We start from the raw sequence: 111,814 nt of genomic DNA on the forward strand, positions 1-111,814 counted from the left end.
CTCCAGCCCGTAATGGGTCGAGCCGAACATGGTGCCGAGCCGGCCGAAGCCGGTCACCACCTCGTCGGCCACCAGGAGGATGTCGTGCTTCTTGAGGATGGGCTGGATCGCCTCCCAGTAGCCTTTGGGCGGCGGCACGATCCCTCCGGTGCCCAGCACCGGCTCGGCCCAGAAGGCGGCGATGGTGTCCGCGCCCTCGCGCTCGATCAGCGCCTCGAGCTCTGCGGCGCAGTGCGCGACGAACTGCTCCTCGCTCATCGAGACGTCGGAGCGGCGGTAGTAGTAGGGCGCCTCGGTGTGCAGCACCTGCACCAATGGCAGGTCGAAGGCCTTGTGGAAAAGCTCCAGCCCGGTGAGCGAGCCGGTCATCAACCCCGAGCCGTGGTAGCCGCGCCAGCGCGAGATGATCTTCTTCTTTTCGGGCCGGCCCAGGATGTTGTTGTAATACCAGATGAGCTTGACGTTGGTCTCGTTGGCGTCCGAGCCCGAGAGCCCGAAATAGACCTTGCTCATGTGATTGGGCGCGCGGTCGAGGATCATCTTGGCCAGCCGGATGCTCGCCTCGGTGCCGTGGCCAACGTAGGCGTGGTAATAAGCCAGTTCGCGCGCCTGTTCGGCGATCGCCTCGGCGATTTCCTGGCGGCCGTAGCCCACGTTGACGCAGTAGAGCCCGGCGAAGGCGTCGAGCAGGCGATTGCCCTCACGATCCTCGATGTGACATCCCTCGCCGCCGCGGATCACGCGCTGGGGCGCGTTGCCGCGGGCGAATTCGGCCAGATGCGTCGAGGGATGCAGAAAGCTCTCGCGGTCCCACTGTTCGAGCAGATCGTTTCGCAGCACGTCCTCTCACCTCGCTCCCGTTGCGGTGCCATAGTCCTGCACGCTTGGCCCGCCCGGTGCAACCGTGGCCCCATGCCGCGGTCAGATGAGCGGGCGCGGGCCGGGCTCGGTGGGCTCGACGCCGCAGGCCTCTGCCAGCCGGTCCGGGTCGGGGATCCGCAGCCGCCCGTCCTCCCAGGTCAGAAGCTGCTCTGCCCGCAGCCGCGCGAGCGTCTTGTTGGTATGCACGAGCGACAGGCCCAGCGCATCGGCGAGGTCCTGCTGGCGGAACGGGAAGGGCACGCCCTCGGTCCTGTGCTCGAGCCCCAGGGCCTGCAGGCGCCGGTAGAGGGTGTGCAGCGCCCAGCCCGTGCGCTCGCGCGCGGGGCGCTGGCCCAGCGAGGTCAGCGCCTCGCCAAGAAACCGCTCTTCCAGCGCGCCGGCCCATGTCAGGTCGAAGGCGCGTTCCGGGAACCGCTTGTAGAGATCCCAGATATCGGAGCGGCGGAAGGCGCAGAGCCGCATCGGCGTCACCGCCTCCACCGAATAGGTCATCTCGGCCATCATGGCGGCCTGAAGGCCCAGGAAATCGCCCGGCAGGGCGAAGTTGAGCACCTGCCGCCGGCCGCTGCCCAGCGCCTTGCTGCGCACCCCCATGCCGCGCAGGACGGTGTAGAGCTGCGGCGCCTTGGCCCCTTCGAGCAGCACGGTGGTGCCGGCCTCGACCTGCATCTCGCCGGTCTTGAAGCGCTGCATGAACCGGAGTTCCTCCGGCGAGAAGTCGCGGAACAGCTCCAGCCGCCTGAGCGGACAGTCCTTGCAATCCGTCGCCAACGTTCTACCCCTCCGCGCTATGTCAAATTTTAATGCCGAGGGCGCACGAGAGTTCCATGATCGCACAATGACAACGGAACCCATAGCCGACCGCCTGCTGATGCCGAACGATCCGGACCAAGCGCGTACGTATCGCGAATACATCGTGTGCTACGCGACCCCGGTGATCGCCGAGGACATCTCGGCCGGCATCTCAGAGTGGGATCCCGACGCGCGCGTCCACCTGTGCAGCGCTCCCGAGGAGGCGCTCGATCTGCTGCGCCGCCGACCGCAGGTTCACGCGCTCATCTCGGCCGAACCACCTGCCGAGCTCGCAAGCTCGGGCCTGCTGCGTACACTGGGCGGCAAGGGCGGCCGGCTCGTCTGGCTCGCCACGCGTGAGGATATCGACACAGCCGAGGTCGACACCTCGGTGATCGCGCTGGACGTGCCCTTCACGACCGCGACGCTGCACGCCGCGCTCAGCAAGCTCGGAGACGGCTGAACCCAGGCGTTGCACGACGATCTCGGAACCACTTGCCCGACGTCGATGTTGCTACGGCATCGTCAAACCGCGCAAGGAGGTCCCATGCTCTACTGGGCCGCCATCTTTCTGGTCATCGCACTGGTCGCCGCGCTTTTCGGCTTCGGCGGCATCGCCTCGGCCTCGGCGGGGATAGCGCAGATCCTCTTCGTCGTCTTTCTGGTGCTTTTCGTGATCACGCTGGTCGTGCAGGTTTTCCGTTAGGTAGAAGGGCGCCGCAGCTGCAGGCTGCACGCGCGCGATGGGAAAATCTTCGCAAGTCCAGGGAACCCGCCGGGGACGCGCGCGTTGGCAGAGGCAACGTTACGTCGTGAAAAGAATAGAGAGGCCAAGACGCAATGCAGGTAACGGATGAACGGGCATCACGCGGAAGGGTGCTGCATGACAAGCCCTCCGACGACAAGACGGACAGCCCGCGCGACGAATCGGATCCCGACTCGCTGATCGACGCCAATCTGCGCCGGGTCTATGACGACCTGGTGGAAGACGAGGTGCCCGAGCGCTTCCGCTCGCTTCTGGAGCAGTTGCGAAGACAGGAGGGCGACAAATGAACGCTTCCGCCCTGCGCAAGACGGCAGCCGCCGAAAGCGGCGGCACCCCGCGGGATCCCAGGGACGAGATCGCGGAGCACCTCAAGCCGATGCGCCTTTTCGCGCTGTCGCTCACCCGCGACATCAACCGTGCGGACGACCTGGTGCAGGACACCGTCGTGAAGGCCTGGACGAATATCGACAAGTTCGAGCCCGGCACCAACATGCGCGCATGGCTCTTCACGATCCTGCGCAACACCTTCTACTCGGACCGCCGCCGCGCCCGGCGCGAGGTGGCCGACGCCGACGGCGCGCTCGCCGGCCGGATCGCCGAGAAGCCGGATCACGACGGTCGCCTCGCCATGGCCGATTTTCGCGCCGCCTTCGAACAGCTTCCTGACGAGCAACGCGAGGTTCTGATCCTCGTCGGCGCGCAGGGCTTTTCCTACGAGGACGCGGCCGAAATGTGCGGCTGCGCCGTGGGCACGGTGAAGAGCCGCGCCAATCGGGGCCGCAAGCGGTTGGCAGAACTGCTGGGCGTCGAAGAGCGCGAGTCGCTCGAGTTGACGGATCAGAGAACCTTGGCAGTCATCGCCGAGAACCCGAGGTCGGGGTGAACCCGGGCGAGCGGACAAGTTCGCTGGATGTCGAAAGGGAAAGCCGCCAGACCGCGGCGAACGGGACAGATCGCAAGCGCCCGCGTTCCCTGCTCACGATCGTCGCGGGTATTCTCACGCTCGCCCTGCTGCCGGTGGGCATCATCGCGGTGTTGCAGACGACAAGGGCGATGCAGGTAGCCGACGCCACCTATCGCGCCGACCGGCTTGCCGAGGCGGTTCGCATAGCCACGCCCGAGCGCGAGGCGATCCTCTCGGCGCTCGGACTGGCATCGGGCCTGGCGGATGCCCTCGCCGTGCTCGAGCCGGGCTCCGAAGACTGCATGAGACTGTTGCAGCAGTCAGCCGAAACGCAGCCGCGCATGTCCTTCATCGGTTTCGTCGAACCCGGCGGCATCTCGCGCTGCAATTCGACCGGCGGGATGGTCGAACTCGAACCGACCGTCCAGGCCGACGCGCTTTTCGCGAACCCGCGAACCGGGCTTTCGTTCGACGCCAGCGGCGAGGTGACCAAGGCGCCCGTGATCATCGTCAGTCAGCCGGTGCGCGCGTCGGACGGTGCGTTGCGCGGCTTCCTGTCGCTCTCGTTTCCCGCACGCATGCTCGAAGAGGCGCGCGACCGCCTCGGTTTCGGCCCGGAGGTGCAGCTGGTCACCTTCCGCGCCAACGGCGACATACTGACGGCGAGCACAGACGGTGCGCTGGTCGAAGACATCTTGCCGGATTTCCTGTCGCTGAGCGAGCTCGTGGGCGGCGGCTCGCAGAGCTTCGCCGCGATGAACCGGGCCGGCGAAGCCCGGCAATTCGCGATCGTCCCGATCGCGCCGGGGCAGGCCTATGCGCTGGCGAGCTGGCCGGCGCGCGGGCCGTTGCCCGGTCAGACCCTGCTCTTCCTCTCGTCTCTGTCTTTCCCGGTGGCCATGTGGCTGGTGAGCCTCGCCGTCGCCATGCTGTCGATGCAGCGACTCGTGCTTCGGCCGATCGGGGCGCTGCGTCGCGCGATGCGCAGCTTCGCCGACCGCCGGCAGATCCCGATCTCGCCAACGCTGCATGACAGTGCCTCGGAGCTCCGTGACATCGAGGGCACCTTCCACCGGATGGCCGAGACGATTACCCGCGACGAGGCGGATCTCGAGAACAAGGTCTACGAGCGCGAGGTGCTCCTGCGCGAGGTGCACCACCGGGTGAAGAACAATCTGCAGCTGATGTCTTCCATCATGAACATGCAGGCACGCCGCGCCACCTCGCCCGAGGTGCGCGCGGCGATCCGCGACCTTCAGGACAGGCTCGCCAGCCTCGCGACCGTGCACGGCAAGCTCTATCAGTCGCCGGACATGGCGCGGGTGCGGGCCGATACGCTGATCGACGATGTCGCACGGCAGCTGGCCGCGCTCGGGAGCAGCGCCCGCACGCCCCTGCGCCTCGACTTCGATCTCGAGCCCGTCACCATGGAGCCGGATCAGGCCGCACCGCTCGCGTTGCTGACGGCAGAAGCCGTCACCAACGCGCTGAAGTACGTGGAACCGGATGAGGAAGGGGCGTGCTGGTTGCGGATTCGCCTCACCCGCGACGAGGCCGCAGAAGATGGCGCCATCGAGCTGACGATCGAGAACAGCATCGCGCCGGGGGCGCAGACAGAAGGGGCATCGGGGCTTGGATCGCTGCTGATCCGCGCCTTCGCCTCGCAACTCGAAGCGAGCCTGCGCCAGACTGTGTCAGACGGTCGTTACGCGGTCATCGTGCGTTTCGCCCCCGCGCCAAGGCAGGGGCGAAACGCATAGATCATTCCGCCGGCGCGGTGTCCGTGGCGTCCGGCGCAGCTTGCGGCTGCTCGGGACGTTCGCCGTCGGTCACGGTGACGGCGAGCGCGAACACCACGATCAGCGCAAAGACGAGAACGGCGCCTATTCCGATCAGGGCGGGACGGTGCCGGCGCTTTTCCCTCTCGAGATTGGTATCGGGTGGCGACATGGGTCTTCCTCCTTTCGGAAGACCAACGCCCGGCATGGCATGCCGGGTCCGTCAGGCCGGCACGCGGCCGAAGATGTCCTCGGCGTGCTGGTCGAGATAGATCCGCAGCCACGGCGTGTAACGCTCCGGGGCGCGTCTGACGTCCGCGTGCAGCGCGGCAAGGGGCATCCACCGAGTCTCCAGCACCTCGTCGGGGTCAGGATCGGGGACGATGCGGTCGGGCGCGCCGGCCGTGAAGATCTCGACGACCTCGTGCTCGATCAGCCCTCCGCCCACATCGGCCCGGTATTCCACCCGCCCGCGATGGACGAGCGGCAGGCCGGTGATCCCGAGTTCCTCGGCCAGCCGCCGGCGCGCGCAGGCCTCGGGCGGCTCGTCCCAGTGCGGATGCGTGCAGCAGGTATTCGCCCAGAGCCCCGGTGTGTGATACTTGCCCAGCGCCCGGCGTTGAAGCAGCACCTCCTCGCCGTGCAGCACGAAAACGGACACCGCCTTGTGCCGCAGGCCGCGGCGATGCGCCTCCAGCTTTTCCACCGGCATCAGCGTGCCGCCCACCCATGCGGGCAACGTCAGCGTCATACGTAGGTCTCCCGCACGAGGCCCGAGAGGTGGGCTAGGTTCTTGAGCCCGATCTTCAGGTGCGCAAGCGGCCGGGCCTTCACCAGTTCCTTGTTCATGTAGGCCTCGAAGGTCAAGCGCTGCACGTCGATGTCGTGGCAGAGCGAGACGAAGCGCTCCCGCCGCGCGTCGGACTTGTAGTAGGCGTCCTGCATCGCGCCGAGGATCTTGAAGACACTCTTGTGCTCGCGCATGAAGAGGTGCCGCGCGAGCTTCAGCTTCGCGACCTGCCCGGTCTCCAGCGTCGCGGCGGCCGCGGCGGCGGCCACGCGTCCCCCGATCATCGCGTAGAAAATCCCCTCGCCCGAGGAGGGCGCGACCACGCCCGCCGCGTCGCCGGCGAGCACCACGTCGCGCCCGTTGTCCCAGCGGTCGAGCGGCTTGAGGGGAATGGGTGCGCCCTCCTTGCGGATGGTCGGACAGTCGGCCAGGCCGCTCGCCACGCGAAGGTCGGCGGTCGCCTTCTTGACATCCACCTCCTTGACCATGCTGCCCATGCCGACGCTCGCCGATTTCCCGTGCGGGAACACCCAGCCGTAGAAGTCGGGCGAAATCGCGCCGTCGTAGACCACGTCGCAGCGCTCGGGGTCATACTCGCCCACCTTGCCGGGCGCCTCGATGATCTCGTGATAGGCAATGACGTAAGGAATCCTGTCGCCCCCGGCGACCTCCTGCCGTGCGACGTTCGAGCGCGCGCCGTCCGCGCCGATGACAAGGCGCGTGGTCAGCCGCCGCGTCTCGCCGCTCTCCTTGTCGCGGAAGAGGACATGGGTGCCCTCCGCGTCGCGCTCGATCTTGGTGAAGGTGCCGCGGTAGCGGTCGGCCCCCGCCGCCTCCGCGCGGTCGCGCAGGAAGGCGTCGAAATGCTCGCGGTCCACCATGCCGACGAAGCCGTTCTCGATCGGGATGTCGACGCGCCGCCCCGTGGGCGAGATCATCCGCGCGGTGGTGATCTTCGCCACCAGCTGGTCCTCGGGAATGTCGAAATCCCGGATCGCACGCGGCGGGATCGCGCCGCCGCAGGGCTTGATCCGCCCCTCGCGGTCGATGAAGGCCACGTTGCGCCCCTCGCGGGCCAGATCCTCGGCTGCGGTGGCGCCGGACGGCCCCCCGCCCACGACGACGACGTCATACATCACTCATTCTCCCGGCATGAGCGCGGCGCGGCGGGGCGCGCGCGCGGTCTCGATCACTTTCAGCGCCATGAGGGCGGCGACGAGGAAGAGCGCCGCCTCGGCAAGGAATACGGTGCCGAAGGCGGCGGCATCGCTCGACGTGAGCGTGCGCATCAGGTCGGCGGCCGCCGCCCCGGTCAGCCCGCCGAAACCGGCGGCGATGGCCTGCGCCGCGCCCCAGAGCCCCATGCGTGTGCCCTCGCGCGCCTCGCGCCCCTGCCCGGCCAGCGCCATCATCGACCCGATCGCGGCGACGGCGAACATCCCGTTGAAGAGGCCCAGCGCCACCACGGCCGGCATCAGCGCCGCGGCCAGCCCCGCGCTGCCCGCCGCGGCGATCGCGCCCAAGCTTGCTGCGGAGCCCAGGCATCCTGCGATCACCCAGGAGCGGAGCGAGCCCAGCCGCAACCCTGTAGCCGCGATGCCCACGACCAGCATGCCGACGAAGACGCCGCCGTTCTGTGCGCCCGACAGCGATGTGGACTCCCCCGGCGTCAGGCCGAAGACGAGGCCAGCGTAGGGCTCCAGGATCAGCTCCTGCATGAAGTAGGCGGTCATCGAGAGGAACACGAAGATCGTGAAGTTGCGCGCGTGGCGCTCGGCCCAGACCTCTTTCAGCCCCTCGACGAACCCTTGCTCGTCATGCGCCGGCTGCGCCTCGACCCCGCGCTCGACACCCCACACCGCGAGGATCGTCAGCAGCACGGCGCCCCCCGCCACGATGGCCACGATCCTGAGCAGGAGCGCGTGGCTGTAGGGATCGAGAAAGGCGCCCACCGTGCCGGCCGTCGCCGCGATGCCGAAGATCATCATCAGCCATGTGATCGTGGCCGCCGCCGCGCGCCGGTGCGGCGCCGTGGCCGTGGCCAGCAGCGCCAGCAGCGAGGTGCCCGAGGCGCCCACGCCAACACCGATGAGCGCATAGGCCGCGATCGAGACGCTCAGGCCCGCCGCGAAGCTCGCTTCCATCAGCGCGACGCCCCAGGCGGCCCCCAGGCCCCCCAGCGCCAGCACGCCCATGCCCCCGACGATAAATATGGTCCGGTTGCCCCCCGCGTCCGACAGGAACCCCCAGTTGGGCCGCGTGATCTGAATCCCGTAATGCAGCGCGACAAGCAGACCGGGGAGCACCGCGGGCAGCGCCAGTTCCACCACCATCAGCCGGTTGAGGGTCGAGGTCGTCAGCACCACGATGGCGCCGAGGCACATCTGCACCAGCCCGAGCCGCGCGATGGAAAGCCACGAGAGCGTCATCTCAGAGGCCCCCCAGCCCGCGCAGCGCGAAGGCCGCGATCATCATGCCCGAGACATACATCGCCACGCCCGTGCCGTTGAACCACGGCGCCTTGGCCTTCGGGTCCCGCATCATCACCCTCGCGGCCCAGAGCTGGCCCGCGATCAGCACGGCGATGGCCAGCGCGTGCCAGGTCTGCCCCCAGCCCGCGAGCAGCGTGAAGACCGCGATCTGAGGCAGGATCATCACCCAGGCGGCCACGCGCGCCGCGCGCTCCGGCCCCAGCGTGACGGGCAGCGAGTTGACCCCCGTCTGCCGGTCGCCCTCCAGCGCCTTGAAATCGTTCAGGGTCATGATGCCATGCGCGCCGATGCCGTAGAGCAGCGCGATGGTCACGATCTCGGGCGAAGGCGCTCCTGCGGACAGCACTGCGGCGCCGGTGAACCACGGCAGCGTCTCGTAGGAGAGGCCTACAAGGCCCGGCCCCGCGATGCCCGACCGCTTCAGCCGCACGGGCTCGGCCGAATAGGCCCAGGCGGCGAGCACGCCGAGGATCGTCGCCCCGAAGCCCCAGGGCCCGAGCTGCCAGCCGACAACCAGCGCAAGGCCCGACATGGCGAGCGCGATCCAGAGCCCCCAGCGTCCCGGCACGCGGCCCGAGGGGATCGGGCGGTCGGGTTCGTTGATCGCGTCAACCTCGCGGTCGCACCAGTCGTTCGCGGCCTGGCTCATCCCGCAGACGATGGGACCGGCCAGCACCATGCCGAGCAGCACGAGCGCCCATGAGTCCAACGGGTTGGCGCCCACCGAGACGATCCCGCAGAGATAGGCCCAGATCGGCGGGAACCAGGTGATCGGCTTCAGAAGCGTCAACACCGCCCGCGGCTCGGGCAGGGCGCGACGCGCATCCACGGAGGGCTGCATGCTTTCCATGACACTCATGGTGTCAAGTAAACTATACACTTTCGAGTCGGTAAAGCCCTTTCTGACAGGCCTCGGCCAGTCAGACGCCGCCTGGCCGCCTCATATGGTCGATGTCTTTTTTACGATGAAGCGAAGGTACCGCGGCCAGCTTATTGCAAGGCAGCCAGACGCCGCCGTCTCTCAGGGACGAACGCCCTATGCGCCCGGCTCGTCGGCGTCGGATCCGCTGTCGAGAAGGCCATACTTGCGGAGCTTCACATAGAGGCTCTGGCGCGACAGGCCGAGCATCTCGGCCGCAGCGACCCGATTGTTGTCGGTCAGGCGCACGGCCGTCTCGATGCAGAGCTTCTCGACCACGTCGGTCGTCGCGCTGACGAGCTCCTTGAGCGAGGCGGTACCCACGAGATCCATGACGTTGGTCATGGCCTCCTCGCTCATGGTCGCGCCCGCCTCGGCGACCGAGATGGCCTGTGTGGCGCTCACCTCGCGGATGACGAAGCCGAAATGCCGGTCGCTGCGGCCGTTGAGCCGCGTGGCCGAGATATCGGCCGTCGCGCGCATGCCCACGACGCTTTCGATCTGCGCCGAATAGCCCTTGAGCCGGCCCGTCCGCTCGAGCTGTTCGAGGATCAGCTTCATGTCCACCGATCCGCGCGCCAGGAAATCGGCAAGCGGCCGCCCCTGCACGTCGCGGAGCTGCGCGGCGTCGGTCAGACGCAGGAACCCCTCGTTCGCCTCACGAATCGTGCCCTTGGCGTCGGTCAGCAGGATGGCGTCGCTCGTGCTGTCGTAGAGTTGAGCGAGCGACCGCTGGAAATCCCGGCCCGCCTGATCCTCGTCCGTGACCGGCAGGATGCGGCACAGCATCGCGACCTCGCCAGAGGCGCGGAAGAACTCGGGGAAGAGGCGAACCTCCGAACTGGTGCGCCGAATCACCGCAGGGACGCCCTGCGCGTCATCGGCGGCGGCAGCGGCTTTCAGCGCCTCGCCGAACTCGCCCTTGCGGCGGCCTTCGAAGCACTGCGCGAAGGCGTTGGCGCTGAGGTTGTCTGTCTTGACGCCCAGCAACTGCATCGCGGCGCGGTTGAGATCGAGCGCGCGGCCCGTGTCGGGTTCCACCATCGCCATCGGCGTCTCGGAGGCGTCGAAGACCACGCGATACCGCGTCTCGACGCCGCGGAAGCGCTCCGCGTCGCGCTCGCGCGCGAGCTGCTCGCGCACCAGGCGCTGCTGGATGTCGGCGAAGGGCTGCATGTCGCGGCCCAGAAGCAGGATTCCATAGTCCTCGCCCGCGTCATGGATCGTGTAGCGGATCGGGAATTCCCAATTCGCGTTGTCGGCGTGGTTGAGCTCCATCGGCCGCACCACGGCCTCCGGGTCCGACAGGACAGTGGCGATCCGGTCCTCGAACTTGGAGCGGCTGTCTTCCGTCAGGAAATTGCGGAAGTCGCGCCCGATCCAGTGATCGAGACACCCAAGATAGGGGCTTTCGGGACTGACGGAGATCCCCAATACCTTGCCGTCGCGATCGATCGCGACGGCGAGATCGGCGAATTGCTCGATGATCCGCTCGATGCGGGAGGGCGCGGGAAGGACGCCGACGCGCACCCGATCCGACATCCTGCCCTGCTTGGTCACGGCGGTCCCTTCGACGTTAGCGCCGCGATGCCCCCTCGCTCACGGCTGACCCTCTATACATAGCGCTTCAGGCTCGGATACAAGCCCGCAGGCGGCAAGAGCGTCCTGACAAGTTGCTGCAATTCGATCTGCGCCGATTGTTTCTGCGAGATTCGGCTCGGATGCAACCAAGGGGCCGCCGATCACGACCGGCGGCACCGAACGCGCCTGCGCACGGATCGAAGCCACATACTCTCGCAGCTCGGGAATCGCCCGGCGCGTCGCGCAGGTCAGCCCCAGCATCGCGAATTCGCGGTCGCTCAGCAGGCGGCCGAGCTCGGCCGCGGAGGGCGCGACGGCAACCTGCACGGAATGGCCGAGCCGGCGGAACTGGTCGGCCGCGATAAACACGCCCAGCGCATGTGCCTCGAATGGCGGGAGCACCAGCAGCACACTGCAGGCCGAGGCCGCATCCGCGCCCCCACGCCCGCGCTCCGCCCTTTCGCGCAGAAGCGTCTGCAGCCGCCCTGTGCCCAGAGTGACCTCGACGAAGGTCGCCTCGTCACGCATCCAGCGCTCTCCCAGCTCCCGCGCCACGGCAGGCAGGTAGATATCGAAGATGTCGTCGCTCCGGATCCCGCTGGAAACCATGGCGGAAATCACGCGGTGGTGGCTCGTCTCCGAATCGGAAACGACGGCGTCGCAAAGGCGCTCGACCCAGTCCCCCGTGACGCTTTGTCGATCGCCCTGCCGGCTGTCGGCGAGAATCTTCAGCGCCGACTCGGCCAGGCTCTGTATGCCGCGCATCCCGCCCTGACCTTCGTTGCAGCTGTCGAGATCGTCTTTCATGCTGCCCTCCGTCCCAAGGCGGGGCTGGCCATCCTGAATCGGCGGATCTGGCCAACCATCGGGATCAGTGTGCGGCCGCATACCTCGAACTGTCAAACATTCTTGACATCTTGCAGGCCATCTTCAGCCTATATCCCTGATTCAGGAGTGAGAATTTTTTCCTGTTTTTCATATAGTTTTGAAGCGACATCATTTTCGGGCGCTCTCCCCGCCTCCGCCTCGTGGGTAGTCCATTCGATCTGACACCCCGGGCCATGTCAGAGTGTAAATTAGGATTGACACTTTCCGAGTCCTCCCCGTAGCATCCAGTCATCACCGGAGAGCCCGCGGAGGAGACATGGCCCACCGGCCCAGCCGCCAGACCAGACCGGCCCCCGTGCTCTACACGCCGGAGCAGCGCGTGCGCCGCGACGAAAGCGTCTGGACGCTCGTTCAGGGCATCCTCGCCCCGTTGCAGTTTCTCGTGTTCCTGGTGTCGCTGGCGCTGGTCGTGCGATTCCTGCTCACGGGCGAAGGCTACGCCGCGGCGACCTGGTCGATCGTGATCAAGACCGGTGTTCTCTACACCATCATGATCACCGGCGCGATCTGGGAAAAGATCGTGTTCGGCCAGTATCTTTTCGCACCCGCCTTCTTCTGGGAGGACGTGTTCTCCTTCGCGGTGATCGCGCTGCACACCTGGTATCTCTACGCGCTCTGGGCCGGCGGCTATTCGTCCAACGCCGAGATGGCGATCGCGCTCGCGGCCTATGCCGCCTACGTGGTCAACGCCGGCCAGTTCCTCTGGAAACTCCGCATGGCGCGCCTCGGCGCCGAGGCCGCCGAGGCCGCAGCCGCCCAGCAGGAGGCCGCATGACCCAAAGCTTCGCACCCCCGCCCGCCACCGGCTGCCGCAACGCCCCGATTCTGAAAGAGCGTGGCCAGCGCGAGGTGTTCTGCGGCTTGACGGGAATCATCTGGCTCCACCGCAAGATGCAGGACGCCTTCTTCCTGGTGGTCGGCTCGCGCACCTGCGCGCATCTCCTGCAGTCCGCCGCCGGCGTGATGATCTTCGCCGAGCCGCGCTTCGGGACCGCCATCCTCGAAGAGCAGGATCTGGCGGGGCTGGCCGACGCGCACGAGGAACTCGAGCGCGAGGTGGAGCGTCTGCTGTCACGCCGGCCTGACATCCGGCAGCTCTTCCTCGTGGGCTCCTGCCCATCGGAGGTCATCAAGCTCGATCTCGCCCGCGCCGCAGAGCGCCTCACCCGGCGCCACGCGCCGCGGGTGCGGGTGCTGAACTACTCGGGCTCCGGCATCGAGACGACCTTCACGGAAGGAGAGGATGCCTGCCTCGCCTCGATGGTGCCCGTCCTGCCCGAGACCGACGCGCGCCAGCTCATGCTCGTTGGCGCGCTGCCGGACGTGGTGGAGGACCAGGCGCTCGACCTGCTGGAGCAGCTCGGCGTCGGCCCTGTCACCGTGCTGCCGGCCGCGCGGGCGAGCGACCAGGTCGCCGTGGGGCCGAATACGGTCGTCGCACTCACGCAGCCCTTCCTCGGCGAAACGCTCCAGGGGCTGGAGCGCCGCGGCGCGCGGCACCTGCCCGCGCCCTTCCCCTTCGGCGAGGAGGGCACGACCGCCTGGCTGCGCGCGGTCGCAAGCGAGTTCGGCGTTTCCGAGGAACGCTTCGAGCAGGTCACCGCGGCGCCGCGCGCCCGCGCCCGCCGCGCCGTGGCGCAGGCCGCAGAGGTGCTGAACGGCCGCTCGATCTTCTTCTTCCCGGACAGCCAGCTGGAGATTCCGCTGGCGCGCTTCCTGACCCGCGAGTGCGGGATGGAGGCGGTCGAGGTCGGCGCCCCCTACATCAACAAGCAGGTGGTCGGCCCGGACATGGACCTGATGGCCGAAGGGCCGGTGATCTCGGAAGGGCAGGACGTGGACCTGCAGCTCGACCGCGTGCGCGCGGCGCGGCCGGACCTGACCGTCTGCGGCCTCGGCCTCGCCAATCCGCTGGAGGCCGAGGGGCTGACCACCAAGTGGGCGATCGAGCTCGTTTTCACGCCGGTGCATTTCTACGAGCAGGCGGGCGACCTCGCGGGGCTCTTCTCGCGCCCGATCCGCCGCCACGACCTTCTGAAGCTGGAGGCCGCGGAATGAAGCTCTCTGTCTGGACCTACGAAGGCCCGCCCCATGTCGGCGCGATGCGCGTCGCCACGGGCATGACCGATCTGCACTACGTGCTGCACGCGCCGCAGGGCGACACCTACGCGGACCTGCTCTTCACCATGATCGAGCGGCGCGACCATCGCCCGCCGGTCACCTACACCACCTTCCAGGCACGCGACCTCGGCAGCGACACCGCGGACCTCTTCAAGACCGCCTGCCGGGACGCCTACGACCGCTTCCAGCCGCAGGCGATGATCGTCGGGGCCTCCTGCACCGCCGAGCTCATCCAGGACGACCCGGGCGGCATGGCCGAGACGATGGGCATGCCGATCCCGATCGTGCCGCTGGAGCTGCCCAGCTACCAGCGCAAGGAGAACTTCGGCTGCGACGAGACCTTCTTCCAGCTGGTCAAGGCGCTCGCCCGGCCGGTGGAGAAGACCGAAGAGATCACCGCGAACCTGATCGGCCCCACGGCGCTCGGCTTCCGCCACCGCGACGACATCACGGAGGTCGCGCGCCACCTTCAGGAGATGGGTATCGCCGTGAACGTGGTGGGCCCGATGGGCGCGACGCCGGAGGATCTGACGCGGCTGGGGGCGGCGCATTTCAACGTGCTCATGTATCCCGAAACCGCCGAGAGCGCCGCGCGCTGGATGGAGCGCGAGCTCGGCCTGCCCTACACCAAGACCGTGCCGATCGGCGTCGGCGCCACGCGCGATTTCCTGCGGGAGGTGAGCGACATCACCGGCCTGCCCGTGCGCACGGACGAAAGCCGGCTGCGCCTGCCGTGGTACTCGGCGAGCGTCGATTCGACCTATCTCACCGGCAAGCGCGTCTTCCTCTTCGGCGACGGCACCCATGTCGCCGCCGCCGCGCGCATCGCGCGGGACGAGATGGGCTTCGAGGTGGTGGGCCTGGGCTGCTACAACCGCGAGCAGGCGCGCACCATCCGCCGCGTGGCGAAGGACTACGGCGTCGAGGCCACGATCACCGACGACTATCTCGAGGTCGAGGCCGCGATCGAGGCCGCCGCGCCCGAGATGATCCTCGGCACGCAGATGGAGCGCCACATCGGCAAGCGCCTCGGCATCCCCTGCGCCGTGATCTCGGCGCCGGTGCACGTGCAGGACTTCCCCGCCCGCTACGCGCCGCAGATGGGCTTCGAGGGCGCGAACGTGATCTTCGACACCTGGGTGCACCCGCTCGTCATGGGGCTGGAGGAGCACCTGCTGCACATGTTCCGCGAGGACTTCGAGTTCAACGACGAGGCGGGGCCATCGCATCACGCCGCGCACGCCCCGGCGCAGCGCCCGGCCGCGCCGGCGGAAGAGGGGGGCGCTGCCCCCCGTCCGGCTGCGCCGGACTCCCCCCGGGATATTTCGACCCAAGAAGAAGGAACGGGCGCGGTGCCGGGCGGCATCGAGGTGATCTGGCTGCCTGCGGCGGAGAAGGAACTGAAGAAGATTCCCTTCTTCGTGCGCGGCAAGGCGAAGCGGAACACCGAGGCCTTCGCGCGCGAGCGCGGGGTCGCCGAGATCAGCGTGGATACCCTCTACGAGGCGAAGGCCCATTATGCGCGATGACACCGGCATAACCGGGCGGCTGCCCGGCTATCGCGTGACGATCCTCACGCTCGACGCCCATGCGGCAAGCGCCTGCGAGCGCGTGGCGCGGCACCTCTCGCGCGAGTTTCCGGGGCTCTCGGTCTCGCTGCATGCTGCGGCCGAATGGGGCGAGACACCCGCCGCCTTCGAGCGCGCGGTCGAGGCGATCGAGCAGGGCGACATCGTGATCGCCAACCTGCTCTTCCTCGAGGAGCATGTGAAGCCGATCCTGCCGCATCTGCAGGCCCGGCGCGACCGTTGCGACGCGATGGCCGGCGTGATCGCCGACGCCTCGATCGTGAAGCTCACCCGGATGGGTACGCTCGACATGGCCGCGCCCGAGAGCGGGATGCGCAAGCTGATCAAGCGGCTGCGCGGCTCGTCGAAACCCTCGTCCGACTCGGGCGAGAGCAAGATGCGGATGCTGCGGCGGCTGCCGAAGATCCTGAAATACATCCCCGGCAAGGCGCAGGATCTGCGCGCCTGGTTCCTGGTGATGCAGTACTGGCTCGGCGGGTCGGACGACAACATCGAGGCGATGCTGCGCTTCCTGATCTCGCGCTACTGCCGGCACGAGGCCTGGCGCGGCGGCGAAGCGCCCGCGCCGGTGGAATATCCGGAGGTGGGACTCTACCACCCGGACCTGGCCGAGCGCATCGTGGAGGAGCCCGCGGCGCTGCCCGCGCCGGAGGCGCCGAAGGGCACCGTCGGGATCCTCATGATGCGGAGCTATGTGCTGTCGGGCGACACGGCGCATTACGACGCGGTGATCCGCGCGCTGGAGGCGCGGGGGTTGCGCGTGCTTCCCGCTTTCGCGGGCGGGCTCGACGGGCGGCCGGCGATCGACCGCTTCTTCCGTGACGCGGCCGGCACCAAGATCGACGCGCTTCTGTCGCTCACCGGTTTCAGCCTGGTTGGCGGACCCGCTTACAATGACAGCGCGGCGGCGGTCGAGGTGCTGCAGGGGCTGGACGTGCCCTATCTGGCTGCGCATCCGCTGGAGTTCCAGACGCTTGCGCAATGGGCCGGCTCGCCACAGGGCTTGGGGCCGATCGAGACCACCATGCTGATCGCGCTGCCCGAGCTCGACGGGGCGACCAACCCCTGCGTCTTCGCCGGGCGGCACGGGACGGAGCCCTGCAAGGGCTGCCGCTACGCCTGTCACGTGGAGCAGGAGAGCCGCGACATGGCGCCCTGCCACGAGCGGATCGACAGCCTCGCCGAGCGGGTGGAGCGCCAGATCCGCCTGCGCCGCAAGGAAAACGCCGAGAAGAAGGTGGGCGTGGTGCTCTTCGGCTTTCCGCCAAACGCGGGCGCGGTGGGCACGGCCGCCTATCTCGCTGTGTGGGAAAGCCTTTACAACACGCTGCACCGGATGGCGCAGGCGGGCTACGACCTCGAGCCGCCGGAGAGCGTGGCGGCCCTGCGCGCCGCCGTGCTGGAGGGCAACGCGGCGCAATACGGGCAGGAGGCGAACGTCGCCGCTCACGTCAGCGCCGACGAGATCGTGAAGAATACCCCGCCGCTCAAGGCGATCGAGGCGGTCTGGGGCCCTGCGCCGGGCAAGGTGCAGTCCGACGGGCGCGGCGTCTTCGTGCTGGGCGCGCAGTTCGGCAAGGTCTTCGTGGGCGTGCAGCCGGCCTTCGGCTACGAGGGCGACCCGATGCGGCTGCTCTTCGAGAAGGGCTTCGCGCCGACGCACGCCTTCGTCACCTTCTACCTCTGGCTCCGTAACACCTACGAGGCCGACGCCATCCTGCACTTCGGGATGCACGGCGCGCTGGAGTTCATGCCGGGCAAGCAGGCCGGGATGGGCGCGATGGACTGGCCCGACCGGCTGATCGGCGAGATGCCGAACATCTATCTCTACGCCTCGAACAACCCCTCCGAGGCGAGCCTCGCCAAGCGGCGCTCGGGGGCGGTGACGATCACCCACCTGACGCCGCCGCTCGCCGCCTCGGGGCTCTACAAGGGGCTTTCGGAGCTCAAGGAGTCGCTCACGCGGTGGCGCGAGATGGCCGGGAGCGACCCGGCGCGCGGCGAGCTCGAGACGCTGATCGCCGAACAGGCGGAGGCCGTGGACATGGGCGGCACGCCGCCGGAAGACCTGTGGCTGAAGCTCCTGGAAACCGAGGACGCGCTGATCCCGGAGGGGCTGCACGTGCTCGGCCGGCCGATGACCGAGGCGCAGGTGACCGACTACCTCGGCCTGATCGAGGACGCCGACGACGAGACGAAGGCGCGGGTCGCCGAGCTTCTGACGCAGGACCACGAGATCCCGGCGCTGCTGAAGGCGCTCGACGCGCGCTACACCGCGCCGGTGCCCGGCGGCGACCTGATCCGCTCGGCCGACGTGCTGCCCACGGGGCGCAACATCCACGCCTTCGATCCCTTCCGGATGCCGACGGAGTTCGCCTGCCGGGAAGGCGCGAAGCAGGCCGAGCTCCTGCTCGCCACCCATGCCGAGATCCCGAAGAGCGTGGCGATGGTGCTCTGGGGCTCGGACAACATCAAGTCCGACGGCGGGCCGATCGCGCAGGCGCTGGCGCTGATCGGGGCGAGGCCGCGCTTCGACAGCTTCGGACGCCTCGCCGGCGCCGACCTGATCCCGCTGGAAGAGCTCGGGCGCCCGCGCATCGACGTGATCATGACGCTCTCGGGCATCTTCCGCGACCTGCTGCCGCTGCAGACGCGGATGCTGGCCGAGGCCGCATGGAAGGCCGCGACGGCCGACGAGCCGGAGGAGATGAACCACGTCCGTGCCCATGCGCTCGCTTACGCCGAGAAGATCGGCTGCGACATGGAGACGGCCGCGCTGCGCGTCTTCTCCAACGCGGAAGGCGCCTACGGCTCGAACGTGAACCAGCTTGTGGACAGCTCCGCCTTCGGCGACGAGGACGAGCTGGCCGACGCCTACCAGACGCGCAAGAGCTTCGCCTACGGGCGCGACGGCAAGGCCGCGGCGCAGCCCGAGCTTCTGGGCACCGCGCTCGGCGACGTGGAGCTCGCCTATCAGAACCTCGAGTCCGTCGAGCTCGGCGTCACCACCGTGGATCACTACTTCGACACGCTGGGCGGCATAAGCCGCGCGGTGAAGCGCGCGCGCGGCGGCGAGGAGGCCAAGGTCTACATCTCCGACACGACGCGCGGCACCGGCAAGGTGCGCACGCTGGCCGAGCAGGTCTCGCTCGAGACGCGGTCGCGCTCGCTCAACCCGAAGTTCTACGAGGCGCTCCTGAGCCACGGCTCGGAGGGCGTGCGCCAGATCGAGGCGCAGGTGACCAACACGCTCGGCTGGTCGGCGACCACCGGCGCGGTGGAGCCCTGGGTCTACCAGCGCATCTCGGAGACCTTCGTGCTCGACGACGAGATGCGCGCGCGTCTCGCCGAGCTCAACCCGCAGGCCTCGAGCCGGATGGCGAACCGCCTTCTGGAAGCCTCGGACCGCGCCTACTGGCAGCCCGACGCGGCGACGCTCGCGGCGCTGCAGGACGCGGCCGACGCGCTCGAGGACCGTATGGAAGGGATCGCGGCGGAATGATCCGGGGGCGCGCATACGGCGAGGTCGCCAGGGGGGCGCTGCCCCCCGTCGGCTGCGCCGACTCCCCCCGGGATATTTCCGCCAAGAAGAAGGACCGAGGCGGCGCGGGACAGGGACGCGCCGCGACAGACGAGAAAGGGAGACGCGCATGAGTCCGCTCGACAGCAAGCTGCCGCCGGCCGCAAGGGCCAACGCCCGCGAGCAGGAGGGGCTGAAGAAACGCGGCCTCGGCGCGCCGCCCGCGATCAGGAAGGGCGAGGACGGCGAGGGATCGCTCCAGGTGCACCAGGATCCCTCGATGAAGATCGAGGGGGCGAAGGTCTTTTCGGTTTACGGCAAGGGCGGCATCGGCAAGTCGACGACGTCCTCGAACCTCTCGGTGGCCTTCGCGAGCCTCGGCAAGCGGGTGCTGCAGATCGGCTGCGATCCGAAGCATGATTCCACCTTCACGCTGACGGGCCACCTGCAGCCCACGGTGATCGACATCCTCAAGGAGGTCGATTTCCACGCCGAGGAGCTGCGGCCCGAGGACTTCATGACCGAAGGCTTCAACGGCGTGATGTGCGTGGAGGCGGGCGGCCCGCCGGCGGGCACGGGCTGCGGCGGCTACGTCGTGGGGCAGACGGTGAAGCTCCTGAAGCAGCATCACCTGCTGGAAGATACCGACGTGGTGATCTTCGACGTGCTGGGCGACGTGGTCTGCGGCGGCTTCGCCGCGCCGCTGCAGCACGCCGACCGGGCGATGATCGTCACCGCGAACGACTTCGACTCGATCTACGCGATGAACCGGATCATCGCCGCGGTGCGCGCGAAGGCCAACAACTACAAGGTCCGCCTCGCGGGCTGCGTGGCCAACCGCTCGAAGGACACCGACGAGGTGGACCGCTACTGCGACGCGGTGGGCTTCCAGCGCATCGCGCACATGCCCGACTACGACGCGATCCGGCGCTCGCGGCTCAAGAAGAAGACGCTCTTCGAGATGCCCGACGAGGAGGACATCGTCATGGCGCGCAAGGAATACGTGCGCCTCGCCGAGACGCTCTGGAACGGGACCGAGGCGCTGGCTCCGGACCCGATGGAGGACCGCGACATCTTCGAGCTGCTGGGCTTCGACTGATGAGCTACGAGAGCACCCTCTCCCGCGTCGAGACCTATTTCGACAAGACCGCGACCCGCACCTGGGAGCGGCTGACCTCGGACGCGCCCGTCTCGAGGATCCGCGAGACGGTGCGCCGGGGGCGGGAGGCGATGCGCGCGCAGATCCTGGGCCGGCTGGGCGAGGATCTGACGGGCATGCGGGTGCTCGACGCGGGCTGCGGGGCGGGGCCGATGACGGCCGAGCTCGCGCAGCGCGGCGCGGAGGTGGTGGCGGTGGACATCTCGCCCAGCCTCGTGAGGATCGCCGAGGCGCGGCTGCCGGAGGGCTGCCGGGGCCGCGTGACCTTCGCCGCGGGCGACATGCTCGACCCGGCCCGCGGGCGCTTCGACCATGTCGTGGCGATGGACAGCCTCATCTACTACCGCCTGCCGGATCTCGCCCGCGCGCTCGACGGGCTGGCGCGGCGCACCGAGGGGCGGGTCGTCTTCACCGTCGCGCCGCGCACGCTGCTCCTGATGGCGATGTGGCAGGCCGGCAAGCTCTTTCCGCGCTCGGACCGCTCGCCCACAATGGTGCCGCATGTGCCCGAGCGCATTGCCCGGGCTCTTCGCGAGGCCGGCACGCCAGGGCACCTCAAGGCGCTGGAGCGCGTGGCGCAAGGATTCTACATCTCTCAGGCGCTGGAGGTGTCGCGATGAGTCTCTGGCGCCTCCGTCCGCTCGCGCGGTTCACCACGCAGATCCTGCCCTTCGCGGACGCAGCGAGCGAGGGTCTGCCGCTGCCGCAGCTGCTGCGGCTGTCGCTCTTCCAGGTCTCGGTCGGCATGGCGATGGTCATGCTGCTCGGCACGCTCAACCGCGTGATGATCGTGGAGCTCTCGGTGCCGGCGCTGATCGTGGCCTCGATGATCGCGCTACCGGTGCTGATCGCGCCCTTTCGCGCGCTTCTGGGCTTCCGCTCGGACACGCACCGCAGCGCGCTGGGCTGGAAGCGGGTGCCCTATCTCTGGTTCGGCTCGCTGTGGCAGATGGGCGGGCTGGCGGTGATGCCCTTCGCGATCCTCGTGCTGGGCGGACAGCAGCAGGTCGGGCCGTGGTGGGCCGGCGAGGCGCTGGCGGCGGTGGCCTTCCTGATGGCGGGCCTCGGCATGCACATGACGCAGACCGCGGGCCTCGCGCTTGCCGCCGACCGCGCGACGGAAGAGACCCGGCCGCGCGTCGTCGCGCTGCTCTACGTGATGTATCTGCTCGGCATGGGCGTCTCGGCGATCGTGGTCGGCTGGCTCCTGCGGGATTTCGCGCCCTTCACGCTGGTGCGCGTGGTGCAGGGCGTGGCGCTGGCGGGCATCCTGCTCAACCTCGTGGCGCTCTGGAAGCAGGAGAAGGTCCAGCCAATGAGCCGCGCGGAGCGCGAGGCGCCGCGCCCGCGCTTCCGCGACGCCTGGGCCGATCTGGCGGCGGGCGGGCCTGCGGGCCGGCTCCTGGCGGTGGTCTTCCTGGGCACCATGGCCTTCAACATGCAGGACGTGCTTCTCGAGCCCTATGGCGGCGAGATCCTGGGGCTTTCGGTCTCTGCCACGACGCTTCTGACCGCCACCTGGGCGGGTGGCGCGCTCCTGTCCTTCGCGCTTGCGGCGCGGCTGCTCGCGCGGGGCTCGAACCCCTATCGCATGGCGGCGATGGGCGTGCTGGTGGGCGTCGCGGCCTTTTCGACCGTAATCTTCGCGGCACCGATGAACTCGGGCGCGGTCTTCTTCGCAGGCGCGGCGCTGATCGGCTTCGGCGGCGGGATGTTCTCGGTCGCCACGCTGACCGCCGCGATGACGATGCCGGTCGAGGGCGCGGCGGGCCGCGGGCTTGCGCTCGGCGCCTGGGGCGCGGCGCAGGCGACGGCCGCGGGGCTCGCCATCGCGCTCGGCGGCGGGCTGCGCGACCTCGTCAACCACGCCGCGCTCTCCGGCACGCTCGGCCCGGCGCTGAACGACCCGGCGACCGGATACTCCTTCGTCTATCACCTCGAGATCGGACTTCTCTTCGTGACGCTCGCGGCCATCGGGCCGCTGGTGAAACATGCCGCCAGGACACCTGCAGGCCCCGGGGCGGCGCCGGCCCGCTTCGGGCTTGCGGAGATGCCCACATGACCGCCGCCTGCCTTTTGAAAGGAAAGGACCATGACTGAGACATTCTTCGGAGAGTTCGACCTGGCGAGCCTCTCGCTCTGGCTGTTCTATCTCTTCTTCGCGGGGCTCGTCGTCTATCTGCAGCGCGAGAACATGCGCGAGGGCTATCCGCTCGAGGACGACGAGGGGAAACCGGCAGCCAATCCCGGCCTCTTCCCGATCCCGGAGGACAAGACCTTCAAGCTGCCGCACGGCCGCGGCGAGGTCTCCTATCCCTCGCAGCAGACGCCCGAGCGCGAGAACCTCGCCCTCGCCCGCACCAGCGCGGCGGGCGGCTTTCCCTTCGTGCCGACCGGCGATCCGCTGGTGGACGGGGTCGGCCCCGCCTCCTGGGTGAACCGCCGCGACGTGCCCGAGCTCGACGGCAAGGGGCACCCGAAGATCGTGCCGATGGCCGCGACCGAGCATTTCCACGTCTCCGCCGGCCGCGACCCCAGGGGGCTGCCGGTGATGTCGGGCGATGGCGTCGTGGTCGGCACGGTCACCGACATGTGGATCGACGAGCCCGAGCAGCTCGTGCGCTTCCTCGAGTATCAGCTCGACTCCGAGTGGGGCGAGGGCAAGCGCCTCGTGCCGATGACGCTCGCGCGGATCAAGTCGGATCACGTCAAGGTGCGCACGATCTACGCCAAGCACTTCGCCAACGTGCCCAGGCACGCCTCGCCGCGGCAGGTCACCCTGCTCGAGGAGGACAAGATCGCCGCCTACTACGCCGGCGGCGTGCTCTACGCCGACGAGGAGCGGCTCGAGCCGCAACTCTGAGCCCGAAAAGGACCTGACGCCATGCCGCACGACGATTTCGCATTCGAACCCGTGAAGGGCCTGCCCGAGGAGCCGCCGAAGGGCGAGGAAATCCTCTGGCAGGGCCGCCCCGACTGGTGGGCGCTCGCCCTCGAGTCGCTCAGCCTGAAATGGGTGATGGGCTATTTCGTCTTCCTCGCGGCATGGCGTCTGGTCGCGGCGCTCGACCTGATGCCGCTGAGCCAGGCGGTGGCGATCTCGACACCCTTCATCGTCATGGGGCTGATCGTCTGCGCCCTGCTCGCCCTCATCGCCTGGGTGCAGGCGCGGGCGACGGTCTACACGATCACCAACCGCCGCGTGGCGATGCGGGTGGGCGCGGCGCTGACCGTCACGCTCAACCTGCCCTACACGCAGATCGCCAACGCCCATCTCGACCTGCGCCGGCGCGGCACGGGCACCATCGCGCTCGAACTCCTCGGCGACACGCGCTTCAGCTACCTGGTGCTCTGGCCGCATGTCCGGCCCTGGCACCTCAAGACGCCGGAGCCGGCGCTGCGCTGCATCCCCGACGCCGAGCGCATCGCGCGGCTGCTGGCCGAGGCGGCGGAAGCCCGGGTCGCGCAGCCGCAGATCACCCGCGCCGCCCCGCCGGCCCCACGGCCCGCGGCCCGGCCCGAGCCCACGGGCGCCGCAGCGCCTGTTCCCGCCGAATGACCGCCTGTCGCCAGGGAAGGAGGAGTTAGAGAGATGTCTGCAACCGCCCGCCCGCCGCGCACGTACACGCCCGAGGAGAAGATCGTTCCCCTCGTTCTGGTGCGCGCGATGTTCGGGCTCGTCATGGTCGTCCTCGTGATCGTCTCGATCGCGGTCTGGACCGGCCGCCCCGTCACCTCGACGCCGCCGGAGAGCCCGGTCACACACATGCGCGTGCTCTACCTCGACGGCGACATGTCGGGCGCCGCCACCGTGCGCGCCGAGGACGGAGCCCTGATCGCCGACCTGTCGCCCGAAGAAGGCGGCTTCGTCTCCGGCGTCTATCGCGTTCTCAACCGCGAACGCACGAAGCACGGCGTGGCCCTCGACGGCCCCGTCGAACTGATGCGCCACGAGAACGGGCGCTTTTCCGTCCACGACCCCTCCACCGGGTGGCGAGCAGACCTGATGGGGTTCGGTCGGGACAATGCGGAAGCCTTCGCCAAGCTTCTGATCCAGTGACGAAAGGGAACCGAAACATGGGACTTCTGACGCGAGAGATCGAACGGGCCCCCTGCACGGTAGAGGTGAGCCACAAGTTCGAGAGCCTGCATGCGCATGTGCGCTTCAACAACGGAGCGGTCGTCTATCCGGGCGACGAGGTGAAGGTGCAGGGGCCGGAGATCATGGCCCCCTTCGGCGAGGTCGTGACCGAGGATCGCGAGGCGATCATCGTGCGCGCCTCGCGCCTCGAGCAACTCTGGACCCGCCTGACCGGCGACTTCGAGGTCATGGAACTGTGCGAATTCTCGTTCTCCGAGGAGGTGGAGCTATGAACGCCCCGACCAGACCGATGCCCGCCCACTCCGCCGACGCCACGACCGCGGAAGAGGGCCTCGCCATCCAGGAAGAGCAGGCGAAGCTCGACAGCAAGTTCGCCACCGACGTGGCGATGCAGAACACGCTGCTCACGCCGCGCTTCTACACCACCGACTTCGACGAGCTCGACGCGATCGACGTCAGCCCGGTACGCGAGGACTGGGACGCGCTCATCGCGCAGATGGAAGCGGACCCGAACAAGGGCCACTTCAAGAAGGACGAGTCCTGGGATCACGTCGACTGGGAGAACATGGATCCCGCGCTCAAGAAGGAGTTCATCGACTTCCTGATCTCCTCCTGCACCGCCGAGTTCTCGGGCTGCGTGCTCTACAAGGAGATGAAGCGGCGCGGCAACAACAAGGACATCACGCAGCTCTTCCAGCTCATGGCGCGGGACGAGGCGCGGCACGCGGGCTTCATCAACGACGCGCTGCGCGAGGCGGGCGTGGCGGTGAACCTCGGGTTCCTCACGCAGAAGAAGAAATACACCTTCTTCCGGCCGAAGTTCATCTACTACGCCACCTATCTCTCCGAGAAGATCGGCTACGCGCGCTACATCACGATCTTCCGCCATCTCGAGGCGCACCCCGAGCATCGGTTCCACCCGATCTTCAAGTGGTTCCGCGAATGGTGCAACGACGAGTTCAGCCACGGCGAGGCCTTCGCACTCCTGATGAAGACCGACCCGAAGCTGACCAGCGGCGTCAACGTGCTCTGGATCAAGTTCTTCCTCACCGCGGTTTACGCCACGATGTACGTCCGCGACCATCAGCGTCCCGCCTTCCACGAAGCGCTCGGCGTCGATCCCGACTGGTACGCGCACGAGGTCTTTACCAAGACCTCCGAGCTGTCCAAACAGATCTTTCCGATCACGCTCGACATCGACAACCCGCGCTGGCAGCGCAATCTGGAGCGGCTGCACAGGGCCAATGTCGCCATCGCCGAGGGAAAGAAGCAGGGCGGCGTGGCCGGCAAGCTGAAGCAGTGGATCGGCAGTGCGCGTGCCGCGCTCACCTTCGCCGCGCTCTACACGATCCCGGCCAAGAAGCACCGGGTGCCCGAGAGCACCCGTCTGGAGCCCGCCTACTGATGCTGGCCTCCGGCTGGATCGCGGCGCTCATCGCGCTCTTTGCCTGGTGGTTCTCCACCGGGGTGATCCTGGCCATCGTCCGCTTCGCGGACCGGCGGGGGCCGCGGGCGAACGCCGCGGCCACCCGCTGGACCCTGCCGCTGCTGGCGGCGGGGCTGTGGGGCTATCACGCGACCCTCGGCGGGACGGAACCGGCGGCGGTCTACGGCGCCTTCCTCTCGGCCTTGGCGATCTGGGGCTGGGTGGAGCTCGCCTTTCTCACCGGGCAGATCACCGGCCCGATGGCGCGCCCCTGCCCGCCCGGCGTGGGCGAGGGCGAGCGCTTCCTGCGCGCCTGGGGCACCATCGCCTATCACGAGATGCTGCTGGCGGGGATGCTGATCGCGCTGGCGCTGTGGGGCTGGGGCGCAGCGAACCTTTTCGGCCTATGGACCTTCGGCGTGCTCTTCGCCGCGCGGATCTCGGCCAAGCTGAACCTTTTCTACGGCGTGCCGAAGATCAACCTGGAGTTCATCCCCGATGCGCTTTCGCATCTGCCGAGCCACTTCCGCACAGGGCGGATCAACCGGCTCTTCCCGCTTTCGGTCTCGCTTCTGACCGCCGCCACCGCCTGCTGGGTGGAGCGGCTGATCGCGGCCGACACGGCCGCGGCCACCGTGGGCTTCGCCCTTCTGGCCGCGCTCACTGCCCTCGCCCTGCTGGAACACTGGCTCATGGTGATCCCGTGGCAGGATGCGAAACTCTGGCGCTGGATGCTCCCCGAGCGTCGCCGGGCGCCCAAGACAACGACTTACGGACCGGAGGACGCTCATGGACTTTGATGCGCTGTTCGAGACCCAGCTCGACGCCCTGAAGGAAGAGGGGAACTACCGCCGCTTCGCCAATCTCGAGCGGCAGTGCGGCCGCTTCCCCCGCGCGCGGAGCCATGACGAGGACGCGCCGGCCGAGGTCACGGTCTGGTGCTCGAACGACTACCTCGGCATGGGCCAGCACCCCGTCGTCACCGAGCGGATGAAGGAGGTGATCGACAGCTGCGGCGCGGGCGCGGGCGGCACGCGCAACATCTCGGGCACCAACGCGCATCACGTCGCGCTGGAGCGCGAGCTCGCGGACCTGCACGGCAAGGAGGCGGCGCTGCTCTTCACCTCCGGCTACGTGTCGAACTGGGCGGCGCTTTCGACGCTGGGCAGCCGGCTGCACGACGCGGTGATCCTGTCGGACGAGCTGAACCATGCCAGCATGATCGAGGGCATCCGCCACTCGCGCGCGAAAAAGGTGATCTGGAAGCACAACGACCCCGAGGATCTCGACCGCAGGCTGGCCGCTCTGCCGGCCAACTGCCCCAGGATCGTGGCCTTCGAGTCGGTCTATTCGATGGACGGCGACATCTGCCCGATGGAAGAGATCGTCGAGGTCGCCGAGACGCACGGCGCGATGACCTATCTCGACGAGGTGCACGCCGTGGGCCTCTACGGCCCGCGCGGCGGCGGCGTGTCCGAGGAGCGCGGCCTCGCGGACCGGATCACGCTGATCGAGGGCACGCTGGGCAAGGCCTATGGCGTGGTCGGTGGCTACATCACCGGCTCGGCGGCGCTCTGCGACTTCGTCCGCAGCTTCGCCAGCGGCTTCATCTTCACCACCGCGCTGCCGCCCGCCGTGGCCGCGGCCGCGCAGGCCTCGGTCGCCTACCTCAAGACATCGGACCAGGAGCGCATGGCGCAGCGCCGCAACGTGGCGCGGCTGCGCGCCGGGCTCGACCGGGCGGGCATCCCGCATCTGCCGAACCCGAGCCACATCATCCCGGTGATGATCAAGGATCCGGTGAAATGCCGGATGCTGGCCGACATCCTGATGCGCGACTACGGGATCTACGTGCAGCCGATCAACTATCCCACCGTGCCCAAGGGCACCGAGCGGCTGCGCTTCACGCCCTCGCCCTGGCACACGGACGCGGACATCGACCACCTGATCAACGCGCTCACCGTGCTCTGGAAGCAGTGCGCCATCGCCCACGCGGTGGCCTGAGCCGCGCGCTCATCGGTCCCTGAGCGGTCCCTCTTCGCGAGCACCGCGCCCCTGCCCGGGGCGCGGCGTTTTCGTTGAGTGACCCTGCCCGAGGCGCGCTCAGCAGCCTCTGTAGCTGTCGCCATCCGCGAAATTGATCACCAGATAATCGGGCCGCCCGCCGCGCCCGCAGACGACGACGAGGATACCCAGGGTGTTGCCCTGCAGCACGATCCGCTCGATCAGCGGCTCGCGCGGGCCGCGCGCGTAGAGCGCGGGGATCTGCGACCGCGCGGCGCGATCTGCGAAGAACGGGTCAGAATCGTCCCCGAAGTGCCGGATGCCGAAGCGGTGATAGTTCGCGCGGTCTTGCTGCAGGATCGCGCCCAGGTCGCCCAGCCGCACACCGCTGGAGTTGAACACGTCCTCACGGCCGATCTCGGCGTAGTAGGCGCCAAGCTGGTGTTGTGCGGCGACGGGACCGCCCAGACCCATAACGGCGAACGCCGCAAGCCAGTGCCTCATGCCCCACCCTCCCGCACGGATCGTCCCGCCTTGGTCAAGGCTGCCACCCGGCACCTCGGCTGGCAAGCGTCGCGACTGGCTCAACCCGCGGCCGTGAAGGGCAGCACCCGGCCCTCGCGCGCGCCCGCGATCCCGCGCAGGGTGGCCGCGATGTCCTCGGCGGTCATGCCGGCCGCGGCATACATCTCTTCCGGCTTGGCCTGTTCGATGTAGCGGTCGGGCAGGCAGATGTTGCGCACCGCGAGCCCCCGGTCGAAGGCCCCGCGCCGTGCCAGCGCCTGCATGACGAAGGCGCCGAAGCCGCCCATCGCGCCCTGTTCCAACGTGACGAGGCCGCGATGGTGGCGGGCGAGCTGTGTCAGCAACTCCTCGTCGAGCGGCTTGGCGAAGCGCGCGTCGGCCACGGTGACGGAGATCCCCTCGGCCTCCAGCGCCTCGGCGGCGGCCAGCGCCTCGGCCAGATGCGCGCCGTAGGAGACCACAGCGAGGTCCGTCCCCTCGCGCACCACGCGGCCCTTGCCGATCTCCAGCAGCTCGCCCCGTTCGGGCATGGCAACGCCGGTGCCGTTGCCGCGCGGATAGCGGAAGGCGATGGGGCCTTCGTCGAACTCGGCCGCCGTGGCGACCATGTGCACCAGCTCCGCCTCGTCGGCCGCCGCCATCAGCGTCATGCCGGGCAGCGCGCCCAGGTAGCCGATGTCGAAGGCGCCGGCATGGGTCGCACCGTCGGCGCCGACCAGCCCCGCGCGATCGATGGCGAAGCGCACGGGCAGGCCCTGCAACGCCACGTCGTGCACGACCTGGTCGTAGCCGCGCTGCAGGAAGGTCGAGTAGATCGCGCAGAAGGGGCGCAGGCCTGAAGCCGCCATGCCGGCGGCGAAGGTCACGGCGTGCTGCTCGGCGATGCCCACGTCGAAGACGCGGTTTGGGAAGCGTTTCGCCATCCGGTCCACGCCGGTGCCCGAGGGCATGGCGGCGGTGATGGCGACGATGCGGGGATCGCGCGCCGCCGCCTCGGTCAGCGCGTCGCCGAAAACCGCCGTGTACGAGGGCGCAGAGGGCTTCGACTTAGCCTGCGTTCCGGTCGCCACGTCGAACTTGGACACGCCGTGATACTTGTCGGCGGAGCTTTCGGCGGGCGCATAGCCCTTGCCCTTGACCGTGCAGCAGTGGATCAGGACAGGCCCCGTCGCCCGCGCGCGCGCCGCGCGCAGAACCGGCAGAAGCTGGCTCATGTCGTGCCCGTCGATCGGGCCTATGTATTCGAAGCCCAGCTCCTCGAAGAGCGTGCCCTGGCCTGTCACGCCGGTCACAAGCTGGCGGGCGCGCTTGGCGCCTTCGCGCATCGGTTCGGGCAGCGCCGCCTCGAAGCCCTCGGCCAGCGAGCGCATCCGCGCCAGCGGCTCGTTGGCGTAGAGGCGCGACAGGTATTCCGACATCGCGCCGACCGGCGGCGCGATCGACATCTCGTTGTCGTTGAGGATGACGAAGAGCCGGCGTCCCTCATGGCCGGCGTTGTTGAGCGCCTCATAGGCCATCCCGGCCGAGATCGCGCCGTCGCCGATCACCGCGATGGCGTCGCCCGTGGGCCGGCCCATGTCGCGGCCGACGGTGAAGCCCAGCGCCGCGCTGATCGAGGTCGAGGAATGCGCGGCGCCGAAGGGGTCGTAGTCGCTCTCGGCGCGCTTGGTGAAGCCCGAGAGCCCGTCCTTCTGCCTGAGCGTGCGGATGCGATCGCGCCGGCCGGTGAGGATCTTGTGGCCGTAGCACTGATGGCCCACGTCCCAGATCAGCTTGTCCATCGGCGTGTTGAACACCGCGTGCAGCGCGACGGTCAGTTCCACCACGCCCAGCGACGAGCCCAGGTGTCCGCCGGTTTCGGACACGGCCGAGATCACCTCGGCGCGCAGTTCCTGCGCCAGCTGCGCGAGGTCGCGGTCGGACAGCCCGCGCAGGTCGGCCGGGCCGGCCACGCGGTCGAGAAGGGGGGTGTCGGGCTGGGTCATGGGTTTCTCCTCCCTCATGCTCCCCGGGGGTCGGGGTTGGCGCCGCGCCCGGGTGATGCAAGCAGCGGGCGCGGCGCCGTTCCTGTCGCCAACAGGAAGGGAACCGGGGTCAGGGACCCCGACGCCCGGACCGGCGGGGAAGATGCCGGCCCGAACGGGGCGAGGGGCGGGCGGCGCGCCGGCCGCCCGGCCCCTATTCCGCGAGCGCGGCCTGGTCGGCCGCCTCGGTGTAGGCGGGCTCGCCGGTGGTGGCCAGTTCGGGCCAGTCGGCGATCACGTTGGTGCCCTGGAGCGGCTGCTGGTAGCCCTGATGGCAGGTCTTGCAGGCCACCTTGGGCGCGTCCGCATGCACCGGGCCCAGCCGTTCGGGCGGCAGGAGCCCCTCGAGCGGGATGAGCCAGTCGTTGTTGAGCTCCAGCACCATCTGGATGCCGAGGCTCGCCGTGCTCCACTGCGGCGTGACCTCGCCGGAGGCGGCGTAGAAGGCCCGGCTGTTGTGGCAGAGCAGGCAGTTCACCCCGAGCGAGTTGCTGAAGTAGTTCATCAGCGAATAGGTCCGCTCGGTGTGCTGGATCAGCGGATCGCCGGGGATCTGGTTGTCCACGCGGCTTTCCAGGTCATGCACGGCGATCTGGCCGTAGTTGACCAGATACTCCTCGAGCGCGTCGGACGGCAGCGAGGTGTACTGGCTGACCGGCGTCACCCGGTTCTGGTTGGCCGACCAGCCCGCCATGGTCTCGACCGTGGGCGTTGCGCGGAACCAGATGTTGTCCGGCACCGGCTGGCCGCGATGGCAGGTGTAGCAGGTGACGCCTACCTGCTTGTTGGCGTTGACGTGGGCATCCCAGTTCTCGTTGATGTTCTGCGTCATGCTGACCATCGTGTGCCCCACGGCCGTCTGGTAGGAGCCCGGATCGTCGAAGAGATCCGGAATCCCCGTCCAGGCGCGCATCGCCGCGAGCAGTCGATCGTAGTTCTCGACCGTGAGATCCTCGAGCCCGGGGGGCACGTTTTCACGCGCGTCCCCGGCCGTCTGCTCGCCCCCCTGCGGCGGGATCGGGTCCGAGGTGGTCTCGAGGAACCCCGCGATCGTCGGATCCGGCGTCGCGAGGTCCGTTTCGAACTCGGGAACCGACATGCCGGTGCCGCGCGGGCCCGTCTGAAGGCTGTCGGTGGCGTAGGGTTGTCCCCAGGTCACCAGCAACGCCGCCACGACGACCGCTCCGCCGATGCCGCCGATCAGGAACGCTGGACCGTAGATGTTGGTCGGGTTCTCGGCGTTCCACTTGTTGAACCATTGCGGCAGCATGTCAGTTCTCCTGTCCGATGAAGGCCTCGTAGGAGCCGTAGGCCTCGTAGCCGTAGGAGCCGTCGTAGGCCGGCGCGAAGTTGTGCTCCTGCGCCCAGATGAACCAGTTGTCCACGACGGTGCCCGTCAGCAGGATCCCGATGCCGCCGGTGATCGGCGTCAGCACCGCAAACCACCACGCCCAGCGGTGGATACCCTCCATCGTGGCGTTGAAGCCCATCGTCCAGCGCCAGAACAGCGCCGCCCGCTCGGAGGCCGTGCCGCGGTCGTAGATCTGCTCCAGCTCCCGGTCCCCGCCGAAGCGGCTGACGGCCAGGATCGTGCCGCCGTGCATCGCGAAGAGCAGCACGGAGCCATAGAGGAACACGATCGAGAGGCAGTGGAACGGGTTGTAGTAGAGGTTGCCGTAGCGGATCGAGAAGGCCGTGGTCCAGTCGAGGTGCGGGAAGATGCCGTAGGGCACCGCCTCGCTCCACGACCCCATCAGGACCGGGCGAAAGAGACCCAGCACCAGGAAGAGCCAGATCGCCGAGCCGAAGGCCCAGAAGATGTGCTTGCCCATCTTGTGTTCCTGGGCGAGCTGATAGGACCGCAGCCACCAGGCCAGCACCGAAACCAGCAGGAAGAACGACGCGATCAGATACCACCCGCCTTCGTTGAGCGGCGGAAAGCTCAGCCCGTATTCCGGGCTCGGCGGCTCGAGCGCCAGCCAGAAGAGCTGGCGCAGGAACTCCGGGATCGACCAGCCCACCTGCGCGAGCATGTTGAACCCGATGATGTTGAGCCAGAGCGTGCCCGTCACGATGCTGATGACGCCCGCGTAGCCGAGGTAGATGGGCCCCAGCTGTGCGTTGCCCAGCCAGCCGAGAAGGTTGGAGAAGCCCCCGGGCTTGGTCCGCTCCGCGGCCATCACGCCCGAGTCGTCCATCCCCAGTTCCGGCAGGCCGCGGACCTGCACCTGGGTGAAAATGTTCTGATACTCAGCCATGTCTTACATCCCCACCTGAGAGGGCCAGATCGGAAGTTCGAGCCACCAGTCCCACCACTCGGGCCAGCCCTTGGTCCAGACGGGCCCCGAAATGATGATGCAGACCGCCGACCAGAAACCGGCGTTGAGCGCCAGCAGCAGGCCCAGGCGGTGGATGCCCAGCGTGCCCACCGAGTAGCCGATGAAATCGCGGAAGAAGGTGTCCTCATGGTCCGGCGTCTTGGCCTCCTCGCCCTTCTCGGGGTTCGCCGCCGAGAGGATCAGGCCGCCGTGCAGCGCGAGCGCCAGCGTCGTGGTGAAGAAGAAGGTCACCGCCAGCATGTGCGCCGGGTTGTAGTGGAAGTGCAGGTAGGCGTAGCCGGTGTTCGACACCCAGTCGAGGTGGCTGAAGATGCCGTAGGGGAAACCGTGCCCCCAGGCGCCCATCAAGAGCGGCCGGAACACCACGAGCGTCGCGTAGGCGAGGATCGCGAAGCCGAAGGCGATGGGCACGTGATACCCCATGCCGAGTTTTCGGCAGATCTCGACCTCTCTGAGCGCCCAGGAAATGAAGGCGCCCAAGGCGCAGATCGTGATGATCTGCCAGAGCCCGCCTTCCATGAGCGGCGCCATGCCGAGTCCGTAGCTGAGGTCCGGCGGCGCGATGTTGATGAGCCAGGGGTTGAACGTCCCCTGTTCGGCCGCCCCCCAGAGGATGAGCACGGTGCCCAGCACCGTGAAGAAGATCGTCGTGACTCCGAAGAACCCCACGTAGAAGGGCCCGAACCAGAAATCGAACAGATCGCCGCCGATCAGCGTCCCTCCGCGGACGCGGTACTTTCTCTCGAAACTGAGCAAAGCCATTCTTTCTCTCCGCGTTTGGCGGCCTTACGGTTGCGACCCTCAGCCGTCAGTTTTGTCGTGTCGGATTGCCGCGGGCGGACGGGGCCGCCCGCGGCCAATGGCAGTGCGGTGGGTTCTCAGCCGCCGCCGTGGCCGTACTTGGCCGCCGCGATCTCGAACCAGTTGAAGCCATCGGTGCTGAGCAGCACGAGATGGATCATCACCGCGAGCAGGAAAAGGAAGACGCCCTGCGCCACGAACACGCGGCGGGGGTCGAAGATCAGCCAGATCTTGTAGAACTTTGCCATCTCGTCGTCCTCCGATCAGAACCAGGGGAACCAGATGAAGGTCGCGATGTGCGCGACCACCGCAACGGCCACGAACAGCCAAAGGCCGCTCATGTAGACCGAGTGCAGCTCCTGGGCCTGCTCGTCTGTGAGACCTGTGAAGGACAGGTCGCTCTTATCAGCCATGAACTTTCCTCCGGAACGTTATGCTGACGCCGCGAACCCCGCGGCCGGGTTCCTTCGGGGCCCAGGGGCCCCTCCGGTCTGGCCCCCCGCTTTCGCGAAGGGACAGGGCTTGCCTCGGTCCGGGCTTGCGCTCAGGCCGAGAAGATCAGGGGCGTGATCCGGTCCGCCTCTGCCCAGGCGCGGGCGAGCGGCCCGTGCATGTTGAGCGAGCGGTGGCGGATCACGTCGCGCGTCCAGCGCACGGTCGTGAACGGGATCGCGACGGTGAAGATCAGCGCGAAATAGACATGGAACTCGGCGCCGCGGCGGCGGCCCGAGCGCACCCTGGGGGGCGGGTTGGACGTGATGTCTGCCATAAGGTCAGCCCTCCTTTGCGTCGCCTGTCGAGGCCGGCGACAAGGCCTTCACGGTCTCCAGCACCACGCGCTCCGCGCCGGCCTCGAGCGCCGCGCGCTCTGCAGCATCGCGCAGCGTCTTGGCAGCGGATATGCGGGTGAGGATGGGATGGGTCGCCACGATCCGGTCGAGCTCCGCCTGGGCGTCCTCGTCCCAGGGAAAGTCGCGCCGCAGCCGGGTGGGCGTGGCGTCGGCCGCGTCCATCTCGGTGCCCAGCGGCAGGATGTGGAAGAGCGCGTCGAAGAGGCCGTTGCAGACCTCCTGCAGCAGGTAGGTGGCGCCCGCGTAGCCCATCATCGGCGTGCCGGTCGCCCGCCGGATCGCCGCGCCCGGGAAGCTCGCCGGGATGAAGGCCGGCTGCGGGCCGTGGCCCGCCTTGAGCTCGGCGAGATACATCTTCTCGTTGATCGAGCCCAGCACGATCAGCGGCCGCTCGCGCGCCATCAGCGCGCGCACTTCCTCGTTGTTGGTCTTGCGCCCGGCGATCCGCGCCACCGCGAAGGCGCAGGGCAGCCCCAGGTCGTGTTCGAGGTAGTGACGAATGCCGCGGGCGTAGGTCTCGTTCGCCACCACCGCGAAGCTCGCCGTGGCGAAGAAATCCTGCGTGACCGAGCGCCAGAGATCCCAGACCGGCTTGATGGTCGAGTGCTTTTCCTTCTCGATGAAGGGCTCGGGGTCGAGGCCGGTGAGCTCGCCCAGCTTGCGCAGGAACTTCGTGGTGCTCTCCACCCCGATGGGCGCCTGGAGATACGGCTTGCCCAGCACCTCGGCGAGGCCGCGGCCGAACTCGCGGTACATCACCACGTTCACGTCGGCGTTCACGAGGTCGCGCATCTCGGCGAGATGGCTGCCCAGCGGCATCACCATGTTGACCTCGGCGCCGATGCCTTCAATCAGCCGCCGGATCTCGGCGAGATCCGAGGGCATGTTGAACACGCCGTACATGGGCCCGAGGATGTTGACGCGCGGCTTCGCGCCCTCGGGGCGCTTCTTCTCGGGCGGCATCCGGCCCTTGGTCATGCCGTATTCGGTGAAGATCCAGGTCATCGCCCGGTCGGCCGATTCCCACTGATCCTCGTCGATGGTGCGCGGCAGGAAGCGCTGGATCGTCGTGCCCTCGGGCGTCACGCCACCGCCGATCATCTCGGCGATGGAGCCGGTGACGACCACCGACGGCAACGCCGGGTCGAGCGTCTCCCAGGCGCGCTTCATCGCGCCCTCGGTGCCGTCCTTGCCGAGCTCCTCCTCGGCCAACCCGGTGACGACGATGGGCAGTTCGTGCGGCGGCAGCCCGTCGGTGTAGTGCAGCACGGACGTCACCGGCAGGTTCTCGCAGCCGACCGGCCCGTCGATGACGACCTGAAGGCCCTTCACCGCGGTGAAGGCGTAGACCGCGCCCCAGTAGCCGCCGGCTCGGTCATGGTCCTGGATCAGCATGTGGCCCTCCTCTTGGTCGCGGAGGTGGCGCGTAGGGTGCGTGCTTGCACGCACCTTCCGGCGCCGTTACGGCGGGTGCGTGCGAGCACGCACCCTACGGGCTGGTTGCGAACCGCGGCGCTCATATCATCTGCTCCGCCTTGGCGGCGCGCGCCTGCTTCTCGAGCTTCTTGCGGTGGCGTTCCGCGAACTCGGGATGCAGGTTCGGCGCGCCTTCCCAGATGCCCGCCGTGTCGCCTTCGCCCACGCCATGGAAGAAGGCCTTCATGTGGTCCATGCGGTCCTTGTTCTCCATCGCGGCGCGCATCACCTGCTGGAGCGAGCCGGCGCCCGCCGGCCCCATCAGCGGCCGGGCGGAGATCAGGTTGGTGAAGTAGAGCGAGGGGATGGAAAGCTCCTTGGCCTTCTGCACCACGGGCGTTGTGCCGATGGCGAGGTCGGGCTTCACCGCCTCCATCGCCGCGCAGTCGTCCTCGAGGCTGGCGCGGAACTTGACCTTCGCGCCGTGCGCCTCGAGCCAGGCGGCGTCCTCCGCGCTCCAGGGCGTCTTCGGGCAGGCGGAGCCGACATAGGCCACCTCGGCGCCGCTCTCGACGAGGAGCCGCGCGACGAGAAGCTCGCTGCCCTCGTAGCCGGAAAGCGTGATCCGCCCCTCGAGCCGCGCGCCTTCCAGTGCGCCCTTGATGGCGGGAAGCACGGCATTCTGCGCCTCGGCGATCTTCTCGGCAGAGACGCCGTGCGCCTCGCCGATGGCCTTGAGCCAGCTTGCCGTGCCCTCGTAGCCCACGGGCGCAGAGCCCACGACGGGCCGGCCCGCCGCCTCGAACTCGCGGATCGCGGCGGTGTAGAAGGGATGGATAGCGGCGACCACCGAACTGTCGAGCGCGGCGTAGAGCTCGCGCCATTCGCGGCAGGGCACCACCGGCCCGGCGGCAAGACCCAGAGGGTCCAGCATCCGCCCGATCATCATCGGGTCGGCCGGGAACATCTCGCCCAGCATCGTCACCGTGGGGCGCGTCCCGCGCCCGCCCTCGGGCGCTGCGACGGGGCCGGCCTCCACCTCGGCACGGGCGTAGTTGAGCATCGCCCCGGCGAGCACGTCCTTGGCCTCGGCATGGGTCGGCACGCCGAAGCCTGGCACGTCGATGCCCACGATGCGCACGCCGTTGATCTCGTCGGGCAGCAGCCGCAGCGGCACGCCGGATGCGGTCGGCACGCAGAGGTTGGTGACCACGATCGCGTCGAAGCGCTCGGGGTCGGCCATCTCGTAGACCGCGTCGCGGATGTCCTCGAAGAGCTTGCCGGTCACCAGCGTCTCGGAACTGAAGGGCACGTAGCCCACCGAGCGCCGCGCGCCGTAGAAATGGCTCACGAAGGTGAGGCCGTAGACGCAGCAGGCCGAGCCCGAGAGCATCGTCGCCACCCGGCGCATCCGCAGCCCCACGCGGAGCGAGCCGAAGGCCGGGCACATGCTCTGCGGCTTGTCGTGCGGCCCCTGCGGATAGTCCGCGGCATACTGGTCGAGGATCTCGGACTGGCCGGCCATGCGGGCGGCCTTCTCCATCTCGGCGCCGGAATGGCAGCCAAGACCGTCCGCGCCCGTGGCCTGTGCCGCATCGCCCTGAGGCACGCTGCGGCGCTCGCCCTCGATCACCACCGCGTCCGCGGCGTCGTCGTAGCGCACCTCGTCGGTCATGCCGCCCTCCCGTCGTCGGTCGCAGCCTTGCGGATGTCCTCCATCAACCGGCGCAGCTGCTCGGGCCGGGCCGTCTCGACCAGGCGGCGAAGTTGCGCGAGGCGGATCTGTTCCTGCGGATCAGGCGTCGTCATAGATGACCTCCAGCGACTCCTTCGGCGCGGAATATTTGCCGCGCATGTCCTCGTCGGTGGCGGGTTCGAGCACGAAGTCCGCGCCGGTGTCCTTGCCGTCGAAGAGAGCGAGCAGCCCGTCCTGGCTGAGCGGCGTGGGATGCGTCGGCGGCGCGCCGGCCACGTTCTCGGCCAGCCCCGCGAAGAGGCTGCCCCATTGCGTCTCGGCGCTGCCCACGATCTCGTAGGAGGCGGACTTGCGGCGCAGGTCGTCGTCGGCCGGGATCGCGGCGAGCACGGGGATGTCCACCGCTTCGGCGAAGGCCTGCGCCTGCCCGGCGCCGTCGTCCTTGTTCACCACCATGCCGGCCACGCCGACGTTGCCGCCGAGCTTGCGGAAATACTGCACCGCCGAGCAGACGTTGTTGGCGACATAGAGGCTCTGCAGGTCGTTCGATCCGACCACAATCACCTTCTGCGCCATGTCCCGCGCGATCGGCAGGCCGAAGCCGCCGCAGACCACGTCGCCCAGGAAGTCGAGCAGGACGTAATCGAAATCCCAGTCGTGGAAGCCCAGCTTCTCCAGCAGTTCGAAACCATGGATGATGCCGCGCCCGCCGCAGCCGCGGCCCACTTCCGGCCCCCCGAGCTCCATGGCGAAGACGCCGCCGCGCTTGAAGCAGACATCGCCGATTTTCACCTCCTCGCCGGCGAGCTTCTTGGCGGTCGAGGTCTCGATGATCGTCGGACAGGCCTTGCCCCCGAAGAGCAGGCTGGTCGTGTCCGACTTGGGGTCGCATCCGATCAGCAGGACGCGCTTGCCCTGCTCGGCCATCATGTAGCTGAGATTGGCCAGCGTGAACGACTTGCCGATGCCGCCCTTGCCGTAGATCGCGATGATCTGGGTGTGTTTCGTGGGCTCCTCGGCCGGCACCTCGAGCGTCGGCTCCTGGGCGGCCTCGTCACGGAGTCGCTGGTCGAAATCCTTCAGATTCGGCACGTCGTCTTTCACGCCGCATCCTCCCAGTTGAGAATCATTTTCAGGCAGGACTCGTCCTCGAAGGCGGTCCTGTAGGCGGTCTCGGCCTGGCCGGCCGGCACTTCGTGGGTGATGAGCCCGGCGAGCGACAGCGCGCCCGACTCCACCAGCGCCCGCGTCGCGGCCAGATCCTCGCGCGCCCATTCGGCGGCAACGCGAAGGCGGGCCTCCTTCATGAAGGCGGGCGGGAAGGCGAAGCTGAGGCCCTCGGGGTAGAAGCCGGCGAGCACGACCTCGCCGCCCTTCTCGAGCCGGCCGATCAGGTCGTTGAGAATACCCGCATTGCCGGAGGCGTCGTAGATCGAGCGGTAGTCGCGCTTCGGATCGTCCTCGGGGCGGACCACTTCGTAGCCCTCCGCGCCCGTGCTGCGGCTCTTGGAGATTTCCCAGACGGTCGGCGCGGGCGCGCCGGCGGCGATGGTCAGCCGCGCCAGCAGACGGCCGAGCACCCCGTGGCCCACGATCAGATCGGGCACCCGCTTGTCGAGCCCCGCCATTGCGTGCCGCGCCGTGGCCGCGAGCGCCAGCAGCGCGCCCTCGGCGCCCCAGCCCGCGTCGATCGGTGTGACGCGGTCGGCCTGGGTGACCAGGAGATGCGCCGCGCCGCCGAAGAGGCCGAAGGCCCCGTCGAAGCAGTTCGCACCGGGCACGAAAACATGCTGGCCGGGGCGGTAGCCGGTGGCCGGGTCGGCCTCGACGATCTCGCCCGCCGCCTCGTAACCCGGCACCAGCGGATAGCCCATGCCCGGAAAGGGCGGCATCTGCCCGGTGTAGAACAGCTTTTCCGTTCCGGTGGAGATGCCGGAATGGTCGATGCGCACCACCAGGTCGCCCGAACCGGGCGCGGTGAGCGGCACTGTCCCGAGATGGAGGTCCCTGGGACCGTTCAGCAGAACGGCGGCGGTATCCATGCTCTCTCTCCCAGACCATGGCCGGTGGCGAGTCGCCCTCCGGCGTCTGTCGGTTACGCAAGTGTCAGTTTAGCTTTACACTTGCTGTTGTCAATTGTTGCTTACGACAATTCCGCCAATTCGGTCGCGGGCTTCCACGCCACAAGCGCGCTCGTCACATAAGGGCGCAGGACGGCAGGTTTTTCCGGCGCCTCGAAGCCTGCCTCACGCAGCAGGCCTGCGATCTCCTCGGCAGAGCGGGCGCGGCCAGTTCGCATCGCCATGCAGTAGAAGGCGAAATAGACATCGGTCGCGCGGTCCGGGCGGGCACCGCCGGACATCGGTTCAGACACGATGAGCCGCCCGCCCGGCGGGAGCGCGGCGAAGCACTTCGCCAGCAGATCGCGCACCGTGGCATCCTCGTGGTCGTAGAGCACCCGAATCAGCGAGATCGCATCGGCGCCCTCGGGCAGCGGCCCGTCACGGAAAGATCCGGGGTGGAAGCTCGTGCGCGCCTCCAGCCCCGCCGTGGCCATCTGCTGCCGCGCCTCGTCGACTACTTGCGGCAGGTCGACGAGCATGAGCTGGAGGTCGGGTGCCTTCGCCGCCGCGGCGCGCAGAAAGGCGCCCGTGCCCCCGCCCACGTCCATGAGCCGCCGCACGCCCTTCAGCGACACCAGTCGCAGCGTGTCCTCGGCCACCAGCGCCTGGCTCTGGGTCATCAGGTCGGAGTAGGCGTGCGCGGTGGCGGGATCGACTCCCGCATCGCCGCCGAAGACATAGGGCCAGACCTGCGCCAGCTCCGTCTCGGCCTCGCCCCGCAACAGCGCCAACGGATCGCCCATGTCGCGATAGAAGGCGCCATGATGCCGGATCATCGGCAGAAGGCCCGGCACCCCGGTGAGCGCCGCGCCTCGGGTCGTGACCGCATAGCGGCCGTCGCGCCGGCGCTTGAGCAGGCCCATGGCCGCGCCCGCCTGCAACAGCGCCTGCATTCGCTGTTCTGGAATGTCGTGCGCGCGGGCGAGCGGGGCCGCGCCCTGCGCCCCCTCCATCAGCGTCTCGATCAGGCGAAGCTCGACCAGCGCGGCCAGCGCCTGCGACTGCACGAAGCCGGCGACGAGGTCCATCAGCGCCTCACCCTCGCGCCGCACCATGCGGCGGGTCAGGGGGAAGGCCGCCGCCCAGCGCTGAAAGCCGGGGCGCGCGGCGAGGCGTGCGATGGCGGTGGACAGGCTGCGCCGCTTGTGCGGCCTGGGTCGCTCGCCCGCCACGTCGACCATACGTCAGGCCAGATGCCGGACGGCCGACGGCATGATGCGCTCGGACTGCATCCGCACCATCTGCGCGAGCGCCGCCTCGCCCTGGCAGGAGGGGATCGAGGCGATGGCGCCGGCGAGGATGTCCTTCAGCCGCTTCGCCGCGCCCTCGAGGCCCAGTTCGGCCACCGCGCTGGGCCGTCCATGCGCCGCGTCCTGACCCACCGGCTTGCCCAGTGCGTCCTCGTCCATGACCGCGTCGCGCAGGTCGTCCGCCACCTGGAAGGCCTCGCCAATCCGGTCGCCCAGCTCGAACCACGGCTCCGGCTCATGTCCCGCCGCGATCGCGCCCATCTGCGTCGCCGCGATGAAGAGCGCGCCGGTCTTGGAGCGGTGATAGGCGGCGAGGTCCACGGTCGGCTCGCTCTCCCACCCCTGGCCCGCGCAGATGCCGCCGGGCATCCCACTGCGCTGCGCCAGCGTCAGGACCAGTTGTGCGCCGCGCAGCGGCTCTTCCGCCGCCGCCCGCGCCAGCACCTCGAAGGCAAGGATGATCAGGCTGTCGCCGGTGAGCACCGCCAGAGGCTCGGAATAGGCGCGATGCACCGCGGGCTTGCCGCGCCGGATCTCGGCATCATCGAAACAGGGAAGGTCGTCGTGCACGAGGCTCGCGCAGTGGATCAGCTCCAGCGCGGCGGCGGCCGCGTCGGTCAGCGCCGGGCGGTCGTCGCCGCAGGCCAGCGCCACCGAGGTCAGGATCGTGGGCCGGATGCGCGCGCCGCCGGGCGAGGTGGCGTAGTGCAGCGCCTCGGCCAGCCGGGCGGGCGGCGTGCCCCCCTGCCCGATCGCGATGGCACGGGCCACCGCCTTGTCGATCCGCGCGAGAAGGTCCATGCGGGCGCTCCCTAGGGTTCAGTCCGCCGCGCGGGCGGGCGCTTGCGTTAATGCGTCTCTGACTCTTTACAGACGTAGTGTAAATTAGACTGGACACTTTGCCTGAGCGAGTCAACAATTCCGGCATGAGTTTCGGGAATTTCTCCGACGAGGGCGTGATCGTCGTGGGCGCGGGCATCGCGGGGCTCGCCGCGGCAGCACGCCTCGCCGCCGCCGGGCGGACCGTTACCGTGCTGGAGCGGCACGACGCGCCGGGCGGCAAGATGCGCGTGATCGACAGCGTGGCAGGCCCGGTCGATGCAGGGCCTACGGTGCTGACCATGCGGCCCGTGTTCGAAGAGCTCTTCGCCGCGCTGGGCGAACGGCTGGAGGATCACGTCACGCTGCACCGCCAGCACATCCTCGCGCGGCATTTCTGGCCGGACGGCAGCACGCTCGACCTCCACGACAGCGAAGAGGCCAGCGCCGAGGCGGTGGGCGCCTTCGCGGGCGCGCGGGCCGAGGCGCAGTTCCGCGCCTTCGCCGCCCGCGCGCGGCGGCTCTTTTCCGCCTTCGACGCGCCGATGATGCAGGCGGCGGAGCCCGCCCTGCCCCGGCTTGCCGCCACGGTCATGCGCCGGCCGCGGCTGATGGCCGACATGGCACCGCAGGCGACGCTGGCGAAGTCACTGGCGCGGCAGTTCGACGACCCGCGCCTTGCCCAGCTCTTCGGGCGCTACGCGACCTATGTCGGCGGCTCGCCCTACCGCGTGCCCGCCCTGCTCGCGCTGATCTGGGAGGCGGAGGCGCGCGGCGTCTGGGTCGTCGAAGGCGGGATGCACGCGCTTGCGCGCGCGCTGGAACGGCTGGCCGCGGCCCGCGGTGCAGAGTTCCGATACGGCGCGCATGTCGCCCGGATCGACGCGCCGGAGGGTCAGGTGCGGGCGGTCGTTCTGGAGGACGGCAAGCGCCTGCCCGCGGCACAGGTGCTCTTCAACGGCGACCCGCGCGCGCTGGCCACAGGGGCGCTGGGACCCGACGTGGCGCAGGTGGCGCCGCAGACGCGGACTGCGGGCCGCGCGCTTTCGGCGCAGGTCTGGGCCTTCGCCGCCAAGCCCGCAGGCGTAGAGCTTGCCCATCACAACGTCTTCTTTTCGACGGACTACGCGGAGGAGTGGGGATACCTTCACAGCGGCCTGCCCCCGCGCGAGCCCACGCTCTACGTCTGCGCGCAGGACCGCGGCACGCCCGCCGCGGTGCCGGCGCCCGAACGCTTCGAGATCATCGTCAACGCGCCGCCGCTGGGGCGGCCGCCGCACCCGGCCGAGGAGTATGGATCATGCAGGACGCGCACCTTCGAGACGCTGGCCCGAATGGGGCTGAGCTTCGATCCGATCCCCGGGGCGGAGAGCCTAACGACGCCCGCGGGGTTCGAGGCGCTGTTTCCAGGCTCGCTCGGGGCGCTCTACGGCCAGAGCCCGGAGGGGATGACGGCCTCGCTCGCCCGGCCACGGGCGCGGACGACGATCAAGGGGCTCTACCTCGCCGGGGGCGGCGCGCACCCGGGGGCGGGGGTGCCGATGGCGACCCTCTCCGCGAAGCACGCGGCCGAGGCGATGCTGAGCGCCCGAACTTCGACCTCGAGGTCGGGCCGAACGGCTACGCCTGGTGGTACATCGACGGCATCAGCGACGACGGCACCCGCGCCGTCTCGGTCATCGCTTTCATAGGGTCGGTCTTTTCGCCCTGGTACCGCTGGTCGGGCCGGCGCGACCCGGAAAACCACGTCTGCATCAACGTGGCCACCTACGGCCCCGGCGGGCGCTTCACCATGACCGACCGGGGGCGGCAGGCGCTGAGGACGTCGCGGGACAGCTTCCGCGTGGGGCCCTCGGCGCTGCACTGGCAGGACGGCGCGCTGGTGATCGACGTCAACGAGATCTCGTCGCTGCCGCTGGTCAGCCGCGTGCGCGGTCAGATCCGGGTGACGCCGGTGGCGATGAGCTCTGTCGAGATGCTTCTGACGCCCGACGAGTCGCATCTCTGGCGGCCCTTCGCGCCCAACGCCGACATCGAGGTGGAGCTCGAGGCGCCCGGCTGGCAATGGTCGGGCCACGGCTATTTCGACGCCAACTTCGGCACCCGCGCGCTGGAGGAGGATTTCGCCTACTGGACCTGGGGCCGCTTCCCGGCGGCGGGCGGCGCGACCTGCTTCTACGACGCGACACGGCTCGACGGCAGCACGCTCGCGCAGGCGATCCACTTCGACCACGACGGCGGCGCGCATATGGTGGAGCCGCACCCCAAGACCGAATTCCGCCGCTCGCTCTGGGCGGTGAAGCGCGAGACGCGGGCCGACCCGGGCTATCGGCCCCGGCAGGTGCTGGGGATGCTGGATGCACCGTTCTACTGCCGCTCGGCCGTCAGGACGCAGCTTGACGGCGAAGAGACCGTGGGCGTGCACGAGGCGCTCGACCTCACCCGCTTCCGCACGCGGTGGATCAAGCCGATGCTCGCCGTACGCGTGCCGCGACGGGCCGGCTGGCGGTTTCCGGACTGAGCGCCGCTCTTCCGGCCCTTGCGGGCCGTCCTCGCGGCCAAACGGACGCGAGGAGCGCCGCGAGGCGCGAGGAGCGGACGCCCCGGAGAAAGGGGGCTCTGCCCCCTCGGCCCTGCGGGCCTCACCCCCGGGATATTTGTCTCCAAGAAGAAGCACTGGACGGAGGGTGAACCGTCCGTGTCAGCCCAGGAAGCGCGCGATCTCGTCGGCCACGGCCTGCGGGTTCTCTTCGTGGGCGAGGTGGCCCAGCGCGGGCAGGTGGACGACGCGCGCGTCGGGCATCCGGGCGGCGGCGCGCTCGGAGGTGGCGGGAGGAACGGCCTGGTCCCTGTCGCCGGTTATGAAGAGCGTGGGCGCGTCGATGCCGGGCAGCATGTCGATGAGCGGGTCGATGCGCCATTGCGACATCATCTGCAGCGTGGCGTCCACATGGCTGCGGTCGCCGATCAGCCGTGCGTAGAGCTGGAGCCCCTCGTCGCCGAGCGTTGTCCCGGTCGATTCGATCAGACGCCGCGTGCGGGCGAGGCTTGCGCCGCCCAGCGTGAAGAGGTTGGCCGAGAAGGGGTTGAGCGCGAGGAGCTTGGCGAGCATCGGAAAGAGCCAGCCCGCGACGCCCTCGAAGTTGCCCAGCGCGGCGTTGATGCCGATGACCCTGGGCCGAGGGTCGAACCGGCGGGCGAGCTCCAGCGCGATGGCGCCGCCGGCGGAGTGGCCGATCACGGCCCGCGGGTGCCAGCCCTGCCCCTCCGCCAGCGCCGCGATGTCGTCCGACATCAGCGGCAGGGAGCAGCGGCTGCGGGTGCCGGCCTGCGTGAAGCCCTGCCCGGGCAGGTCGAGCGCCACGACATGCCAGCGGTCGGCGAGCCCGGGCATCAGTCCCCGCCAGCTGTGGGTCGAGGCGCCGGCGCCGTGGATCAGGAGGAGGGTGTCGCCCTTCCCCATTTCCTGCAGGTGCCAGCGGTGCGGCGGGTGGTCGATCCGGCGGGAGGCTTGCGCGTGCGGCCAGCTGGAGAGGTCGCGCGCCCAGTCCATTCAGTCCCCCAGGGCGCTCGAGATGGCGCCGGAGAGGCGGCGGGCGTCCGCGCGCGGCAGGGCGAGATAGGCGGCGCCGAGGCCGTCCGACAGGGTGCGGCCGGCGTCGCCGCGGCGTGCGGCGGTGTCGATGACCAGCGCCGGCACGCCCTGCGCACGCAGAAGGCGGGCCATGCGCGCCGCGTCCTCGGTGGCCTGCGCGCGGCCGCCGGCGCCCTCGAGCGACACGTTGGCGCGGCCGTCGGTGAGGATGGCAAGGCGGGGGGAGAGGCCGCGCCCCTGCGCCTGATGGGCGAGCAGGCCGGCGGCCTGAAGCCCGGCGGCGAGCGGCGTGCCACCGCCGCCGGGCAGGGCGGCGAGGCGGCGCTTGGTCTGGACCAGCGAGCGGGTGGGCGGCAGGAGGAGTTCGGCGCCCGCACCGCGGAAGGCGATGAGCGCCACATGGTCGCGGCGGGCGTAGGCCTCTGCCAGCAGCAGTTCGACGGCGCCCTTCGCCTCGTTCAGCCGCGTCATGGCAAGCGAGCCGGAGGCGTCCACCGTGAAGATCACCAGCCGGTCGGAGCGATCCTCGTAGCGGCGCAGGCGGATGTCGGAGGCATGGACGCGCACGCGGCCCGGGCCGGGCTCGTGCCGGCGCCGGATGGTCTGCCAGGGCGCGGCGGCGCGCAGGGTGGCGACGAGGTCCACCCGCTCGCGCCCGCCGGGACGGCCGGGGCGCGAGGGCAGCGGGCGGCCGCGACGGTTGCCGCGCCGCTTCGCGCCCGCGCCGGAGCCCCTGGCGGCGCGGCTGGCCTTGCCCTCGGCCAGCCGGGTCAGCAGGTCGGGGGGAAGCAGGGCCGCCACCGCCTCGACCAGCAGTTCCTCGGGCAGATCGCCCAGCTGGCCGTCGTCGTCGGGGGTCTCTGCCTCGGGCTCGGGCGGCTCCTGCGGCGGCGTGTCGTCCTCTTCGGGCGGCGGCTCGGGGGCTTGCGTCGCGCGGGACGGATAGACCAGCTCGGCGGCCTCGCGGATGTCGTCCTCGGCCACGGCATCGCGGCCGTCGAGCGCGGCCGCCGCACGGGCGGCACGCAGGGCGAGCAGCGGCGCGCGCAAGCTGTCGATGCCGAAGCGGGCGGCGAGCGCGGTCAGCGCGGCGGCGGCCTCGTCGGGGAGCGCGATGCGGGGCAGGCGGGCGCGGGCGGCGGCGATCGCCGCATGCGGCAGCTCGCCCCGCGCCTCGAGCCGGCCGATGCCGTCGAGGTCGGCGGTGAAGGCCAGCCTTTCGGAGAGCGGGGCGGGCGCGCGCTCATCTGCTTCGGCGCCTTCGTCGAGCAGGATCAGGCTGTGGCCCGGCGAGGCGTCGAGCAGTTGCGCGAGCCGCGCGGCAAGGTCGGGTGCGCAGCGTTCGGCCATCGGCAGGATCAGGCGGCAGGGCCGATCGGCCAGCCCGCCGGTCACCACCGGGCGGCCGGCGGCGAGCGTCGCGGTCACGTCGAGGCCGCCGTAGAGCTCGGCGTCGCCGATCTCGGGGTGGATGCGGTGTGCCTCTCCGCCGAGGTCTGCCACAAGCGCCTCGAACTTCTGCCGCACGGGGCCGACCCGGGCGCGCAGGACCATGCCGCGCAGGCCCGCCGGGTCCACTGCCAGCAGCGTCAGCGCGCGCAGCGCGCGGTCCCAGCGCGCCGCGCCCTCGCTCACGCGAGCACCTCCTCCACCACCCGCGCCACGCGGGCGCCCGAGCCCGATTCGTCCAGCGGGTCGCGGCGCAGGCGGTGCGACAGCGCCAGCGGCGCCACGCGGCGGAGATGCTGCCGCCCCAGCGCCTCCGCGCCCTCGTAGGCGGCGAGCGCGCGGCCGGCGCGCAGGAGGGTGAGTTCGCCGCGCAGCCCGTCCGCGCCCAGCGCCACGCAGAGCTGCGCGCAGTCGCGCAGGGCCTCGTCGGGCGCCTCGACCCCGCGCAGGCACTCGCGCGCGGCGAGGATGCGGTCGCGCACCCTCGCGTCCTCGGCGCCCCAATGGGCCATGAAAGCGTCGCGCTCGGTCTCGAAGGCGTCGCGGCGGCGGACCACCTCAATCCGCTCGTCGATGTCCGTGGGCGAGGCGACCTCGACCGACAGGCCGAAGCGGTCCAGGAGCTGCGGGCGCAATTCGCCCTCTTCCGGGTTGCCGGAGCCCACGAGCACGAAGCGCGCGGGGTGGCGGATGCTGAGCCCCTCGCGCTCGACCACGTTCTGGCCAGATTGCGCCACGTCGAGCAGCAGGTCGACGATGTGATCCTCGAGCAGGTTCACCTCGTCGATGTAGAGGTAGCCACGGTTGGCCTGCGCCAGCAGGCCGGGCTGAAACACCTTTTCGCCGCTCACCAGCGCGCGTTCGATGTCGAGCGCCCCGGTCACCCGGTCCTCGGTCACGCCGAGGGGCAGATCGACGACCGGCGTGGGCTTTTCCACGATCTCTTCGCCCACGCCCAGGGCCCAGTCGGGCACGGCCTCGGGCGTTTCTGCGTTCACCGGACAGCCCTGCACCACCCGGATCGGCGGAAGGAGCGCGGCCAGCGCGCGCACGGCGGTGGACTTGCCGGTGCCCCGGTCGCCGAAGACCAGCACGCCGCCCAGCCCCGGCTCGATCGCCGTGAGGATCATGGCGAGCTTCATCTGCTCCTGCCCGACGATGGCCGAGAAGGGAAAGACTGGCGTCATGCGGCGATCTCCAGGTCTGCGACGGGGTTCCGGCCCTCCCATGTGCCACGGACCGAGCGGACGCGAAAGCGGGCATAGAGCTCTTCGGAGAACCAGTCGCCCTCGCGCACGGCGCGGATCGCGCGGCCGTGCGGGCCGTTGCCGCGGGCGAAGGCGGCCATCGTGGAGGTGTCGGGCCAGATCGAGAAGGTCACCTGCCGGAACCACGGCACCTCGCCGATACCGATCTTGAAGCGCACGTTGGGGTCCGCGCCGATCACGTCGCTGATGTCCGGCCCCGCGGCCCAGAACTGCAGCGCCTTCGACGGGCGGATCGTGGCGCGGGTCAGCGCGGCGACCGGACCGGGGCGCGGCGCCTCGGTCACCTCGAAGGGTTCGCGGCCGGACCCGCGCCCGCGCACGGAGGTCGTCGTCAGGAAGACGCTCAGCGCTTCCCCGGCATGGTCGTGGTAGCGACGAAACACGGGCGCCTCGGCGGTCAGCCGCTCGGCGGTCTCAAGGTCCGGCCAGGTGGCGAGAATCGCGTAGACGCTCCAGTTCGGCCGGGGGGTGAAGCCCTCGCCCACGCCCGAGCCGCAGAGCTTCCAGAACCCGACATCCGGCAGGCGCGACATGGGCCAGCGCGCGAAGCCCATCTGCGTGAAGGCCCAGACGCGCGCGAAGCCCTTGGGAAAGCGGAAGAAACTGAGGCTGACGGTCTGCACGATCCCGCCCTCCGGCCGAAGGTGTCAGGCATGTGTTACACAACTGGGCGAGGCAGGGAAGGGGTGCAAAGGCCGCAGCATCTCGATATTGTCAACTTAGCCTGACAGGGGTAGCATTGCTGCCATGTTGACACGCCTCGATCCGAACCTCGTCGCCGGCGGCACACCCGCCGCCCCCCATGCCGTGATCGTCGGCGCCGGACTTGGCGGGCTCGCCTCCGCCATGCGTCTGGGCGCGCGGGGCTATCGCGTCACCGTGCTGGACCGGCTGGACCGCCCGGGCGGGCGCGGGTCGTCGATCGAGGCGGAGGGCCACCGCTTCGACCTCGGCCCCACGATCGTCACCGTGCCGCAGGTCTTCGAAAAGCTCTGGGCCGCCTGCGGGCGCGACTTCCACGCGGACGTGGACCTTCGCGCGCTCGATCCCTTCTACACGATCCGCTGGCCGGACGGCTCGCACTTCACCGCCCGCGCCTCGACCGAAGCGATGGTGGAGGAGGTGCGCCGCCTCTCGCCCGGCGACATGAAGGGCTACCTGCGCTTTCTGAAGGACGCCGAGCGGCGCTACGTCGTGGGATACGAGGGGATGGTGGCCGAGCCGATGCACCGGCTCTGGGACACGGTGAAGGTCTTGCCGGAATTCGGCGTGCTGCGCGCCGACCGCTCGATTCTGGGCCTGGCCCGCGCGCGAGTGAAGGATGAGCGGCTACGCATGGCGCTGTCGTTCCATCCGCTGTTCATCGGCGGCGACCCGATGCACGTCACCTCGATGTATGCGCTGGTCAGCCACCTGGAGAAGGAATTCGGCGTGCATTACGCCATCGGCGGGGTGCAGGCGATCGCGGATGCCATGGCCAAGGTGGTCGAGGATCAGGGCGGTCTGATCCGCTACGGGGCCGAGGCCGACGAGATCGTGATCGACAAGGGCCGGGCAGCGGGCGTGCGGCTGACCGACGGAGAGGTGCTGCCCGCCTCGGTCGTCGTGTCGAACGCGGACGCGGGGCACACCTACACAAGGTTGCTGCGCAACGCGCCGAAGCGCCGCTGGTCCGACCGCAAGCTGACCTCGCGGCGCTGGTCCATGGGCCTTTTCGTCTGGTATTTCGGAACGAAGGGCACCGCCGGCATGTGGCCAGACGCGGGGCACCACACGATCCTGTCGGGGCCGCGCTACGAAGGCCTCCTGCGCGACATCTTCCTGCGCGGGCACCTTGCCGACGACATGAGCCTTTACCTCCATCGCCCCTCGGTCACCGATCCAACCGTGGCGCCTGAAGGCGGCGACACCTTCTATGTCCTCTCCCCCGTGCCGCACCTTGGCCACGCGAACCCGGTGGACTGGGCCGCGATGCGCGACAGCTACCGCGCGAAGGTGGCCGCCGAGCTCCAGCGGATCATTCCCGGCTTCGAGGATCACCTATCGGCCGAGCTCATCTACACGCCGGAGGATTTCCGCGACCGCTATCTCTCGCCGCTGGGCTGCGGCTTCTCGATCGAGCCGCGCACCCTGCAAAGCGCCTGGTTCCGGCCCCACAACGTCAGCGAGGAGGCCGAGGGCCTCTATCTCGCCGGCGCGGGGACGCATCCCGGGGCGGGGCTGCCGGGGGTCGTCTCTTCGGCGGAGGTGCTCGACAAGATGGTGCCCGACCCCGCGGAGGTGCCTGCGTGATCGCCCCGGGCGACCTCGACCACTGCACGCAGGCGATCCGCCACGGCTCGCGCAGCTTCCACGCGGCCTCGCACCTTCTGCCGCGCGACGTGCGGGACCATGCCCTCGCGCTCTACGCTTTCTGCCGGCTCGCCGACGACAAGGTGGACCTTCAGGAGGCGAAGGCCGCCGCGGTGGACGACCTTCAGGAGCGCCTGGCGCTGGCCTACGAGGGCCGGCCGCGCAACGCGCCCACCGACCGCGCCTTCGCGGCGATGGTCGAGACGGTCGAGATGCCCCGCGCGCTGCCCGAGGCGCTGCTGGAAGGCCTCGCCTGGGACGCGCTGGAGCGGCGTTACGCCACGCTGTCGGAGCTGCGCGCCTATTCGGCGCGCGTGGCCTCGGCCGTGGGCGCGATGATGTGCGTTCTGATGGGCGTGCGCGAGCGCGGCGCACTCGCCCGGGCCTGCGACCTGGGCGTGGCGATGCAACTCACGAACATCGCCCGCGACGTGGGCGAGGACGCGCGCGAGGGTCGGCTCTACCTGCCGCTCGACTGGATGGGCGGCGCGGGGATCGAGCCTGACGCCTTTCTTGCCGCCCCGCGCCCCTCGCCGCCCCTGCGCGCGCTGGTGCGGCGGCTGCTCCGCGAAGCGGACACGCTTTATGCCCGCTCGGAAGCGGGTGTGAAGCGGCTGCCGCTGCGCGCCCGCCCCGGCATTTTCGCCGCGCGCTACATCTATGCCGGGATCAACGGCCGCATCGCCGCGACGGGGCATGACAGCGTGACCGGCCGCGCGATCACCTCGAAGGGTCAGAAACTCGGCTGGCTCGGCCTCGCGATCCTGCGCAGTTCGGCGACGCTGCTGATGCCAGTCTCCCCCCTGCTCTACGCCCGCCCGCTGCCCGAAACGGCCTTTCTCGTCGAGGCCGCGGCAGCGCCGGAGGCGCCGGCCGGAGACTGGTCCGACAAGCTCTATGCGACCCTCGCCCGCGCCAAGGCGCATGAACTGGAGCGGCGCAGCGGGCTGATACAAGGCGCGCGCCGCGCGGGTTGAACGCGCCGCGCACAGCACCGCACCTTGATGCAGGCCGGCTGGCGGGCTAGCTCACTGCAATGGACTGGGTGATCTTCGCGATCCTTCTGGCCGCGTGTTTCGGGGCCGGTTCCACGGGCGGCCTGTTTCCGCCCGGGCCGTGGTATCGCGAACTGAAAAAGCCGGTCTGGACGCCGCCCGACTGGCTCTTCCCCGTGGCCTGGACAACGCTCTATCTGTGCATGGCCGCCGCCGGCGCACTGGCGGCCTCGCAGCCGGGGGGACAACTGGCGCTCGCGCTCTGGGGGCTGCAGATCGCGCTCAACGGGCTCTGGACTCCGGTCTTCTTCGGCCTGCGGCGAATCCGCCTGGGAATGGGCGTTCTGGCCGCGCTCTGGCTCGCAGTCCTCGCCACGATGCTCGCCCTGTGGCAGGTCGATTGGCGGGCGGGCGCCCTCTTCATGCCCTATCTCGTCTGGGTGACGCTGGCCGGAGCGCTGAACCTGTCGGTCTGGCGGCTCAATCCGGAGGTGGCGGCGAACCCGCCGGAGATGCCCCGCTAGCCTTGCGCCTCGGCGACGGGTTGGCGCGAAGTGGTGCCGCAGAAGGGACTCGAACCCCCGACCCCATCATTACGAATGACGTGCTCTACCAGCTGAGCTACTGCGGCCCTGTGCCGGCGGCATTTAGCACCGCTCGCAACGGGGCGAAAGACCTAAGTTGAGCGGGCGGGCGCCTCGGCGTCGCGCTCCTCGGCGGGTTCCGGTTCGGCCTCGGCGGCGCTGTCCGCGTCTTGTTCTTGCGCTTCGGCGTCGTCCGTCGCGGCCTGTCCGGCGGCATCCTCGGTCGGTGGGGCACTCTCCCCGGCCTCGACGGATCCCGCGGCACCGCGCGGCGCGACCACGAGCGGCAGCATCGCCGTGCCCGCGGGGGAGCTGACCTCCTGCGAGGCCGGCCGGGTCCAGGCGAGCGTGTCGAAGGCGCCGCAGTTCTCGCAGACCGGCGTCCATTCGGGATGGATGGCGTTGCAGTTCTCGCAGATCCATTGCGGCCCCCGCGGAGCCGTGACCGCCCGGGCGAGCCAGCCCTGCACGACCGCGTCCGAGGCGCCCTCGCCCCGCTCGATCGCGGCCATGATGGTGAGCACGCGGACGTCTGGATCCGTCTCGACGAGATCGCCCAGAGCGCGCCGGGCGGCCGGGAAATCCTCGGCCGCGATGTTGAGCTCCGCCATCACGAGCTTCGATTCACGGTGATCGGGCTGCGCCTTCACCAGCGTCTGGAACCGCTTGAGACGCGTCTGGGGCGATTCGTCGGGATGGATCTCGGCGAAGGCGGCCGCGAGTTCGGGATGCGGTTGCGCGGCCCATGCCTTGGTGATGATGCGGGCGGCATTCTTCGCCTTGCCCTGCTCGATGTAGCCTCGGGCGGCCATCACTGCGGCGGGGATCAGGTCGGGCGACAGGCGGTTCGCCTCGATCGCGGCCTCACGCGCCTTGATGTCGTTGCCCTCGTCGATAACGTCCTTCGCCTCCGAGACCGCGAGCACCGCGTCGCGGCGCTTGTGCACGTCGCGCGGCAGCGCGCCCTGCTTCAGCTTGGCCGAGAGCGTCTTGCGCGCGCCGGCCCAGTCGTGCGCGCCGGCCTGAAGCTTCAGCAGCAGATCCTGCGTCTCCTCGTGTTTCGGTTTCAGCGCGAAGGCGCGCTGCGCGAGTTGCAGCGCGGTCTCGGTGTCGCCTTCGGCGAGCTTCTGCTTCATCAGCCCGCGGACGCCCACGAAGCGCGTGCGGTCGTCCTCGACCAGCTTGCGATAGACCTGCTCGGCGGTCTTGTGATCGCCGCTCGCCTCGGCGGCCTGCGCGGTGATCAGGTTCGTCAGTTCCGGGCGGTTGAGGTGCTTGCCCGCCTTGCGGGCCTCGACCATCGCGGTCTTGCCGTCGCCTGCGGCGAGCGCGTTGAGCGACTCGGTCAGCTCCTTCAGGCCCTTGCGCTCGCGGTTGCGGTCGAAATAGCGGCTGAGCGCCGTTTCGTCGCCGTTGATGAAACGCAGCGTGGCGATCAGCAGCGACAACAGCTTCAGCACGAGCCAGAGCGCCACAAGCAGCACCACGAGCGCGATCGCCGATTCCAGCGGGCCGAGCGTGAACTCGGTCTGCGCGACGATGATCTGCACGCCGCCCTCGGCTTCCATCAGCCAGAGCGCGCCGTAGGCGATCGCCGCCACGGCGGCCACGAAGAACAGGATCTTCAGCAAGGACCAGAGCATTTAGGCGAACCCCTATTCTTCGTTGAGCGTCTGGGCGAGCGAGTCGGCCGCCGTCTTCGCCTCGTGGCGCAGGCGCGCCGCCGAGGTCCATTCCGCCATTTCGGACTGCGCTGTCTCGGGCAGCGCCGCAATCTCGTCGAGAGCGCGGCCAAGCTCGCCCGCGCGCAGCGCCGCCTCGGCGCGGGAGAGGATCGCGTCTGGATCGTCGCCCTCGCGCGGAGCGACCGAGCGGGCCCCGAGTCGATCGCGCAGGAAGGCGGTGACGCGGGCGCCTGGTTCCTCGGCCGCGAGGTCTTCGGCATCGCGCGCCGCGGCGAGCGCGCTGCGCGCCGCCTCGGGGAAGCGATCGCGCAGTTCCGCGAGCGTGGCGACGCCATCGGCGGCCGGTGCGGCGAGCGCCTCCGGCACGGCCCCCTCGAGCGCGGCGTCGAGCGCGCCCAGTTCCTCGGCGTAGGGCTCGCCCGCATCGAGTGCGACGACCAGTTGCGAGAGAGCGGAAAGCGCCTCGGCCCGGCGCGCCGCTTCGGCGGCCTGCTCCTCGCGCGACATCGCGTCTGCGGCGATCTCTTCGATCTCGGCGCGCTGCTCGGCCACCTGATCCATCAGCGCCTGAAGCTCGCGCTCATAGGCTGCGATCGCCTCTTGCGAAACGGCGGCCTCCATGGGGCGCTTCTCCAGTTCGGAAAGCCGCGCCTCGATGTCGGAGAGCTGGCCGCCCGTCGAGGCCGCAAGGTCGTCCACCCGGGTCGAGAGCGCGCCCAGGTCGGAGCCGACCGTGTCGAGCCGCTCCGTTATCGGGGTCAGATCCGGCTGCGCGTCTGCAAGCTGCGACTGAAGCTGGTCGATGCGCGCTGCCTGAGCATCCAGCGCAGTCTGCACCTCGGTCCGGAAATCGGGGCCCGCCGTGCCCGGAAAAGGCCAGCCCTCCGGCACGACGTAGCGCGCGGCGGCGAAGCCCAGAACGGCCGCCAGGATGCCGCCCAGCAGCGCGGGAACGAAGCCGCCGCGGCGCACCACGACCTCGCGCTGGGGCGGCTCGCGCCCGCCGGCGCCCGTCTCGGCCCTGCGTTCGGCCGCACTGTCGGCCACCGCGCCTCCCGCTGTCGCGGCGGCGGTGGCGCCGGCGCTTGCGGCCCAGGGGGCGGGTTGCGCGGGCTCTGCCGCCGCATCTGCGCCCTCTTCGCCGACGTCGCGATCTTGCATGCCGGATGCCGAGGCATCCTCCTCCGCGGAGCGCGGCGCCGCTTCGTAATCGGCGAAGGACGGATCGTCCACGGCCGCGTCGGGCTGCGCCTCGACCGCGGAGGCGCCATCATCCTGCGGCGCCTGCGCTTCCGGCGCGGTGGCATCCCCGGCCTCGGGGTGCTCGCCGGGTTCGGCCTCGACGGAGGCGGCACCCGACTCCGTTTCTTCTGCTGGCGTGGTGTCTTCGGACCCCGCCGCTTGCGTGTCTTCCGCCGGCTCGGGCTCCAGGGGTGCTTCGGGTGCCTCGGCCTGCGAGGTGGGCTCGGCGCCCTCGTCCTCGGCCGGTTGCTGACCGTCCTGCGCCTTTCGATCGGGGTCGTCGCGGGGCGTCTCCGGATCCGGTTCGGACTCGTCAGGGCTCTTGGGTTTGTCCTGATCCGCCACGTTGTCGCCCCTTTCGATTCTGACGCGGCCGCTCCGCCGCCGGTGGGAAGCTTACCTGCGGGGTTACGGACCCTCAAGCCACGCGGCGTGGTCGAGCAGCGCGGAGACGGCGGCGAGCATCGCCGGCGCGTCCGGGCGATCGGCCACGACGAGCCTTTGCGCGGGCAGATGGGCCACCTCGTCCGCCACGGCTGCGCTCAGCGCCGCGAGCAGAAGCGGCGCGCGCCCGCCGTGCTGCGCGGCGAACTGCGCCGCCGTTCGCGGCGAAAAAAGCGGCACGATCACCGGCGCGTCCCGGTCGAGGCGATGCCGCGCGGCATCCCCCAGCGGCAACAGGATCTGGCGGTAGAGCACGGCCTCCTGGGCGTCGAGCCCCGCCGCGCGCAGCCGCTGCGCGACGCCGCCGCGAGCATGTTCGCCGCGTACATGCAGCAGACAGCCTGACGGGTGCGCGGCCTCGATCTCGGAAATCAGGGCGCGCGCATCGCCGCCGGCAGCGCGGGGCTTCATCCCGGCGCGGCGCGCCGCCTCCGCCGTCGCAGCGCCCACTGTCCAGGCGGGGCGGTCGCGCGGCCCGCCCGCCGCGGCATAGGCGCGCACGCCGTTCGCAGAGGTGAAAATGAGCGCCCTGACCTCTGCCATCTCGGGCAGCCTGCCGGCGTAATCCACCCGCATCAGCGGCGCGACCAGCACCTCGGGCATCCGGTCGCCCAGCACGCCGCGAAGCTGCGCCGCGAAGCGGTCCGACGCCTCGGCCGGACGGGTGAGCAGGAGCGTGGGGGCGTCGGGCATGCTGGGCGGGATTGTGAGGCCGCCCGGCGGGTGGTAGCAAGAGCCTTTCCCGACAGCCGGTGCGACCGATGGGCGAGACGCTGACCATACTCGGGCTGGAGAGCAGCTGCGACGACACCGCCGCCGCCGTGGTCCGTCAAGGGGCTGCGGGAACCGAGATCCTGTCCTCGGTCGTGCTTGGACAGTCGGATCTGCATGCGGCCTTTGGCGGCGTGGTTCCCGAAATCGCCGCGCGCGCCCATGCCGAGAAGCTCGACATCGCCGTGCGCCGGGCGCTCGAGACCGCCGGCGTGACGCTCGCCCGGATCGATGCGATCGCCGTGACGGCGGGGCCGGGACTGATCGGCGGCGTGCTCGCGGGCGTTATGCTGGCCAAGGGGATCGCGGCGGGCGCGGGCCTGCCGCTGATCGGGGTAAACCATCTGGCGGCGCACGCGCTGACGCCGCGTCTCACGCACGCTCTGCCCTATCCCTACCTGATGCTGCTCGTCTCTGGCGGCCACTGTCAGTTGCTGACGGTGCGCGGCCCGGAGGCCTTCACAAGGCTGGGCGGCACGATCGACGACGCGCCGGGCGAAGCCTTCGACAAGGTGGCGCGGCTGCTGGGCCTGCCCCAGCCCGGCGGCCCCGCGGTCGAGCGCGAGGCCGCGGCGGGTTGCGCCACGCGCTTCGCCCTGCCCCGTCCGCTGCTGGACAGGCCGGGTTGCGACCTCTCCTTCTCGGGACTGAAGACCGCGGTCCTGCGCCAGCGCGACATGCTGATCGCCGAACAGGGCGGGCTCACGCGTCAGGACCGCGCCGACCTCTGCGCGGCGTTTCAGGCCGCGGTGGCCGAGGTTCTGGCGGAAAAGACCCGCCGCGCGCTCGCGGCCTCCGCTGCACCGGCCCTCGCGGTGGCCGGCGGAGTCGCGGCCAACGCCGCGATCCGCGCCGCGCTCGAGCGGGTCGCGGAGGACGCGGGCGCCGCCCATGTCGCGCCGCCGCTGCGTCTGTGCACCGACAACGCCGCCATCGTCGCCTATGCGGGCGCGGAACTTTTCCGGGCGGGTCGGCATGACGGGATGGACCTCGCCGCGCGGCCGCGCTGGCCGCTCGATTCCGCGCAACCGGCGCTGATCGGAGGCGGACGAAAGGGAGCCAAGGCATGAGTGTCGGCATCCTGGGGGCCGGCGCCTTCGGCACGGCGCTCGGCATCGTGCTCGCGCGGTCCGGGCGCGAGGTGGTTCTCTGGGCACGGGAGGGCGCGGAAGCCATGCAAGGCGCGCGCGAGAACATCCGGCGTCTGCCCGGGTATGGCTTTCCCGATGGTCTGCGCGTCACCGATCAGGCGCGGGACGCCACGGCGGCCGAGACCGTCCTGCTCGCGGTGCCGATGCAGAGCCTGCGCGAACTGCTCGAGGCGGAGGCGGCCGGCCTGCGCGCGACCAGCCCCGTGGCCTGCTGCAAGGGGGTGGAGCTCGGCACCACGCTGGGCCCCGCCGGCGTGGTGACCGACGTGCTGCCCGGCGTGACGCCCGCGATCCTCACGGGCCCCTCCTTCGCGCGCGACATCGCCGCGGGCCTGCCCACCGCGCTCACGCTCGCCTGCGGCGACCCGGCCCTCGGGAGGAGCCTGCAGGCGCGGCTGGCGACGCCGACCGTGCGACTCTACCGATCCGAGGATGTGACCGGCGCGGAACTGGGCGGCGCGCTGAAGAACGTGATCGCCATCGCCTGCGGCGCCGCGATGGGCGCGGGACTGGGGGAAAGCGCCCGCGCGGCGCTGATGACGCGGGGTTTCGCCGAGATGAACCGCATGGCGCTCGCGCTGGGTGCGGAGGTCACGACGCTGGCGGGGCTCTCGGGCTTCGGCGACCTGGCCCTGACCTGCACCTCGGAGGGCTCGCGCAACTACCGCTTCGGTCTCGCGCTGGGGCGGGGGGAGACGTGGTCCTCGGGCGACACGGTGGAGGGCGCGCCGACCGCGCGCGCGGTGGCGGACCGCGGCCGCGCGCTGGGGGTGGAGATGCCGATCACCTCGGCCGTCGTCGCGCTGCTTGACGGGCGCATGAAGCTGGGAGATGCCATGGACATGCTGCTCGCGCGACCATTGCGCGAGGAATGAGGGACGAGCGATGCGCTACTGGCTCTTCAAGTCCGAACCCTCCACCTGGTCCTGGGACGATCAGGTGGCGAAGGGCGATGAAGGCGAGGAATGGGACGGGGTCCGCAACTACCAGGCCCGCAACATGATGCGCGAGATGGCGGCGGGCGACCGCGGCTTCTTCTACCACTCGCAAAGCGAGAAGGCCGTCGTGGGCATCGTCGAGGTCATCGCCGAGGCGCATCCCGACAGCACCACCGACGATCCCCGCTGGGACTGCGTGGACATAAGGGCTGTGCGCCCCTTCGCGCGCCCCGTGACGCTTGCCGAGATCAAGGAAGAGCCGCGGCTGGCGGAGATGGTCCTCGTCAACAACACGCGGCTCTCGGTGCAGCCGGTGACCGAGGAGGAATGGCGCATCGTCTGCGAGATGGGGCGCACCGCACCCTGAGCGAGCTTTCCGTTGTGATGGTCGTGCGGTTGCGCCATCCTCCCGCTGACAGCAACGGAGTCGCCTATGGGCGTCCTGAGCGTGATCGCCGCCGCCCTGGCGGCCTGGCTCTTCGGGGCGGCATGGTACGGCATCATGGGCCGGCGCTGGATGGGTGCCGCCGGCCTCACCGAAGAGACTCTTGACCGCCGGAACTACGCCGCCTTCATCGGCAGCTTATTCGCAGCGGTGCTGGTGGCGGGCATGATGCGCCACGTCTTCGTCACATCGGGCGTGGACAGCCCCATTGAGGGTGCGCTGACGGGTTTGGGCCTCGGCCTGTTTGTCGCGTCTCCATGGATCGCGACCAACTACCTTTTCGCACAGCGGCCCGCGTCGCTCATCCTGATCGATGGGTTGTATGCCACAGGAGGCTGCACGCTCATCGGGTTGGTGCTCGCGCTTCTATGAAACGGGAACCGGAGGGTCCGGCCGCGCCGGACCCCTCCGTCACCCCGGCGCTCCCACACACCGACGTTTGCTGGAAGTCTCCGGCCATCCTGGCCTGTGCTTCTTCCACGATAGCGGCGACACTTGACCGAGGCAAAGGGCAAATGCCCGCCATTCTAGGAAAATCCCGCGCGACGACCGGTCAGCCGTAGACGTTCTCCTTCCCGAAATGCTTGGTCAGCATGTAATAGATCACGGGCCGATACTTGTTGCGCTCTGACTTGCCGTAGATCTCGATCACCGACTCGATCGCGTCCATCAGTTCGGGCCCGTCCTTGAGGCCGAGCTTCTTGATCAGAAAGTTGTTCTTCACGGTCTCCAGCTCGCCCGGCTGGCTCGAGGCGACCGTCTCGGCGTCAGCATCGTAGATCGACGGGCCGCAGCCGATGGTCACCTTGGTCAGCAGATCCATGTCGGGCTCCATCCCGCATTTGGTCCGCAGGTCCTCGGCATACTTCTGGATCAACTCGTCACGCTTGCTCATTTCGCTTCCTCTGGTCTCTCCCTGCGGGCCTTGCTGCGGCGCCGCCCCGGACAGGCTAGACAGCTTTGCGTTCCACACAAAGCGGAATCAGGCGCAAAGCCGGGGCGGCGCAGGCTCGCCGCGCCCCCGGCCGCGTCAGGGCACCAGCACCGCCGCGCCCTGCAACCGCCCTGCACGCAGGTCGTCGAGCGCCCGGTTCGCATCTGCGAGATCATAGGGCACCGTCTCCGCCGTCACGCCCGCCTCGGCGGCGAGGGGAAAGAAGGCCTCGCCGTCCGCGCGCGTGAGGTTGGCGACGGAACGGATTTCGCGTTCCTCCCAGAGGTCGCGGTAAGGGAAGGCCGGGATATCGCTCATGTGGATGCCGCCGCAGACCACGCGGCCGCCCTTCCTTACCGCCTTCAGCGCGCGCGGCACCAGATCGCCCACGGGGGCGAAGATGATCGCCGCGTCGAGCTCGGCCGGCGGCGGCTCGGACGAGCCGCCGGCCCATACGGCGCCCAGGCGGCGGGCGAACTCCTGCGCCGCCGTGTCGCCGTCGCGGGTGAAGGCCAGGATCTCCACCCCGCGATGGCGCGCGACCTGCGCGAGGATATGCGCCGCCGCGCCGAAGCCGTAGAGGCCCAGCCGCTCCGCCTCGCCCGCCATGCGGAAGCTCCGATAGCCGATCAGCCCCGCGCAGAGCAGCGGCGCGAGCGCTACCGCGTCGCCGTCTTCGGGCAGGGGGAACACGTAATCGGTGTCGGCCACGCAGTATTCCGCGAAGCCGCCATTCAGCGTGTAGCCGGTGAAACCCGGCGCGTCGCAGAGGTTCTCCCGCCCCATCCGGCAATAGCGACAGGTGCCGCAGGTATGGCCGAGCCACGGGACGCCGACGCGCGCGCCGGGCGCCATGTCGGCACCCTCGCCAAGCGCGTCGATCCGCCCCACGATTTCGTGCCCCGGGATCAGCGGGAGCTTGGGCTCTGTCAGTTCCCCGTCCACGACATGCAGATCCGTGCGGCAGACCCCGCAGGCCTCGATCCTGATCCGCACCTGCCCCGGCCCCGGCTCGGGCCGCGGCATGTCGCGCAGCGCGAGCTTCGGCGAGTCTCCGTCGAAAACCATCGCGCGCATCGCTGAACCCTCCTGCCCCGAAATCTAGCCGCGCCGACGCGGAACGAAAACACCCGGCGCGGAGGACGCGCCGGGTGCGAAAGGGGATGCCGTGAAGGCTTAGTAGCGGTAGTGCTCGGGCTTGAACGGGCCCTCGGGGCTCACGCCGATATACTCCGCCTGTTCGGGATCCAGTTCGGTCAGCTTCGCGCCGATCTTGCCGAGATGCAGGCGCGCCACCTTCTCGTCGAGGTGCTTCGGCAGGACGTAAACCTTGTTCTCGTAGTTTTCGCCCCGCGTGAAGAGCTCGATCTGCGCGAGCACCTGATTGGTGAAGGAGGCCGACATCACGAAGGAAGGATGCCCCGTCGCGTTGCCGAGGTTCAGCAGACGACCTTCGGACAGCAGGATGATGCGATTGCCGGCCGGCATCTCGATCATGTCCACCTGTTCCTTGATGTTCGTCCACTTGTGGTTCTTCAGGGCGGCGACCTGAATCTCGTTGTCGAAGTGGCCGATGTTGCCGACGATCGCCATGTCCTTCATCTCGCGCATGTGCTCGAGACGGATGACGTCCTTGTTGCCGGTGGTGGTGATGAAGATGTCGGCCGAGTGGACGACGTCCTCCAGCACCACGACCTCGAAGCCGTCCATCGCCGCCTGCAGCGCACAGATCGGATCGACCTCGGTCACTTTGACCCGCGCGCCGGCGCCGCGCAGCGACGCCGCCGAGCCCTTGCCCACGTCGCCATAGCCGCAGACCACGGCGACCTTGCCGGCCATCATCGTGTCCGTGGCGCGGCGGATGCCGTCCACCAGGCTTTCCTTGCAGCCGTACTTGTTGTCGAACTTCGACTTGGTGACCGAGTCGTTCACGTTGATCGCCGGGAAGGGCAGGTGCCCCTTCTCCATCATCTTGTAGAGCCGGTTGACGCCCGTCGTCGTCTCTTCGGTCACGCCCTTGATCATGTGGCGCTGTTTCGTGAACCAGCCGGGGCTTTCGGCCATCCGCTTGCGGATCTGCGCGAAGAGCGCTTCCTCCTCCTCGGAGGTCGGCACGGCGATGAGATCCTCCTCGCCTTCCTCGACGCGCGCGCCCATGAGGATGTAGAGCGTGGCATCGCCGCCGTCGTCGAGGATCATGTTGGCGCCGCCTTCCTCGAAGTGGAAGATGCGGTCGATGTAGTCCCAGTATTCCTCCAGCGTCTCGCCCTTGACCGCGAAGACGGGCGTGCCGCCCTCCGCGATGGCCGCCGCGGCGTGATCCTGCGTCGAGAAGATGTTGCAGGACGCCCAGCGCACGTCGGCGCCGAGCGCGTTCAGGGTCTCGATGAGGACGGCCGTCTGGATCGTCATGTGCAGGCTGCCCGCCACCCGCGCTCCGGCGAGCGGCTTCGACTCGCCGTATTCCTCGCGCAGGGCCATGAGGCCCGGCATCTCGGTCTCGGCGATGGCGATCTCCTTGCGGCCGTAGTCGGCCTGCGCGATGTCCTTGACGATATAGTCCTTGGCCACGTTGACCCTCCTGCCAGAAAACTGTCCCGGCGCTCTTACCCCCCGGGAGGGGTCTGTTCAACAGCACGCGCCCGGAATCGCCCTGGCGTGGTCTGGCCCCGCACCAACCCGCATAATCCAGCGGCACGGGCAGCGACAGTGCGAAATGGGTGCCCCGCGGTGCCGCATGCGAAAAGAAGAGCGCCCCGACCGCCAGGGCCGGGGCGCGCAGGGCTTTTCCGAGTAACCGGACCGCGACGCAGGCCGCGGCCCGAGAATTGCTCAGATGAAGGTGAAGTCCTCGAGCGTCAGGTCCGAGGCCGCCACCCCCTCGACCAGGACGGTGTGACCATCCACGTTGAACTGGGCGCCATCCGCGGTGTCGGTGATGTTGAGCGCCGCGAGGTAGCCCGCCAGCCCGTTGCCGCCGTTGTCGATGTTGACGGTGCCGTCGTTCGGGTTGACCGTCTGGATCAGGAAGTTGTCCACGCCGTCCTCGTAGTCGGTGATGACATCCGCATCGCCGTCCTTGAAGAAGTTGTAGACGAACTGGTCCGCGCCGTCGCCGCCGGTCATCACGTCGTCGCCGTCGCCGCCGTTGATGGTGTCGTCGCCTGCTCCGCCGTCGATGGTGTCGTCGCGGCCGCCGCCGGCGAGGAAGTCGGCGCCGTCGCCACCGTTGATGACGTCGTCGCCCTCGCCGCCGCCCACGGAGTCGTCGCCCGCGCCTGCGTTGACGGTGTCCTGACCGGCGCCGCCGCCCATGTCGTCGTCGCCCTCGCCGCCCTCGACAAGGTCGCTGTTGAAGCTGCCGCCCATGGTGTCGGAGCCGGTGCCGCCGGACAGCTCGTCATCGCCGGCACCGCCGTTCACCACGTCGTTGCCGTCGCTGCCCATGACCGTGTCGTTGCCCTGGCCGCCGCCCATGAAGTCGTTGCCGCTTTCGCCGTCCATCATGTCGTCGCCGAGGCCGCCGCCCATCAGGTCGCGCCCACCGCCGCCGTTGACCACGTCGTTGCCATCGGACGCCGCGAGGTTGTCGTCGCCCTCGCCGCCGTTCAGCGTGTCGTTGCCGACGCCGCCGAGCAGGCCGTCGTTGCCGTCGCCACCATTGAGCTCGTCATTGCCGGCAAGGCCTTCCAGGCGGTCGTTGCCGCCCAGTCCGTTGATGACATCGTCGCCCGCGGTGCCGACGAGCGTGTCGTCATCTGCGGTGCCATCGATCTCCTCGCTTTCGGGCAGCACGCCTTCGGCGGTGACATTCGTATTGTCGCCATCCTGCGCGACGTTGAAAGTCGCCTGCGAGAAGTTGCCCTGAAGGGTCACGTTCGTGTCCGCCTCCGCATCGCCGTCGGTGTCGATGTCGAGGATCGCGGAGCCCAGCGTCACAGTCACGTCGTCGATGGTGAAGCTGCTGCCCTCGAAGGTCAGCATATCGTCATCCATGAAGTCGTTGATGACGTCGCCGTTGAGCTCGTCGGGCGTGCCCGAAACAGTGTCCTCGCCACCGCCGAGGTTGATGATCTGCGGCGCCGCGTTCGCCGTGATCTGATCCGCCCCGTCGGTGCCGTTCGTCTCGACGAAGCTGCCACCGGCTTCCACGTCGGAGCCCTCGATATTCCCGACGAAGATCCCAGAGTCCCATGCCGAGTCACCCGTGTCGGCGACCGCGATCGTCACGGTGTTCACGCCCGGCTGAACCGGAGCGAGGACGTTCAGAAGCACCGAGAAGCCATCGTACTCGGTATCGAAGGTGCCGGTGAATGGGTCGTCGTCCGAACCGTCGTCTCCGTTGTTGGAATAGAAGTTTCCGGGCGTGTTGATGCTGTCGCCGGTGATCGAGAGTGGCTGGTTCGGATCGTTGTTGAAGAGCGCATAATTGACGCCGTTCACGTAGACCGCCGCGATGTCCACGAAGGAGCTGTCGACATATTCCGGGAACTCGTCGGAACCGAAGAACAGGTCGAAGCTGATCGAGGGCTGGTCACCAAGAACGTCCGCGTCGAAGGTGAAGGTTAGCAGCGACGCGTCGTTCGTCGAGCCGGCGTTGGGGAAGGCATCCCGCGCCGTTTCGGTAAGACGCGGGTCGCCGGGCTCGCCGAGGTTTACGGTAAAGCTGCCCGAGGTGTTCTCGGTGCCGGGGCCGCCGCCGGAGCTCAGGAACACGCCCCGGTCGATACCGACGACTTGTTCGGGCGCCTCACCCGATATCTCGTTGATCGCGTGGCCATCAGGCAGGAGCGCGAGGCTCTCGACCGCGCCGACGTAGTAGATATCGCTCGGAACGATGCTGTCATCGGCGAAGAGGAAGTCACCGATCTGTCCGAAGTCCTGCGGACCTTCGATCGTCTGGCCTATCCCCGGCTCGGGCGCGGCCGCCGGGTCAAGCTGGAGCATGGTTCCACCGCCGCCGGGCATTTCCATGGACACGAGATCGGCAGACCCGACCGTGGTGTAGTTGAAGATCGCTTCCGGGGTGTCGTCGCCCGTCGTCTCGATCTCGATGCTCGACCCGAGGATCGTGACTGACGACTCGCTCACGCCCTCGAGCAGGATCTGATCGCCGAAGTCGAGGCCATTGATGGTATCGCCGGCAAAGTCGGCGGCGCTGCCCCGCACGATGTCCAGCCCACCATTGCCAAAGCCGGAAAGATTCACGGTGTCTGCTCCGGCTCCACCGTTCATGTCGTCGTTGCCGGCGCCCCCGGTCACGATGTCGTCGCCGTCACCGCCCAGAAGCGTGTCGTTGCCGTAGTCGCCGTTGAGCGTGTCGTTGCCTTCGAGTCCCTCGAGGAGATCGTCCGACGGGAAGCCCACGATCGAATCATCACCCGACGTCCCGGCGAACGGATCCGAATTCACATTCGTGTCCGCAAGGTCACCCGGCGAGAACTCGGTTCCCGGTGCGAAGGGACCGGACGGAATGTCAGAAACGGTGCCGTTCTCCAAATAGTTCGTGAGCTCGGCCTCCGTGGGCGCGCTTCCCGACCCGATCGGATCGCCGCTTGCGAGGAAGACCATCACCTGCTGCGACGTCGTGTCGGTGATGGTGAGGATCTGCGACGTGTTGCCGTCGACCGAGACCTCGCCCATTCCGATGTCGTAATTGTCGTCGGTCAGATCGACGGGACTGCCGCCGATGAGCGCACCGTAGAACTCACCCGACGTGATGTCGATCATGCCGGTGATGTCGGCAGGGTCCGTGCTGCCCACGTCAGGAGAGAAGGTGAACCCCAGGTCGTCGCTGCCTTGCAGATCGACCGTGATAGGGCTGATGCTGGTCGGCCCGGAGCCGAAGTCGAAGTAAGTGAAACCGTTAAGGCTGTAAATGCTGGACATTCGAACGCTCTCCTCATGTTACGCGCGAGTGAAAATCACGGCGCTCATTCAAAGGCTTACTGCCCGCGTTGGGTGCGGGCACCTAAACTGTTTCAAATTGATAGGTGGGTACGCCGGAGCGGTCAATCACCTTTCCTAAGGGACGGTGAGGCGGCACGCAACCGCCATGGTGGCGCGCGTGAGCAGGACGTCCCTGCCAAGGTGACGCGTTCCGAGATCCGCGACGGCGGGGCGCGGCCCGTCGAGCGCGAGGGTCGTTCATGCTTCGGGAGCGAGGGGGTAGCCGAACATGTCATAGTCCGGCGCATAGATCTCGGCGATACGGGCCAGCGTGGCGTCGGACAGGAAGTTGCCGTGCCCGAACGCATGACTGGCGACATCGCGTGCCGGAATGTCACCGAGGTAGCCTTGGTGGGGCGCCTTCGCAACCGGGCTTCGATTCAAGGTGCGCGATCGCCATTTCATTCCCATCCGGCCCGCCAGCGCAGAGAGTTCCTCCTCCAGTCGCTCGACATGCACGATCTCGTCATAGCGAAAGCCCGTGTCGCCCAGGCCAGGCGGCACCTGCGTCTCCCAGTGGCCGTTGATTGGCAGCCAGGGCTTCTTTTTTTCCGCCTGCATCCGCGCGACGGTCTCGAGGAACTGCTCGAAGGTCAGGACGTTCGCATCCTCCTCGGAGGGCGTTCCGCCCGACCATGTGACGAAGCGGTCGTGCAGATCCTGTGCAAAGGGCTCGAGCGCAGCGCGCGTCTCGAGCCGCTGGCCGCGATAGAGACAGAACTTGTTGATATAGGCGCTGACCGCACGCGAGGCAGGGTGCCGCGCCAGAATGACCGCGAGCAGGCCCTCCTGTTCAATCACGCGGCGACAGCGATGACCCGGCGTGCTATGCGAATGAAAATACCGCTTCGCCGCGGGTCGTTCCCGCATGTTGTCCGCGAGCAGTTCGAAGAGCGTGGTGCAGGCGGCCTTCTGTGACCAGAAGAACACCGCGCCATGGCGTCTGTCGATGTACCCGCGCCAACCCACTGCCCAACCCTCGCCAGCGAACGGCTGCGATCTAGCAGAGCGGCAGGTTGCCGGCAATCATCCACCGGTCTCAATCGTTTATGATGTCCCGGTAATAGCGGCGCAGGAGCAGCAGACCCAACGCGAGGGTCACGACGGAAATCCCGAAGACATAGAGCGGCGAGACGTAGGTCGCGTCATAGGTCGCGTAGACGCCGGCCCTGACCTGACCCACGCAGTGCACGATGGGATTGTACCACAGCCAGTCCCGATACGGCATCGGCACGTCGTCGTAGAGGAAGAAGATGCAGGAGATGATGAACAAGGGGCGATTGAGGATCGCCCAGATCCGCTCCCAAGTCGGGTAGACCGACAGCAGATAGCAATTCAGCGTTCCGATGCCGACGGCGAGGCTGGTCGCCATCGCGAAGCCGAGCGCCACGGCCGGCGGGTCGAGGATCACGTCGAGTCGATAGATCCAGATGATGCCGGTCAGAACAACGGCCCAGACCATGAGCTGGGTGATCGAGTTCAGCAGAACCCGCGCCATCAGCGCATCCACGAAGGTCACGCCCGGATAGGCGAGAAGCTGCCGCGAGAAGCGCAACGCGACCGACGACTTCTGGCTGATGTCCATGTAGAGCGTGAAGGGTAGCATGCCGGTTGCGTAGAAGAGCGGGAAGCTGGTGCCGATGCCGGGCGAACGCAGCGCCAGCGAAAAGATGAAGGTCAGCAGGATGATTCCGGCCACCGGCTCGAGAATGGCCCACAGATAGCCCAGCGCGGATCTGCCGTGGGTGGAGGCCATCTCGCGCAGCATGAGCGCCGCCACGGTCCGCGGCGTGCCGGGCTGCCGCGGGCGGCGCCCGCGGCCTTCGGGTAACTTGGGAAGGTCCGATTGCGGGAACTGCGTGTCTGCCATATCTTGCCCGAGCTTAACACCGAACGCGGCGCCCTGCACAGCGGCGGCGCGCTCAGCTACGAAGGTTCCGCCGTGACAGATGCCGATAAGGCCCCTCCCGACGTTTCGAACCGCAGCGGGGGAGTGGTGACCGGAATGCCGCAGAAGGGCAAGCCCGCGGGCGGCGCGGAAAAACCCCGCGGAAAGGCCGGAAAGCCGCCCGGGCCGCGAATGCCCCCGGCGGCGCGTCGCTCCAGCCTGAAGACGCGGCACGTCGTGCTGATCGGCTTCTTTCTTCTGTGGGTTGTCGCGCCACTGGGTGCGGCAGCCTGGTATCTCTATGTCATCGCCGAAGACCAGTATGCCAGCAATGTGGGCTTTTCCGTGCGGACCGAAGAGGTGGGATCGGCGGTCGAGCTTCTGGGGGGCATCACGGAGCTGTCGGGGTCCAGTTCATCGGACACCGACATCCTCTATGAGTACATCGGCAGCCAGAACATGGTGCGTGCCATCCACGACCGGATCGATCTCCGCGCGGTTTACGTCAACCCGGACGATCCGATCTTCAGCCTGGGCGAGGACGCCCGGATCGAGGCGCTGTCCAGCTACTGGCGGCGGATGGTCAAGGTCTTTTACGACCGCGCGAGCGGTCTGATCGAGGTGCGGGTGCTCGCCTTCGATCCGGACGACGCACACAGGATCGCCACCGCGATCTTCGAGGAGAGCACGGACATGGTCAACGAGCTCTCCGCGATCGCGCGCGCGGATGCGACGCGCTACGCGCGCGAGGAGCTCGACCGCGCCATCGAACGGCTCAAGGAGGCGCGGACGGCGATGACCGATTTCCGTTCGCGCACCCAGATCGTGGATCCCTCCGCTGATATCCAGGGCCGCATGGGCCTGCTGAACACGCTCCAGCAGCAGCTCGCGGATGCGCTGATCGAGCTCGACCTGCTGCTCGAGAATTCGTCGCCGGAGGATCCGCGCGTCGTGCGGGCGCGCGAGCGCGTCGAGGTGATCCGCAACCGGATCCGGGCCGAGCGCGCCCGCTTCGGGCGCGCCGGCGAGGAGGGCGCAGCCGACACAGGAGAAGCGCTGTCGCCCGAAGGTCCGGCGGACGGCTACTCCACGCTGGTCGCCGAATACGAATCGCTGGCTGTGGACCTCGAGTTCGCCGAGAAGAGCTATCTCTCGGCGCTCGCGGCCTATGATTCCTCCGTGGCCGAAGCGCAGCGCCAGTCGCGTTACCTTGCAGCCTATCTGGATCCGACGATCCCCGAGACGCCACAGTATCCGCGCAAGGTCATGCTGCTGGCGCTGGCGGGAGCCTTCCTGCTGGTCAGCTGGTCGATCATCGTGATGATCTACTATTCGCTGCGTGACCGGCGCTGACAGTGCGGCTTCGGATGATCGAGCTTCGCAACGTCCACAAGACCTTCGTCCTCAACGGGCGGCGCAAGGTCGTCGCGGACAGCATCAGCGCGGTCTTTCCGCGCGGCAAGGCGATCGCCATTCTCGGCCGGAACGGCGCGGGCAAATCGAGCCTGCTGAAGATGATCTCGGGGTCGATGGACCCTGACAGCGGCGAGGTGGTGGTGCATGGCACGGTGTCCTGGCCCGTTGGCTTCGCCGGCAGCTTCCACCCAGAGCTCACGGGCCTGCAGAACACGCGCTTCATCGCCCGCGTCTATGGCGTGGACACGGACGAGCTCACCCGTTTCGTCGCCGACTTCGCCGAGCTCGGGCCGCATTTCGAGCTGCCGGTGCGCAGCTATTCCTCGGGGATGAAATCGCGCCTGGCCTTCGGCGTCTCGATGGGCATCCGTTTCGACACCTATCTCGTTGACGAGGTGACCGCGGTGGGAGACGCCTCCTTCCGCTCCAAGAGCGAACGTCTCTTCAAGCAGCGGCTGGAGGAAAGCGGCGCCGTAATGGTGACGCACGCGCCGGGCCAGGTGCGGCGACTGTGCGACCATGCAGGCGTGCTCGAGAACGGCGAACTTCACATGTACGACGATGTCGAGGACGCGCTGGCGCACCACAAGAGCCTGATGCAGGCCACCGCCTGAGCCGGCGGCTTCAGCCCCTTTCCCTCTGCAGGGTGTTGTCGTAGCCGAATTGCTGACGCAGCAGCCTGTTCTGCTCCTCGAATTGCGCCTCGAGCCAGGCGCGGCGCTCCTCGGTCCGCCCGGCATCGGGCAGATCGGTTCTGTGGAACGCTTCGCGGAACGCGGCGCGAATCTCGGCGTCGGACACCTCGGGATCCCGCATCATCGCCGCGATGCGGTCGCAGTCCTCCATCCGCAGCGATCGGTTCGCCCGCGTCGGATGCAGCTCCCAGTCCATCTGCTCGTCCGGACCGAGAAGCTCTTCGATCACCGGACGGATACGCCGGTGGCTGGCGAGGATGAGAGGCCGCTCCGGGAAGCGCTTGCTCCAGTTCCGCAGAAACGCCGCCGGCGTGAGATTCCGGATCCGCCGCTCGGCGAAGGCGCGGAAGTCGCGGCCTTCGTAGGCCTCACGCCTGGCCAGAAAGGTCTCGAAGTGCTGCTTCATGAACTGCGAATAGTCGCCGAAGACGAATTCGCTGAACGGGCGGAGGAAGGCCACAAGCTGAACCTCGACACCCGTGGCGGGAGCGAGCGCAGCCAGCGCATCCCCGCGCTTCGGCAACCCGTAGAGATCCTCGTGGCTGAGCACGACCGTATGGACGCCGTCCGCGAACCAGGCGTCCAGTCGCGCGGCATCGACCGAGGCGAGATCGGCCGCGTTGCCCGGGTGGCTTCCGCCATCATGCGGGTAGCGGATTCCGCGCTTGAGCAGGCGCGGGCGGTTCTGCACCATGACCTGCTGCAGATAGGTCGAGCCGCACTTCGGCGAGCCGATATGGAGGATGATGCGCCGTCCCATGACGTCAGCCCTTCGCATGCGCGGGCTGGGGCGCGACCAGCGGCGCGAGCCGGTCGAGGGCCGCCTCCGGCGGCAGACCGAGGCGCCCGAGCTCGATCCACCGGTCGCCGTCGGGCACCGGCCCCATTCCCCAGGCACGTCGCAGCGCCTGCACCAGACCCGGCACCGTCGGCGGCGCAGAGAGGATCGCCGGGCTCAGCAGGCTCAGATCCTTTGGGCCGAAACGGTTGGTCACGACACGCACTCCCGAGGCCGCCATCTCGATCGGCGGGTGGCTCGGATGCGGCGAATACATCAGCGAAAGACCGAGCTCCACCTCCAGCAGATAGGCGGGATAATCCTCCCAGGGCAGTTTCCCCAGGCTGCGCAGCACCACTCCGCCTGGCAGGGTCACGGGATCGTGCCGCAGCCCGACGGAAACGATCTCGATGTCCTCGGGGCCCAGACCCTCGCTTTCCACGAACTGCGACAGCACCTCGATGGCGGTGGCGTACATGTTCCGCGGCACCTCGGGCCGGCCGTAGAGCGCCAGGCGGGGCGGACGGTTCTTCCGCTCAGGGCGCGTACCGCCGGCATAGCGCCCGATATCGATCGCCGGATGGAAGGAGATCGCGTCCGGCGTCGCGAAGGCGAAGCCTTCCTGCGCGAAATGGTCTCGCAGCTGGCTTGTATTGAAGACCGGAATGAAATCGAGCTCGTAGCTCGACATCGCGTCGGCATATTCCGGCCCCCAGGGATAGAAGGCCGGCTCGAAATCCTGGATCAGATAGGCGAAGCGGTCCTGAACGTATCCGTGATCGCGGATCAGGCGGTCGGCGACATGGGCGCTCCACCATGCGGTGGCGAGGAATCGGTCGGCGTGATGCGCGGGCACAGTGCCGCCCTTCACCCCGCAGTGCAGCGTCACCCTTGCCTGCGCCTCCGCGGAGCTCAGCCGCCCGAGCACGAAACGCCGCGAGGTCACCATCGACGACACGGGCAGGTCGGTCGCAACGAAGCGAACGCGCAGCCCGCGCTCGGCGAGACCGAGCCCCATGTCGATGGCCGTCGAGATGCCGGCGAAGACCTCGGTGGGATTTAGCGTCGGGACGAGGACCGTGACCGCCGGTGCGTGATCTCCGAACTTCGGCCGCCAGGACGGGGTCTTGCGCGTGTCGACAAGGCTCGCCGCGGCCACGCGGCGCTTGCGCGTGTCGCTTGCCGGTGCGTGGTGCCGCGGGGCCGGGGGCGGCACCCCGGGCGAGAGCGAGTAGAGCCGCGCGTCCATAGCGCCGCGCGCCTCCTCCAGCCCCGGCCCGAGCGCCTGCTTCAGGATCCAGGTGTTGCGCCCGAGGCTTACCACCGAGAAGCCAAGGGCGATCCGCGCGAGACCGGCGTGTCCGGTGGCCAGGAGTCGGAGTCCGTCCCACGACAGTGCGAAAAGCCCCCCGAAGCGCGCGAGGAACGGGCGCAGCGGCGCAAGCTGAGCCTGACCCCGCGGCAGGCGGCCATCCTCGACCGCGTCCGCCAGCCGCGCGTAGAGGCTGTGCGCCAGATACCTGGCCAGCCCGTAGCTCGCCGCTTCGCGGCGCAGCCACATGCCGTCCGCCTGCCGGACCCGCGCCAACAGGCCGGGGCGCAGCCAGCCGGCCTGCCTGTCAACCGCGCCGATCGCGTTCTCGCCATGTTGCCGGTAGTCCACCAGCGGCGAACGGATCAGATGAACACCGCCAAGCGCCGAGGCGAGGAGCGCGAGCCAGAGGTCGTGATAGAAATGAACGCCGCTTTGCGGCGGGAAGGGCAGCGCCAGATCCACCAGCCGCCGCCGCATCAACGTCGTCATGCCGGTGACGTTGTTGCGGTAGAGCAGACCGCGCAGCCCCGGCCGGCGGTGGCGACGCTCGTAGTCGAGCATCGAGCGATGCAGCACAGTGGCGCCGTCCTCGGCGACGAGGCGGGCATCGCTATGGACCAGATCCGCCCCGCTTTCGTCGAGCGCCGCGATCCCCCGGGCGAGGCGGTCGGGGTGCCAGACGTCGTCCTGGTCGCAGAGGGCGAAGAGCGCGTTCTCGTCGGGCACGAGATCCAGCGCCTCGGCCAGACCGGCCTCGAAGGCGCGCACCGCATCGAGGCTCTCGCCCGGCTCCACCACCGTCGCGGAGAGCCCGACGTCTTGCGCGAGCTCGCTGACCGACCGGCCGGACCCGCCATCCGCGATCACGCAGATGAGCCGGATCGACGGATGGGTCTGCTCCGCCAGCGACTGCAACTGCGCCCTGAGATGGGCGGGATTCGGCCGGTGAACGGCCATCACGATGGCGACCTGACGTGCCATGAACTCCCGTGCCGTGCCCAGAAGGGGCGCATGTAGAGCGACCGTTTACCCGCGGCGTCAGGGGGGAGCAAGCACCCCCGGCAACGAAGCGCGGAGCGTCGCGGACTCGCCCGATACCGGCGCGCGTGTTGCGCGGCGCGGCGTGGATCGCGTCTTGGGGCGCCGCAGCCCGCCGCATGATTTCGCCGCCGACGACTCGCGGCGAAGAAGGCAACATGAGGACGCGCGTCGCCGCTTCGCCGCGGGCGGGTCCGCATGTTCGACGATTCGCCGGGCAGGCGCGCGGTCGGGCGCGCGAGGCACCGACTGACACGCCCTCCTGCGCCTGTTCGAAAAAGGATGATGGGACGGGCATGCGCTGCGCCGCCGGACCGCCGCGATCGGCGCGCGCCCGTCGTGGAGAACCGCCGTTCCGGCTCCGCCGACAGCGTGGAACCGGCGTTTCGGGCGCCGGCTGGCTGGGCCGGAGCCCCGGACTTGTCAGCCGTGGCGGCGTGGCCGAGATGGCCTGCCCAGATATCTGCATGGCAGGAGGAGTCCCCATGAAGTCCCTTTCGCTCGCGACCCTGACCGCGCTTGCCCTCGCTCTGCCCGCCGCCGCCTCGACCGGCTTCGGCCCGTTGCTCACGCCCGTGGCGTTGCAGGAGGCGCGCGGCGCATCCGAGCCGCTGGTCATCGACATCCGTGGCGACGCCTATGCGGAGGGGCACATCCCAGGCGCGGTCAGCGCGCCCTACGCCCTCTTCCGCGGCCCCGAGGAGAATCCGGGCCAGCTCGTCCCCGAAGACACGCTGCAGGAGACGCTGCGCAGCCTGGGCGTCACCAACGATCGCCCCGTCGTGGTGGTGCACGAGGGCGCGGACGCTACCGATTTCGGCGCGGCGGCGCGGGTCTACTGGACCCTGAAGTCCTCCGGCGTCAGCCGCCTCGCCATCCTGAACGGCGGCGTGAAGGCGTGGAAGCTCGCCGGCCTGCCGACGACGACCCGGGCGACGAAGGCGGTGCCATCGGAATTCGAGGTCACCTTCTCGGACCGCTGGCTCGCCACGACCGACGAGGTCGCGAGGATCGTCGAGGGATCGGGCGACGCGCTTCTGCTCGACGCGCGGCCCGCATCCTTCTGGCAGGGTAACAAGTCGCACCCGGCCGCCGCCCGCCCCGGCACGCTGCCGCAATCGGAGTATTTCGAGCACGCCAGCTGGTTTTCGGACGACCCCGCCATCGTCAGCGCCGCCGACGCGCGCCGTCTGGCCGAGGCGCAGGGCTTCACCGGCGCCGAGACGCTCGTTTCCTTCTGCAACACCGGGCACTGGGCGGCGACCAACTGGTTCGCGCTCTCCGAGCTCGCCGGCATCGAGAACGTCAAGCTCTATCCCGAGTCGATGGTCGGCTATTCGAGAGCCGGTCACGAGATGGCCAATGTTCCGGGCCTCTTCCGGAATCTCGTGAACCAGGTGCGCGGCATCTTCTGAGGGCATGAGGATGGCTCAGAGCACACTCGACGGGGCGGCTCGGGCCGCCCCACACCCGAGGCGCGCCGCCCTGATCGGGGCGGCATCGCTCGTCGTCCTCGCGGTGGCCGCGACGGCCGGCGCGCGCTACGGGCTTCTGCTCGCGATCGGCCTGGGCTTCGGCGTCGCGCTGGAGGGTCTGCGCTTCGGCTTCGCGGGACCGTGGCGGGCGCTCCTGCTCCGGCGGGAGCCTGCGGGCGTTCTCGCGCAGCTTCTGGCCATCGCCCTGGTCGCGGTCGTCGCCATCCCGCTCGTCTCGCAGGGCGACGGAGAGATCATCGGGGCGCATGCGCCGGTGGGCTGGGCGATGGTCGGCGGCGCCTTCGTCTTCGGCGCGGCCATGCAGGTGGTGCTCGGCTGCGGCTCTGGCACGCTGGTCAACGCCGGCTCCGGCAACCCGGTCGGCTTGCTGGCGCTGCCCTTTTTCGCCCTGGGCAGCTTCGCGGGCGCCTGGCATCTGCTGTGGTGGACCGACCTCGGCACCTTGCCGCTCGTGGTGCTGGAGGGGACGCAGGGGCTTCTCGTCACGCTCGCGCTTCTGGGCGCGGTCGCCGCGGCGCTGCTGTGGATCGCGGCGCCCGGCGCGCGACGCCTGCCCCGGCGGCTGGTCGCCGCGGCGCTCGCAGTGGCGGCGCTGGCGCTCGCCAACCTCGCGGTGGCCGGACAGCCCTGGGGCGTGGTCTATGGCCTGGGGCTCTGGGCGGCCAAGGGCGCCGCGGCGCTTGGCGTGGATCTCTCCGCCTCGGCCTTCTGGGCCGCGCCGGGCAACGTCGAACGGCTCGGGGCCAGCATCTTCACCGACGTCACATCGCTCACCAACATCGGCATCATCGCGGGGGCCTTCCTTGTCGCGGCCTGGCGTGCCGGAGGGCTTTCGGCCCCCCTGCCGAGGCTGCCGCTGCGGGCCTGGGTCGCCGTGGCCGTTGCGGGGCTCGCGATGGGCTACGCCTCGCGCCTGGCCTTCGGCTGCAACGTCGGCGCCTTCTTCTCGGGGATCTCGACCGGCAGCCTGCACGGCTGGGTCTGGTTCGCGGCGGCGCTCGCGGGGTCGGCTGCGGGCCTCCGGCTGCGCCCGGCGCTGGGTCTGGAGGGGCCGCGATGACCCGCCGCCTCACGGCCGGGCTCGCGGTCGCCGCGCTGCTGGCGCTCGCGGCCTTCGATCTCGCCACGGCGGAGCTCGACCCTTACGGCGCACCGCCGCTCTTCGCGCTGGGTTCGGGGCAGGGGTCGGGCGGCGCGCATTGCGCCGCGCTGCCGGAGTAGGGCCGCCCGTCGCTCAGCGCGCCGGCGGCGTCAGTCCGCAGCGCAGCAGGAACATGTCCTGCGCCTCGGCGATGATGCGCTCGGCGTCGAGCGGCGTTCCCTCCGGCACGCCGAGCAGGTGGCGCGCCTGCGCCTCGTATTCGGCGTAATGCTGGGTCACGGCCCACATGTTCATCTGGAAGAGCAGCGGATCGACGGGGCGGATCCTGCCCGCCGCGATCCAGCCCTCGATCACGCCCGAGGCCTCCTCGACCGCCTGCTTCAGCTCACCCCAGTGCCGCGAGAGAACATAGGCGCCGCGGGCCACCTCGTTGGCGAAGAGACGGGACACCTCGGGGTGGTCGAGCGCGTGGCGGATCTTGCGCTCGATGTAGGAGGCGATGGTCTCGGCCGGGTCGTCGGACCCCGCGGAGACGAAGAAGATCGTCCGCCATTCGCGCACGATGAAGTGGAGCGCCTCCTCGTAGAGTTCCTCCTTGGACGAGATGTAGTAGTGCAGCTGCGCCTTGGTGAGCCCCGCCGCCGCTGCCAGAGCCTGCGTCGAGGTGCCGGCCAGACCGTTCTTCGCGAACTCGCGGATGGCCGCGTCGAGGATGGCGCGGCGGATCTCCTCGCGGCGGCGTCGGACGAGATTCATGTCGCTCTTCTCCGAACCCATCAGATCCGCGCCAGACGACGCTCGACGCGCGCGAGGAACCGCTGCCTGTCCCGGTCGCTCGCGTGGTTCATGTCGTGCAGTTGCAGCCAGCGCACACGGCACCGCGGGTGGAACAACACCCGGTAACCGCGTGTCAGCATCGACCGCCCCGGATCACGTATCAACCGAAGCCACCACCAGGGAGAGCCGGAGGTGGTGATGGCGGTGAAGCTGCGGATGTTGGTGAGCAAGCCCCGCGCACGCTTCTTCTTGCCCTCCGGAACCTCGAAGGCCACGCCGGGCAGCCAGACCCGCTCCATCCAGCCCTTGAGCAGTGCGGGCGGGCCATACATCCAGGTGGGAAAGACCATCACCAGCGCCTCGGCCCGGCGCAGGGCGTCCACATGGCGCTGCACCCGCGCGATCAGAATGTCGGTCTCCGACAGATAGACGTTCCAGTCCTCGGGGCTCAGCACCGGATCGAAGCCCTCGCGGTAGAGGTCGATGACCTCCACCTCGTGGCCCGCCGCCTCGAGCGTGCGGCGCGCCCTGGCGAAAAGGGCCGCGCCATAGCTCTGCTCGCTCGGATGGCAGAAGACGATCAGAACCCGCACGTCCGCGTCCCTTCCCGGCCCGCGCCCGAAGGCGCGGGCCATGCGCCGCTCAGTTGCTCATCAGGCGCTGCTTGATCTCGAGGCCGTGGCCCTTGTTGACGAACTGGGTGGTGGCGACCTTCGACAGGTCCACCTCGCCCGCCTCGATGATACCGGCCTCCACCGCAAGGTCGTGGAAGGCCGCGATCCGCTCCTCGCTCATCGCGCCGATGCCCTTCTCGAGGGCATTGCCGGAATCGATGATCTCCAGCTTCTGGAACTGGGCCATCTCCTTTTCCAGCTTCGCGACCGTCATGTCGGGGTTGGCCTCCATGATCGCCTCGTAGGCGGCCGTCCGGTCGCCGTAGAGGAAGTTGTACCAGCCCTCGATCGAGGCGTTGATGAAGCGCTGCACCAGATCGGGGTCGTTCTCGACAAGCTCGGCGCGCGTCTCGATGGTGGTGGAATAGGTGTTCCAGCCCTGGTCGGCGAGCAGGAAGACATCCACCTCGGCGCCCTCCGCCCCGGCATAGATCGGCTCTGCCGTGGCGTAGGCCTGCTGCACCATCGCCTCGTCCCCGAGGAACTGCGCGAGGTTGTAGCCATAGGGGCGAAGCTGCTCGTCGCGGAAGCCCTTGGCCGAGGTCAGCCACTGCCAGAAGCTGAACTGCCCGTCCTTCGAGATCAGCACCGTGGGCGCCTCGGTCAGCGCCTCGAAATCCTCGTACTGACCGGCGTGCGCCATCAGCGCCTGCGGATCCTTCTGGAAGAAGGCGGCGACGACGGTGGTGGGGATGTCGTTGCGCACGTTGTCGAAGGAGAGAAGCAGGTTGCCCGCCATCAGGAAGTCCAGCCGCCCGGCCGCCAGCATGGGGCGGTTGTTCATCTGCGGCCCGCCCATCATGATCTCGACATCGAGGCCGTAGTCCTCGTAGGTGCCGTCGGCCAGCGCCTGGTAGAAGCCGCCGTGCCCGCCCTGCGCGAGCCAGTTGGTGCCCATTACCACCTTGTCGAGCTCGCCGTCCTGCGCCGTCGCGGCGGTGGCGAATGTGGCCGCGATCACTGCCGTCAGTAGATGTTTCATTCGTGGTCTCCCATGTTGGTCGCTCAGTCCTGCCTGGCCATCTCGGCCGTCCAGCCCCGGGTTTTGCCCGGGTTCATCAGGCCGTAGGGGTCGGCCCTTTTCTTGAACTCGATCTGCGCGGTGTCGATCTCCTTCATCCCGCCGTCCTCGATCGTGACGGCGTGGGGGTCGAAGATCGTGCAGCCATCCTTTTCCTCGAGCTCGGCGATGAGATCGTACATCGCCTGCCTTCCGCGCCACCGCACAAGCGGCAGCGCGAAGATCTGGATGTGCCCGCCCATGCGGGCCATCTCGTGGTGCCAGTAGATCTCGTCGCCGTAGCGCGCCATCTGCCGCATCACGAGGTCGGGGTCGAAGGGCTGCGGATAGGCGACCTGAAGATAGGTCCAGCCCTTGTCCGCCTTGAGAGCCTGAAGCGTCGTGTGGTTCCAGCCGCATTCGTAGGCCGGCTGCAATCCGGCCTCGCGGATCTCGGGCTTGGTCATCGCGAAGGAGATGCGCCCGCCCATGCGCTCGGCCTTTTCGCGGAAGCGATCCATCTCGTCCGGCGCGACCATGGCGAAGACGGCGTCGCGATCCTCGGGAAAGAGGTCGCCGAACTTGCGGTAGTAAGGCGCAAAGCGGCGCTCGACAGTGGTGAGAAGATAGCAGTCGAACCCCTCCTCCTGCGCGCCTTGCGCGAATCGCAGCGCGGTGTCGTAGCCGTCGAACAACGCGGCGCAGTGCAGCCAGTCGGTGGCCTGCGTCAGCGCCAGTTCCAGCTCCGTGACGATACCGTTGGTGCCGTAGGCGTGCTGCACCTTCTGGATCTCGTCGCCGTGGAGTTCGATCACCTGCGGCTCGCGCTCCACGGTTACGACCTTGGCGTAGGTCACGTTGCCCGGGTCACGCAGCATGCCGTGGCGGAGCGAGCCGATGCCGCCCGAGCCGCCGGCGAGGAAGCCGCCGATCGTCGCCATCTGCCGCGTGGAGGGATACATCAGCAGCTCCTGCCCCGTCTCGCGCGCCGCATCGTCGAGGCGCGAGATGCGGATACCCGCTTCGCAACGCACGCGGCCTTCGCCGATCTCGACGATCTTGTCGAGACGCGTGAGGTCGAGGATCACGCCGCCCTCGAGCGGCACGCACTGCCCGTAATTGCCGGTCCCGCCGCCGCGGATGGTGAGCGGAATACGGTGCCGCGCCACGGCGGCGGCCACGCGCTTCACCTCGTCCTGATCCTGCGGCAGCACCACCAGATCGCCGGTCACGCCGTCGAGCTGCTCGTTCAGGATTGGCGAATACCAGAAGTAGTCGCGCGAGCGCAGTTCCACTTGCTTCGGGTCGTCGTAGACCCGGATGCCTTCGATCTCGGCGCGGAAGGCCGGCCAGTCGATCACGCGTTCCGGTGTGTCGGGCTTGTTCATGGGGTCGCTCCTTCCAGGGCCCTGCCGTGGCGCCACACCTGCCGGGCGGCGCGCGGACGGCTCACCAGATCGTCGAGGTCCGCTGCGTCGTGCCAGACGAAATCCGCGGGGCCGCCGTCCTCCAGGCTCTGCACGGCGCCGCACCATCGGGCAGCCTCGGTCGTGACGGCGCCGAGCCAGTCCTCCGGTTCGAGCTGCGCGCCGAGCACGGCCGCGCGGAATATGTCGGCCATGTCGTAATCGCCATGCGGGTAGAACCCGTCGCGCACGTTGTCCGAAGCGAAGAGGATCTCGACGCCCGCCGCCCGAGCTTCGATGAAAGGAGCGAGTCCGCGCAGGCGGGGCGTCCGACCCGGCCGGTTGTCCTGCAGCCACATGTTGGTGGTGGGAAGAACCGTCAGCGTCAGCCCCGCCGCGCCGGCCTGATCCAGCACCGCGCGCCTCTCGTACTCCGGCCGGACCGAGAGCGCGCAGCCGTGCCCGCAAAGCACCCGGCCGCCGAAGCCGCGCCGCCCCGTTTCCTCCGTGATCGCGTCGAGGCCCCGGGCCTCCGGCTCCAGCCCTTCGTCCACATGGAAGTCGAGCGAGAGCCCATGCCGCTCGGCGAGGTCGAAGACCCGCGCCACCTTCTCGCAAAGCTGTTCGTTGCGATAGACGAAGGCGCCCAGCACGCCGCCGTCCCGCGCCACGCGGCGGGCGATCTCCTCCCCCGCCTCGGCCAGCAGGTCGAGCGGCGAGAGCGAGGCCAGTTGCAGCTCCACGCGCCCGCGCCAGTCCTGCGCGAGGTCGTTCAGAACCCCCCAGGCGAGCGGCTCGCCGGGCGTGGTCCAGTCCACATGACTGCGCATCGCGCCCGTGCCATGCGCATGGGCGCGGCCCAGCGCCAGCGTCGCCCGCGCGCGCAGATCCGACTCGGTCCAGTTCAGGGCTTCGCGGCCCATCATCTCGATCGCGTCGAAGAGCGTGGCGGGCCGCCCGGGCATCCGGGCGCTGGTGTAGGTCTTGTCGAGATGCACATGCGCATCGGCCATGAGCGGCAGGACGACTCCCCCGCCGGTCGCCTGCGAGGGTGCGAGCGCCAGCCGCCCGCCCTCCGCCGACAGCCGCCAGTGGCCCTCGCGCCCCGCGATGCGGACGCCGTCGAGAATGGATGTGCCGTCGTCCCGCATCACGCCTCGCGCTTGATCTCGCTTTCATGCCAGTGGCCCAGCACGGCCTTCGACAGGAAGCTGGTGGCGAGAAAGATGACGACGCCGAGCAGCGAGACGAGGAAGAGCGCCGCGAACATGCGCGGGATCTCCTGCCGGAAGCTCGACTCGAGGATGCGGCTGGCGAGCCCTGTGTTCTGCCCCGCCGTGCCGGCCACGAACTCCGCCACCACGGCCCCGATGAGCGCGAGGCCGCCGGCGATCTTCAGCGCCGCCATGAAATAGGGCAGCGCCGAGGGCACGAGCAGGTAGCGCAGCCGCTGCCACGGCGTCGCGCGATAGAGGGTGAAGAGGTCGCGCAGGTTGTGGTCGGCGCTCCGCAGCCCGATCGCCGTGTTCGACAGGATCGGGAAGAAGGCGACGATCCAGGCGCAGATCAGCAGCGCCGAGAAGGTGTCGTGCACATAGATCAGGATGAGCGGCGCGATGGCGATGACCGGCGTCACCTGAAGGATCACCGCGAAGGGAAAGAGGCTGACCTCGACCGTGCGTGACAGCGCGAAGAGCATCCCCAGAGCCACGCCGCCCACGATCGCCAGCAACAGCGAGACGAGCGTCAGCTTCACCGTGAACCACATCGAGGTCATCAGCGTGCCGAAGTCGGTCACGAGCGTCTGCGCGATCAGGCTCGGGGCCGGGATGAGGTAATGCGGCACCTCGTTGTACCAGACGAGGAATTCCCAGAGCGCCAGCGCCGAGAGAAGCGCCGCTACCGGCATCAGCACCCGCATCCGGCGCTCGCGCCGCGCGGCGCGCTCGACGGCCGCGTTCATCTCGGCGGCGGGATCCTCGAAGGCGTCCGCCACGGGCGCGGTAAGGTCAGTGGTCGATGTCGACATTGTCCATCGTCTCCTCGAGCGCCGCGCTCACGATGCGGCAGTTCTCGGCGTATTCGGGGGTTGTCCGGTAATGCTCGGTCCGCGGATAGCCGCCCGGCAGGTCGACGACCCGCGACACGCGTCCGGGCCGCGCCGCCATGACGACGACCCGGTTCGAGAGATAGACGCTCTCGAAGACCGAATGCGTGACGAAGATCACCGTCAGCCCGTGGCGCGCCCAGAGCTCCAGCACGTCGTTGTTGAGCTTGAAGCGCGTGATCTCGTCCAGCGCGGCGAAGGGTTCGTCCATCAGCAGCAGCTTGGGCTTCGTCACCAGCGCCCGCGCGATCGAGACACGCATCTTCATCCCGCCCGAGAGCTGCCGGGGGTAGGCGCCCGAGAAGCTGGACAGACCGACCGAGGCCAGCGCCTCCTCGACCTCGTCGCGCGCGTACTTCTTCTTCATCCCCTTCATGCGGAGGGGCAGGAACACGTTGTCGAAGACCGTGGCCCAGGGCATCAGCGTCGCCTCCTGAAAGACGAAGCCGATGTCCTGCTCCCGCCCCTTGCCGGGCGGATGGCCGTTGACCGTGATCTCGCCCGCCGAGATCGACAGAAGCCCCGCGATCATCTTCAGCGCCGTGGACTTGCCGCAGCCCGAGGGGCCGAGAAAGCTGATGAACTCGCCCTCGCGGATGTCGAGGTTCATGTCGCGCACGGCGACGGTGCCGTTGGCGAACTGCTTGCTCGCCCCGTCCATGCGGATCAGGACCGGCGCGTCCTCGGCAGGCGCCTTCTGCGCGGTCGCTTCGCTCACCATGCCGGCGCCCTCTCCACCCAGGACAGCGGCGCGCGCTCCACCTCGGCCAGAAGCTCCACCAGCCGGTCGGTGGCGAAGTCGAGCGTCGCCGCGCCCTTCTCGGCCGTGGCCGCGGCGGCGTTGCCGCAGGCGCCCTCGGGGTGCATGTCCTGCGCCTGCCAGGCGGGCTTCGCGCCGCCGCCGAGCGCGATGTAGCGATAGCCCTCTTCCCATTCCCGGCTGAGCGGACGGAAATCCCTGGCCTTCTCCATCGCCACGTTATCGGGATCGAGCGCCAGCATCACCGAGGTCTCCATGTCCCCGGCGTGGATACCGTGGCGCAGCTCCTCGGGCGGGTAGGCGCTCTCGGGCATCCCCTGCCCGAACCAGTTGACGGAAAAGACCAGCATGTCATGCCGCACGCGCAACTCCCGCGCGACGGTCTCCATGACGGGGATGTTGCCGCCGTGGGCGTTGAGCAGCACCATCTTGCGCACGCCGGCCCGCGCCACGCAGGCGCCGATCTCGCACCACATGGCGGTGAGGGTCTCGGCGGAATGGGTGAGGGTGCCAGGATAGCGCAGATGCTCGTTGCTCTTGCCGATGGCCTGCACCGGAAGGAAGAGCACGCGGCTCTCTTCGGGCAGCTTGCGCGCCAGCCGGTCCACGACCGCCCCGGCCACGCAGGCATCCACCTTCATCGGCAGGTGCGGACCGTGCTGCTCGGTCGCGCCGATGGGCAGGACGGCGACCAGGCTTTCGCGGTCGAGGCGGGAGAACGCCTCGCTCGTGTAGTCGGACCAATAGCGTTTCATGCCGACCCCGCCAGACGCACGGGACGGCCCGGCGCGATGCTCTGCGCCATGGCCGCGATGGCCCCGCGGTCGATGCCGTAGTGGCGGTAGAGGTCGTCGACGCGGCCCGTCTGCCCGAAGTGCTCGACGCCCAGGCCCGCCGTGCGGTGGCCGTGCACCGACCCCAGCCAGCTGAGCGTCGCCGGATGCCCGTCGATCACGGTGATGAGCCGCGCATGCGGCGGCACGCCCTGCAACAGCCGCTCGACATGGCTCAGGGCCTGGATCTGCCCGCGCGCCCGTGCCCGCTGCGCCGCCTGCCAGCCGGCGTTGAGCCGGTCGGCGGAGGTGACGGCCAACACGCCCACGTCGCGCCGGTCCTCGCCGATCAGGCCCGCCGCCGCGATGGCCTCGGTCCCGACCGTGCCCTGATAGGCGATCACCACCTCGCAGCCGGGGCCGGGCGCGCGCAGCCAGTAGGCACCGTCCACGACCCCCTGCCGGAAGGTCTCGTCGATCTCGCGCCGGGGCTGCTCGATGCTGCGGGTGGACAGACGCAGGTAGACCGATCCGCCGGTTTCGTCGCGGAGCCAGGTGCGCTCGTCCGGGTCGCGCCCGCCGTCGCGCTGCATGTAGTCGAAGGCCCACTCCATGATCACCGCGAGTTCGTCGGTGAAGCAGGGCTCGAAGGCGGCGAGGCCGTCCTGGCTCATCCCGATCAGGGGTGAGGCGATGGACTGATGCGCGCCGCCTTCCGGCGCCAGCGAGATCCCCGAGGGCGTGCCCGCGATCAGGAAGCGCGCGTCCTGGTAGCAGGCGTAATTCAGCGCATCGAGCCCGCGCGACACGAAGGGGTCGTAGAGCGTGCCGACCGGCAGAAGCCGCTCGCCGAAGAGCGAATGCGACAGGCCCGCCGCGCCCAGAAGCAGAAAGAGGTTCATCTCCGCGATGCCGAGCTCGACGTGCTGACCCCGGGGCGAAAACCGCCACTTCTGCGTCGAGGGCACACGCTCTTCCTTGAAGGTGTCGGCGATCTCGGAACGCGCGAAGAGGCCCCGGCGGTTGACCCAGGGGCCAAGGCCGGTGGAAACGGTCACGTCGGGCGAGGTCGTCAGGATGCGCGACGCGAGATCGCTGTCGCCGCCCGCGATCTCGTGCAGGATCTTGCCGAAGGCGAGCTGGGTCGAGGTCTCGCGGTCCTCGGGCGGCGCGAGCGCGGGCACCGGCACCTTGGCGCTCTGCCACCGTCGCGGGCCGCGCGCATTGAAGGGCGCCTGCTCGATCACAGCGCGCAGGCGGCTCTCGGGAACATCGAGGCCCGCGAAAGGCGCCCACTCCTGCCCCTCCGGCACGCCCATCTCGGCGCGGAAGCTCTCCATCTGCTTCGCGGTCATCAGCCCGCCGTGATTGTCCTTGTGCCCGGCCAGCGGCGTGCCCCATCCCTTCACCGTGTAGGCGAGGAAGGCCACGGGGCGATCGTGGTCGATGCCTTCGAAGGTCTCGACCAGCGTGGCCAGGCAATGCCCGCCGAGGTTCGACATCAGCCGGCCGAGTTCCGCGTCGCTGCGCCGGTCGAGCAGCTTCTGCACCCCCGACTCGCGCCCGATGTCGGCCTCGAGTCGCTTGCGCCAGGCCGCGCCACCCTGGAAGCTCAGCGCCGAATAGAGCGCGTTGGGGCAGTCGTCGATCCAGCGCCGCAGCGCCTCGCCGCCCTCTTCCCCGAAGGCCGCGCGCTGCAGCGCGCCATACTTGATGAGCACGACGTCCCAGCCGAAGGCGGAAAAAATCGCATCCAGGCGCTTCGACAGCCCCTCGCGCACCACGCCGTCGAGCGACTGCCGGTTGTAGTCGATGATCCACCAGCAGTTCCGCAGGTCGTGCTTCCAGCCCTCCTGCAGGGCCTCGAAGACGTTGCCCTCGTCGAGCTCGGCATCGCCCACCAGGGCGATCATCCGCCCCTCGGGCCGCCCGCCCGCCGCCCAGTCGGGCCGGGCGCGGACGTAGTCCTGAACCATCGAGGCGAAGGCGGTGATCCCCACGCCGAGGCCGACCGACCCGGTCGAGAAATCGACGTCGTCGGCGTCCTTCGTGCGGCTCGGATAGGACTGCGCGCCGCCGTAGCCGCGGAAGTTCTCCAGATGCTCGCGGGTCTGGTTGCCGAAAAGATACTGGATGGCATGGAAAACGGGCGAGGCGTGCGGCTTGACCGCGACGCGGTCCTCCGGGCGCAGCACGCGGAAATAGAGCGCCGTCATGATCGCCGCGATCGAGGCGCAGCTCGCCAGATGCCCGCCGACCTTCAGACCGTCCGGGTTGGGACGGACATGATTCGCGTTGTGGATCGTCCATGCGCTGAGCCAGAGCGCCTTGCGCTCCAGCGCGGCCAGCGCCTCCAGATCGAGGTCGGCCAAGATGCGTCTCCCGAGGTTCCCTTGCGGCAGCGAAACAGGTTCAGACCAATCGGTCAAATCATTTGATAGGCTTTCGCTCGCTGGGCCGCGTGACGGCGCCATCGCGTGCCGCGAATTTCGGCAGCCGACGCCCTCAACGCCGCGTCACGCCGCCACCCGAGGCCTGGCTGGGCACACGCCCCGAGCCGCACTGCCGCTCTCGCGGGCTTGATCGACGAAACCGAGATACGCCGGCCGGCGCGCGCTGTCGCGCCGGGACGGCGGCGATCAGCCTTGGTCGCGCAGCCACCCGTCGCGGTCGTCGGCCGACCTGTGTGCGTCCCGCCGCGCGGCCGGACGACAAGCCTTTTGCTTCTGGCGGGGCGGGCTCGACTGCCCTATCAGTAGTTTGCCGTGACACTTTCGATGCCCGGAAAAGCCTCGTGCTTTCCTCGACAACTTCCCGGGCGTTCGCCGTGAGTTGCATATGGGCCTGACCTTGGAACCTGCGACGATCATTCCCGTCCTGCTCTGCGGTGGATCCGGCACCCGCCTCTGGCCGCTCAGCCGCAAGTCCTATCCCAAGCAGTTCGTCCGCCTCATGGGCGAGGAGAGTCTTTTCCAGGCATCGGCGCGGCGGCTGTCCGGCGAAGGATACGCCGCGCCGGTGGTCGTGACCGCCGATGCGTTCCGCTTCATCGTGACCGAGCAGCTGGCCGGGGTCGAGCAGGCGCCGCAGGCGATCCTGATCGAGCCGGACGGGCGGAACACCGCCCCGGCGGTGCTGGTGGCCGCGCTCTGGGCCGCCGACCGCGATCCCGAGGCGCTCATGCTCGTCGCACCCTCGGATCACGTCATCCCGGACGCGGAAGCCTTTCGTGCTGCGGTCGCGGCAGCGGTTCCGCGCGCCCGTGACGGCGATCTCGTGACCTTCGGCATCAGGCCGACGCGGCCAGAGACCGGTTACGGCTACCTCGAACTCGCCCCCGGGGCCTCGGCGCAGGCCACGCAACCCCAGAACATCGCGCGCTTCGTCGAGAAACCCGATCCCGACAGCGCGGCCGAGATGCTGGCCTCGGGACGGTTTCTGTGGAACGCGGGAATCTTCCTCTTCACCGCGAGGGCGATCCTCGAGGCCTACGCCGCCCATGCCGCTGAAATGCTGGACGCAGCCCGCGCGGCGCTCGCCGGCGCCGAGGCGGATCTCGGGTTCACCAGGCTCGCCGCCGAGCCCTGGGCGAAACTCGCCGAGACCTCGATCGACTACGCGATCATGGAGAAAGCCGGCAACCTCGCCGTCATGCCCTTCGGCGAGAGCTGGTCCGACCTCGGCGGCTGGGATGCCGTCTGGCTCGAATCGGGCCCTGACGCGGCCGGCAACGTCGCTTCGGAGGGCGCGACGGCGATCGATTGCCGCGACACCCTGCTGCGAAGCGAGGCGGAAAGCCAGCGCATCATCGGGATCGGGCTAGAGAACGTGGTGGCGGTCGCCATGCCGGACGCCGTTCTCGTGGCGAAGAAGAGCGAGGCGCAACGCGTCAAGGAGGCCGTCGCCGCGCTCAAGGCGCAAGGCGCCCGACAGGCGACGGAGTTCCCGATCGATCACCGCCCCTGGGGATGGTTCGAGAGCCTGGCCATCGGGGACCGCTTCCAGGTCAAGCGCATCTGCGTGCATCCCGGCGCGTCTCTCTCCCTTCAGTCGCATCACCATCGTTCCGAGCACTGGATCGTCGTCGAGGGAACCGCGCGCGTGACGGTGAACGACGAGGTCCGGCTCGTCGCGGAAAACGAGTCCGTCTATGTCCCGCTGGGCGCCGTGCACCGGATGGAGAACCCCGGAAAGGTTCCGATGGTCCTGATCGAGGTTCAGACGGGCAGCTATCTCGGCGAGGACGACATCGTGCGCTACGAGGACAGATACGCGCGGCGGTAACACAGCCGCAGTGCGCCGCAGGACAAGCCGCCCGCGCCCCTGGACCGAGCGCCGCGCCCGCCGCCCCGAAGTCTTCGACAGCGCGAAACCGCATCATGGCGGGATGCACCCGACCGCGACTTGACGCTTCGGGGCATCTGGCACAGAAGGCCCGAAGCGCAGGCAAGGAACGCTACACATGAAGATCGCGATGATCGGGACGGGGTATGTGGGGCTCGTCTCGGGGGTGTGTCTTTCGGATTTCGGGCACGAGGTGGTCTGCGTCGATCGCGACGCGGAGAAGATCGCGCGGCTCGAGCGCGGCGAGGTGCCGATCTACGAGCCGGGGCTCGACCGGCTGATGGCGCACAACGTCGAGGGCGGGCGGCTGCGCTTCACGCGCGATCTGGCGCAGGCGCTGGAGGGCGCCGAGGCGGTCTTCATCGCGGTGGGCACGCCCACGCGGCGCGGCGACGGGCATGCCGATCTCTCCTACGTCATGGCCGCGGCCGAGGAGATCGCGCGCGCCGCGCCCGACGGCGTGGTGATCGTCACCAAGTCGACCGTGCCGGTGGGCACCAACCGCAGGGTGCGTGAGGTGGTGGCCGCTGCGAACCCCGCGCTCGACTTCGACGTGGCCTCCAACCCCGAGTTCCTGCGCGAGGGCGCGGCGATCGACGACTTCATGAAGCCCGACCGCGTGGTGGTGGGCGTCGAGAGCGAGCGCGCGGCGCGGGTGATGTCCGAGATCTACCGCCCGCTCTACCTGCGCGAGTTCCCGATCGTGGTGACAGACCTCGAATCGGCCGAGATGATCAAATACGCGGCCAACGCCTTTCTCGCCGCCAAGATCACCTTCATCAACGAGATCGCCGCGCTCTGCGAGCGGGTGGGCGCGGACGTGCGCGAGGTCTCGAAGGGCATGGGGCTCGACAATCGCATCGGCAACAAGTTCCTGCACGCCGGCCCGGGCTTCGGCGGGTCGTGCTTTCCCAAGGACACCCGCGCGCTCGCCCGCATCGGCCAGGAGCACGGCATGGCGCTGCAGATCACCGAGGCGGTCATCAAGATCAACGAGGAGGTCAAGCGGCGGATGGTCGAGAAGCTGCTCGATCTCTGCGGCGGCAGCTTCAACGGCCGGACGGTGGCGGTTCTGGGCGTCACCTTCAAGCCCGAGACCGACGACATGCGCGAGGCGCCCGCGCTCACCATCGTGCCCGCGCTGGTGGGCGGCGGCGCGCGGGTTCGGGTGACCGACCCGCAGGGCCGGCGGGAGGGCGAGGCGCTGCTGCCCGGGGTGGACTGGCAGGACGACCCCTATGCGGCCGCCGAGGGCGCCGACCTGCTGGTCATCCTGACGGAATGGAACGAGTTCCGCGCCCTGGACCTCAGCGATATCGCGGGCCGCATGGCCACCCCCCGCCTCGCCGACCTGCGCAACGTCTACTCCGCCGACGCCGCACGCGACGCCGGCTTCACCGCCTATGCGGCGGTGGGACGGCGCGGGTTCGGGGAGTGAGGTCGCACCCTGCTTCAGCAGCGAAGGCGATTCCTGCTTTCCCACGGTTGCGGGCTTGCACTTGCCGGGGCAAGGCTGGAAAACTCCTGGGCGTCGAACGCGAGGGACGACATGGCGGGGCAGGCTGACGTGCGGAACGGTCAGGCAGGTGGCAGCGATGCGACGCAGGCATCGAAGCGCGCCGCGGAACCGGCGGAATCTGTGGTCGATCCGGCCAATCCTGCCGAGTTGCAGGCGCGCTACGAACGTCTCCTGGCTCAGAATACCTCGATGGCGGTGAACCTCGGCCGGCTGCGCCAGGAGCTCGAGAGACGGAAGGCCGAGGCGGCCTCGGCGACCGACGCGGCCGAGCGCGAGAACAAGAGGTTCGAGTCCGAAATAAAGGCCCGCTTCGAAGAGATCGCGCGTCTGACGGAGATGCTCGAGGAGCGCCGCGAGGCCGCCGACGCCCGGATCGCGGAGTTGCAGCAGCGTCACGACGACGTGGTGGCCTACGCCGCGCAACTGGAGCATGCGCATCTTTCGATGCTCGAAAGCACCTCATGGAAGCTCACCGCGCCCGTCCGCGCTCTCGTCCGCGTATTGGCGCGCCACCCGAAGCCGCAGAGGTTCCGGGCGCGTTTTCTGAACTATGGCGAATGAGACGCGCCATCGCGCGGCACCGCGACACGAGGACATGAGCCGAGGCATGCAGCCGGTCTCCCCTCCCGACGCATGGCATGCTCCGGACGGCGCAGCGCCGGCTCCGCTCATGGTCTGGCTCCAGCCGTCGGGCATGCGCGAACACGTCGAAGCCTACCTTTGCAAGCTCCTGATGGACGAGACGCCGCCCGAGACCCTTTCCGACCTCGCCGAAGCGGAGGACCGGCTTGGAGGCAACCCGCAGGCCCGGCTTCTGCTCGTCTGCGACGCCCCGCTCGCTGTCCTCGCAGAGGGCATGGCGGAGGGGATCCCGCCCACGGAGCGACTCTCGCGCTGGGAAGCCGAAATCCGTGACGTCCTCCGGCTCCTTCGCCGCAATCGTCGGCGTGCGACCGTCGCCTCCACAGACATGATCGTTCGCAATCCGGAGGGCTTGCGGCGCCATCTGGCCCTGCCTCCGCTGAACGAAGCGACGCCGGCCCCGCCGGCGCCTCCGGAGGACCCGAGGGATCCGGTTCTTCAACTGCTCGCCGCAGAGGCGCTGGCGAAGACGCCTGCAGCCCGCGCCCTGGCGGGAGAGCTGGAAGCCAGTGCGCCGAATCTCGGCGGGGAGGGTCTTCTGGCACGACAGGAGGATCCGGACAGTACCTTCCAACGCTATCAGGAGACGCGCCGGTCCGCCGCGCAAGCCGAAGCCGTCCTGATGGACCAGCTTCTGCATGCTCAGGAACAGGCCGAGCAGGGCTATGCCGAGGCGCGGCGCGCCGAAGCGCAGGCCGCCGAACTTCGCGACAGGCTCGAACTGTCCGACCAGGAAAGCAGCCAGCTGCGCGAAGAGGTCCGGCGTCTCGGCGAGGATTTGGCGAAGAGCAACGAACAGACGGCGCGCCTGCAGAACGACGTGCAATCCGCTCGAGCAGAGGCCGCTGAGCTTCGCGACAAGGTCGAACTGTCCGACGAGGAAAACAGCCAGCTGCGCGCAGAGGTTCGGCGTCTCGGCGAGGATTTGGCGAAGAGCAACGAACAGACGGCGCGCCTGCAGAACGACGTGCAATCCGCTCGAGCAGAGGCCGCTGAGCTTCGCGACAAGGTCGAACTGTCCGACGAGGAAAACAGCCAGCTGCGCGCAGAGGTTCGGCGTCTCGGCGAGGATTTGGCGAAGAGCAACGAACAGACGGCGCGCCTGCAGAACGACGTGCAATCCGCTCGAGCAGAGGCCGCTGAGCTTCGCGACAAGGTCGAACTGTCCGACGAGGAAAACAGCCAGCTGCGCGCAGAGGTTCGGCGTCTCGGCGAGGATTTGGCGAAGAGCAACGAACAGACGGCGCGCCTGCAGAACGACGTGCAATCCGCTCGAGCAGAGGCCGCTGAGCTTCGCGACAAGGTCGAACTGTCCGACGAGGAAAACAGCCAGCTGCGCGCAGAGGTTCGGCGTCTCGGCGAGGATTTGGCGAAGAGCAACGAACAGACGGCGCGCCTGCAGAACGACGTGCAATCCGCTCGAGCAGAGGCCGCTGAGCTTCGCGACAAGGTCGAACTGTCCGACGAGGAAAACAGCCAGCTGCGCGAAGAACTCAGGGAGACGAACGAAAAGCTCGCGGAGAGCGGCGACGACTTGGCGAAGAGCGAAGAGGACCGCCGACGCCTCGAGCGGATCAACGAGCAGCTGAACCAGGGCCTGGAGAGCCATCAGGTCCAGTTGCGCGACGCGGAACGGGAGAAGGCGCAGCTTCTGGATCAGCTGCAACAGCTGCATGACCTGCGCGAGGAGCTCGAGGCGCATTTCTTCCGGGCAGAAGACGCGGAACGCGAACTCGCCCGACGGGAGAAAGAGCTGTCTCGCCGCCACGCCGAGACCGAGGCGCTCACGCAGAAACGCGAGGCGCTGGAGGCGCGTGTCCGTGACCTCGACTCCAAGATGAAAGCGCAAGCGGCGCAGATTTCGGACAAGGAGCACAGGATCGCTGAACTCCAGTCCGCCCTCGACTTGGCGCGACGCCCTGTCACGTCGGGTCCCTTCGGCTTCATCCGCCGCGCATTCACCCGGGAAGGCGATCGATGAGTGAGGACTGGACGGACAGTATCGCCACGATCGGCTCGACGACGCCGCTCTCCGTCATCCTGCACATCGGGGCGGGAAGCGGGGCCGACCTTAAGGCCTGTCTCGAAACAGGGGCCGGGTCCGTGATCGCCGTGGAGCCGGATCCTGTCTCCCTGGCCGATCTCGAACGCGGCGCCGCAGGAGAAACACGCGTCCGGGTGCTGCCGGTCGCCGTGACAGAGGGACCCGCGCAGAGGGCCGCCTTCCATGTCTACAACATGGCGTGCCTGTCGGGGCTGAAGCCGCCGCAGGGACTCGAGGAGCTTTTGCCCGGGCTGAAGGAAACCGCGCGTCCCGTGGTCAGCACACGGGATGCCGCAGATCTCTTGTCGGAGTGCTTTCCCCAAGCTGCGCGGCAGGACGATTCGCATCCACCCGGGCTTCTGATCATCGATGCGCCGTCGAGCGCCGCGCAGGTTGTCAGGGCGCTGATCTCGGCCGGGCTCACACGGCAGTTTTGGCATATTCTCCTGCGCGCCCCGGAAGAGGCATACTGGCCCCAGAGCGACTCCGCCGAAGGATTGCTGCGCCTTCTCGGGGAGGCCGGGTACCGCGTGCAGGAGCGTGACGACGACGATCCCGACTTTCCGCGGCTGCGACTCGCGCTCGACCCGCTGGCCGAGCATGCCGACAGTCTCGCAAGGCAGAACGCTGCCCTGCAGCAGCGCGTCGAGGAACTGGAAGCCGCCATCGAAGAAAAGGAGATGCGCCTCCAGGCGATGCGCCAGGAGCTGAACCGCTTCGAAGGGCAGATGGATCTGCTGGAGCGCATTCTTCTGCGCGACGACGGCTGAAGAGCGACACGATGGCGAAGAGCCGCAAACGCGAGAAGAAGGTCTCGAAGACCGCCAAGGGCCGAAACGCCGCCCTGGCGAAAGCCGGGAAGCGCTCGAAAGCGACGGCGCGCGGAACGTCTCCTGCCGCGACGGCGGCACGCGATCTTTGGCGCGCGGGCGACTGGCCGGAATTGCAGCGCAGGGCTGCAAAGGGCGTTACGGAGCATGCAGATGACGTCGATCTTCTGCTGCTCTCCGCCGCAAGCGCGTTCCGGGAGCAGGAGGCGAGTGCGTGCCAGGATTTGCTGGCGCGGGCGGCGGAGCTTGGTGCATCAGGACAAGAGCGAAGCCGTCTGCTGTTGTCGGGCCTGCGCGATTCGCTCGGCGCCGCCTGTTGCGCGGCGGGCGACCAGTCCGCGGCGCGCGCTCATTTCGAGGCAGCGCTCCGCCTTTTGGAGCCCGACGGCGTCGCGAGGCTCGACGTCTTCAAGCGTCACATGCGCGAAGCTGCACGGCTCGGCCTCTTGGCAGATGCCGCCGGCATGATCGAGGCCGATCTCGACGCTGCGGCCGAGCAACGCGCTGAAGACGATCCGAAGGTCAGGACCCTGCAAAGCGAACTCGAGTTGCTCCGGCACGAACTGTCGATCGCCCTTCGGCGCGGTCAGATCGGCACGCGACCCGAGCCGCAGCCGGAACGAGAAGACGCACATGCCATCGAGACCGACGAGGTGCGCCGGCGCGCGACCTCTCAACTCGGGCAGGAACTGTGGGTTCTCGAACGCACAGGCTACAAGCGCGGTGGTTTCTTCGTGGAGTTCGGCGCGACGGACGGCGTTCTGTTAAGCAATACCTACATGCTCGAGACGGATTTCGCATGGGACGGGATCTGTGCCGAACCCAATCCCGCGTTCCTGGCGGACCTGCGCGCGAACCGTCGATGCCGCATCTCCGAGGCCTGCATTTCGGACCGAACGGGCAAGCGGGTCGAATTCATCTTTGCGGATGCCTATGGGGGCTTCACGCAACACGCGGAGAGCGATCAGCACGCCAACAAGCGCGAGGCGTACCGCCGGCAGGGTGCGACGGCCGAGCTGACGACGATCTCGCTGCACGACTTTCTGCTGTCAGAGGGAGCGCCGCGCAGGATCGACTATCTCAGCATCGACACGGAAGGCAGCGAATACGAAATCCTGGCGGCCTTCCCCTTCGACGAATGGGATATCCGGCTCATCACGGTCGAGCACAACTTCACGGACCAGAGACGGCAGATCTTCGATCTGCTCTCGCGCCACGGCTACGCGCGAACCGAAGCGCAGTGGGACGACTGGTACGAGAAGACATAGAATGGCATCGGTTCGAGGGGATCGCCGGCCCCTGTAGCGCGTCCAGCGTTTCAGGACATGACGCCCCGCCCGCGCGGCCCGGCACGTGAGTGGCGCAATCAGGGCGCTAACAACCTGTCGAATCCGAACGCCTCGCCGGTCGGCCACCTCTTTCGCGGAACCGTTGTTCAGAAGTCGAGGTTCGCCACGCTCAGCGCATTTTCCTGGATGAACTCGCGGCGCGGCTCGACCACGTCGCCCATCAGCTTGGTGAAGAGGTCGTCCGCCTCGGCCATGTCCTCGACCCGCACCTGGAGGAGCGTGCGCGCCTCGGGATCCAGCGTCGTTTCCCAGAGCTGGTCGGGATTCATCTCACCCAGCCCCTTGTAGCGCTGCAGCGACAGGCCCTTCTCACCCTCGTCGAGGATGGCCTGCAGCAGGCCGAGCGGGCCATAGATATCGGAATACCGCTCCTTGCGCATCAGGCGGGCCGGCGCGCGGTAGATCTCCTGGAGCGGCTGCGTCATGCCGCCGAGCTTGCGCGCCTCACCGGAGCGCAGCGCCTGTCCGTCGATGATCCGCACCTCCTCGACCCCGCGCACCACGCGCGAGAGGCGCAGGCCCTTGTCCTGCGTCGGGCGGCCCTGCCAGCCGCGCTCGTATTCCTCCGCGATGAGATCCAGCCGCTCGGCCACGCGGTTCGCCACGCCCTGAAGGTCGGCGTCGGCCTGCCCCTCCTCGAAGGCGCCGGCGATGGCGGCCTGTTCGAGGATGTGACGGGGGTAGTGCGTCGGGAAGGCGTCGAGGATGCGGCGCACCTGCCGCGCCTCCTGCACCACGCGCTGCAGGTCGGGGCCCGCGATCTCTTCGCCGCTGCCGAGCCGCAGGGTCGCGCCCTCGGTGCCCTGGTCGATCAGGAAGTCGGTCAGCGCCGCCTCGTCCTTGAGATAGACCTCGGACTTGCCGCGCCCGACCTTGTAGAGCGGCGGCTGCGCGATGAAGAGATGCCCGTGCTCGATGAGCTCGGGCATCTGGCGGTAGAAGAACGTCAGGAGCAGCGTGCGGATGTGCGCGCCGTCCACGTCGGCGTCCGTCATGATGACGATCTTGTTGTAGCGCAGCTTCGAAAGGTCGAACTCGTCGCGCCCGATGCCGGTGCCGAGCGCCATCACGAGGTTGCCGATCTCCTGGCTCGAGAGCATCCGGTCGAAGCGCGCGCGCTCCACGTTCAGGATCTTGCCCCGGAGCGGCAGCACCGCCTGCGTGCGCCGGTCGCGGCCGGTCTGCGCGCTGCCCCCGGCGCTGTCGCCCTCGACGAGGAAGAGCTCGGTCTTTTTCGGGTCCTTCTCGGAGCAGTCCTTGAGCTTCCCGGCGAGGTAGTTGACGTCCATCGCCGACTTGCGCCGCGTCAGCTCGCGCGCCTTGCGCGCAGCCTCCCGCGCGAGCGCGGCCTCGACGATCTTGCCGACGATGGTCTTGGCCTCGGCGGGGTGCTCCTCGAACCAGAGGGCGAGGCGCTCGTTCATCAGGCTCTCGACCGCCGGCCGGACCTCGGAGCTCACCAGCTTGTCCTTGGTCTGCGACGAGAATTTCGGGTCCGGCACCTTGACCGAAAGCACGCAGGTCAGCCCCTCGCGCGCGTCGTCGCCGGTGAAGGTCACCTTCTCGCGCTTGGCGATGCCGCTGTCGGCGGCGTAGCGCGTCAGCGTCCGCGTCAGCGCGCCGCGGAAGCCGGCGAGGTGCGTGCCCCCGTCGCGCTGGGGGATGTTGTTGGTGAAGGGCAGGACCGTTTCGTGGAAGCTGTCGTTCCACCACATGGCGATCTCGACGCCGATGCCATCGCGCTCGCCATCGATGTAGATCGGCTCGGACATCAGCGGATGCTTGTGCCGGTCCAGATACTTGACGAACTCGCGCACGCCCCCCTCGTAGCAGAGCTCGCTGCGCAGCGGCTCGGCGGGACGCTCGTCCTCGAGAATGATGCGCACGCCGGAGTTGAGGAAGGCGAGCTCGCGCAGCCGCCGCTCCAGCGTCTCGAAGGAATAGTCGAGATCCGAGAAGGTATCGAGCGAGGCAAGGAAGCGCACCTCGGTGCCCTGCTTGCCCTCCGCGTCGCCGACCTCGCGCAGGTGCTCCACCGTCTCGCCACGCTCGAAGCGGGCGTAATGCGCCTTGCCATTGCGCCAGATCCTGAGCTCCAGCCAGTCGCTGAGCGCGTTGACGACCGAGACGCCCACGCCGTGCAGGCCGCCGGAAACCTTGTAGGAATTCTGGTCGAACTTCCCGCCGGCATGCAGCTGCGTCATGATGACCTCGGCGGCCGAGACGCCCTCTTCCTGATGGATTTCCACCGGGATCCCGCGGCCGTTGTCGGTGACCGAGACCGAGCTGTCGGCGTGGATCTTCACGTGGACGTAGTCCGCATGGCCCGCCAGCGCTTCGTCGATGCCGTTGTCCACGACCTCGTAGACCATGTGATGCAGGCCCGAGCCGTCATCGGTGTCGCCGATGTACATGCCCGGCCGCTTGCGCACGGCCTCCAGTCCCTTGAGAACCTTGATGGATTCAGCGCCGTATTCGTGCGGCGCCGGCGCGTCTGCGGCCATGCCCGTGAACCTCTTCGTTTGTGCCGGGTTTATAGGCGCTCGGGCGGGCAATGTCACGCGCACCGCAGGGCTACCAGACGGGTATCGCGAGCCCCACGGCGATCAGCAGCGCACCTGCCACAAGATTGGTTCGCCGCAGCGCCGCGGGCGAGCTCAGCCGCCGCTTCGCCCGGTCCACCAGAAGCGCGACGGCAAGGTTGCACAGCAACGGCACGATCATCGAGATGAAGACGATCACGGCGATGTCGGCCGCGGTCACGCGCGACAGATCGAAGAACCCGGGCAGCACGCCCATGTAGAACAGGATCGCCTTGGGGTTGCCCAGGATCGCGGCGAGCCCGGCGAAGAACCCCGCCCAGACGCCCGGCCGCGTGAGCCGGCTGTCCGCCCCGATCGCGCGGCCCGCGTTGCGGATCACGACGATCCCCAACCAGACGAAGACCACCGCGGCCACGAGCCTCAGCGCCGTCATCGCGCCCGCATAGCTCGAGATCACCCAGGCGAGACCCAGGAGCGCCAGCAGGGACCAGAGGGCGTCGCCGATCACCACGCCCGCGGCGAGCGGCCAGGCGGCGCGAACGCCGCCCGCAAGGGTCCGCGCCGTCAGCGCCATCCACACCGGCCCCGGCGTCAGGAAGAGCGCGAAGACCGCGGCGGCGTAGAGCGCGAGATCGGACGGCGAGAGGGTCATGATCCTCCATCGCCCGGCCTCAGAGCGGGCGCAAGTGCGACTCGCCCCCCGCCTCCGTCACCTCAATCCGCTGCGCGCGGTCGCCCAGCGCCTCGAAGAGGTCCGGCCCCGTGCCGGTCATCCAGGCCTGCGCGCCCAGCGCGCAGACCTCGTCATACAGTGCGGCCCGGCGGCCGGCGTCCAGATGCGCCGCCACCTCGTCGAGCAGCAGGATGGGCGCCGCTCCGATCTCGCCGGCCAGAGCGCGGGCGTTGGCGAGCACCAGCGAGATGAGAAGCGCCTTCTGCTCGCCCGTCGAGCACTCCGCCGCGGGCATACCCTTCTCGGCGTAGGTCGCGGCCAGGTCGGCGCGGTGCGGCCCGATCAACGTCCGCCCGGCAGCCAGGTCGCGCCGCCGCCCCTCGGCGAGCCCGGTCGCCAGGGCCTCTTCCACCTCCGGCATCTCTTCTGGGTATCGCACGCCCAGTTCCGCGGCCGGAAAGGCGGTCTCCGCCGCAGCCTGCGCCGCCTCCACCCGGTCGAGCGCCGCACGCCGCCCCGCCGCGATCGCCGCTCCGGCCCGCGCCATCTGCGACTCGAGTGCGGCATACCAGGCCGGGTCGCGCAGATCCTCCTTCAAGAGCCGGTTGCGCTCGCGCATCGCCTTCTCGTAGGCGAGCGCCGCCTCCCCGTGCTCGGGAAAGAAGCTCAGCGCGATCCGGTCGAGGAACCGCCGGCGCCCGTCCGCGCCTTCCGTCCACAGCCGGTCCATCGCCGGCGTCAGCCAAATCACACGCGCGAGCCGCCCCAGCGCCAGCTGCGGCGCGCTCTTGCCGTCGACCCGCAGCTCCCGCGCGCCGCCCGCCTCGCACCGCATCTCGATCTCGTGCGCGTGGCCGAGACTCTGCAGCACGCCCACGACCTTCCAGCCCAGCGCCTCCGGTTTCCGCGACATCTCCTGCACGGCGGCACGCCGCATCCCCCGCCCCGGCGAGAAAAGCGAGACCGCTTCGAGCAGATTCGTCTTGCCCGCCCCGTTCGGCCCGAAGATGGCGATCGGCCGTCCGTCGGCCGCGACCTCCGCGCGCCGGTGCGAGCGGAAATGCGAGAGCGCCAGATGGGACAGATAGAGGCCCGGCACCCCCGGTCCTTCCTCTTGCAAGAAATCCCCCCGCCGGAGGCAGCCGCGTCAGCGGCTCAGACGGCGGCTCACACCCGCATCGGCATCACGACATAGATCGCCGAGGCGTCGTCGCCCTCGCGCATCAGCGTGGGATCGCCGGAGGAGTTGAAGAGAAAGACCGCGTTCTCGCGATCTACCTGGCTCGCGATCTCCAGCAGATACTTCGCGTTGAAGCCGATCTCGAGCCGTTCGTCCTGATAGGCCACGGCCAGTTCCTCTTCGGCGGCGCCGCTGTCGGGGGCGTTGACCGAGAGGACCAGCCGATCGTCCTCCATCTGCATCTTCACTGCGCGCGAGCGCTCGGAACTCACCGTCGCCACGCGATCCACGGCCTTGGCGAAATCGGCTGCGTCGACCTCGAGCCGCCGGGTGTTACCCTGTGGAATGACCCGGGCGTAGTCGGGGAAGGTGCCGTCGATCACCTTCGAGGTCAGGGTGATGTCGGGTGTAGCGAAACGCACCTTGGTCTCGCTGACCGAGACCGCGATCTGCGCCTCGTCGTCGTCGAGCAGCTTGCGCAGCTCGCCCACGGTCTTGCGCGGCACGATGACGCCCGGCATCTCCTCGGCGCCCTCGGGCAGGGCGGCGTCGATCCGGGCCAGGCGATGGCCGTCGGTCGCGACGCAACGCAGCACGCGGCCTTCCTCGCCCTCGGCCACATGCATGTACACGCCGTTGAGGTAGTAGCGCGTCTCCTCGGTCGAGATCGCGAACTTCGACTTGTCGAAGAGCCGACGGAGCACCGGCGCGGGTGCTGCGAAATTCGCCGTGTATTCCGAGGAGGCCATCACCGGGAAGTCCTCCTTGGGCAGGGTGGCGAGCGAGAAATGCGACCGCCCCGCCGTCACCGACAGCCGGCCCGAGGCGCCGTCGTCGGCCAGGGTGACCAGCGCGCCGTCGGGCAGCTTGCGCACGATCTCGTGCAGGGTCACGGCGCTGACGGTGGTGCCGCCGGCGCGTTCGACCTGCGCCGGGGCCCGGTCCACGACCTCGATGTCGAGATCCGTGGCTCGGAACCGGACGTCGGAGCCCTCCGCCTCGATCAGCACGTTGGCGAGGATCGGGATCGTGTTGCGCCGTTCCACGACCGACTGCGCCTGCGCCACGGCCTTCAGAAGCGCGCCGCGCTCGATGCTGATCTTCATTCGTCTGTCCCTCCGTTCCGGCCGGAGGCACACCCTAGCCGGTTGCCCCTGCCGCACAAGAGTTTTGCGGTTTTGTCGGCCGGATCGCGGCACCCGTCAAGAGCGCCGCCCGGAGCGATGACGCGCCAGAATGCGCGAGACCGGATCGCGCGGCGCTCAGGCCTCCAGCGCACGCCGCAGGATCTCGAGATCCTCGGCGATCTGGTTGTCCTTCGCGCGCAACTCCTCGATGCGTTTCACGCCATGCATGACGGTGGTGTGATCGCGGCCGCCGAAGCTGCGCCCGATCTCGGGCAGCGAGCGCGCGGTGAGCTGCTTGGCCAGGAACATCGCCACCTGCCGCGGCCGCGCCAGGCTGCGCATCCGCTTGGGCCCGATGAGGTCGGACAGCCGGATGTTATAGTGCTCGCTCACCTTGCGCTGGATTTCCTCGACGGTGATCTTGCGCTCCGACGCCCGCAGGATGTCGGCGAGGCAATCCTGCGCGAGATCCATGTCGATCGGCCGATCCACCAGCGAGGCGAAGGCGAAGAGCCGCGTGAGCGCGCCCTCGAGCACGCGCACGTTGTTGGAGATGCGATGCGCGAGGAACTCGAGCACACCCTCGTCGAGATGAAGATCGGGATAGATGGCGCGGTGCTGCTCGACCTTGGACTGAAGGATTCCGAGGCGCAGTTCGTAATCGGTCGGATGCAGATCGACGACGAGGCCGCACTGCAGACGGCTCTTGATCCGGTCCTCGAGATCCTTGATCTCGCCCGGGGAGCGGTCGGCCGAGATGATGATCTGCTTCTGCCCGTCCACCAGCGCGTTGAACGTATGGAAGAACTCTTCCTGCGTGCTGTCCTTGCCGGCGATGAACTGAACGTCGTCCACCATCAGCACGTCGACCGAGCGGAAGAGCTCCTTGAAGTCGAGCATCCGCCGCTCGCGCAGCGCCTGGATGAAACGATACATGAACTGCTCTGCCGAGAGGTAGAGCACGTTGAGCTCCGGCCGCTTCTCGCGCAGCTCCCAGGCGATGGCGTGCATCAGGTGCGTCTTGCCCAGGCCCACCCCGCCATAGAGGAAGAGTGGATTGAAGGTGACGGGGCCGCCCTCGGCGACGCGGCGCGCAGCGGCGTGGGCGAGTTCGTTGGGCTTGCCCACCACGAAGGTCTCGAAGCGGAAGCGTGCATCCAGCGGCGCGCCGGGCAGGTTCCCGTTTCGGGGCGCGTCGTCCGTCTCCGCCTTCGCCGGCTCAGGCTCGGGCGCGGGGCGCGTCGGCCGTTCCTCCACATGCCGCGGGACGGTGAAATGGATGCGCCGCACGTCCGATCCCGTCGCCGCGATCTGATGCAGCAGCAGGTCCCCGAAATTGTCCGACACGTAGCTGCCCATGAAGTTCGTGGGCACATGGAAGGTCGCCACCCCGTCGGACACCCCCGCGAAGGCGAGTGGCTTTATCCAGTTGAGATAATTGTTCTTCCCGACGGTGCGCTCGAGCGTTGCCTGCAGCTGTCCCCATTCTTCCTTCGTCATAGCGTCCCAACCATGCCCCATGCTTCGCCTCCATCGATGCCGCCACGGATCGCCCAAACCGCGTGTGGCACGCGTACGACCAACCACCCGGGAAACACCGCGGCGCGGCGCCGGACACGCTTCGCATGCACGAAACGCAGCCCGGGTCCGGAGCATCGGACCCGTTGCGTCACATGCGGCACGCGCGGCGTGCACCAATGGACTGGCTCGACAGGAGCGCCAGGCTCCCTGACCGCAGACCGCGGCTTACCCTTCAACGGGCACACGACCGATCCCGTCCCCACTGGATCGCTGCCGTGAAGCCTGTCCCCCCAAGGCGATGTGACTCGCAGGCATGAAGTTACCAATCGCCTAAGAGCCGCGGCAACTGAACTTGTCGCTTGACTCGGATTCCCGACAGAAAGAATCCCCGCGCCTTTGCCCCGCCCCGCGACACGAAAAAGAGCGCTCCGGGCGGAGCGCTCTTTTCGCTTCAGACGCTTGTCGGGCAGTAACGCGGCGTCAGCCGAGCGCCTTGACGCGTTTTGCCAGGCGGGACACTTTTCGCGCAGCGGTGTTCTTGTGCAACACTCCCTTGGTGACGCCGCGCATCAGCTCGGGTTGTGCAGCGCGCAGGGCCTCGGTCGCGGCCGCCTTATCGCCCGATGCGATGGCCTCCTCGACCTTGCGCAGGAAGGTCCGGATACGAGAGCGCCGGGCGCGGTTGATGTCGAAGCGCTTGGCGTTCTGACGCGCGCGCTTCTTGGACTGGGGCGTGTTCGCCATGAGGTTCGGTTCCTTCGGGTTCGTCGTGCTTCGCAAACTCTGGACCACGCGACGCGCCCGCCGTCCTCCGGGACGGACCGACTCTTGCCTGAGCGGGCATCACGCGCATGTCGCGCGCGGCTATAGCGCAGCGCGCGCGCGATGAAAAGCCCCGCGAGCCCGGCGTCACCGGTCGCGGAACTGCGCCTCGCGCTTCTCGAGGAAGGCGGCCATCCCCTCCTTCTGATCCTCGGTGGAGAACAGCGCGTGGAACAGCCGCCGCTCGAACCGTATCCCTTCGGCAAGCGAGGTCTCTTCGGCGCGATTGACCGCTTCCTTCACGGCCATCGTGGTGAGCATCGAGCGCTCCGCGATCTTCTGCGCGGCGCTCTGCGCCTCTTCCATCAGGTTCTTGGCCGGCACCACGCGGCTGACGAGTCCCGCGCGCTCGGCTTCCTGGGCGTCCATGAACCGCCCGGTGAGGTGCATGTCCATGCTCTTGGCCTTGCCGACCAGGCGCGTCAGCCTCTGCGTGCCGCCGATCCCGGCGATGACGCCCAGGTTGATCTCGGGTTGGCCGAACTTCGCGGTGTCGGCCGCTATGATGAAGTCGCACATCATCGCCAGCTCGCAGCCGCCGCCCAGCGCGTAGCCCGCCACCGCCGCGATGATCGGCTTGCGCACGCGGGCGATGGCGTCATGCTCCGACCCGAAGAAGTCCGAGAGATACATGTCGACGAAGCTCTTCTGCGACATCTCCTTGATGTCGGCGCCGGCGGCGAAGGCCTTGGACGACCCCGTGAGGATGACACAACGCACCTTGTCGTTGGCGTCCGCCTCGCGCAGCGCTTGAGTCAGCTCGCCGAGCAGCCGCGAGTTGAGGGCGTTGAGGGCGTCGGGGCGGTTGAGCTTGATGGTTGCGACGTGGTCTTCGTGTTCCACGACGATCGTCTCGTAGGCCATGAACCCGGCTCCGATGGTGTCGGTCAGGGGCTCTTGCTAGCACTCTCGCGACCCGGTTCAAGCTATCTTTGACACGCCGGGCAGTAGAAACTCGAGCGTCCCGACTGCACGATCCGGCGCACGGTGCCCTCGCAGCCGGCGCGGCGACACGGCGCGCCGGCGCGACCGTAGACATCGAACGCGTGCTGAAAATAGCCCAACTCGCCGTCCGCCTGCCGGTAGTCGCGCAGCGAGGAACCTCCGGCGGCGATGGCGTCGTCGAGCACGGCGCGGATCGCCGGCACCAGCCCCGCGAGACGCCGCGACGCCACGCGATGCGCCCGCCGGACGGGCGATATACCGGCGCGAAAGAGCGCCTCGCAGACATAGATGTTGCCCAGCCCGGCCACGACCTTCTGATCGAGCAGCGCCGCCTTCATCGGCATCCGCCGGCCCCGCAACCGGGCGACGAGGTAGTCTTCGCTGAACGCATTGCCCAGCGGCTCCGGCCCCAATCCGGCCAGAAGCTTGTGCCGCTCCACCTCGGCGGTGGGCATCAGGTCCATCGCCCCGAACCTGCGCGGATCGTTGAAGGTGATCCGCGCCCCGCCCTCCATCTCGACGAGGACGTGGTCATGCGCCGAGGGCGCGGGATGTGCATGCACGAAGTCCCCCAGGATCCGCCCGGAAACCAGCATCCGCCCGGACATGCCCAGGTGCATGAGCCAGGTCTCGCCGGTGTCGAGCTCCGCGAGAATGTACTTCGACCGGCGGCCCAGCCGCTCGACGCGCGCGCCGGTCAGCCGCTCCGCCATCCGCTCGGGGAGCGGCCAGCGCAGGTCGGGCCGGCGCACCTCTGCCGACAGGATTCGGCGGCCCTCCATCACGGGGGCGAGGCCCCGCCGGACCGTTTCGACCTCGGGCAGTTCCGGCATCGATGCTCCTTCACGGGTCGGATCGCCGCACGGCGGCGCATTGCAGGCCCCCGCGGGCGCCCTATAAGAAGGCGCGGACACAGGCACGGCAAGGGCCCATGACCGACGAGAGTCCCGAAAGCGCAGGCGCGACCACCCACTTCGGCTTCGAGACCGTGCCCGAGGCCGAGAAGGCGGGCCGCGTGCGGGGCGTCTTCACGTCGGTCGCGGCGCGCTACGACCTGATGAACGACCTGATGTCCGCCGGCGTCCATCGTCTATGGAAAGACGCGATGATGGACTGGCTCGCGCCGCGGCCGGGCCAGCATCTGCTGGACGTGGCGGGCGGCACCGGCGACATCTCCTTCCGCTTCCTGCGCCGGGCGGGCGATGCGCGCGCCACCGTGCTGGATCTTACCGAATCGATGCTCGCCGAGGGCCGGCGCCGCGCCGAAGCCGAGCACCTGGCCGACCGGCTCGACTGGGTCGTGGGCGACGCGATGGCCCTGCCCTTTCCCGACGCGAGCTTCGACGCCTACACGATCAGCTTCGGCATCCGCAACGTCACCCGGCCCGAGGCCGCGCTGGCAGAGGCGTTCCGCGTTCTCAAGCCCGGCGGGCGGCTGATGGTGCTGGAATTCTCGCAGCTGGCCGTGCCCGCGCTGCAATGGGCCTACGACCGCTATTCCTTCAACGTGATCCCCTGGCTGGGCGAAATCGTGACGCGGGACCGCGCAAGCTATCAGTATCTCGTCGAATCGATCCGGCGGTTCCCGGATCAGGAGCGGTTCCTCGACATGATCCGGGCGGCCGGCTTCGAACAGGCGAAGTACCGCAACCTGACGATGGGCGTCGCCGCGCTGCATTCCGGCTGGAAGCTCTGAGGTGCGTGGCCCGCACAACATCTGGCGGCTGATTCGCACCGGCGCCACCTTCGAGCGCACCGGCGCGATGCGCGCGGTGCTCGACGCCATGGAGGCGCCGCGCCCCCTGCGCGTCGCGGCGCGTGTGCTGGGCTGGCCCTTCACCTGGCTGGGCTACCGGGGCGATCCCTCGATGCCGCCCATCACCCGCGCGCTCACCGCGCTTGGGCCGGCCTACATCAAGTTCGGCCAGGTGCTCTCGACCCGGCCTGACGTCGTCGGTCAGGATCTGGCCGACCAGCTGCGCGTGCTGCAGGACCGGTTGCCGCCGTTTTCCGTGGACGCGGCCAAGAGCACCATCCGCGAGGAGCTTTCCGTCGAGCCCGACAGCGTTTTCGAGGAGTTCGGCCCGCCGGTCGCCGCGGCCTCGATCGCGCAGGTGCACAGGGCGCGCCTCGCCACGACCGGCGAACAGGTCGCGGTCAAGGTGCTGCGGCCGGGGATCGAGCGCGCCTTTCGCCGCGACATAGACGCCTTCTATTTCGCCGCCCGTCTGGTCGAGCTGCTCTCGCCCGCCTCGCGGCGGCTCAAGCCGATGGACGTGATCGGCCATTTCGAGGGCGTCGTCTTGGGCGAGCTCGACCTGCGGCTCGAGAGCGCGGCCGCTTCCGAATTCGCTGCCAACACGAAGGACGATCGGGGCTTCCGCGTGCCGCGCATCGTCTGGCCGCTCTCGGGACGGCGGGTGATGACGCTCGGCTGGGCCGAGGGCGTGCCCCTGGGCGACAATGCCGCGCTCGATGCGGCCGGGCACGACCGTCGCGCGCTCTCCGAACGGGTGCTGCAGCTGTTCCTGCGGCATGCGCTGCGCGACGGATTCTTTCACGGCGACATGCACCAGGGGAACATGAAGGTGGCCCCGAATGGCGACATCATCGCCTACGACTTCGGCATCATGGGCTACATCGACCCCTATACGCGCCGGGTCTATGCCGAGATCCTCTACGGCTTCATCCGCCGCGACTACCTGCGCGTGGCCGAGGTGCACTTCGAGGCCGGTTACGTTCCGCCCGACCGCGACGTGCACGAGTTCGCCCGCGCCCTGCGCTCGGTCGGCGAGCCGATCTTCGGCATGGACGCGACGCGCATCTCGATGGGGCGGCTTCTGGCCTATCTCTTCGAGGTCACGGAACGTTTCGGCATGGAGACGCGCACCGAACTGATCCTGCTGCAACGCACGATGGTTGTCGTCGAGGGAGTGTCCCGGTCGCTCAACCCGCACATGAACATCTGGGAGGTCGCGCGGCCGGTGGTCGAAGACTACATAAAGGAAAGCATCGGGCCGCGCGCCGTGGTCAACGATCTGATCGAGGCCGCGCGCGTCCTGTCGCGTTTCGGTCCGCGCCTGCCGCAGCTGATCGAAGAAGCGCTGATCCGACAGGCCGACACGCCGAAAGACGAGCACGGGCCGTCGGTCTGGCGCCGTGGTGCCTGGACCGCCGCGGGCGCCGCCGGCGGCGCCGGGCTCGCGCTTCTCGTGATCGCGCTGGTTTGACGGCTGCCCACAGAGCCCCTCCGCCGGCGGAACCCGCCGCGAAAATGAAAAGGGCGACCCGAAGGCCGCCCCAAAACCTCAACGTGCCCGACTCGGGTCAGGTATCGTCGTTCGCGGCAACTGCAACCACGGCAGCGACGCCGCCGATCACCGCCCACACCGGAACGGTCGGCACGGCCTGCGACGAAACCACCGGGTTCTGCGCTTTGGTGAACGGATCGGCCGACTCGGCGAAGGCCGGCGCAGCGGCGGCTGCGGCGAGTGCCGCGGCGGCAGCGAAGGTCGTGAACGTCTTCATGATGCTCTCCTGACTTACGATCTCGGGCGCGCGGCCCTTGGGGATGAGTTAGCGTGTAACGCAGCGTCGTTCAAATGTCCACGCTGCGATACGCAGACCCGGGGGCAGATGGTGGTGCGACTCGGACATTTTGGCAACAACTTGCTGAATGTTGCCTGGAAATAATGCACCCGGCCCGTCTGCCCTACCCGGCTTGCCCGGTCCGCACAGCGGTCACGCTGCTGGCCGCCACGGTGAAGCCGCTCTCCAGCAGGAGTTCCACCTGCCCGGCCGGGTCGACGCGCACCTCGGCGACCGAGGCGTAGCTTTGCGCAGGCGTTTCTCCGAGCACTTCGCCGCCGGAGAGCCAACGCGCCGAAATCTCGTAGACACCGTCGGGAAGCGCCCCCGTCGGCGACGCGGCGCCCTCCCAGACGACGCGCTCCGTTCCAGGCGCCAAAGGTATCTCCTGCACGACGCGACCCGCTTCGTCGCGCACGAGCAGGAGCCCCCGGTCGGCCGCCGGATCCGGTGACAGCACCAGCTCGGCCGGCTCGCCATCGAAGGCGACAGGCGATGCGCTGCGCGCCTCCATCCCGATCCATCCCGCGTAGTCTGCAAGACCGCGCGGCGCCCCGGACTGTTCCGCCAGGCCGGACAGAAGCTGATTGGTGAGCACCTGCTGTTCGACTCCGGAGAAGGTCGCCAGTTGCACCGCGAAATCCGATGACTCGATCGGATTGAGCGGATCCTGGTTGCGCATCTGGGTCGTCAGCATCTTCAGAAAGGTCTCGAAGTCGGCGCTGGTCTCGGATGCTCCTCCGAACGCCCCAGGCGTGGTGCTGGCCGGCGTGCGGCCTTCCGGCGACGCGGCAGCGGCCTTCGCCGGCGCGGTGCGGGTCTCGGTCGGGATGGCAGCGGTCGGAAGCGTCATTCGGTGATCCTTTTCGGCTTCGAGATGCGTTCGGGACACAGTCCCCTGGCGGATCAGAGGCGCAGGTCGAGGCCGCCGGCCGCAGGGGGCCGGGCAGCCCGCACATGATTGGATTCGGACAAGTCAGTCTCCGTCGCCCCTTCGACTGCCCGCGCCGACGAAGGATCCTCGCCGCCACGACCGCCCGAGCTGGCGCCATCCGAGCCTATGTCGATGGCCACCGATGCATAGCCCAGGCGCCGGAACTCTTCGGTGAGTTGATCGAGGTGACGCCGCAAGAGATCGAGCGTCTCCGGCCGCTCGGCCTGTATCTGGACCGTCACGCTCGTATCCCCGGTCACGATCCCCAGGCGGAGGCGACCGAGCTCCTCCGGCTCGAGCGCGATGTCCGTCACCCGATCCGGCGAGCGGGCCGCTGCCTCGGCGACCTGTTGCGCGAGCCGCGCGGCGCCGTCCCCGGTGCGCGGCGGCGGCGCGTCCGGCAGCGCAGCGGCCGCGGGATCGTTGGGCGCACCCGCCGGCAGCGCGAACAGCGGGGCCTCCGTATCCCGCGGGCTTGCACCCTCGAACACCGGTCCCGACGCAAGTGCAACGGGCGCCGGTGCGATGGGCGGCGTGCCGCCGCCGGCTTTCAGCGCCGTATCCGGAGTCGGAGCGCCCGACACGGGACGCGCCGTCGGAACGAAGCGCGCAGGCGCGCCGGAAGGCAGCCTTCCGGCGCCCGACATCTCGGGCAGGAAGGGAGCAGCATCGCTCGCACCGGTCGATGCCTTCGGAAACGATGGCGATCCGGCGATGGACGGATGCGCATGCTCCGCATTGGCAAGATGCCCGGCTATGCGTGGCGGACCGCGGTGGCCTTCATGCGCGCGCACCGCCACGCTTTCTCCTCTCCCAAGCGAAGCAGACGCCAGTGGCGAACCGGTCGCTCGGGCCGCCGCGAGAGGCATCGCGTCGGGCGAGGCGGGCGCGTGGAACGCGGTTCGAGCCAGGATAAGAGGCGCTGTTCCGTCGGGATTCTGCGCGCCAGTCGCGCGGCCGGAGGGCAGCTGGCGGCTCTCGCTCGCTGTTGCAGGCCATCCATCCGCGCGCAGGAACTGGCCGCCTCGGCGCGGGTCGGCGGCAACCCCGGCTCCACCACGCGGCGCAGGCCAGCCCGCCTGTTCGTGCGGGACACCGTCGGTCACAAGCTGACGCGAAGAGCTTTCCGGCCGGCCCGGGGCCATGTCATTCAAGGCGTTCGACTGCGGCGCAGGTTCGGCTGCCACCGGGAAGGGCCCCTCGGCGCCACCTTCCGCGTTTTCGGACTCCCGGGACACCGCCGCATCCAGCAGTCTCGCGGACGACCCGCCGGACGCTCCCGCGTCTTGCCGCTCCGGTCCCCGGCCGCCACCGTCCGACAGCAGGGCGGGCGCATCCTGCTCCCCGCTCTCCTTGTGCGCCTCCTCACCCGCGTTCTCGACGCCCGATCCCGGGGCGCGCCTCTCCCCTTCGGCGGAAAACAGGTTCTCGAAACCGCGCGCTGGCGCTTGGGCCGCCGCGGCCGCTTCCGAGGGCGGGATGGACCGGGCGGGAACAGGCGTGACATGCATGCGGACCTCGGCGGGTTCTCCTTCTCGATGTCCTGCATAGCCTGTCGAGGGTTACCGGATCTTCACCAGACGGCCGCAGGATGCGGAGAGTTTCATGCAATTGGAGTGATCCCATGTCCCTGCCATCTCCCCTGCCATCGTCCGCCACCGGCCCGCTGCATGCGTCCGCAAGCGGCGCGAGCCTGCGCGGCGCCGCGACCAGGCTGGAAGCCGTCTTTCTAGCCGAAATGCTCGAGGCCGCCGGGGTCGGGCGCACGCCCGAGAGCTTCGGCGGTGGCGCAGGGGAAACCCAGTTCGCCTCTTTCCTGCGCGAGGCACAGGCGCAGGCGATGGCCGAGGCCGGCGGAATCGGCCTGGCCGAGCATCTGTTCCGCGCGCTTTCGCAGGAGACCACCGATGTCTGAGGCCGGCGCCGTGCTCGGCGCGCTCGACCGACTTCTGGAGGAGGAGCGCGCATTGCTGCGGGCCGGCCGGTTGGACGCCCTGTCCGATCTGTCGGTCCGCAAGGAGACGCTCATGGAGCGGCTGACCGAGGTCGGCGTGCCGCCGGAGTCGCGCGAGTCGCTCGCCGGGCGCATCGCCCGCAATCAGGCGCTGCTCGACGGGGCGCTCGCCGGGCTGCGCCAGGTATCGGAGCGGCTCGGCGCCGTTCGCGAACTGCGCCGCGGCCTTGAGACCTACGACCGCGAGGGGCGCCGCACCGCCATGGCGCAACCTGGCGGCGTGCACATGGAAAGGCGTGCGTGAACATTTTCGGAAAAGCCTCGGTATCCAGCCTGGCGCGCTTAGCACTCGGTTAGTAACTGCCTGCCAGTCTGCCACGGCATCCCGCGGGATGGCGTGGCGGAGCGCATCCGCCACATCGGTCAGAACGACTGCGCGAAAGCCCGGGCCCGCCCGGGCCGACAGTTCAGGCGAAATGCGCCACCCAAAGAAGGATCCGAGAAAACCATGTCCAGCATTCTGACCAACAACAGCGCCATGGTCGCGCTGCAGACCCTCAAGTCGATCAACGGCAACCTTGCGAAGACGCAGGGCGAAATCTCGACAGGCAAGTCCGTCGCCTCGGCCAGCGACAACGCTGCGGTCTGGTCGATCTCCAAGCTGATGGAAGCCGACGTCGAGGGTTTCAAGGCGATCTCGGACAGCCTCGCGCTGGGCGAATCGACCCTCGCCGTGGGCAAGCAGGCCGCCGAGACCACCACCGATCTGCTCACCCAGATCAAGGGCAAGGTCGTCGCTGCACAGGAAGAAAACGTCGATCGACAGAAGATCCAGACGGACATCGAGGCGCTGACCAATCAGATCAGCTCGGTCGTGGGCGCGGCGCAGTTCAACGGCAAGAACCTCGTCAACAACTCCGACGAGACGAGCATCCTGTCCTCGCTCGACCGCGCCTCCGACGGCAGCGTCCAGAGCAGCTCGATCAGCTTCAATGGTCAGAACCTGACGCAGACCGCCGGCTCGCTGGGCACCGGCACGGGACTCACAGACCTTTCGTCCAACGTGACTGCCTCCTCGACCACCCTGTCGAGCACCGCCGTGCGTGACGACGGAGCGGGCACCAACGCCGACATCGCGCTGACCGGCGACTTCAGCGGCGATTCGCTGTCCTTCGACATCGGCGGAACGACGGTGAACTTCGCCGCCGGCGACCTCAGCGCGACCGCAGCCACGGCCGCCGGGCAGATCGCCGACGCGATCAACGCCGCGCAGATCGAGGGCATCTCGGTGACCAACAACGCCGGCACGCTCGAATTCGCCTCCACCCGGGCGTTCGAGCAGACGACCGTGAACGTCACGCAGGGCGGCGCCGCGGCCGGCACGCTCGGCGCCACGACGGTGACGCTGGATCAACGCGCCGAGAGCTTCACCTTCTCGGCGGTCAACGTGAACGCAGGAGACGGCTATCAGCTCTCGCTCGCCAACGCCGGCATCAACGCGACCTATGTGGCCAGCGCGGGCGACACGATGGAAGACGTGGCGAAGGGCCTGAAGATTGCCGTCGACTCGGCCAACAACGGCGACATCACGACCAATGTGGCCTACGACGAGACCACGAACCAGTACACGCTGGAGATCGACAACGCCAACGCGACCGACGACACCGTCACCATCACGGCCAACGACGACGCGAACGACAACGCGGTCGCCTCGGGCCGCCTTGCCGGCCTCGAGGGCTTCGACGTGACCACCAAGTCGGGTGCGGAGGCCGCGCTCGCCAACGTCGAGACGCTGATCCAGCGATCGGTGGACGCGGCCGCGGAATTCGGATCGGTCCAGGGGCGCATCGAGACCCAGACCGATTTCGTCAGCAAGCTGACGGACTCGCTGAAATCCGGCATCGGCTCGCTCGTCGACGCCGACATGGAGGAGACCTCGGCGCGACTGCAGGCGCTCCAGGTTCAGCAGCAGCTGGCGACCCAGTCCCTGTCGATCGCCAACCAGGCGCCGCAGCAGCTTCTCGCCCTCTTCCGTTAAGGGCGGCACGCCGGCCCGGGGCATTGCACCCCGGGCCGGCGATCCGCGCCCGATCGTGACAGCAGACGGAGAGCCGCGCCGTGAACGCCACCAGTCTCGCCATGCGCGCCTATGCGCAGACCACCACCGCCACGCATACGCCGCGCGGCACGGAATATCAGGTGATCGCCCGCGTCACCCACCGCATGAAGGCCGCTGCACAGCAGGGCAGCGCAGGCTTCGCCGCGCTTGCGAGCGCCATCGCCGACAACCGCCGTCTATGGACGGCGCTCGCCGTCGACGCCGCGGGCGCCGGCAATGCGCTTCCCGACGACGTGCGCGCACGCATCGTCTTTCTCGCGGAATTCACGCACCTCCACAGCCGCAAGGTGTTGACCGGCGCAGCCTCGCCCGCACCCCTGCTCGAAGTGAACGCGGCGATCCTCCGCGGACTGCGCCAGACCGCGGGGGCCGCATGAGCGGCCTCGTCCTCAAGCTCGGCCCGCGAGAGCGCATCCTGATCAACGGGGCGGTGATAGAGAACGGCGAGCGCCGGGCGCGGCTGTCGATCGTCACACCGGGCGCCCATATCCTGCGCCTTCGCGACGCGATCCACCCCGATGAGGCGACGACGCCGGTGCGGCGCGTCTGCTACGCCGTGCAACTGGTTCTCACGGGCGACGCCGATCCGGAGGAGATGCGGCTCCAGCTGCTACGGCGCATCGAGGAGCTGAGCCGGGCGCTGACCGACCATGACAGCCGGCGCCATCTCGACCTCGCGACCAGCGAACTGCTGTCAGGGCGCTTCTATCAATGCCTCAAGGCATTGCGGGCGCTCATACCCCGCGAGGACCGGCTGCTCGCCGCGCGCCGGCCATGAGCTTTCAGCCCGTTCTGCCGCTCGGCGGTCTTGCAGGTTGGCGTTTCCTGCAACGCACGATGCCTGCACAGCAATCCGCCCTCAACGACAGCCCCCCGATCGCGCGGAATGCAGAGCACTTCCGCGCGCGGATCGGCGAGATCGCGACGCCCGCGGAGCTGGTCGAGGACCGGCGGCTGCTAACCGTGGCGCTGGGCGCCTTCGGGCTGCAGGAAGACATCGACAACCGATTCTTCATCCGCAGAATCCTCGAGGAAGGGACCGCGCGCAACGATGCGCTGGCCAATCGCCTCGCCGACAAGCGTTACGCCGTCTTCG

General features: G+C 68.9%; 106 protein-coding genes and 1 tRNA gene (1 of these 107 cut by a window edge). 47 read left to right on the forward strand and 60 right to left on the reverse strand.

The window, feature by feature from the left end; all coding sequences use genetic code 11:
- The coding region (locus tag DRV85_RS11220) for an aminotransferase class III-fold pyridoxal phosphate-dependent enzyme (protein WP_113289564.1) at positions 1–840 on the reverse strand (840 nt) is incomplete at its 3' end.
- Between the two features lie 81 nt (positions 841–921).
- Positions 922–1,653 (reverse strand): Crp/Fnr family transcriptional regulator, encoded by a 732-nt coding sequence (locus DRV85_RS11225; protein ID WP_233495481.1) that lies wholly within the window; start codon positions 1,651–1,653, stop codon positions 922–924.
- A 67-nt stretch (positions 1,654–1,720) separates the two neighbouring features.
- Here DRV85_RS11225 and DRV85_RS11230 point away from each other — a divergent pair, with 67 nt between their 5' ends.
- From DRV85_RS11230 to DRV85_RS19530, 5 genes are all read left to right on the forward strand, one after another.
- Entirely contained in the window at positions 1,721–2,137 is a 417-nt protein-coding gene (locus DRV85_RS11230; RefSeq protein WP_147238833.1) for a hypothetical protein, read from the forward strand.
- An 84-nt stretch (positions 2,138–2,221) separates the two neighbouring features.
- The gene (locus DRV85_RS11235; protein WP_113289567.1) at positions 2,222–2,380 is read left to right on the forward strand and encodes a DUF1328 domain-containing protein; all 159 of its coding nucleotides are present in this window, start codon (positions 2,222–2,224) and stop codon (positions 2,378–2,380) included.
- 170 nt (positions 2,381–2,550) lie between these two features.
- On the forward strand, positions 2,551–2,727 hold the full coding sequence (locus tag DRV85_RS19180) for a NepR family anti-sigma factor (RefSeq protein ID WP_233495482.1): 177 nt from the start codon (positions 2,551–2,553) through the stop codon (positions 2,725–2,727).
- Positions 2,724–3,323, forward strand: coding sequence for an RNA polymerase sigma factor (locus tag DRV85_RS11245; RefSeq protein ID WP_113289568.1), 600 nt, complete (start codon positions 2,724–2,726; stop codon positions 3,321–3,323). The genes DRV85_RS19180 and DRV85_RS11245 overlap by 4 nt, the downstream gene beginning before the upstream one ends.
- 1,097 nt (positions 3,324–4,420) lie before the next feature.
- A complete protein-coding gene (locus DRV85_RS19530; protein ID WP_275401721.1) occupies positions 4,421–5,104 on the forward strand; it encodes a sensor histidine kinase in 684 nt (227 codons plus the stop codon).
- 1 nt (position 5,105) lies between these two features.
- Here the strand turns inward: DRV85_RS19530 and DRV85_RS11255 are convergent, their stop codons facing one another.
- The 7 genes from DRV85_RS11255 to DRV85_RS11285 form a co-directional block, all read right to left on the reverse strand.
- A complete protein-coding gene (locus DRV85_RS11255; RefSeq protein WP_113289570.1) occupies positions 5,106–5,294 on the reverse strand; it encodes a hypothetical protein in 189 nt (62 codons plus the stop codon).
- A gap of 51 nt (positions 5,295–5,345) precedes the next feature.
- Positions 5,346–5,873, reverse strand: a complete 528-nt coding sequence (gene idi / locus DRV85_RS11260; RefSeq protein WP_113289571.1) for an isopentenyl-diphosphate Delta-isomerase — start codon at positions 5,871–5,873, stop codon at positions 5,346–5,348.
- Positions 5,870–7,048 carry a geranylgeranyl diphosphate reductase gene (locus DRV85_RS11265; RefSeq protein WP_199525905.1) on the reverse strand — a complete coding sequence of 393 codons (1,179 nt, stop codon included), beginning with the start codon at positions 7,046–7,048 and terminating at the stop codon, positions 5,870–5,872. Before DRV85_RS11265 ends, idi begins: the two co-directional genes overlap by 4 nt.
- A gap of 3 nt (positions 7,049–7,051) precedes the next feature.
- A complete protein-coding gene (locus DRV85_RS11270; RefSeq protein ID WP_113289573.1) occupies positions 7,052–8,341 on the reverse strand; it encodes a BCD family MFS transporter in 1,290 nt (429 codons plus the stop codon).
- 1 nt (position 8,342) lies between these two features.
- A complete protein-coding gene (chlG, locus tag DRV85_RS11275) occupies positions 8,343–9,263 on the reverse strand; it encodes a chlorophyll synthase ChlG (RefSeq protein ID WP_113289574.1) in 921 nt (306 codons plus the stop codon).
- A 177-nt stretch (positions 9,264–9,440) separates the two neighbouring features.
- Positions 9,441–10,883, reverse strand: coding sequence for a transcriptional regulator PpsR (ppsR, locus tag DRV85_RS11280; protein ID WP_233495483.1), 1,443 nt, complete (start codon positions 10,881–10,883; stop codon positions 9,441–9,443).
- A gap of 39 nt (positions 10,884–10,922) precedes the next feature.
- On the reverse strand, positions 10,923–11,711 hold the full coding sequence (locus DRV85_RS11285; protein WP_158540148.1) for a cobalamin B12-binding domain-containing protein: 789 nt from the start codon (positions 11,709–11,711) through the stop codon (positions 10,923–10,925).
- Between the two features lie 337 nt (positions 11,712–12,048).
- On the opposite strand from DRV85_RS11285, the gene bchF reads away from it, so the two are divergent.
- From bchF to hemA, 14 genes are all read left to right on the forward strand, one after another.
- The gene (bchF, locus tag DRV85_RS11290; RefSeq protein ID WP_113289577.1) at positions 12,049–12,567 is read left to right on the forward strand and encodes a 2-vinyl bacteriochlorophyllide hydratase; all 519 of its coding nucleotides are present in this window, start codon (positions 12,049–12,051) and stop codon (positions 12,565–12,567) included.
- Positions 12,564–13,850 (forward strand): ferredoxin:protochlorophyllide reductase (ATP-dependent) subunit N, encoded by a 1,287-nt coding sequence (locus DRV85_RS11295; protein ID WP_113289578.1) that lies wholly within the window; start codon positions 12,564–12,566, stop codon positions 13,848–13,850. Before bchF ends, DRV85_RS11295 begins: the two co-directional genes overlap by 4 nt.
- Positions 13,847–15,442: a ferredoxin:protochlorophyllide reductase (ATP-dependent) subunit B gene (bchB, locus tag DRV85_RS11300; protein WP_113289579.1), complete on the forward strand. Its 1,596-nt coding sequence runs from the start codon at positions 13,847–13,849 to the stop codon at positions 15,440–15,442. Before DRV85_RS11295 ends, bchB begins: the two co-directional genes overlap by 4 nt.
- The gene (locus tag DRV85_RS11305; RefSeq protein WP_113289580.1) at positions 15,432–19,004 is read left to right on the forward strand and encodes a magnesium chelatase subunit H; all 3,573 of its coding nucleotides are present in this window, start codon (positions 15,432–15,434) and stop codon (positions 19,002–19,004) included. The genes bchB and DRV85_RS11305 overlap by 11 nt, the downstream gene beginning before the upstream one ends.
- 298 nt (positions 19,005–19,302) lie before the next feature.
- On the forward strand, positions 19,303–20,121 hold the full coding sequence (bchL, locus tag DRV85_RS11310) for a ferredoxin:protochlorophyllide reductase (ATP-dependent) iron-sulfur ATP-binding protein (RefSeq protein WP_233495499.1): 819 nt from the start codon (positions 19,303–19,305) through the stop codon (positions 20,119–20,121).
- Entirely contained in the window at positions 20,121–20,801 is a 681-nt protein-coding gene (gene bchM / locus DRV85_RS11315) for a magnesium protoporphyrin IX methyltransferase (protein ID WP_113289582.1), read from the forward strand. Before bchL ends, bchM begins: the two co-directional genes overlap by 1 nt.
- Positions 20,798–22,243 (forward strand): PucC family protein, encoded by a 1,446-nt coding sequence (locus tag DRV85_RS11320; RefSeq protein WP_113289583.1) that lies wholly within the window; start codon positions 20,798–20,800, stop codon positions 22,241–22,243. Before bchM ends, DRV85_RS11320 begins: the two co-directional genes overlap by 4 nt.
- 30 nt (positions 22,244–22,273) lie before the next feature.
- Positions 22,274–23,044: a photosynthetic reaction center subunit H gene (puhA, locus tag DRV85_RS11325; RefSeq protein WP_113289584.1), complete on the forward strand. Its 771-nt coding sequence runs from the start codon at positions 22,274–22,276 to the stop codon at positions 23,042–23,044.
- Between the two features lie 21 nt (positions 23,045–23,065).
- Positions 23,066–23,740, forward strand: a complete 675-nt coding sequence (gene puhB / locus DRV85_RS11330; protein WP_113289585.1) for a photosynthetic complex putative assembly protein PuhB — start codon at positions 23,066–23,068, stop codon at positions 23,738–23,740.
- A 33-nt stretch (positions 23,741–23,773) separates the two neighbouring features.
- Positions 23,774–24,241 (forward strand): photosynthetic complex assembly protein PuhC, encoded by a 468-nt coding sequence (gene puhC, locus DRV85_RS11335; protein WP_113289586.1) that lies wholly within the window; start codon positions 23,774–23,776, stop codon positions 24,239–24,241.
- Positions 24,242–24,258: 17 nt separating this feature from the next.
- Complete coding sequence (locus tag DRV85_RS11340; protein WP_113289587.1) at positions 24,259–24,555, forward strand: hypothetical protein; 297 nt, start codon at positions 24,259–24,261, stop codon at positions 24,553–24,555.
- On the forward strand, positions 24,552–25,688 hold the full coding sequence (acsF, locus tag DRV85_RS11345) for a magnesium-protoporphyrin IX monomethyl ester (oxidative) cyclase (RefSeq protein WP_233495484.1): 1,137 nt from the start codon (positions 24,552–24,554) through the stop codon (positions 25,686–25,688). Before DRV85_RS11340 ends, acsF begins: the two co-directional genes overlap by 4 nt.
- Positions 25,688–26,509, forward strand: coding sequence for a putative photosynthetic complex assembly protein PuhE (gene puhE / locus DRV85_RS11350; RefSeq protein ID WP_113289589.1), 822 nt, complete (start codon positions 25,688–25,690; stop codon positions 26,507–26,509). The genes acsF and puhE overlap by 1 nt, the downstream gene beginning before the upstream one ends.
- A complete protein-coding gene (hemA, locus tag DRV85_RS11355) occupies positions 26,499–27,713 on the forward strand; it encodes a 5-aminolevulinate synthase (protein ID WP_113289590.1) in 1,215 nt (404 codons plus the stop codon). Before puhE ends, hemA begins: the two co-directional genes overlap by 11 nt.
- A gap of 99 nt (positions 27,714–27,812) precedes the next feature.
- Here the strand turns inward: hemA and DRV85_RS11360 are convergent, their stop codons facing one another.
- The 15 genes from DRV85_RS11360 to DRV85_RS11425 all read right to left on the reverse strand — a co-directional run bounded on the left by DRV85_RS11360 (position 27,813) and on the right by DRV85_RS11425 (position 41,539).
- Positions 27,813–28,217 (reverse strand): hypothetical protein, encoded by a 405-nt coding sequence (locus DRV85_RS11360; RefSeq protein ID WP_147238835.1) that lies wholly within the window; start codon positions 28,215–28,217, stop codon positions 27,813–27,815.
- Between the two features lie 80 nt (positions 28,218–28,297).
- Positions 28,298–30,223: a 1-deoxy-D-xylulose-5-phosphate synthase gene (gene dxs, locus DRV85_RS11365; RefSeq protein ID WP_113289592.1), complete on the reverse strand. Its 1,926-nt coding sequence runs from the start codon at positions 30,221–30,223 to the stop codon at positions 28,298–28,300.
- Between the two features lie 193 nt (positions 30,224–30,416).
- A complete protein-coding gene (gene pufC, locus DRV85_RS11370; protein ID WP_113289593.1) occupies positions 30,417–31,532 on the reverse strand; it encodes a photosynthetic reaction center cytochrome PufC in 1,116 nt (371 codons plus the stop codon).
- 1 nt (position 31,533) lies between these two features.
- A complete protein-coding gene (gene pufM, locus DRV85_RS11375) occupies positions 31,534–32,520 on the reverse strand; it encodes a photosynthetic reaction center subunit M (RefSeq protein WP_113289594.1) in 987 nt (328 codons plus the stop codon).
- Positions 32,521–32,523: 3 nt separating this feature from the next.
- On the reverse strand, positions 32,524–33,363 hold the full coding sequence (gene pufL, locus DRV85_RS11380; RefSeq protein ID WP_113289595.1) for a photosynthetic reaction center subunit L: 840 nt from the start codon (positions 33,361–33,363) through the stop codon (positions 32,524–32,526).
- Positions 33,364–33,479: 116 nt separating this feature from the next.
- Positions 33,480–33,650: a light-harvesting antenna LH1, alpha subunit gene (gene pufA, locus DRV85_RS11385; RefSeq protein ID WP_113289596.1), complete on the reverse strand. Its 171-nt coding sequence runs from the start codon at positions 33,648–33,650 to the stop codon at positions 33,480–33,482.
- 15 nt (positions 33,651–33,665) lie between these two features.
- Positions 33,666–33,815 carry a light-harvesting antenna LH1, beta subunit gene (gene pufB, locus DRV85_RS11390; protein ID WP_113289597.1) on the reverse strand — a complete coding sequence of 50 codons (150 nt, stop codon included), beginning with the start codon at positions 33,813–33,815 and terminating at the stop codon, positions 33,666–33,668.
- 131 nt (positions 33,816–33,946) lie between these two features.
- Positions 33,947–34,171 (reverse strand): cytochrome PufQ, encoded by a 225-nt coding sequence (gene pufQ / locus DRV85_RS11395; protein ID WP_113289598.1) that lies wholly within the window; start codon positions 34,169–34,171, stop codon positions 33,947–33,949.
- A gap of 4 nt (positions 34,172–34,175) precedes the next feature.
- Entirely contained in the window at positions 34,176–35,648 is a 1,473-nt protein-coding gene (bchZ, locus tag DRV85_RS11400) for a chlorophyllide a reductase subunit Z (RefSeq protein ID WP_113289599.1), read from the reverse strand.
- 121 nt (positions 35,649–35,769) lie between these two features.
- On the reverse strand, positions 35,770–37,344 hold the full coding sequence (gene bchY / locus DRV85_RS11405; protein ID WP_113289600.1) for a chlorophyllide a reductase subunit Y: 1,575 nt from the start codon (positions 37,342–37,344) through the stop codon (positions 35,770–35,772).
- Positions 37,341–37,478: a hypothetical protein gene (locus tag DRV85_RS19185; protein ID WP_158540149.1), complete on the reverse strand. Its 138-nt coding sequence runs from the start codon at positions 37,476–37,478 to the stop codon at positions 37,341–37,343. Before DRV85_RS19185 ends, bchY begins: the two co-directional genes overlap by 4 nt.
- Complete coding sequence (locus DRV85_RS11410; RefSeq protein ID WP_113289601.1) at positions 37,465–38,469, reverse strand: chlorophyllide a reductase iron protein subunit X; 1,005 nt, start codon at positions 38,467–38,469, stop codon at positions 37,465–37,467. Before DRV85_RS11410 ends, DRV85_RS19185 begins: the two co-directional genes overlap by 14 nt.
- Positions 38,466–39,407, reverse strand: a complete 942-nt coding sequence (gene bchC, locus DRV85_RS11415) for a chlorophyll synthesis pathway protein BchC (protein WP_113289602.1) — start codon at positions 39,405–39,407, stop codon at positions 38,466–38,468. The genes DRV85_RS11410 and bchC overlap by 4 nt, the downstream gene beginning before the upstream one ends.
- A 101-nt stretch (positions 39,408–39,508) precedes the next feature.
- On the reverse strand, positions 39,509–40,669 hold the full coding sequence (locus DRV85_RS11420; RefSeq protein ID WP_113289603.1) for a methyltransferase: 1,161 nt from the start codon (positions 40,667–40,669) through the stop codon (positions 39,509–39,511).
- 3 nt (positions 40,670–40,672) lie between these two features.
- Complete coding sequence (locus tag DRV85_RS11425; RefSeq protein WP_113289604.1) at positions 40,673–41,539, reverse strand: polyprenyl synthetase family protein; 867 nt, start codon at positions 41,537–41,539, stop codon at positions 40,673–40,675.
- Between the two features lie 125 nt (positions 41,540–41,664).
- On the opposite strand from DRV85_RS11425, the gene crtD reads away from it, so the two are divergent.
- Positions 41,665–43,248 (forward strand): 1-hydroxycarotenoid 3,4-desaturase CrtD, encoded by a 1,584-nt coding sequence (gene crtD, locus DRV85_RS11430; RefSeq protein ID WP_113289605.1) that lies wholly within the window; start codon positions 41,665–41,667, stop codon positions 43,246–43,248.
- Complete coding sequence (gene crtC, locus DRV85_RS11435; protein ID WP_113289768.1) at positions 43,203–44,078, forward strand: carotenoid 1,2-hydratase; 876 nt, start codon at positions 43,203–43,205, stop codon at positions 44,076–44,078. Before crtD ends, crtC begins: the two co-directional genes overlap by 46 nt.
- Before the next feature lie 180 nt (positions 44,079–44,258).
- Here crtC and bchO read toward each other — a convergent pair whose 3' ends face one another.
- Genes bchO through crtA form a run of 4 tightly spaced genes read right to left on the reverse strand, consistent with a single transcriptional unit; the run spans position 44,259 to position 48,495 of the window.
- On the reverse strand, positions 44,259–45,110 hold the full coding sequence (gene bchO, locus DRV85_RS11440) for an alpha/beta fold hydrolase BchO (RefSeq protein WP_113289606.1): 852 nt from the start codon (positions 45,108–45,110) through the stop codon (positions 44,259–44,261).
- Entirely contained in the window at positions 45,111–46,787 is a 1,677-nt protein-coding gene (locus tag DRV85_RS11445; RefSeq protein ID WP_113289607.1) for a magnesium chelatase subunit D, read from the reverse strand. It abuts the gene before it with no gap.
- The gene (bchI, locus tag DRV85_RS11450; protein WP_113289608.1) at positions 46,784–47,788 is read right to left on the reverse strand and encodes a magnesium chelatase ATPase subunit I; all 1,005 of its coding nucleotides are present in this window, start codon (positions 47,786–47,788) and stop codon (positions 46,784–46,786) included. Before bchI ends, DRV85_RS11445 begins: the two co-directional genes overlap by 4 nt.
- Complete coding sequence (gene crtA / locus DRV85_RS11455; RefSeq protein ID WP_113289609.1) at positions 47,785–48,495, reverse strand: spheroidene monooxygenase; 711 nt, start codon at positions 48,493–48,495, stop codon at positions 47,785–47,787. The genes bchI and crtA overlap by 4 nt, the downstream gene beginning before the upstream one ends.
- Positions 48,496–48,616: 121 nt before the next feature.
- On the opposite strand from crtA, the gene DRV85_RS11460 reads away from it, so the two are divergent.
- From DRV85_RS11460 to tspO, 3 genes are read left to right on the forward strand one after another with little or no spacing between them, the layout of a single operon-like run.
- Positions 48,617–50,161 (forward strand): phytoene desaturase, encoded by a 1,545-nt coding sequence (locus DRV85_RS11460; protein WP_113289610.1) that lies wholly within the window; start codon positions 48,617–48,619, stop codon positions 50,159–50,161.
- Complete coding sequence (gene crtB / locus DRV85_RS11465) at positions 50,158–51,198, forward strand: 15-cis-phytoene synthase (RefSeq protein ID WP_113289611.1); 1,041 nt, start codon at positions 50,158–50,160, stop codon at positions 51,196–51,198. Before DRV85_RS11460 ends, crtB begins: the two co-directional genes overlap by 4 nt.
- A 59-nt stretch (positions 51,199–51,257) precedes the next feature.
- Positions 51,258–51,740 (forward strand): tryptophan-rich sensory protein TspO, encoded by a 483-nt coding sequence (gene tspO / locus DRV85_RS11470; RefSeq protein ID WP_113289612.1) that lies wholly within the window; start codon positions 51,258–51,260, stop codon positions 51,738–51,740.
- A gap of 31 nt (positions 51,741–51,771) precedes the next feature.
- Here the strand turns inward: tspO and DRV85_RS11475 are convergent.
- The 4 genes from DRV85_RS11475 to DRV85_RS11490 form a co-directional block, all read right to left on the reverse strand.
- Positions 51,772–51,847, reverse strand: a tRNA-Thr gene (locus tag DRV85_RS11475).
- A 45-nt stretch (positions 51,848–51,892) separates the two neighbouring features.
- On the reverse strand, positions 51,893–53,443 hold the full coding sequence (locus tag DRV85_RS11480; protein ID WP_113289613.1) for a heme biosynthesis protein HemY: 1,551 nt from the start codon (positions 53,441–53,443) through the stop codon (positions 51,893–51,895).
- Positions 53,444–53,455: 12 nt separating this feature from the next.
- Complete coding sequence (locus DRV85_RS11485) at positions 53,456–55,072, reverse strand: hypothetical protein (RefSeq protein ID WP_113289614.1); 1,617 nt, start codon at positions 55,070–55,072, stop codon at positions 53,456–53,458.
- Positions 55,073–55,135: 63 nt separating this feature from the next.
- Positions 55,136–55,864, reverse strand: coding sequence for a uroporphyrinogen-III synthase (locus DRV85_RS11490; protein ID WP_113289615.1), 729 nt, complete (start codon positions 55,862–55,864; stop codon positions 55,136–55,138).
- A gap of 68 nt (positions 55,865–55,932) precedes the next feature.
- Here DRV85_RS11490 and tsaD point away from each other — a divergent pair, with 68 nt between their 5' ends.
- The 4 genes from tsaD to DRV85_RS11510 all read left to right on the forward strand — a co-directional run bounded on the left by tsaD (position 55,933) and on the right by DRV85_RS11510 (position 58,848).
- Positions 55,933–57,012 (forward strand): tRNA (adenosine(37)-N6)-threonylcarbamoyltransferase complex transferase subunit TsaD, encoded by a 1,080-nt coding sequence (gene tsaD, locus DRV85_RS11495; protein WP_113289616.1) that lies wholly within the window; start codon positions 55,933–55,935, stop codon positions 57,010–57,012.
- Positions 57,009–57,968: an NAD(P)H-dependent glycerol-3-phosphate dehydrogenase gene (locus DRV85_RS11500; RefSeq protein ID WP_113289617.1), complete on the forward strand. Its 960-nt coding sequence runs from the start codon at positions 57,009–57,011 to the stop codon at positions 57,966–57,968. The genes tsaD and DRV85_RS11500 overlap by 4 nt, the downstream gene beginning before the upstream one ends.
- Positions 57,969–57,978: 10 nt before the next feature.
- A complete protein-coding gene (locus DRV85_RS11505; RefSeq protein WP_113289618.1) occupies positions 57,979–58,398 on the forward strand; it encodes an EVE domain-containing protein in 420 nt (139 codons plus the stop codon).
- 66 nt (positions 58,399–58,464) lie between these two features.
- Complete coding sequence (locus DRV85_RS11510; protein ID WP_113289619.1) at positions 58,465–58,848, forward strand: DUF1761 domain-containing protein; 384 nt, start codon at positions 58,465–58,467, stop codon at positions 58,846–58,848.
- A 181-nt stretch (positions 58,849–59,029) separates the two neighbouring features.
- On the opposite strand, the gene DRV85_RS11515 is transcribed toward DRV85_RS11510, so the two are convergent.
- From DRV85_RS11515 to DRV85_RS11540, 6 genes are all read right to left on the reverse strand, one after another.
- Positions 59,030–59,371 carry a DUF2853 family protein gene (locus DRV85_RS11515; protein WP_113289620.1) on the reverse strand — a complete coding sequence of 114 codons (342 nt, stop codon included), beginning with the start codon at positions 59,369–59,371 and terminating at the stop codon, positions 59,030–59,032.
- Positions 59,372–59,506: 135 nt separating this feature from the next.
- Positions 59,507–60,487 (reverse strand): zinc-dependent alcohol dehydrogenase family protein, encoded by a 981-nt coding sequence (locus DRV85_RS11520; protein WP_113289621.1) that lies wholly within the window; start codon positions 60,485–60,487, stop codon positions 59,507–59,509.
- A 99-nt stretch (positions 60,488–60,586) separates the two neighbouring features.
- On the reverse strand, positions 60,587–61,981 hold the full coding sequence (gene ahcY / locus DRV85_RS11525; RefSeq protein ID WP_113289622.1) for an adenosylhomocysteinase: 1,395 nt from the start codon (positions 61,979–61,981) through the stop codon (positions 60,587–60,589).
- A 261-nt stretch (positions 61,982–62,242) separates the two neighbouring features.
- Entirely contained in the window at positions 62,243–65,299 is a 3,057-nt protein-coding gene (locus tag DRV85_RS11530) for a choice-of-anchor L domain-containing protein (protein WP_113289623.1), read from the reverse strand.
- Positions 65,300–65,557: 258 nt separating this feature from the next.
- A complete protein-coding gene (locus DRV85_RS11535) occupies positions 65,558–66,328 on the reverse strand; it encodes a sulfotransferase family 2 domain-containing protein (protein WP_158540150.1) in 771 nt (256 codons plus the stop codon).
- Between the two features lie 70 nt (positions 66,329–66,398).
- Positions 66,399–67,229 carry an ABC transporter permease gene (locus tag DRV85_RS11540; protein ID WP_113289625.1) on the reverse strand — a complete coding sequence of 277 codons (831 nt, stop codon included), beginning with the start codon at positions 67,227–67,229 and terminating at the stop codon, positions 66,399–66,401.
- A 210-nt stretch (positions 67,230–67,439) separates the two neighbouring features.
- On the opposite strand from DRV85_RS11540, the gene DRV85_RS11545 reads away from it, so the two are divergent.
- A complete protein-coding gene (locus tag DRV85_RS11545) occupies positions 67,440–68,600 on the forward strand; it encodes a KpsE/RkpR family capsule polysaccharide export protein (RefSeq protein WP_113289769.1) in 1,161 nt (386 codons plus the stop codon).
- Between the two features lie 14 nt (positions 68,601–68,614).
- Positions 68,615–69,277 carry an ABC transporter ATP-binding protein gene (locus DRV85_RS11550; RefSeq protein WP_113289770.1) on the forward strand — a complete coding sequence of 221 codons (663 nt, stop codon included), beginning with the start codon at positions 68,615–68,617 and terminating at the stop codon, positions 69,275–69,277.
- Positions 69,278–69,287: 10 nt separating this feature from the next.
- On the opposite strand, the gene DRV85_RS11555 is transcribed toward DRV85_RS11550, so the two are convergent.
- Both DRV85_RS11555 and DRV85_RS11560 read right to left on the reverse strand, forming a co-directional pair.
- Positions 69,288–70,118 (reverse strand): hypothetical protein, encoded by an 831-nt coding sequence (locus DRV85_RS11555; RefSeq protein WP_113289626.1) that lies wholly within the window; start codon positions 70,116–70,118, stop codon positions 69,288–69,290.
- Positions 70,119–70,122: 4 nt separating this feature from the next.
- Positions 70,123–72,432 carry a rhamnosyltransferase WsaF family glycosyltransferase gene (locus tag DRV85_RS11560; RefSeq protein ID WP_233495485.1) on the reverse strand — a complete coding sequence of 770 codons (2,310 nt, stop codon included), beginning with the start codon at positions 72,430–72,432 and terminating at the stop codon, positions 70,123–70,125.
- A gap of 542 nt (positions 72,433–72,974) precedes the next feature.
- On the opposite strand from DRV85_RS11560, the gene DRV85_RS11565 reads away from it, so the two are divergent.
- The 3 genes from DRV85_RS11565 to DRV85_RS19390 are packed head-to-tail and all read left to right on the forward strand — an operon-like array spanning position 72,975 to position 75,206.
- Positions 72,975–73,904, forward strand: a complete 930-nt coding sequence (locus tag DRV85_RS11565) for a sulfurtransferase (protein ID WP_113289627.1) — start codon at positions 72,975–72,977, stop codon at positions 73,902–73,904.
- Positions 73,905–73,914: 10 nt separating this feature from the next.
- Entirely contained in the window at positions 73,915–75,045 is a 1,131-nt protein-coding gene (locus tag DRV85_RS11570) for a YeeE/YedE thiosulfate transporter family protein (protein ID WP_113289628.1), read from the forward strand.
- Positions 75,042–75,206 (forward strand): hypothetical protein, encoded by a 165-nt coding sequence (locus DRV85_RS19390; protein WP_199525908.1) that lies wholly within the window; start codon positions 75,042–75,044, stop codon positions 75,204–75,206. Before DRV85_RS11570 ends, DRV85_RS19390 begins: the two co-directional genes overlap by 4 nt.
- A gap of 13 nt (positions 75,207–75,219) precedes the next feature.
- Here DRV85_RS19390 and DRV85_RS11575 read toward each other — a convergent pair whose 3' ends face one another.
- The 9 genes from DRV85_RS11575 to DRV85_RS11615 are packed head-to-tail and all read right to left on the reverse strand — an operon-like array spanning position 75,220 to position 84,956.
- Positions 75,220–75,843 (reverse strand): TetR family transcriptional regulator C-terminal domain-containing protein, encoded by a 624-nt coding sequence (locus tag DRV85_RS11575; protein WP_199525910.1) that lies wholly within the window; start codon positions 75,841–75,843, stop codon positions 75,220–75,222.
- A gap of 20 nt (positions 75,844–75,863) precedes the next feature.
- Positions 75,864–76,499 (reverse strand): NAD(P)H-dependent oxidoreductase, encoded by a 636-nt coding sequence (locus tag DRV85_RS11580; protein ID WP_199525912.1) that lies wholly within the window; start codon positions 76,497–76,499, stop codon positions 75,864–75,866.
- A gap of 7 nt (positions 76,500–76,506) precedes the next feature.
- Positions 76,507–77,520 (reverse strand): ABC transporter substrate-binding protein, encoded by a 1,014-nt coding sequence (locus DRV85_RS11585; RefSeq protein ID WP_113289630.1) that lies wholly within the window; start codon positions 77,518–77,520, stop codon positions 76,507–76,509.
- A 23-nt stretch (positions 77,521–77,543) separates the two neighbouring features.
- Entirely contained in the window at positions 77,544–78,926 is a 1,383-nt protein-coding gene (locus tag DRV85_RS11590) for an FAD-binding oxidoreductase (RefSeq protein ID WP_113289631.1), read from the reverse strand.
- A complete protein-coding gene (locus tag DRV85_RS11595; RefSeq protein WP_199525914.1) occupies positions 78,923–80,095 on the reverse strand; it encodes an amidohydrolase family protein in 1,173 nt (390 codons plus the stop codon). The genes DRV85_RS11590 and DRV85_RS11595 overlap by 4 nt, the downstream gene beginning before the upstream one ends.
- Entirely contained in the window at positions 80,095–80,973 is an 879-nt protein-coding gene (locus tag DRV85_RS11600; RefSeq protein WP_233495486.1) for an ABC transporter permease, read from the reverse strand. Before DRV85_RS11600 ends, DRV85_RS11595 begins: the two co-directional genes overlap by 1 nt.
- The gene (locus DRV85_RS11605) at positions 80,954–81,772 is read right to left on the reverse strand and encodes an ABC transporter ATP-binding protein (RefSeq protein WP_113289632.1); all 819 of its coding nucleotides are present in this window, start codon (positions 81,770–81,772) and stop codon (positions 80,954–80,956) included. Before DRV85_RS11605 ends, DRV85_RS11600 begins: the two co-directional genes overlap by 20 nt.
- Positions 81,766–82,566, reverse strand: coding sequence for a creatininase family protein (locus DRV85_RS11610; protein ID WP_113289633.1), 801 nt, complete (start codon positions 82,564–82,566; stop codon positions 81,766–81,768). The genes DRV85_RS11605 and DRV85_RS11610 overlap by 7 nt, the downstream gene beginning before the upstream one ends.
- Entirely contained in the window at positions 82,563–84,956 is a 2,394-nt protein-coding gene (locus DRV85_RS11615; RefSeq protein ID WP_233495487.1) for a transketolase, read from the reverse strand. Before DRV85_RS11615 ends, DRV85_RS11610 begins: the two co-directional genes overlap by 4 nt.
- A 466-nt stretch (positions 84,957–85,422) precedes the next feature.
- Here DRV85_RS11615 and DRV85_RS11620 point away from each other — a divergent pair, with 466 nt between their 5' ends.
- The 6 genes from DRV85_RS11620 (at position 85,423) to DRV85_RS11645 (ending at position 93,231) form a co-directional block, all read left to right on the forward strand.
- A complete protein-coding gene (locus DRV85_RS11620) occupies positions 85,423–86,868 on the forward strand; it encodes a mannose-1-phosphate guanylyltransferase/mannose-6-phosphate isomerase (RefSeq protein WP_113289635.1) in 1,446 nt (481 codons plus the stop codon).
- Positions 86,869–87,046: 178 nt separating this feature from the next.
- The gene (locus DRV85_RS11625; RefSeq protein ID WP_113289636.1) at positions 87,047–88,366 is read left to right on the forward strand and encodes a UDP-glucose dehydrogenase family protein; all 1,320 of its coding nucleotides are present in this window, start codon (positions 87,047–87,049) and stop codon (positions 88,364–88,366) included.
- 111 nt (positions 88,367–88,477) lie between these two features.
- Positions 88,478–89,008 carry a hypothetical protein gene (locus tag DRV85_RS11630; protein ID WP_113289637.1) on the forward strand — a complete coding sequence of 177 codons (531 nt, stop codon included), beginning with the start codon at positions 88,478–88,480 and terminating at the stop codon, positions 89,006–89,008.
- Between the two features lie 46 nt (positions 89,009–89,054).
- A complete protein-coding gene (locus DRV85_RS11635) occupies positions 89,055–91,070 on the forward strand; it encodes a coiled-coil domain-containing protein (RefSeq protein WP_233495488.1) in 2,016 nt (671 codons plus the stop codon).
- Positions 91,071–91,192: 122 nt separating this feature from the next.
- The gene (locus DRV85_RS11640) at positions 91,193–91,903 is read left to right on the forward strand and encodes a hypothetical protein (RefSeq protein WP_147238837.1); all 711 of its coding nucleotides are present in this window, start codon (positions 91,193–91,195) and stop codon (positions 91,901–91,903) included.
- A gap of 11 nt (positions 91,904–91,914) precedes the next feature.
- Positions 91,915–93,231, forward strand: a complete 1,317-nt coding sequence (locus DRV85_RS11645; protein ID WP_113289640.1) for an FkbM family methyltransferase — start codon at positions 91,915–91,917, stop codon at positions 93,229–93,231.
- A 167-nt stretch (positions 93,232–93,398) separates the two neighbouring features.
- Here the strand turns inward: DRV85_RS11645 and gyrB are convergent, their stop codons facing one another.
- The 8 genes from gyrB to mutM all read right to left on the reverse strand — a co-directional run bounded on the left by gyrB (position 93,399) and on the right by mutM (position 102,956).
- Complete coding sequence (gene gyrB, locus DRV85_RS11650) at positions 93,399–95,816, reverse strand: DNA topoisomerase (ATP-hydrolyzing) subunit B (RefSeq protein WP_113289641.1); 2,418 nt, start codon at positions 95,814–95,816, stop codon at positions 93,399–93,401.
- A 70-nt stretch (positions 95,817–95,886) separates the two neighbouring features.
- A complete protein-coding gene (locus DRV85_RS11655) occupies positions 95,887–96,507 on the reverse strand; it encodes a LysE family translocator (RefSeq protein WP_113289642.1) in 621 nt (206 codons plus the stop codon).
- 19 nt (positions 96,508–96,526) lie between these two features.
- Positions 96,527–97,627, reverse strand: coding sequence for a DNA replication/repair protein RecF (gene recF, locus DRV85_RS11660; RefSeq protein WP_113289643.1), 1,101 nt, complete (start codon positions 97,625–97,627; stop codon positions 96,527–96,529).
- Positions 97,628–97,695: 68 nt separating this feature from the next.
- Positions 97,696–98,814, reverse strand: coding sequence for a DNA polymerase III subunit beta (gene dnaN, locus DRV85_RS11665; protein WP_113289644.1), 1,119 nt, complete (start codon positions 98,812–98,814; stop codon positions 97,696–97,698).
- A gap of 156 nt (positions 98,815–98,970) precedes the next feature.
- Positions 98,971–100,335: a chromosomal replication initiator protein DnaA gene (gene dnaA, locus DRV85_RS11670; RefSeq protein WP_113289645.1), complete on the reverse strand. Its 1,365-nt coding sequence runs from the start codon at positions 100,333–100,335 to the stop codon at positions 98,971–98,973.
- A gap of 501 nt (positions 100,336–100,836) precedes the next feature.
- A complete protein-coding gene (gene rpsT / locus DRV85_RS11675; protein ID WP_113289646.1) occupies positions 100,837–101,100 on the reverse strand; it encodes a 30S ribosomal protein S20 in 264 nt (87 codons plus the stop codon).
- Between the two features lie 165 nt (positions 101,101–101,265).
- Positions 101,266–102,042: an enoyl-CoA hydratase gene (locus tag DRV85_RS11680; protein WP_113289647.1), complete on the reverse strand. Its 777-nt coding sequence runs from the start codon at positions 102,040–102,042 to the stop codon at positions 101,266–101,268.
- A 62-nt stretch (positions 102,043–102,104) separates the two neighbouring features.
- Positions 102,105–102,956, reverse strand: coding sequence for a bifunctional DNA-formamidopyrimidine glycosylase/DNA-(apurinic or apyrimidinic site) lyase (mutM, locus tag DRV85_RS11685; protein ID WP_113289648.1), 852 nt, complete (start codon positions 102,954–102,956; stop codon positions 102,105–102,107).
- Between the two features lie 98 nt (positions 102,957–103,054).
- Between mutM and ubiE the strand changes: the two genes are divergently transcribed.
- Positions 103,055–103,819, forward strand: coding sequence for a bifunctional demethylmenaquinone methyltransferase/2-methoxy-6-polyprenyl-1,4-benzoquinol methylase UbiE (ubiE, locus tag DRV85_RS11690; RefSeq protein ID WP_113289649.1), 765 nt, complete (start codon positions 103,055–103,057; stop codon positions 103,817–103,819).
- 1 nt (position 103,820) lies between these two features.
- Positions 103,821–105,353: a 2-polyprenylphenol 6-hydroxylase gene (gene ubiB, locus DRV85_RS11695; protein WP_113289650.1), complete on the forward strand. Its 1,533-nt coding sequence runs from the start codon at positions 103,821–103,823 to the stop codon at positions 105,351–105,353.
- Positions 105,354–105,450: 97 nt separating this feature from the next.
- Here ubiB and DRV85_RS11700 read toward each other — a convergent pair whose 3' ends face one another.
- From DRV85_RS11700 to DRV85_RS11710, 3 genes are all read right to left on the reverse strand, one after another.
- Positions 105,451–105,651 (reverse strand): hypothetical protein, encoded by a 201-nt coding sequence (locus DRV85_RS11700; protein ID WP_113289651.1) that lies wholly within the window; start codon positions 105,649–105,651, stop codon positions 105,451–105,453.
- Between the two features lie 184 nt (positions 105,652–105,835).
- Positions 105,836–106,564 (reverse strand): flagellar hook capping FlgD N-terminal domain-containing protein, encoded by a 729-nt coding sequence (locus DRV85_RS11705; RefSeq protein WP_113289652.1) that lies wholly within the window; start codon positions 106,562–106,564, stop codon positions 105,836–105,838.
- 53 nt (positions 106,565–106,617) lie between these two features.
- Positions 106,618–108,156, reverse strand: a complete 1,539-nt coding sequence (locus DRV85_RS11710) for a flagellar hook-length control protein FliK (protein ID WP_113289653.1) — start codon at positions 108,154–108,156, stop codon at positions 106,618–106,620.
- A 113-nt stretch (positions 108,157–108,269) separates the two neighbouring features.
- Here DRV85_RS11710 and DRV85_RS11715 point away from each other — a divergent pair, with 113 nt between their 5' ends.
- From DRV85_RS11715 to DRV85_RS11740, 6 genes are all read left to right on the forward strand, one after another.
- Positions 108,270–108,560 (forward strand): rod-binding protein, encoded by a 291-nt coding sequence (locus DRV85_RS11715; RefSeq protein WP_113289654.1) that lies wholly within the window; start codon positions 108,270–108,272, stop codon positions 108,558–108,560.
- Positions 108,553–108,903, forward strand: a complete 351-nt coding sequence (locus DRV85_RS11720; RefSeq protein ID WP_113289655.1) for a flagellar biosynthesis protein FlgN — start codon at positions 108,553–108,555, stop codon at positions 108,901–108,903. Before DRV85_RS11715 ends, DRV85_RS11720 begins: the two co-directional genes overlap by 8 nt.
- A gap of 204 nt (positions 108,904–109,107) precedes the next feature.
- Positions 109,108–110,637 carry a flagellin N-terminal helical domain-containing protein gene (locus DRV85_RS11725; RefSeq protein ID WP_113289656.1) on the forward strand — a complete coding sequence of 510 codons (1,530 nt, stop codon included), beginning with the start codon at positions 109,108–109,110 and terminating at the stop codon, positions 110,635–110,637.
- A gap of 101 nt (positions 110,638–110,738) precedes the next feature.
- Positions 110,739–111,095, forward strand: coding sequence for a flagellar biosynthesis regulator FlaF (gene flaF / locus DRV85_RS11730; RefSeq protein WP_338066968.1), 357 nt, complete (start codon positions 110,739–110,741; stop codon positions 111,093–111,095).
- A complete protein-coding gene (gene flbT, locus DRV85_RS11735) occupies positions 111,092–111,496 on the forward strand; it encodes a flagellar biosynthesis repressor FlbT (RefSeq protein WP_113289658.1) in 405 nt (134 codons plus the stop codon). The genes flaF and flbT overlap by 4 nt, the downstream gene beginning before the upstream one ends.
- Positions 111,430–111,814: the 5' portion of a DUF1217 domain-containing protein gene (locus tag DRV85_RS11740; RefSeq protein ID WP_233495489.1), read on the forward strand. The gene runs 494 nt beyond the window's last position; 385 of the gene's 879 nt are visible here — the first part of the coding sequence; it begins with the start codon at positions 111,430–111,432; its stop codon lies off the right edge, out of view. The genes flbT and DRV85_RS11740 overlap by 67 nt, the downstream gene beginning before the upstream one ends.

This window comes from Rhodosalinus halophilus, assembly GCF_003298775.1.
In the GTDB taxonomy this organism is placed as follows: Bacteria; Pseudomonadota; Alphaproteobacteria; order Rhodobacterales; family Rhodobacteraceae; genus Rhodosalinus; species Rhodosalinus halophilus.

Bases quoted from the DNA above. Each gene is read 5' to 3' on its own strand.
- DRV85_RS11230 (WP_147238833.1), top strand. From the start codon at position 1,721: ATGACAACGGAACCCATAGCCGACCGCCTGCTGATGCCGAACGATCCG.
- DRV85_RS11235 (WP_113289567.1), top strand. From the start codon at position 2,222: ATGCTCTACTGGGCCGCCATCTTTCTGGTCATCGCACTGGTCGCCGCG.
- DRV85_RS11245 (WP_113289568.1), top strand. From the start codon at position 2,724: ATGAACGCTTCCGCCCTGCGCAAGACGGCAGCCGCCGAAAGCGGCGGC.
- DRV85_RS19530 (WP_275401721.1), top strand. From the start codon at position 4,421: ATGGCCGAGACGATTACCCGCGACGAGGCGGATCTCGAGAACAAGGTC.
- DRV85_RS11255 (WP_113289570.1), bottom strand. From the start codon at position 5,294: ATGTCGCCACCCGATACCAATCTCGAGAGGGAAAAGCGCCGGCACCGT.
- idi (WP_113289571.1), bottom strand. From the start codon at position 5,873: ATGACGCTGACGTTGCCCGCATGGGTGGGCGGCACGCTGATGCCGGTG.
- DRV85_RS11265 (WP_199525905.1), bottom strand. From the start codon at position 7,048: ATGTATGACGTCGTCGTCGTGGGCGGGGGGCCGTCCGGCGCCACCGCA.
- DRV85_RS11270 (WP_113289573.1), bottom strand. From the start codon at position 8,341: ATGACGCTCTCGTGGCTTTCCATCGCGCGGCTCGGGCTGGTGCAGATG.
- chlG (WP_113289574.1), bottom strand. From the start codon at position 9,263: ATGAGTGTCATGGAAAGCATGCAGCCCTCCGTGGATGCGCGTCGCGCC.
- DRV85_RS11285 (WP_158540148.1), bottom strand. From the start codon at position 11,711: ATGAAAGACGATCTCGACAGCTGCAACGAAGGTCAGGGCGGGATGCGC.
- bchF (WP_113289577.1), top strand. From the start codon at position 12,049: ATGGCCCACCGGCCCAGCCGCCAGACCAGACCGGCCCCCGTGCTCTAC.
- DRV85_RS11295 (WP_113289578.1), top strand. From the start codon at position 12,564: ATGACCCAAAGCTTCGCACCCCCGCCCGCCACCGGCTGCCGCAACGCC.
- bchB (WP_113289579.1), top strand. From the start codon at position 13,847: ATGAAGCTCTCTGTCTGGACCTACGAAGGCCCGCCCCATGTCGGCGCG.
- DRV85_RS11305 (WP_113289580.1), top strand. From the start codon at position 15,432: ATGCGCGATGACACCGGCATAACCGGGCGGCTGCCCGGCTATCGCGTG.
- bchL (WP_233495499.1), top strand. From the start codon at position 19,303: ATGAAGATCGAGGGGGCGAAGGTCTTTTCGGTTTACGGCAAGGGCGGC.
- bchM (WP_113289582.1), top strand. From the start codon at position 20,121: ATGAGCTACGAGAGCACCCTCTCCCGCGTCGAGACCTATTTCGACAAG.
- DRV85_RS11320 (WP_113289583.1), top strand. From the start codon at position 20,798: ATGAGTCTCTGGCGCCTCCGTCCGCTCGCGCGGTTCACCACGCAGATC.
- puhA (WP_113289584.1), top strand. From the start codon at position 22,274: ATGACTGAGACATTCTTCGGAGAGTTCGACCTGGCGAGCCTCTCGCTC.
- puhB (WP_113289585.1), top strand. From the start codon at position 23,066: ATGCCGCACGACGATTTCGCATTCGAACCCGTGAAGGGCCTGCCCGAG.
- puhC (WP_113289586.1), top strand. From the start codon at position 23,774: ATGTCTGCAACCGCCCGCCCGCCGCGCACGTACACGCCCGAGGAGAAG.
- DRV85_RS11340 (WP_113289587.1), top strand. From the start codon at position 24,259: ATGGGACTTCTGACGCGAGAGATCGAACGGGCCCCCTGCACGGTAGAG.
- acsF (WP_233495484.1), top strand. From the start codon at position 24,552: ATGAACGCCCCGACCAGACCGATGCCCGCCCACTCCGCCGACGCCACG.
- puhE (WP_113289589.1), top strand. From the start codon at position 25,688: ATGCTGGCCTCCGGCTGGATCGCGGCGCTCATCGCGCTCTTTGCCTGG.
- hemA (WP_113289590.1), top strand. From the start codon at position 26,499: ATGGACTTTGATGCGCTGTTCGAGACCCAGCTCGACGCCCTGAAGGAA.
- DRV85_RS11360 (WP_147238835.1), bottom strand. From the start codon at position 28,217: ATGAGGCACTGGCTTGCGGCGTTCGCCGTTATGGGTCTGGGCGGTCCC.
- dxs (WP_113289592.1), bottom strand. From the start codon at position 30,223: ATGACCCAGCCCGACACCCCCCTTCTCGACCGCGTGGCCGGCCCGGCC.
- pufC (WP_113289593.1), bottom strand. From the start codon at position 31,532: ATGCTGCCGCAATGGTTCAACAAGTGGAACGCCGAGAACCCGACCAAC.
- pufM (WP_113289594.1), bottom strand. From the start codon at position 32,520: ATGGCTGAGTATCAGAACATTTTCACCCAGGTGCAGGTCCGCGGCCTG.
- pufL (WP_113289595.1), bottom strand. From the start codon at position 33,363: ATGGCTTTGCTCAGTTTCGAGAGAAAGTACCGCGTCCGCGGAGGGACG.
- pufA (WP_113289596.1), bottom strand. From the start codon at position 33,650: ATGGCAAAGTTCTACAAGATCTGGCTGATCTTCGACCCCCGCCGCGTG.
- pufB (WP_113289597.1), bottom strand. From the start codon at position 33,815: ATGGCTGATAAGAGCGACCTGTCCTTCACAGGTCTCACAGACGAGCAG.
- pufQ (WP_113289598.1), bottom strand. From the start codon at position 34,171: ATGGCAGACATCACGTCCAACCCGCCCCCCAGGGTGCGCTCGGGCCGC.
- bchZ (WP_113289599.1), bottom strand. From the start codon at position 35,648: ATGCTGATCCAGGACCATGACCGAGCCGGCGGCTACTGGGGCGCGGTC.
- bchY (WP_113289600.1), bottom strand. From the start codon at position 37,344: ATGACCGACGAGGTGCGCTACGACGACGCCGCGGACGCGGTGGTGATC.
- DRV85_RS19185 (WP_158540149.1), bottom strand. From the start codon at position 37,478: ATGACGACGCCTGATCCGCAGGAACAGATCCGCCTCGCGCAACTTCGC.
- bchC (WP_113289602.1), bottom strand. From the start codon at position 39,407: ATGGATACCGCCGCCGTTCTGCTGAACGGTCCCAGGGACCTCCATCTC.
- DRV85_RS11420 (WP_113289603.1), bottom strand. From the start codon at position 40,669: ATGGTCGACGTGGCGGGCGAGCGACCCAGGCCGCACAAGCGGCGCAGC.
- DRV85_RS11425 (WP_113289604.1), bottom strand. From the start codon at position 41,539: ATGGACCTTCTCGCGCGGATCGACAAGGCGGTGGCCCGTGCCATCGCG.
- crtD (WP_113289605.1), top strand. From the start codon at position 41,665: ATGAGTTTCGGGAATTTCTCCGACGAGGGCGTGATCGTCGTGGGCGCG.
- bchO (WP_113289606.1), bottom strand. From the start codon at position 45,110: ATGGACTGGGCGCGCGACCTCTCCAGCTGGCCGCACGCGCAAGCCTCC.
- bchI (WP_113289608.1), bottom strand. From the start codon at position 47,788: ATGACGCCAGTCTTTCCCTTCTCGGCCATCGTCGGGCAGGAGCAGATG.
- DRV85_RS11460 (WP_113289610.1), top strand. From the start codon at position 48,617: ATGTTGACACGCCTCGATCCGAACCTCGTCGCCGGCGGCACACCCGCC.
- tspO (WP_113289612.1), top strand. From the start codon at position 51,258: ATGGACTGGGTGATCTTCGCGATCCTTCTGGCCGCGTGTTTCGGGGCC.
- DRV85_RS11480 (WP_113289613.1), bottom strand. From the start codon at position 53,443: ATGCTCTGGTCCTTGCTGAAGATCCTGTTCTTCGTGGCCGCCGTGGCG.
- DRV85_RS11490 (WP_113289615.1), bottom strand. From the start codon at position 55,864: ATGCCCGACGCCCCCACGCTCCTGCTCACCCGTCCGGCCGAGGCGTCG.
- tsaD (WP_113289616.1), top strand. From the start codon at position 55,933: ATGGGCGAGACGCTGACCATACTCGGGCTGGAGAGCAGCTGCGACGAC.
- DRV85_RS11500 (WP_113289617.1), top strand. From the start codon at position 57,009: ATGAGTGTCGGCATCCTGGGGGCCGGCGCCTTCGGCACGGCGCTCGGC.
- DRV85_RS11505 (WP_113289618.1), top strand. From the start codon at position 57,979: ATGCGCTACTGGCTCTTCAAGTCCGAACCCTCCACCTGGTCCTGGGAC.
- DRV85_RS11510 (WP_113289619.1), top strand. From the start codon at position 58,465: ATGGGCGTCCTGAGCGTGATCGCCGCCGCCCTGGCGGCCTGGCTCTTC.
- DRV85_RS11515 (WP_113289620.1), bottom strand. From the start codon at position 59,371: ATGAGCAAGCGTGACGAGTTGATCCAGAAGTATGCCGAGGACCTGCGG.
- DRV85_RS11520 (WP_113289621.1), bottom strand. From the start codon at position 60,487: ATGCGCGCGATGGTTTTCGACGGAGACTCGCCGAAGCTCGCGCTGCGC.
- DRV85_RS11530 (WP_113289623.1), bottom strand. From the start codon at position 65,299: ATGTCCAGCATTTACAGCCTTAACGGTTTCACTTACTTCGACTTCGGC.
- DRV85_RS11540 (WP_113289625.1), bottom strand. From the start codon at position 67,229: ATGGCAGACACGCAGTTCCCGCAATCGGACCTTCCCAAGTTACCCGAA.
- DRV85_RS11545 (WP_113289769.1), top strand. From the start codon at position 67,440: ATGCCCCCGGCGGCGCGTCGCTCCAGCCTGAAGACGCGGCACGTCGTG.
- DRV85_RS11550 (WP_113289770.1), top strand. From the start codon at position 68,615: ATGATCGAGCTTCGCAACGTCCACAAGACCTTCGTCCTCAACGGGCGG.
- DRV85_RS11555 (WP_113289626.1), bottom strand. From the start codon at position 70,118: ATGGGACGGCGCATCATCCTCCATATCGGCTCGCCGAAGTGCGGCTCG.
- DRV85_RS11560 (WP_233495485.1), bottom strand. From the start codon at position 72,432: ATGGCACGTCAGGTCGCCATCGTGATGGCCGTTCACCGGCCGAATCCC.
- DRV85_RS11565 (WP_113289627.1), top strand. From the start codon at position 72,975: ATGAAGTCCCTTTCGCTCGCGACCCTGACCGCGCTTGCCCTCGCTCTG.
- DRV85_RS11570 (WP_113289628.1), top strand. From the start codon at position 73,915: ATGGCTCAGAGCACACTCGACGGGGCGGCTCGGGCCGCCCCACACCCG.
- DRV85_RS19390 (WP_199525908.1), top strand. From the start codon at position 75,042: ATGACCCGCCGCCTCACGGCCGGGCTCGCGGTCGCCGCGCTGCTGGCG.
- DRV85_RS11575 (WP_199525910.1), bottom strand. From the start codon at position 75,843: ATGAATCTCGTCCGACGCCGCCGCGAGGAGATCCGCCGCGCCATCCTC.
- DRV85_RS11580 (WP_199525912.1), bottom strand. From the start codon at position 76,499: ATGGCCCGCGCCTTCGGGCGCGGGCCGGGAAGGGACGCGGACGTGCGG.
- DRV85_RS11585 (WP_113289630.1), bottom strand. From the start codon at position 77,520: ATGAAACATCTACTGACGGCAGTGATCGCGGCCACATTCGCCACCGCC.
- DRV85_RS11590 (WP_113289631.1), bottom strand. From the start codon at position 78,926: ATGAACAAGCCCGACACACCGGAACGCGTGATCGACTGGCCGGCCTTC.
- DRV85_RS11595 (WP_199525914.1), bottom strand. From the start codon at position 80,095: ATGCGGGACGACGGCACATCCATTCTCGACGGCGTCCGCATCGCGGGG.
- DRV85_RS11600 (WP_233495486.1), bottom strand. From the start codon at position 80,973: ATGTCGACATCGACCACTGACCTTACCGCGCCCGTGGCGGACGCCTTC.
- DRV85_RS11605 (WP_113289632.1), bottom strand. From the start codon at position 81,772: ATGGTGAGCGAAGCGACCGCGCAGAAGGCGCCTGCCGAGGACGCGCCG.
- DRV85_RS11610 (WP_113289633.1), bottom strand. From the start codon at position 82,566: ATGAAACGCTATTGGTCCGACTACACGAGCGAGGCGTTCTCCCGCCTC.
- DRV85_RS11620 (WP_113289635.1), top strand. From the start codon at position 85,423: ATGGGCCTGACCTTGGAACCTGCGACGATCATTCCCGTCCTGCTCTGC.
- DRV85_RS11625 (WP_113289636.1), top strand. From the start codon at position 87,047: ATGAAGATCGCGATGATCGGGACGGGGTATGTGGGGCTCGTCTCGGGG.
- DRV85_RS11630 (WP_113289637.1), top strand. From the start codon at position 88,478: ATGGCGGGGCAGGCTGACGTGCGGAACGGTCAGGCAGGTGGCAGCGAT.
- DRV85_RS11635 (WP_233495488.1), top strand. From the start codon at position 89,055: ATGCAGCCGGTCTCCCCTCCCGACGCATGGCATGCTCCGGACGGCGCA.
- DRV85_RS11645 (WP_113289640.1), top strand. From the start codon at position 91,915: ATGGCGAAGAGCCGCAAACGCGAGAAGAAGGTCTCGAAGACCGCCAAG.
- gyrB (WP_113289641.1), bottom strand. From the start codon at position 95,816: ATGGCCGCAGACGCGCCGGCGCCGCACGAATACGGCGCTGAATCCATC.
- DRV85_RS11655 (WP_113289642.1), bottom strand. From the start codon at position 96,507: ATGACCCTCTCGCCGTCCGATCTCGCGCTCTACGCCGCCGCGGTCTTC.
- dnaN (WP_113289644.1), bottom strand. From the start codon at position 98,814: ATGAAGATCAGCATCGAGCGCGGCGCGCTTCTGAAGGCCGTGGCGCAG.
- dnaA (WP_113289645.1), bottom strand. From the start codon at position 100,335: ATGACGAAGGAAGAATGGGGACAGCTGCAGGCAACGCTCGAGCGCACC.
- rpsT (WP_113289646.1), bottom strand. From the start codon at position 101,100: ATGGCGAACACGCCCCAGTCCAAGAAGCGCGCGCGTCAGAACGCCAAG.
- DRV85_RS11680 (WP_113289647.1), bottom strand. From the start codon at position 102,042: ATGGCCTACGAGACGATCGTCGTGGAACACGAAGACCACGTCGCAACC.
- mutM (WP_113289648.1), bottom strand. From the start codon at position 102,956: ATGCCGGAACTGCCCGAGGTCGAAACGGTCCGGCGGGGCCTCGCCCCC.
- ubiE (WP_113289649.1), top strand. From the start codon at position 103,055: ATGACCGACGAGAGTCCCGAAAGCGCAGGCGCGACCACCCACTTCGGC.
- DRV85_RS11700 (WP_113289651.1), bottom strand. From the start codon at position 105,651: ATGAAGACGTTCACGACCTTCGCTGCCGCCGCGGCACTCGCCGCAGCC.
- DRV85_RS11705 (WP_113289652.1), bottom strand. From the start codon at position 106,564: ATGACGCTTCCGACCGCTGCCATCCCGACCGAGACCCGCACCGCGCCG.
- DRV85_RS11710 (WP_113289653.1), bottom strand. From the start codon at position 108,156: ATGCATGTCACGCCTGTTCCCGCCCGGTCCATCCCGCCCTCGGAAGCG.
- DRV85_RS11715 (WP_113289654.1), top strand. From the start codon at position 108,270: ATGTCCCTGCCATCTCCCCTGCCATCGTCCGCCACCGGCCCGCTGCAT.
- DRV85_RS11720 (WP_113289655.1), top strand. From the start codon at position 108,553: ATGTCTGAGGCCGGCGCCGTGCTCGGCGCGCTCGACCGACTTCTGGAG.
- DRV85_RS11725 (WP_113289656.1), top strand. From the start codon at position 109,108: ATGTCCAGCATTCTGACCAACAACAGCGCCATGGTCGCGCTGCAGACC.
- flaF (WP_338066968.1), top strand. From the start codon at position 110,739: ATGCGCGCCTATGCGCAGACCACCACCGCCACGCATACGCCGCGCGGC.
- flbT (WP_113289658.1), top strand. From the start codon at position 111,092: ATGAGCGGCCTCGTCCTCAAGCTCGGCCCGCGAGAGCGCATCCTGATC.